Here is a 115343-nt window from a genome sequence, read left to right on the forward strand (position 1 = left end):
AAGCGAGCCGCGAATCTCGCGGCTCGCAATAGGCGTATAAAAATAGCTCAGGCTCTTGTGATCCTGAGCTTGTCGAAGGGTTAGGCTGCTGCCTTCTTCCGACGGCTGGCTTTACGTCCGCCCTTACGGCGGCGGGTCGTCGCTTTGCGTGTCGCTTTTTTGCGTCCGCCCTTGCGAGCCTTCTTGCGTCCGCCCTTGCGAGCGGCTTTCTTCTTACGTCCGCCCTTGCGTGCGGCTTTCTTCTTACGTCCGCCCTTGCGTGCGGCTTTCTTACGTCCGCCCTTGCGTGCGGCTTTCTTACGTCCGCCGGCGGCTTTCTTTCTGGCTTTGCGCTTCTTGGGCGCTGCTGCTGCCGGTGCGGCAGCGGCTTTCTTTCTACGTCGTTTGACTGCCATGTTCTGGAAGTCATCCTTTCTCTGGTCGACAACCGACCAGGGTTGTTGCCTTCCTTATACAGTATTACGAGCTTTGATGCAAGTTTTTGGGGATGACGGCGCGCGCATCGACGTGCGCGTCGACGGTTCTGACGGCGATGCGGTGGTGATGATCCACGGATTTCCGCTGACGCGCGACATCTGGGACGCGCAAGCGAAAGCGCTCGCGCGAACGCATCGCGTCGTGCTTCCGGACTTGCGCGGCATGGGTGCGTCGTCGGTTCCCGACGGTCCGTATCTGATGGAGACGCTCGCGTCCGACGTCGCCGCGGCGCTCGACGCGCTTGCCATCGAACGCGCCGCGTTGGTCGGTCATTCGCTTGGCGGTTACGTCGCGCTCGCGTTCGCGCGAATGTACACCGAACGCGTGACGAAGCTCGCGCTCGTGTGCAGCCGAATCGCCGCCGACACGCAAGAAATTGCGGAAAATCGGCGCAAAAATGCAGATGTCATCGAACGCGATGGTGTGGTGCAGCCGGATATCGTGTCGCGTTTACTCGCACCCGAGTCGCTCTCGCAGCGTCCGGAAATTGCAGAGCGCGCGCTGGATCTCGCGCGTCGTATCGACCCGCGCGGTGCCGCCGCGATGCTGCGCGGCATGGCCATGCGGGTCCCCTCCGACGATATCGCCCCCGACCTCGACGTGTCGGTGCTCGTGGTGGCCGGCGGCCGGGACGCCGTCATTCCAATGGAAGAGGCCCGCGCCGTGGCGCGGGCCTTCCCTAAAGGAGAGCTGGTGGTCTGCGAGCGCAGCGCCCATCTGCCGATGCTCGAGGAACCCGGCCGGTTGACCGAGGCGCTGACGGAGTTCCTTACCTAACCGTCGGGAGCTGGCGCCGGCGGCGGAACAGTGAATAAAGGAAGAGCGCGCCGATGACAAAGGCGCCCAGGACGGCCGCCACGATGACGATCTTCGTCAGGATGGCCATCAGCGACAGAGCGACGATCGCCAGGGCTATGACCGCGGTCACTTTGAGCCAGAGGGCGAGAACGGGATGGATGGTGGACATTTCATCCTTAGCTACCGATATAGAGCGTGGAGGTTTCATCACCCGTGGACGTAGCAGGGCTTTCTTCGAGTCTCGCCAGCGGCGCCGTTGCCGGTCAAGTCGACATGAGCGTGCTCAAGTTGCTGATGAACCTCGACCAGACGGTCGCCGCCCAGCTTGCCGCCTCGATCGGACTGGGTACCGCCGTCGATGCATATGCCTAAGGAAGTTTGACGACCGTCGCGAACTCCGACCCATGAAGTTTGCGTGTGCGGCGCTCGTTGCGGCGCTTCTTCCAATTGCGGTTTCGGCAGCGACGAACACGACGACGACACCGCAGCGGCACCTCGTCTACACGTTCACCTACGGCGTGACGACCGACCGCGAGACGCACGTTTCCGGTATGGGCGCGACCATGAGCCAGTCGGCGGGCCCCGCGTCGGGAATGGTCGATAACAAAGCCGGGTCGAGCGACAAAGGCACTATCACGGTCGACATCATGCAAGAGCAGCCGGATTCGGGTCTCGTCGTGGTCGTGAGCGAGCAGGGACAGGATACGCGCAATGCCGAGCCGGCAACGTGTGTGGTGTTCAGCGACACGACGCTGATCTGCGATCCCAATAAGCGGTTCAACTCGGAGGAGCTCACGCTGCTGCGCTTCCTCGGCTCGCATTTTGTCGATCCGAACAACCTCGACGCCAAGAGCCACTGGCACGTCCAGCGTGACGGGCCTACGTCGACGTCCGCGGACTACACGATTTCGAAGAATACCAACGGCGCGATGACGATCGACGAACAGCGGATCGTCAAGGAAAACGGCGCGCACCCGCAGACCACGAACATCAACGCGACGGTCGGCTACGACTTCAACAAGAGCATTCCGACGACCGTGACGGAATACCTGATTCAGCGCAGCGAGCAAGCCGAGCAGTACAACACGATCAAGTCGGAAACGGTGCTCACGCTCGAATCCGATTCGATGACGGCGGCGAAGATCTAAGCGTCTACAAACGCCCGAGGTATTCGAGAACGCGATACGCCGCGGCCAGCGTGTGGGCCGTGTCGATGCGTCCGTCGGTCATCATCGTTCGGAACTCGTCGAATCCGGCCAGCTCCGTCTCCAGCATTTCGGCGGGATCGAGCTTCGGTTCGCGGACCGGGCCTGCGCCGCGAGCTAGAAAGACGTACGTTTTCGCTTGGGAGCGCACGGGCTCGACGTAATAATCGGCAACGAGCTCCCAGTGCGCCGCTTCATATCCCGTTTCCTCAGCGAGCTCGCGCGCGGCGCAATCCTTGGGATCTTCGTCGCCGTCGAGCATGCCGGCCGGAAGCTCGACGTGGATCTCGTCGGTTCCGTAGCGGTATTGCCGGACCAAGACGATGCGATCCTCGGGCGTCATCGCGAACGCGACGACGAATCCGCGCGACTCGCGCACGAAGTATTGCTCGATCACGGTGCCGTCCGGCAGCTCGACTTCGTCGGCGCGCAATCGCATGAACGGCGAGTCGACGAGGTACGTCGACGACCGTCGCCGCCACTGAGGCTTCTTCACGCGTAAGGCTGTTCGCCCGGAGACGGCGAAGAGCCCGTGGCCTATGGAAGATCTCGTACTAGTTGCGGGCGGCGGCACGATGGGTGCCGGCATCGCCTTCGTTGCGGCGCGCGGCGGCTACCGCGTGGAGGTCGTAGAACCCAATGGGGAGGCGCGGCAGCGCGGTGCCGAGCGCATCGCGCGCGACGCCGAACGCGCGGGCGACCCGTCGATTGCCGATCGCATCACGTGGTTGGAGGCCATGCCCGCGCACAGCGACGCCTCGATCGCCATCGAGGCGGTGCCCGAGCGGTTCGATCTCAAGCGCGACACGTTCGTCGCAATGGCGCGCGCGTTGTCCGCCGACGCGCTGCTCGCGACCAACACCTCGTCGTTGTCGGTGGCGGATCTTGCCGATGCCGTCGCCAATCCGCGGCGCGTCGTCGGGCTGCATTTTTTCAATCCGCCGGCCGCAATGAAGCTCGTCGAAGTCGTGCACGCGCCCGAGACGGCGGACGAGGCGATCGAACGCGGTTACGCGTTCGTCGAGCGGATCGCAAAGACGGCGGTGCTTGCCGCCGACACGCCCGGATTCATCGTCAATCGGGTCGCGCGACCCTTTTACTTGCAATCGATGCGCGCGCTCCAGCGCGAGGTAGCGTCGGTGGAAGAACTCGACGCGCTGGCACGCGCGGCGGGATTTCGCATGGGACCGTTCGAGCTAATGGATCTCATCGGTCTCGACGTCAACCTGGCGACGACGGAATCGGTCTACGCGCGCACCGAAGCGGAGCGCCTCGAACCCGTCGAGATGCAGCAGGCGATGGTCGCGCAGGGACGACTCGGCCGCAAGACCGGCGTCGGCTTCTACGACTACTCCGGCGAGGTACCAAAGCTCGATCTTGCCGTCGACGTGCCGTCGGGCGACCGCAACGGCGACGAGGTTATCGCGCTGCTCGGACTGGGCGGTCTCGCGGAGGAACTTGCGGACCTGCTCGAAGAGCGTTACGCCAGCGTGCAGCGCATCGAGAACGAAGACACGCTGGACCAGCTTTCAGCAGACACGACGATCGTCATCGACGTTGGTGACGGAACGACCGATCGGCACGCCGTCCTCGTCGAGCTCGACGGCCGTCTCGGTCCCGAAACGATCTTTTTTGCCGACGCGTATGCGACCGGCATCGCGGGCTGCGCCGACCGCATGCGTCACCCCGAGCGCTTAGTCGGCTACGGCGTGCTGGGTGCACTCTCGGCGCAGCGCGCCGTTGAGATCGTCGATTCGGAGTCGGCTTCGGACGACGCACTGGAGTTGGCTCAAGAACTTTTTGCGTCGATCGGTAAGGGCGTCATGCTGGTCGAGGATTCGCCCGCGCTCTTTCTCGGGCGCGTCGTCGGCTCGATCGTCAACGAAGCCGTAACGCTCGTTCACGACGAGATCGCGACACCGGACGACGTCGACACGGCGATGCAGCTCGGAACGAACTATCCGATCGGTCCGATCGAATGGGGACGCGAAATCGGCGGAGCGCGGCTGACGCGCATTTTACAGAAACTCGCCGACGCCGAAGGAAGCCAGTTCGCGCCGCACCGTTCGCTGTGGGTCCTCGACGTCGAGGACGCGTCGCCGCCCGAAGCGGTGGAGACGACGTAATGGTGCGCGAGGTCTGGGTCATCGATGCGGTGCGCACGCCGATCGGGCGGTACGGCGGCACGCTGGCGACGGTGCGTCCCGACGATCTCGCCGCGGCGGTCGTACGTGCAATCGTCGACCGCAACGGTGTTTCGCCGGAACGGATCGACGACGTGCATTTCGGTGCGGCCAATCAAAGCGGCGAAGATAATCGCAACGTCGCGCGCATGGCCGCGCTCTTAGCGGGTTTACCGGTCGAAGTTCCGGGCGCGACCGTCAACCGTCTCTGCGGATCGAGCCTGCAGGCGCTCAACTCTGCGGCGCAGGCGATTGCTTTCGGTGAAGGCGACGTCATGATCGCCGGCGGCGTCGAGTCGATGACGCGCGCGCCTTACGTCTTGCCGAAAAGCGAGACGCCGTTCGGCCGAAAGCAAGAGCTCTTCGATACCGTGCTCGGCTGGCGCATGGTCAACCCGAAAATGCCGCGCGAGTGGACGATCTCGCTCGGCGAAACGGCCGAGAAGGTTGCCGAACAATACGGGATCTCGCGTGCCGAACAAGACCGCTTCGCTTACGACTCGCAGTTGAAGTGCAAGGCGGCGATGAATCGCGATGCGTTCGACGACGAGATCGTCCCCGTCGTGGTGAGCGCGGGGCAGCGAAATCGAACCACGGACGTAACCGTCGCCAAAGACGAGCATCCGCGACCCGACACCACGCTGGAATCGTTGGCCAAGCTCAAGCCGGCGTTCAAAGACGGCGGAACGGTAACGGCCGGCAACTCGTCGGGCATCAACGACGGGGCCGCGGCCGTGCTGTTATGTGAGGCGGAGACGGCGCGCCGCTTGAACTGGCGCCCGATGGCGCGCGTCGTCGCGTGCGCGTCGGCGGGCGTCGCACCCGACCTGATGGGGCTCGGCCCAATCCCCGCGACGAGAAAGGCCCTGCGTCACGCCGGACTCAGTGTTGCGTCGCTCGACGTGGTCGAAATCAACGAGGCGTTCGCGTCGCAGGCGCTCGCCTGCATGCGCGACCTGGAGTTGAACGCCGCGACGACGAATCCCAACGGCGGTGCCATCGCGCTGGGTCATCCTTTGGGAGCCTCCGGCGCGCGAATCGCGACGACGCTGCTGCACGAGCTGCGCCGCCGCGGCGGGCGCTACGGACTGGCGACGATGTGCATCGGCGTCGGTCAAGGAATCGCAACGATCTTCGAACGTGTGTAAGGAATGCTGACGACGACCAAAACCCAACTCCTCATCGGCGGACAGTGGCGCGACGCCGAAGGAAGCGCAACCTACGAGAACTGCAATCCGGCGACCGGTGCGCCCCTGGCCGGCGTCGCCGAAGCGACGCGGACTGATGTGGATGCGGCCGTTGCCGCGGCGCGCACGGCGTTCGATACCGGCAAGTGGGCGTCGATGCCCGCATCGCGCCGCGCGAAGATCCTGTACAAGATGGCGCAGCTCATCGGCGAACGCGCGAACGATCTAGCGCTGCTCGAGGTGCGCGACAACGGTAAGGCGCTGTCGACGGCAAGAGGCGAGATGGGGGCTATCGTAGACTGCTTCGAGTTCTACGCGGGCGCGGCCACCAAAAACTACGGCGAGACGATTCCGCCGCCGCTGCCGACGTATCTCGCCAGTACCGTTCGCGAACCCGTCGGCGTGGTGGGCGCGATCGTTCCGTGGAACTTTCCGCTGCTGCTCGCATCGTGGAAAGTCGCCCCGGCTTTGGCGACGGGTTGCACGATCGTGCTCAAGCCGGCCCCCGCAACTCCGCTGACCGCGCTCGAGCTCGGCAAGATCGCGTTGGAAGCGGGCGTTCCCGAAGGCGTGCTCAACATCGTTACCGGCTCGACCCGCGAGCTGGGGCAATGGATCGTCGAGCATCCGGCGATCGACAAGATTGCGTTCACGGGATCGACGGCTACCGGGAAGATCGTCGCCGCAACCGCCGCCCAGACGCTCAAGCGCGTGACGTTGGAACTGGGCGGCAAATCGCCGTCGATCGTTTTCGACGACGCCGACGTCGACGGTGCCGTCGCCGGCGCGCTCTACGGTATCTACTACAACGCGGGACAAACGTGCGAAGCACGCTCGCGCATTTTGGTGCAGGCGACCGTATACGATCGATTCGTTACCGCGTTCGCCGAGAAATCGGCGAAGCTGCGCGTCGGCGATCCCGAAGATCCGCAGACGCACGTCGGTGCAATCACGATGCGCGAGCAGCTCGACAAGATCAAGTCCTACTGCGAGATCGGCGCGTTCGAAGGCGCCAAGGCCATATTCGGCGGTGCTCCGCCGGCGATGGGGGGGCCGCTTGCCGGCGGAATGTTCTGGAGCCCGACGGCATTCGAAGCCGAGCGGCATCACCGCGTCGCACGCGAAGAGATTTTTGGTCCGGTTGCTACGCTCGTGCGCTTCGAGAACGAAGCCGAAGCGGTCGCGATCGCCAACGACAGCGATTACGGGCTATCGGCCAGCGTCTGGTCGCAAAACGTGGGGCGCGTAAACCGCGTCGCTCGCGCGCTGCGCACCGGCACCGTTGCGATCAACACGCCGTACGCGATTTTCCCCGGCATTCCGTTCGGTGGATACAAGCAATCGGGCTACGGTCGCGAGCTCGGCATGGAGACCATGCGGCTGTACAGCGAAACAAAGAGCTTGCTGACGTATATCGGCGAGAAACCGATGGACCCGTTTAAGGTATAACCCATCGTGGCGATGATCGAGGCGATCCGCATCGGTGTCGAATACGACACGACGTACGGCACCCTGTGGAAAGACGGTACCTATTTTCCGCGCGGTACGCGGGTCAGCGTCGTGGGAATGCACGTCGAGCAAGGGTTTTGCGTGCGCTTTCCTACGGATTGCGACGGCGAGCCGCTCGAAACGTGGGAAGACTGGAGTGAAGTCGATTTCCTAGCCGATGCCGGCTCGATCGATTCGCCGAAACGGCCGCTCTCTCGCGCCGTTCTCGCCGAAGCGCGCGACGTCCTCAACGACGCCGAAGAGGGCAGTCACTTACACTTGCACGACGACGAAGACTAGGTTCCGACGAAGGGCTAGGTTCCGACGAAGACTGTGCCGCCCTGCCAGAGGTAAAACGGCGCGCAGACCGATGAGGATTGGCTCGTCGAAAGCAGCGCCACCCAACAGTAGGTCTTTTTGGGGTTCAGATCTTTGAACGTGGCGTTGCCCTTGTGGTTGGTCGTCTGCGTCGCAAAGGGCTTGCCCGGACGCGGACTCGCGCTCGATTTCGGCGTCGAAATTTCTACCGCAACCTTGGGCGCGGGCGAGCCGAGAATCGTCACGTTGACGGTGGCGGTGTGATCCTTGGGATTCGGCGTGATACTCGGCACCGGTGTAGGCGTCGCCGGCGGGTTGCCCCCGTTGCCGCCGCACGCGGCGAAGGTCAAAGCCAGCGCGATGGCGGCCAAAAGAATGGAAGCGCGTTTGGGCATGGCGGGGTCGGTTCGACGCCCCTACTCCAAGTACCGCTGCGACAAGTAGCGCAGCGATTTCATTTTCAGCAACTCGTAATATTCGCGGAAAATCGCCGCGGCTGCCGTGCCGGGCCAGTGCGCCGGCACGAGCTCGGACGGTAGACCCGGATCGAGATAGGTGAACCTCCGGTAGTCGTGCACGAGCCACAGACGCTCGACGAAGGCAGCGTCGTCGCTCAAACCGCGCGCGTCACGTTCCCGCTCCAGCCGGGGGGCGTAGCGATCGACGAACTCGCGATACGCGCGAGCGATCGTCTCGAGGTCCCAGCAGCGCGCGACGAGCTCGCGGTCGCCGAGCGGCCCGCGGTATTCGCCAAGAAACAGATGAACGTCGGCGCCTGCGCCGGCCGATTCGGCTGCCGATCGGGCGGCAGCGAGCGAATCGCCCGGCGAAATCCAGATCGACGCGGACAGCGGTGCCCATCCTAGAACGGCAAGCTCTTTGCGCAGGCGGTCGCGGCGTTCGCGGCGCGCTTCCTCTACTGTATAGGTCAGTATTCGCCAGCGGCCGTCCCACTCGATGACGGGTCCGTAGATCCGCGGGTTGAGCTCTTCGATCCGCCGGCGGCCGCGTTCGGTCACTGCATAAAAGGCCCGATTTCCCCGGCGCTCGGCGACCAGCCAACCTTGGCGCGCCATTCGCGAGACGGCCTGACGCACGGCTGCTTCGGAAACGCCGAAGGAGCCCATGAGCCGGATCAGATCGCCGAGTGCTAGGGAATGGTCGCCCCCTCCGCGCTCGACGACGTCCCCGAAAAGCGTGAAGATAAAGGAATTCGGGCGAGTGACAGGCCGCTTGACTTCGAGAGCCATCCCCTCTAATATGACACTATTCCCACGAATCGTCAAAAATCTGTCATATCGCTAGGGAGACACCCATGGCCCGCATTTCCACTTTCGACGACTGGATCGACATGCTCAAGGAGTGGCAGCACGATATCGGGCTCGACCGCGACCTGATCGAGCGCTTCATGCCCGGCTACGAGTTCGAAGCCAAATACGGCGACCTGCCGATCTCTGAGATCTACTTCGGCGACTTCAAGGGCGATCGTCGCTGGGAGAAAGTACGCGAGATACCGGATCAGCGCATGCGCGACGCGGTGCTCAACATGGTCGTTTTTCAGGGCGACACCGAGTTCGCCTCGAACGAGCAGCAGCGCTTTTTGGTCAACAACGCGCCGAGCGAATACGATCTCGCGTCGCTCGTTCGCATCATGGTGGAAGAGACGCGTCACGGCTATCAGATGTGCCATCTGCTGGTGAATCATTTCGGAAGCGAAGGCAAGATCGAAGCGCAGAAGATGCTCGAGCGCCGCGCGTTCGGCAAGAAGAACCGGCTGCTCAACGCATTCAACGACGACGTCACGCACTGGCTCGATTTTTTTGCCTACACGAACTTCATGGATCGCGACGGAAAGTTCCAGCTGACGATGCTCCAGCATTCGAGCTTCGCGCCGCTGGCACAGTCGATGGGCCCGATGCTCAAGGAAGAGTCGTTTCACATGGGTACCGGCATCACGGGTTTGCGCCGTATCGCCAAGGCCGCAGTCATTCCGGTCGACCTGCAGCAGAAGTACTACAACAAATGGATCTCCGGATCGCTCGACCTGTTCGGCACCGATCACTCCGGATCGGCGCAGTGGGCGTATACGTGGGGCATCAAGGGACGCGTCGACGAGGACAAGACCGGCGACACCGTCGACAAGGAGCACCTCAACGAGCGGGCTCGCAGACAGTTCTACGAGGAGGTCAGCGGCACGGTCGCGCGTGTGAACGAGGTCAATCCGAGCGAGACGAAGCTCTACGTTCCCGACATGAAGTTCAACCGTAAGATCGGCGACTACGCCGGCGAGCGGTACGCGGTCGATGGCCGCAAGCTCACCGAGGACGAGTGGAACGCGTACGCGCCCAGCGTGCTGCCGACGCCGGCCGACGACGACGTCCTCAAAGCGTTTTTCAAGAACCCCAACTGGATCGCATCGAAAGGGAATCTCAACTAACATGAGCTCAGCAGTGAACGGCGCAACGCAGACCCCGTTCGGACGCGAGGCGCGTTCGTTCGACGGCAAGCGCGTCATCAACTATTCGAAGGACGGTCACGTCGCCATCATCGAGATGGACGATCCGCCGGCCAACACGTACACGCACGAGATGATGCGTCAGCTCGACGACGCGATTCTCGACGCTCGCTTCGACGGCGACGTCGAGGTGATTTTACTCGCGGGCAAAGGCGAGAAATTCTTCTCGGCCGGAGCGAACATCGGCATGCTCAACTCCGTCACGCCCGAGTTCAAGTATATGTTCTGCCTTCACGCCAACGAGACGCTGTTGCGCTTGGAGCAGACGCCGAAGCTCGTCATCGCCGCGCTCAACGGACATACCGTCGGCGGCGGTCTCGAGATCGCAATGGCGGCCGACATCCGCATCGCGCGTCAGGATGCGGGCAAAATCGGTCTGCCGGAGGTCGCGCTCGGCGTACTTCCCGGAACCGGCGGCACACAGCGCCTCGCGCGGTTGGTCGGCAAGTCGCGCTCGATCGAGCTCATGGTGACCGGCAAGACCGTAAGCTTCGAGCAGGCCTTGGATTGGGGCATCATCAACGACATCTACGAAGGCAGCGCGCAAGAGTTCCGCGAGCAAATGCTGGACTACGCCAGGCAGTTCTGCACGCCCAATAAGGCGCCGATGGCGGTCGGACACATCAAGCGCAGCGTGCAAACCGGTGCCGAGCTTCCGTTGCAGGATGCGCTCGCGCTCGAGCGCGAGCTGCAATCATTGCTCTTCAAGAGCGAAGACGCTAAAGAAGGCATCGCGGCGTACAACGAAAAGCGCGTCGCCAAGTTCAAAAACAAATAATTGACCTGGTTCGACCGGGCGCCGACGTGGCTCGCTTTCATCGTCATGATTGCCGTCGCAAACGCCGTGGCGTTGTCGGCGATGTACGTCGCGCGCCGCTGGTCGCACCGGATGGGCGTGACCAGCGGTCCTCCGGTCGTCAGTGCCTGGGCGACGTGCGCCGGCGGACTCACCGCGCTGCTCTTTGCTTTTACGATCGTGACGGTCTGGAATAGCGCGGCGCGCGCGAAATCCGACGTTGACGACGAAGCCGCGGCGATTCGGCTCGTCGCGCGCGACATCGCTCCCGCGCAACGGGTGCTGCTGCGCGAGTACGTCAACGAAACGATCGCCGAGTGGCCGGCGTTGTGCGGCGGCGAGCAAGATCCGAAGGTCGACGCGACCTTGGTCGCGTTGCAGCAAGCCGCCAAGCCGCGCTCACCGTCGTACGCCGACGACCTGTATCGCCAGCTCGGCACGATGGAAGACCTGCGCAACCGCCGTTGGCAGACGTCCACCTCGTCGATCCCCGACGAAATCTGGGTCGCGCTCCTGGTGCTGTCGTGCTCCGTGCTGATCGTACTGAGTTTGGCGTTAACCGAGCGGCCCGAACCCCAGACCGTGCTGACGGCCGCCGTTGCGACCGCACTCGGCACGCTCTTCTGGGTTGCCGGCGTCCTCGAGTATCCATTCTGCGGGCGTACCGGCATAGGCCCAGGAGAACTTCTCGACATCGTCCGGGCCCATTTGTTGTCATGAGCCGAATCCAAACGCTGCTCGCTCTGGCAGCCGTCATTTCCGCCAGCATCGCGGCCTTGCAAGTGCCCGGCCGATTGATTTTTGCGGCAATCGCCGTTGCGCTGCTGATCGCGGTCGCCGGTGCGCGTCTGCGAGCGGCGCTGGTCGAGAAACGCGAGCCGCCAAGCGGCTTCGACGCCGCCGAACGCGCGCGGCAAATTCGCGAGGACCGGCGACGGCGCTTGGGCGGATAACGAAGCGTCTTACCCCGAGACGTACTGCATCACGACGACTTCGCCGGCGCGCGGTTGGTATGCCCTCGTCACGTTGAAGATTCTCGCCAGTCCGCATAGATCGACGACGCGCTTGATCGTACTTTCGCCCGGCGGTACGACGATCGTTTCGCGGGAGAACCCTTGACGCCGGCGCTCTTTGCGCAAGGCCAGCAGCTCGCCGATACACGACGAATCGAAATACTCGGCTGCCGAAAGATCGAAAACGACGTTTGGTTCTGACTCAATACGCCGGAACTCGCGCCTCAATGCGTCCTTACAGGCGACGTCATATTCGCCCGTAAAGACCACTACCAAAGTGGACATAGAAAACTCCGCGTGGGTGAAAAGTACCTAAGCGCCCGTTCATAATAGCCGGTAGGGAAGCGGGGCGTCCATTATCGTGCGCTCGCTCACCCGCAGGGCGGCCTACAGTGTGATCGGCGAGTCCGATGGCGGGTGTCGTACGGGAGGATCCCCAATCCTTCACGGCAGTGGAAGGCTTTAAGCAGGGCCGGCTGCTGCGAATCTTCATCGACGAGAACGACCGGCACGGGGTCCAGCCGGCGTACACGGCAATCGTCGAGTTCCTGCGCGCCAAAAACGTGGCAGGCGCAACGGTATTTCGCGCAATCGAGGGGTACGGCAGCCATCAGCAGATCCATATCGCGAAAGTCTTTTCGTGGATTCCGAACCTCCCGATCCTCATCGAGGTCGTCGATGACGCGGAGAAGATCGATGCCATTCTGCCCGAGCTCGAAGCGCTGATCGGCGAAGGCCTCGTGACGCTCGAAGCCGCCGAATACTTACGGCTCGGGAAGCACCGGCCTCAGGACGACCCCTCGCGTTCGAGCATTTCGCGGTAGACTTCCCGTACCGTTTCCAGCGTATCGATCTCTTGGGGCGGTTTGTCGTCGCGGATGCGTACGATGCGAGGAAAGCGCAGCGCAAAACCGCTTTCGTGTAAATCGCTCTTCTGAACGACGTCGAAGGCGACTTCGAGCACGATCTGCGGTTCGACGGGAATTTCGTAGGCACGCGCTTTTTCGCGTTGCCGGCCGTCGGGGAGCCGATGCGCCAGGAACCACTCGGTCAGTTCGGCGATCTCTGCGTCCGTGAGTCCCGAATAGGCCTTGCCGATGGCGACCAGCGTGCCGTCGTCGCCGCGCACGGCAAACGTGTAATCGGAAAGCACGTTCGATCGCTTGCCATGGCCCCACTCCACTGCAACGATGACCACGTCGAGCGTCGTCAGCTCGCGCTTGAGCTTGAGCCACCACTTGCCGCGCCGTCCCGGCGCGTAGGGCGAGTCGGCGCGCTTGAGCATGAGCCCTTCGTTGCCGCGCTTGCGTGCCGCTTCGAAACGCTCGTTGACGTCGATCGCGGCGATTTCTGCGGCCGGATCGAACGGGGCGATCGACAGCGTCTCGTTCGGCACGACCGCGCCCGCGAGCAGCTCGCGCCGCCGCACCAGGGGCTCGTCGACGAGAAGCACCTCGTCGAGTGCCAGCAGGTCGAAGATAACGTATACCACCGGCACGTCGGTCTGCATTCGCATTTGCAGCTCGCGAAACGGCAGCACGCGGCCGTCGCGCATTCCGACGATCTCGCCGTCCAGAATGACGTCGTTCTCGATGGCACGCAGCGCCGACGCAACCTTCGGATACGACGCCGTCACGTCGTTGAGCCGCCGCGAAAAGAGGCGCACCGTACCGTCGCGCACGTGCGCTTGCGCGCGGATGCCGTCGTACTTGTCTTCCAACAGCCACGTTGCGCCGGCGAGCTCCCGGTAGGCGTCGCCGTACGCGATCGGCGACGCGAGCATGAAGCCGATGGGCGTTCCGTAAAGCACGCGCAGCTGCTCGAGCGTTTGCTGCTTTGCCGAAAGGGCGACCTCGCCGACGTCGCCGCACGCCATCAATCCGCGCCGAACCGCGGCCGTGTCGGCATCGAATGCGCGCGCGATCGCGTCGAGTACCAATCCTTCACGTAATCCGATGCGCAGATCGCCGGTGACGATCTTCACGACGTACGTGGCAACGAGCGGAGCGTCGCAGGCGCGGAGAATTCGCTCCAACACCACCTCGCGACGTTTGCCCGCGTTCTTGCCGCTCGCACCGGCGATCTCGCCGAAGAGCGAGTCCAACGAGGCGGGCGTCAAACGATCCGTAAAGAGCGTAGCATCGCGCGGCGGGCGGACGAGACGGCCGAGCGCGACGCCTAAATCGCCCGTATCCCTGTACGCCGCACCAAGCTGCGCGTCGTCGAACTCCCAGACACGCCGCGCCGCGGCGACGATCGAGCGGCCGCCGACCGAGAGCGTACGGTGGTCGCGCGCGGCGAAAGGACTGCCCGTAAAAAAGCGCGCCGCCGCGACCAGATCGGCCGCGTCGAGCTCGCGCAGATATTCGGCAATAAGCGCGATCTTGTCCAGCTTACGCGGACGGGCGGCGACGGCTTCGGCTACGCGCGCAAAGGCTTCCACCCAGCTATGATTAAGAGAGACGCATGGTGACTGCCTTCATTCTCATGAACGTCGAGCGCCTGCGTTTGCGGTCAATTGCCGACGATCTGCTGGCAATCGACGGAATCGCCGAGGTTTACTCGGTCGCGGGCCCGTTCGACCTCGTCGCCATCGCGCGCGTGAAGGAGCACGAACAGCTCAACGACTTGGTGACCGAACACGTCGGCGCTCTCGACGGCATCATCGGCACCGAAACGCTCATCGCGTTTCGCTCGTTCGCCAAAAAAGATCTCGGCTTGCTCTGGGACATCGGCGTCGACTGACACGCGGCCGCGGCGTTTCCGGTAGCGCTCGAATACGGGGCGAGGGCGGGTGAGTTGGCGTTGGGCCATACGGTAATCAGTTGAAGCTGACGATTTCGCATCAAGCGCATTTCGCGCGTACCCGATACCGAAAAGCGCAAAATCGAATCGAACGGTGATGTCGGCGAAGCGAGCTCGGTATAGAGGTTGCCGTTTGCGTCGAATACGGGAGCCGTAAAGATGTGCAGGTGCGGTGCGGTGATGGTAACGACCGGTTTCTTGCGCCCTCGCCTAAAGCCGTAGATGTATCCGGCGCAACGCCACGGACCGCCGTTGAGCTGCGTGCAGATGCCAAATGTCGCGTAGAGCCGGCCGGTGACCTCATCGACGACCGGACCGCTGCCGCCGCTGCCTTGCTTGGGCGTTGGACCGAAGTCGAACGACATCGACGGTGCCGTCGCCCCAGGTGCGTACTCCGAGAGGCCTAGCCGAAAGCCGTTTTGCGAATCGAAATACGTGACGTAAAGCGTGCGGGTCTTATCGACGGTCAAGCCGATCGGCAGTTGCGATGCCGGCATCGCGATCGTGCGCGCGATGCGCGGCAGCCCACCGTCATATTCTCGTATGAACGTGCCATTGCGGCAGGACGAAAGAACGTAGAGCGTATCGTCTGGGTCGACCGTGACGCCGGCCACCGGCGCGGCGCTTCCGGGACGGCAGGTGCCGCGATACGTCGCGTATGCGGGCGTTGAAGCACCCGCATCGTACTTCACCAACGGGCCGCCCAAATTGAGCACGTAGAGCTCGCCTTTCGGGCCCGTGGCGATGGCGGTGGGATACCCGATACCGGTCGTCACGGTGCGCGCGGGGGAGGCGGTGCCCGATGGATACTCGAGTATCTGATATTGCGCGCCGGTAAAGTTGATGACGTAGAGCGTGCCGCTCTTATCGATGATCGCCGTGCCGGCGGCGGTTAGCCCGTTACGGATCCGTGCGACCGGCGGACCGCCCGCGATCGGTACTTCGTCAATCGCAACCGGCGGAACGTGCGCGTCGAACACGTAGAGCAGCGGCGTTGCCGCATTCGCCCGCAGTACGCCGGGCGCGCGTGGCGTTACCGCTTGTGTCGTCGCGCCGCACGCGGCCAGCAAGCCGCACAGCAGCCCGCCGGCGACGGCGCGCAACGGGTTCATTGCAAGTCGAGACGATAGAGCCGGCTGTCGTCGATGACCATGCGCTGCGCTCGGCCGCCGGCGTACGTATCGAACCGCACCGTCGACGAGCCCATCGCAAAGGTTCCGTCGTGCAGCGGCCGCAGCGGCGCGACGCCGTCGAGCGTCAGTTGATTCTTGACGATAATCGCGCGCGTGATATACGGCTGGCCGAGGAAGACGTTTTCATACCGGCCCACGTAAGCGTCCCACGCTTTGGGATGCGGAAAATTGCGCGGCCCCCCGTACGCGGCATTGGGAAACCACTGGGACCCGTACGTCAACTCGACGACACGCTTGTGCGCGTCCCGCCCGAACGCGAGCAGGAACGTTGCGTAGCGCGGGTCGTCGCTCCAAAACTGATCCGTGTCGCGCGGATAGAGTGTGGACGTCGTCGCGCCGTCGACGAGCGACAAGCGGTCGCCTTGCGCGGTGATGCGAAGAACCGACTCCCCCGAGCGATAGCTTCCGGCGTAATCGGAGGCGTGCTCGACGTGCGCGGGATCCGGCGTCGGCTTGGGCGTCGGAAGCGGTTGACCGGCAGCCTGCGCGCGCAGCACGTGCATCGCGTAAAGCACGATCGCACACGGGTGCAGCGGCGCCTCGACGTGGTTGGCAAACGCAATAACGCCGAATCCGCGCGTCAGATTCATTTGCATGCAGGCTGTGTACCCCGATACGCCGCCCGTATGGCCGATCAAGTGATCGCCGTTTACGTCGAAAACCGATAAGCCGAAACCGTACTTCCGGTAGAAGAGGGGCGCTTCGGCGAGCACCGGCGTCGACGAGCCCGCCGGCTTACCGTCGTTGAGCCGGTCCGGGGTCGTCATTCGATCGAACGACTGCGCGGAAATCAGGCGGCTGCCGTTCGGAAGCTTTCCGCCGTCGAGATACAAGCGCATGTATCGCGCCATGTCCTCCGGCGTCGAAAGCACCGAGCCCGCGGGATCCACGAAGTCGAGCGGGGGCGACGCAACCAGCACCGGATCGAGCGTCGGCGGGCGGTCGTTGTCGCGCCATTGATAACCCAACGCGGCCGTCGCCAAGGTCTGCGGCGTGAACACCGCGGCGCTATCGCTCATTCCCAGCGGACCGAATACGCGGCGTTCCACGACGTCGCTCCACGGCCGTCGATCGACGCCGGCGGCAACCGCACCGAGCGTCGCGAATCCGTCGTTCGAGTACGACCAATCCGTCCCGGGCTTGAACAGCACTTTGGAATCGCGCAGCATCGCGACGTCGTAAAGCGACGAGTTTTCCTGCGAGTAGTCGTCGGGAATGCCGGCCGTATGCGAAAGAAGTTGATGAATCAAAATCGGGCTGCCGCCGGCGTCGATGGAAAACCACGGTAAATAGCGCTTGACGCGCGCATCGAGATCGATGCGCCCCTCGTCGTGCAGCTGCATGATCGAGAGTGTCGTCATCGATTTGGTGATCGAGCCGATCGCAAAGCGCGTCTGGGGCGAAACCGGCGTGCGCGCGTCGACGTTAGCGTAGCCGAGCGTAATGATCCGCAACGTCTTGGTTCGGTCGGTGATCGCGACCGATAGGCCCGGAGTTTGCTGGTTCGCCATCGCGACGGGCGCGTAGCGTTCGATCGCCGCGAGCGCGTCGTCGATCGACGACGCCGGCGGATGCGAGGGCGTTCCGGTGGCGGCGACGGCCGTTAATCCGGCCGCGGCAACGAGCGCCCGAAGAAGACGTGAGGCGTGCATAGATGCGAACGAGCGTTCGCGGTGAAACACTTGGCACCTTGCCGCGGTTAAGCTCACTACTATGGCACGCATTTACGAGAATCTTGCCGATACGTTCGGCAACACGCCGTTGGTCAAAATCCCGCGGCTCAACAGCGGTCTGGGCGCCACCGTTCTGGTGAAGATGGAGTCCTTCAATCCGGCCGGATCGGTCAAGGATCGCATCGGCGTCGCCATGATCGAAGACGCCGAGCGCAACGGGCGGCTTCGCCCCGGCATGACGATCCTGGAACCGACCAGCGGAAACACCGGCATCGCGCTCGCGTTCGTCGCGGCCGCCAAAGGCTATCCGGTGATTCTCGTGATGCCCGATACGATGACGATCGAGCGGCGCAATCTCCTCAAAGCGTACGGCGCTCAGGTCGTGCTGACGCCGGGAACGCAAGGCATGCCCGGCGCGATCGATCGCGCCAACGACATTGCGGCCGGCGAGCCATCGAAGTATTTCATGCCGCAGCAGTTCGAGAATCCGGCCAACCCCGACGTTCACCGGCGCACGACCGCCGAAGAGATTTGGCGCGACACCGACGGCACCGTCGACGCCTTCGTTTCGGCGATCGGCACGGGTGGAACGATCACCGGCGTCGGTGAAGTGCTCAAAGCCCGCAAGCCCGTGGTGAGAATCGTTGCCGTCGAGCCCGACGGCTCGCCGGTGCTTTCGGGAGGCAAGCCCGGCCCGCACAAAATTCAAGGGACGGGCGGCGGTTTCGTACCGAAGATCCTCAATACGAAGATCTACGACGAAGTGATTCGCATTACGGATGCCGGCGCCATTGCGATGACGCAGCGTCTGGCGCGCGAAGAGGGTATGCTCGTCGGCATTTCCAGCGGCGCCAACGTGGCGGCGGCACTGGACGTCGCAGCGCGTCCGGACATGAAAGGAAAGACGATCGTTACGATTGGGTGCGATACCGGCGAGCGCTACCTGAGCAACCCAGTCTTTGCCGAGCAGGAAGCCGTAGTCGTCGAGCGCGCGCTCGTTGGCTGAACTTCGCGTCGAAGTCACGAGGGGCGACCTCGTCGAGTCGATTCATCGCGTCGCGGCGTGTGCGGTTGACCCCAGCGGCGACGTGCTGTTCGCCTGCGGCGACGTCGAGTCGCCGGTGTACTTGCGTTCGTCGGCCAAGCCGTTCATCGCAGCAGCCGGCGTGAAGGCAGGCGTCGTCGAGCGCTTCGGACTCGACTCGCGCGAAATCGCGGTGATGGCCGCGTCGCATTTCGGCGAGCCGTTTCACGTTGCGGCCGTGGCGTCGATTCTCGAGAAGATCGGTCTCGACGAATCCGCGCTGCAGTGCGGCGTGCACGCGCCCTACGACGAATCGTCCGCGCGGGCGCTGGAACGCGACGGGATCGCGCCGACGGCGATCTACAACAACTGCTCGGGAAAGCACGCCGGCATCTTGGCGCTGTGTCTGACGATCGGTGCCGATCCGGCGACGTACTTGGAAGCCTCGAATCCGGCGCAGCGCGCGATTCTCGAGTTCTGCGCGCGCGTCTGCGACGACGACGCCGCAACCTGGCCTTTAGGGATCGACGGCTGCGGCATTCCCGTGTACGGCACGCCGTTGCGCAACGCCGCGCTCTCATTCGCGCGTTTGGCGACGCTCGAAGGCGTCGATGCGGCCGACGCGCGCGCATTGCGCGTGGTGCGCGATGCGATGGCGGCGCATCCCGAATACATTGCCGGTACCGGGCGGCTGGACACCGTCCTGATGCAGTGCCTCGGCGGAAAGCTCGTCTGCAAGGGCGGGGCCGAGGGCGTACACGGGGTGGGCGCAATCGGGCGTAGGCTTGGGTTTGTCTCCAAGGTGTGCGACGGCGCCGGCCGCGCGCGAGGCCCGTCGACGCTCGCAGCGCTCCGCGCGCTCGACGTCATCGACCAGGCCGAAACGACCGAACTCGCCCGGTTCGGGCACCCCATCGTGTATAATCGGGCCGGACGCCCCGTCGGGGGAATCCGTGGCGTCATCCTAGCGGAGTGAATCATTAGCGAGTATCTTCGCCTGCTTCAAGAGCGGGTTTTACTGTTCGATGGCGCCATGGGCACGCAGCTCATGGCGCTCGAACTAACCGATGCCGACTTCGGCGGCGCGCGGTACCATGGCTGTAACGAAGCTTTGGTGCTGTCGCGTCCCGACGCCATTGGTTCGATTCACGAGGCGTATCTGGAGGCGGGCGCCGACGTCGTCGAGACGGATTCGTTCATGGGCTCGCGGCTCAAGCTCGAAGAGTACGGGCTCGGCGAGCGCACGCACGAGGTCAACTTCCGTGCCGCGCAACTCGCGCGGGAAGCCTGCGACAAGTTCTCTACGCCGGGACGACCGCGGTTCGTAGCCGGTTCGATGGGCCCCACCGGCATGCTGATCTCGTCGTCGGATCCGGTCCTTTCCAACATCACGTACGAGCGGCTGCGCGGCGTGTACGGCGAGCAAGCGCGCGCGCTAGTCGAAGGCGGCGCGGATCTTTTGCTGCTCGAAACGATGCAAGATCTGCTCGAGCTCAAAGCCGCAATTGCGGGCATCGAGCGCGAGTTCCGCGCGGGCCTGCGGCGCGTTCCCATTCAGGCGCAGCCGACCTTGATCACCGAGGGCCGCATGCTGCTCGGTACCGACGTGCGCGCGATCTGCGCGACGCTCGATGCGCTGCCCATCGACGTCATCGGATTGAACTGCTCGACCGGGCCGGCGCAAATGCGCGACACGATTCGCTACCTGTGCGAAAACTCGCGCTGTTTCGTGAGCGTCATTCCCAATGCGGGACTTCCGCTGATGGGGCCCAACGGCGAGACGATCTATCCCGAGACGCCCGACGAGCTCGCGAACGAGCTCGCGGCGTTCGTGCGCGATTTCGGCGTCAATGCGATCGGCGGCTGCTGCGGCTCGACACCCGCGCACATTACCGCACTGCGCGATGCGCTCGCGAAGACCCAGAGCGCGACGCGCCCCGTGCCGGGTGCGGTGCAGTTCGTCGCTTCGGCGATGACCGCGACCTCGCTCGAGCAGCAGCCGCGCCCGTTGATCGTGGGCGAGCGCATCAACACGCAGGGGTCGCGGAAGATCAAACGCTTGCTGCTCGAGGACAAGTACGACGACGTCGTGTTGGTCGCGCGCGAACAGGTGGAAGGCGGCGCGCACGTGCTCGACATCTGCTGCGCGTTGACCGAGCGGCCCGACGAAGACGTGCAGATGCGCGAAATCGTTCGCCGCCTGGCGCAATCGATCGAAGCGCCGTTGATGATCGATTCGACCGAGCCCAAAGTGCTCGAAGTCGCCCTTCAAAACTATCCCGGGCGCGCAATTCTCAACTCGGTGCATCTCGAGTCGGGGCGCGCGAAGGTCGATGCCGTGCTGCCGATGGCCGTCGAGCACGGCGCCGCCGTGGTAGCGCTGACCATCGACGAAACCGGTATGGCCAAGACGGCGCAGCGCAAGCTCGAGGTCGCGCAGCGCATTTACGATATGGTCGTCGGCGAGTACGGATTGCCGGCGGGTGCGCTCATCTTCGACGACTTGACGTTTACGCTGGCGACGGGCGAAGCGGAGTTTCTCGACTCGGCGGTCGAGACGATCGAAGGCATTCGTCTCATCAAGCGCGAGCTGCCGGGCGTGCTCACGTCGCTCGGCGTTTCCAACGTCTCGTTCGGTCTCAAGCCCGCGGCCCGCGCGGCGCTCAACTCCGTCTTCCTGCATCACTGCGTCGAAGCGGGACTCGACTGCGCGCTCGTGCATCCCAAAGACATCACGCCGTATTTCGAGCTCGACGCCGAGGTGCGGGCGCTCTGCGACGATCTCGTTTTCAACAAACGCCCCGACGCGCTGCAGCGGCTGATCGAACGATTTGAAAACGTCACCTTGAGCTCGTCAAGTGGCGAATCGCAGGACGATCTCGATTCCGGTCCGATCGAGCAGCGTATCCATCAGTCGATTCTGCGCCGGCGCAAGGACGGTATCGAAGCGAAAATCGATGAGGCGCTGCTGGAGCGTTCGCCGGTTGAGGTGCTCAACGAAGTGCTGTTGCCCGCCATGAAGGACGTCGGCGATCGGTTCGGCCGCGGCGAGCTCATTCTGCCGTTCGTGCTGCAGTCCGCGGAAGTCATGAAGAAAGCCGTCGCGCACTTGGAGCAGTTCTTGGAGAAGAAGGAAGGCTCGACCAAAGGGAAGGTCGTGCTGGCCACGGTGTTCGGCGACGTGCACGACATCGGTAAGAACCTCGTCAACACGATCCTGAGCAACAACGGCTACACCGTCTTCGATCTCGGCAAACAAGTGCCGATGAATACGATTCTCGAGAAGGCCGTCGAGGTCGGCGCCGACGCGATCGGGCTCTCCGCGCTGCTCGTGTCGACCAGCAAACAGATGCCCGTGTGCGTGCAAGAACAAGACGCGCGCGGACTGAGCTATCCGGTGATCGTCGGCGGCGCCGCGATCAACCGCGACTTCGGCCGGCGCATCGCGCTGCTCGACGAGGGCGAGCGATTCTTCGATCCCGGACTCTTCTATGCAAAAGACGCGTTCGAGGGGTTGGAGCTCATGGACGCGCTTACCGGCGATCCGGGACGGCGCAGCGATCTGGTCGAACGAGCGCGGAGCGAAGCGTTCGCGCAGCGAGATCGCTCGCGCAACGCCGCTGCGGTACCGTCCGCCGGCGCGACGCGTTCGGCCGTCAAAGACGATGTCGCCGACGTGCCTGCGCCCCCGTTCTGGGGCGTGCGCACGCTCGAAGACATCGATCTGCGCGACGTGTGGCCGTGTTTCGATCTGCGCAGCCTTTTCCGGCTGTCGTGGGGCGCCGCCAACACTAAGGGCGAGGCGTTCGAACGGCTGTTGCGCGAGGACTTCGAGCCGCGGTTGGAACGGTATCGCGAAGAAGCGTTGCGCGACGGTTTTCTCGTACCACGCGTGGTTTACGGTTACTTCCCCGCCGCGGGTTTGGGCAACGATGCGATCCTGTACGATCCGCTCGATCCGGCACGCGAGATCGCGCGCATGACGTTTCCGCGTCAACTCGGCGGCGAGCATCTCTGCCTTGCCGATTATCTGCGCGAGCCCGATAACGGCGCCGCGTCGGACGTCGTTGCGCTGCAGGTCGTCACGGTGGGAACGCGCGCTTCCGAACGTACCGAAGCGCTGCAGGCCGCCGGCGATTATAGCGAGTCGTACTTTTTGCACGGGTTCTCGGTGCAATCGGCCGAGGCGCTCGCCGAATACGCGCACCGGCGCATTCGTCGCGACCTCGGACTGCCGGAGGACCGCGGTAAGCGATACTCGTGGGGCTACGGCGCGTGTCCCGACCTCGAGCAGCACGAGATCGCGTTTCATCTTCTGGAAGCGACGACGCGCATCGGGGTTACGCTTACGCCGGCGTATCAAATCGTCCCCGAGCAATCGACCGCGGCCATCGTGATGCACCATCCGCGCGCGACCTATTTCAACGCGGCCGCCGTACGGGAGCTCAGCTCTTCGGCCTAGTCTAGAGCCTCTTCGCATGAGCCTAGGCGGCGAAGTCGAAGGGACCCGCGATATGGTCGTCCGGAACTTTCTCTGGGCTGGGCTTGTCGTTATGGCAGTCGTGATCGCGATGGCTTATCGGCGGTCGAAACAGCCGCTCGCGTGGCCCAAGCCGATCGAAACCGCCATCGGGTTCGTCACGAACTTCTTCGATACGCTCGGTATCGGCTCGTTTGCGCCGACCACATCGCTTTTTAAGTTCTTCAAGCTCGTGCCCGACGAAAAAATACCGGGTACGCTCAACATCGGCCATACGTTCCCGACCATTGTGGAAGCGTTCGTCTTCATCGCGATCGTCGGCGTCGATCCGCTGACGCTCATCACGCTGATCGTTTCGGCGATCGCCGGAGCGTGGCTCGGCGCGGGCGTCGTCTCGCGTTGGCCGCGGCGTTACGTTCAAATCGGCATGGGAACGGCGCTGTTGGTTGCAGCGGCCATTTTTCTCATGCAGGACCTCAACAAGATGCCGGGCGGCGGTGAAGCTGCGGGGCTGACGGGCACGCTGCTGATCGCGGGTATCGTCATCAACTTCTGCCTCGGTGCGCTGATGACCATCGGTATCGGCCTGTACGCTCCGGCAATGATCATGGTCTCGCTGTTGGGCATGACGCCCAAGGCCGCGTTCCCAATCATGATGGGATCCTGCGCGTTCCTCATGCCGATCGCGAGCCTTCGGTTTGCCAAGTTCGAGGCGTTCTCGATGCGCGCGGCCATCGGACTGGCCATCGGCGGCGTACCGGCGGTACTTTTAGCGGCGTTTATCGTGAAATCGTTACCACTCTATTGGGTGCGCTGGCTGGTCGTCATCGTGGTCGTCTACGCTTCGGTCGCGATGCTGCGCTCCGCGATCGTGGAGCACAAGGCTCGCGAGGATTACTCAGTAACCCCTAACGACGAACCTCCTGACGACGAACCTCCTGACGACGAACCTCCGCAAAGCAACGCCTAAGCCGCTACTTCGGCGCGATGATACACGAAGCGGCCGCCGACCATCGTGCCGATGATCGAGTAATCCTTATCCCACAGCGAGAGGTCGGCGCGCATGCCGCGCGCGATGCGTCCCATCTCGCCGTCGTGCTTGATCAGCTTGGCCGGCGCTCCGGTAGCGGCGACGATCGCCTGCGCGAACGGAATCTGGGCGTAGGACATATAGTTGCGCAGCGCCTCGTCGATCTTGAGCGCGCTGCCGGCGATGGTGCCGTCGGACGCGCGCATCAAGCCGCCTTCGATGTGATAGCCGGGGTCGGCCGGCGGCATATTGTCGGTCGCGAGCACGATCCGGTCGCCGAGCGTGCGGTGCAAAATGTCGATCATGACCGGCGAGACGTGCAGACCGTCACAAATCACTTGCACTAACGTGCGGCGGTCCTGAATGAAAGCCGCCAAAATCGAGGGATCGCGGTGATCGAGCGGCGGCATACCGTTGAACGCGTGCGTCAGCGAGCGGAATCCCAGGCCGACTGCCAGCATGCCTTCGCGATAGCGCGCGCTCGTGTGTCCGGCCGAGCAGACGACGCCGTTTTCCAAGAAAACGCGCATTGCTTCGCCGGCGCCTTCGATCTCCGGCGCCATCGTCACGAGCAGGCACGCGCCCTTGCAGGCGTCGACCATCTCTTGCGCGCGCTGCGCGCTCGCGTCGATCAGCCACTCGTTACGGTGGACGCGGCGAAACTTCGGATTGAGAAACGGTCCTTCGAAGTGGATGCCCAAACAGCGCGCGCCGACGGGCGTGTCTTCTTCGAGCTGATTGGCCGCCTCGACGATCTCGGACGCGGCGTGGAGCATCGATTCCCAGGGCGCCGTCATGACGCTCGCCACGAATCCCGTCGCGCCGACGCGCGCGTATTCCGATGCCGCCGCCGTCACGGCATTGCCTTGATCGCGGTTGAACAGAAAATCCGCCGCGCCGTTGGTATGGACGTCGATCATTCCGGGTGCGATGCTGCTGCCGCCGGGTAGTGGATGGTCGGTCGGGCCGTCGGCCGGAAGGACCGCTGCGATGCGTCCTTCCTCAACGGCGATGCGCCCATAGGTCGACGTTCCGTCGCCGACCGCAATGAACGCGGGGCCGAGGATCATATCGCCCTCTTCGTCACCCCCCACTCCGTCGCCCCTTGCCGAAGAGGCGCGCGAGCAGGCTCGGCTCCTGCGAGCGCGCAGCCGGCTCGGGTGTATCGTGCGTGGGAGCGGGCGCCGCGCCCGCGCGCGCCCTCGCCAGGCGCTCGAGTCGCGCCATGTGTGCTTCGGCGTGCGATTCCAACGTCGAACGAAGCGCTTCGGTTTCATTCCACGGCGATGCGGCGCGCCGCGCTTCGCGCGCTGCAACGTAGTCGTTAGCGGAGATCGTAAAGACGCGTTCGGCCGGTATCGCTCGCGCTTTAAGGTACTCGGCCGCAAGCTCGACGACGTGGCGACGTTCCTTCGGCGATTCGTTGTCGGCGATCGTGTGTGCGAATAGCATCGGTTTTCCGAACGCAGCGACGCGATCGTACAGATCGAGCTCGCGGTCGGAGAGCTGGCGTGAGAAGAGACAAAGCACTTCGCTCGCGTGACCGGCTACCGCAACGTTCACGTCGTCGGCGTCGGGGTCGCCCGAGTCGAAGGCCGGCGCGTGTACGAGCACGAGCTGGCGCGGCAGATTCCACGGAACGAGAACCAGGACGGCGGTTTCCGCGGCGGCGGCAGATGCGTCTTCAAACGCAATTTCGCGCCACGTGCCGTCAGGATCGAGGCAATACGCCTGCTCGCGCTCTCCATAGCGAACGTGGATTGGAAAGCGAACGCTGCCGGCTTGGTCGTCGGTGAGCACGCGACGATTCGCAAACGCGTTGATGAGACTGCTCTTGCCGCGCCGCAGGCCGCCGAGCACGGCCACGCGCCAGCGTTCGGGCCGAAGGCCGCGATCGTACGAGGTGAGATCAAACGAGGGCTCGACGTGAGCGGCGCGCACCGTCTGCGAGCCCGGATCGGCGGGGGCGATCTCCGCTTCGCGCGCCATGAACGACCCCACGACGCGCTCGGACTGTTCGAGCGCGGAGGCGATGGCGGTGCGACGGGCGCGCAGCTCGGCGTTTACGCGGTCGTGCTGCTGCGCTTCGCGGGCGCGCAGTGCGCGCTCGATACTGCCCAGGTCGGCGTCGCGTTTTTGGAGCGCGGCCCTGCCGATTGCGGCGGCCAGGTCCTCGTAGACGTGTCCCAGCCGCGCGCCGACCGCGCCGGCGAACGCCTCGACTTCCGCCGCTAGCCGCGGAAAAATTTCGCTGCGTAAGTCGGCGGCGAGCTCGCGCTTCATGTAGCCGCCCGGCGGCCGCGAAGCAAATCGCGCCGCGACGCTTTGCACCAGCGCGATCGCAGGGCCGCCGATTGCTTCGAGCACGATCGTCGCGGCGACGGCATTGGCGACGTCGCCGCTCCACAAACTCGTGCCGCCCTGCGCGCCGAACGCGTGTGCCGCCGAATCCGGCAGCGACCACCGCAGCGGAAGAAGCTCCCGGGCGCGTGCGAGCGCTTCGGAAGCGTCGTCGGTTACCGCTGCCGCGGTTCGCTCGGCGAACTCGCCGGCGACGTCCGCGACGACCCGGTCGACGATGAGATGCAGCCGTTCGCGATCCCGCAGCTTAGCGACGTCCGTAACGTCGAAAACTTGCGCGAGCGCGCGCTCGAGCTCTTCGGCCAGCGCGCGCCCGCGCTCGACGAGCGCTTGGCGTTCGCGTGCGCCGCAGGACAACAGTTCTTCGCGAAACGAGCGCGCTTGCGCGTCGGCTCGCTGCAGCTGCGGTACGATCGCTTCGCGCCGCCCGGCCAAAGCCGCTGCGTCGAGGTCCAGCATCGTCAAATCGCGATCGATCGCGTCGGTTTCGTCGCTTGCCGCCGCCGTCGCGGCGTCGCCGGCCCGGCGCAGGCGCGCGCGTCCCGTACGCTTGATCAGCGAAGCGTCGAGCGCGTGGAGAAACCTGGGAAAGCGGCTGCGTTCGACGACGGCCTCGTCGGATGCCAGCGTTCCGTCGACGTAATCGCGTGCGGACAGCGCGTAGACGTAGGTGCCGGGAGCGTGCAGCGCCGCCAGGCGCGCGATGCGCTCGGACGCGTGCTCCCAAGCCGCGCCTCCGTCGGATTGCGCCTGCCTCCACAAATCGATCTTCGTCTGCACGATGAAGATCGTGTCGATATGCTGGCGGATGATGCCCAGAAACGAGGCGTCCCCTTCGCTAAACGGCTGCTGCGTGTCGATGAGATAGAGCACGGCGTCGGCCCCGGGCAAGAACTGCAAGGTCGCGCGGCGGTGCGCGGGGTTGATCGATGCCAGCCCCGGCGTATCGGCGACCACGAATCCGCGCTGGAGAAACGGCGATGCCGCTCTGACGAGCACGCGAACCGGCGCGTCGGTTTCGTTGGTCGTCACGAACTTGCCGAGCGAATCGATCGGAACGCGCTCGCTGCGGCCGTCTTCGTAAAACGCCGTCGCTTCGTCGGCGCCGCCGTACTCGAGCTCGGTAATCGTTGCGGTCGACGGGTTGATGTCGGTCGCGAGGAGGCCGAACTTTCCAAGCAGCGCGTTGAGGAGAAACGATTTGCCGCTCGAGAACTCGCCGACGACGGCGAGAACGAATTTTCCGCGCGCGAGTCGCGTACGGGCCGCCTGCAGCGAGGCCTTACGATCCTCGGAGAGGAGACCCTCTAATTCGAGCAAACGCGCGACGAGTTCGTCGCGCGTTTGCTCGTAACGCTGCATCGCATCTTCGTCAACTCTAGTCACGGATTAGGGCGAGTACTTCGTCGCGGTGTTTCTCCATGAGCGGTTTCGTATCGCCTTCGACGTTGAGGCGCAACAGCGGCTCGGTGTTCGACGGACGAATGTTCATCCACCAGTCGGGGTACCCGACGGTGATGCCGTCGAGGTGATCGATCTGCGCGTCCTTGTAGCGCTCCTCGATCTCGTGCAGCTTCGACGGGATGTCGCGAACCTTGCTATTGATCTCCCCCGACCGGAACCGGGTGTCGATCGGCGCGATCACTTCGCTGACCGGCTTGTTCGCTTCGCTGAACAGCTCGAGGCACTGAAGCATCGCGATCATTCCCGAGTCGGCGTACCAATTGTCGCGGAAATAGAAATGGCCGCTGTGCTCGCCGCCAAAAATGATATCTTGCTCGCGCATGATCGCTTTGATGATCGAATGACCGACTTTCGAGCGGATAGGCTTTCCGCCGGCTCCTGCGATGAGCTCGGGAACGCTGCGGCTGCAGATGAGATTGTAGAGAATCTTTGCGCCGGGATGCTTCTTGAGGGTGTTGAGCGCCACGAGCGCGGTGACGGTGCTGCCGTCGACCAGTTCCCCTTTCTCGTCGACGAGGAACATACGATCGGCGTCGCCGTCGAACGCCACGCCCAGATCGCAGCCGTGCCGCTTGACGGCGGCTTGCAGGTCGACCATGTTCTCGGGTTCGATCGGACTGGCCGGATGGTTCGGAAAGCTTCCGTCGAGTTCGAAATAGAGTGGAATTACTTCGCACGGCAGGCGCTTGAACACGTACGGAACCGTTTCGCCCGCCATGCCGTTGCCCGCGTCGATAGCGATCTTGAGCGGCTTGATTTTCGCGCGATCCACGAACGACAGGCAGTGCTCCGCGAAATCTTCCAAAATGTTGCGGTGCGAGATCGTTCCGGGAGTCGCGGCTTTGGGCGGAAGGTTTCCGTCCACGAGCCGATCGCGAATTTCGGAAAGCCCGCTTTCGAGCGAAATCGCTTGCGCTTGCGAACGCGTGAACTTCATGCCGTTGTATTGCGCGGGATTGTGGGATGCCGTGATCATGACGCCGCCGGCGAACGCGTGCTTTCCGACGGCGAAGTAGAGCGCGTCGGTCGATACCATGCCGATGTCGACGACGTCGGCCCCGGCTTCGGTCGCTCCGCGCGCAAACGCTTCGAACAAATTCTCACCGCTGGGACGCATGTCGCGTCCCACCGCGATCGTGGGCTTCGACGCGTTGGATGCGTTTACGAGCGGGACGAAACAGCGGCCGATACCGTACGCGACGTCGTCGTCGAATTCGGCCGGATAAATCCCGCGAACGTCGTAGGACTTGAAGATACCCGGGTCTACGTGCGCCTGCATAGCACGAGCCTGTTCGGAGGACCGTATCGTAAGACCTAGCGTGCCGCTAGCTCGCGTCACGGGTACGCTGCTGCTGACGGCGTTTCTGCTGCTCGCGCTGGCCTTCGCGGTCTTGGGCGCTTTTCAAACGCGCGAGTCTATGGTGCGAACCTTCGCGCGCCAGTCACAAATGCAGGCCGGCCAAACCGAGCTGGAAGAGATGCTGCGGCTGCAAGTCGACGAGGAGAATTCGCTGCGCGGCTACTCGCTCACGCACGATCCGTTCTACGTCGATCAATACACAGCCGCAGCCGGTGAGTTCGATAGCCGCGAAAGCCACCTACGGCAGACGTTTTCGTCGCAGGGTTTGATCACCGCGCAGCGTCTGGTCGATCAATACGCTCGGCTTCAGAAGCGGTGGCGCGACGCCGTCGCCAAACCCGTGCTCGCAAATCCCACCCGGCAACTCGCGGAGATCGACAAGCGCAATAAGTTTTTCAGCGATCAGGAAGCCGGCGTAGTACGCACGATTCGCGCCGAGCTGGCCGCCCAGAACGACGTTCTGGGACGCAGCACGCAAACCGAGCTGGACCGCAGCTCGTACGTTCGCGCCTTCTGGCTGCTGCTTTTTGGCCTGCTCGCCATTCTTTTTAACGCGTTTCGCTCGCGGCTCTATCGCGAACTGGAAGAAGAGCGCACGACGACCGAGATTCTCCAGCGCGCGTTTCGCAGCGAGACGCTTCCGATTCCGCATTGCGAGGTCGGCGGGGCGTACGTTTCGGCCAGCAGCCATTTGGCGGTCGGCGGCGACGTGTACGACGTCTATCGCTTATCGAGCAATCTCGCGCTTCTCCTGATTGCCGACGTCAGCGGTAAGGGCATCGACGCCGCGGTGCTGACCGCGTTCATCAAGTTTACGATTCGCGCGATCGCCCTTCGCCGCCGCGATCCGGCCGCGATCCTGAGCGAGTTCAACACGTCGTTTTCGCAGGCGGTCGAGAACCCGTATCTGTTCGTCTCGATGTGGCTCGGGATACTCGATACCGAAACGTTCGTGCTGCGTTACGCCAGCGCCGGGCACGATTCGGCGTTTATTCGTCGTTCCGGTAACGTGCAGCAGCTTGCGGTCACCGGTCCGATCCTCGGCGTCATGGAGGAGCCGTTCGAGTCGCGCCAGACCAACTTGGAACACGGCGATCTGCTCGTGCTGGCGACCGACGGCTTGACCGAAGCGCGCACGCGCTCGGGCCAGCAGCTGCTCGACGCCGGCGCGATGGAGCTCATCGCAAAAGGAAGCGAGCACGCGCAAGAGCTGGCCGACGGGCTGATCGCAAGCGTCCGAGCGCTTAGTCGCAACCGGCTGCGCGACGATCTCGCGATCTTGGTCGTGCGTGCGCTGCGGGGAGAGCCCGATGCGTAAGCTCGCCCCGGCGCTGCTGACGTCGCTGCTCGCGTTTGCGTTCACCGGCGCGACGCACCAAACGCCCGTTCCGAACCCGCCTCCACCATGTACGCTGCACCAGGGGGACCGGGTCGTTCTCTACGGATCGGGCGACGATCCCGACGTGCTCGCGTGGGATTCGCGCTTCCGCTTGCGCGCGTATCACGCGGCATCGTTCGACGAAGCCGAGCAGTTGCTACCGCACGCAGTCCTCGTCGCCGCGGGTACTCGCGCGCAGGTCGTAGCGTGCGTTGCGGGATTCGTTCCGTCTCACGCGTCGGAGACGCCCGAGGACGCCATCGGCATCATGATCTTGAACGGACCGCAAAAGGGAATCGGCAAGTGGGTGACCGATTCGGATACGCGCCTGCAGCGCCGTTAGCGCGCGAAGACGCGAAGGCTTCCGCCGGCGAGTCGCACCCGCTCCATCGTCACGCGATACGTCGCTTCGAGAACGTCGCTGCCCAGGACGCGATCCGGCGTGTCGAGCGCGGCGAGGCGTCCGTCGCCCAGCAGGGCGATGCGATCGGCGTACGCCGCCGCGTCGTTGACGTCGTGAATCGCGCAGACGATGGTCTTTCCCCCGCGCGCGAGCTCGCCGAGCAACGCGAGGATCTGATGCGAAACGCGCAGGTCGAGATGGCTCGTCGGTTCGTCGAGCAGCAGTACCGGCGTCGCTTGCGCTAAGCCCATTGCGATCCACACGCGTTGTCGCTCGCCGCTGCTCAACGTCGAGAAGAGCCGTTGCGCAAACGCGTCCATCGCAACCGCCGCGAGCGCTTCCCCTACGGCCGCGTCGTCGTCGGGCCGCTCGCGCCACTCCCACCAGCGGTGATGCGCGAAACGCCCGATGGCGATGACGTCGCGCACGCGCAGCGCGTCGAGCATTACGTCGTCGCTGGTGACGAATCCAACTCGCAGCGCGCGCTGTGCCGGCGTCAGCGTCCCGATCTCGCGGCCGTCGATAGCAATGCTTCCGGCCGACGCGAGGTGGAGTCCGGCGATCGCGCGCAGCAGCGTGGTTTTGCCGACGCCGTTGGGGCCGACCACCGCGAGCAGCTCGCCGGACGCGACATGAGCGTCGATGCCGTCGAGCAGTCTTCGTCCGCCGATGTCCAACGCGACGCCGTCGAGTGCGATCATTGCGCGCGTCCGCCGCGCAGATAGAGATAGAGAAATGCGGGCACGCCGATGAATGCCAGCAGCACGCCGATGGGAAGCTCCGCCGGTGCGACGATCGAGCGGCAGACGGCATCGGCTATCATACACAGCGCCGCGCCGGCCAACGCGCACGCCGGTATCAAGACGCGCGCGTCGGAACCGACGAGGCGGCGCGCGACGTGCGGCACGAGCAGTCCAAGGAAACCCACCATGCCCGCGAGCACGACGCTGCTTGCCGCCAGCAGCGACGATCCAGCGAGGATCCCCCATTGCGCGCGATCGACGTCGACGCCGACGGTGCGCGCGCGCACGTCGCCGATGCGCAGCGCGTTGAGCGCCGGAATCGACCATATTGCGATCGCCGCACCGGCGGCAACGTACGGTCCCGTCGTCGCTAAATCGTGCCAGCCGCGTCCGGCCATCGTTCCCGCTAGCCACGCGACGATCGAAGCGGCGTAGTCGGTGGCTTGCGCGCGGACGATCGCCAAGGTAACGATCGCCGCGAAGAACATCGAGAGTGAAACGCCGCCTAGAATCAACCGGTTCGGATCGATGCCGCCGCCGCGACGTGCGAGCGCGGCGACCAGCAGCGCCGCGCCCAAGCCGGCGATGAAGCCAATCGCCGGTGTAAACGCGGGCGAAACGCCGGCAAGGATGGCGATTGCGACGGCCGCCGCCGCGCCCGCGCTGACGCCGGTAAGGTAAGGATCGACGAGGGGATTGCGCAGCATGCCTTGCAGCATCGCGCCGCACAGCGCCAGTGCCGCACCCACCACCGCCGCGATGCAGACGCGCGGCAGCCGGAGCTGCCAGACGATCGTCGTCAAGGCGTCGTTCTCGTGCGGGTGCAGCAGCGCGCTGCCGATGTCATGCGGTGAGAGCGCCGTCCCGCCCACGAGCAAACTCGCCGCCGCCGCAACCACGGCGAGTACCGCAAGCAGTACGACGCGCATTGGCAGCGCTACTTCGAACGCAGCTCGACCGCGAAGCTTGGGCCGGGCATCGGAAAACCGTTCCAGACCGCGTACCGGTCGTCGAGCAGATTATAACCGCGCAAGGTCAATACCATCGACGGTGCGACGCGAAAGCCGGCGTACGCGTCGACGGTCGCATACGCTTGCGATTGCGCGTAGTACGGTTCGTACGATGCGGCAGCCTGAAAGCGGCCGTTCGCGGTGATCGTCACGCCCGCTCCGTCGAAGCGGCTCGAGGGTGACGTAACGTAGCGAAATCCCAAAACGGACGCAAACACGGGAGCGCGATTGGGAAGACGCGATTGCGTGTCGAGGTCTTGCGCGCGATACACGTTGGTCACGTCGAGTGTCGTAGCAAAGTGCCGGTCCGGCCGCGTGTGGAGACCGACGGTGAAGCCTTGAATCGACGCGCGCCCCACGTTGACGGGTTTGTAGTCGAACAGCGCCGGATTCTCGTCGACGATGAGGTTCGAGCCCGACGTCGTGAACCAACCCAACGAGACGTCGCCGAACGCGGCGCGATCGACGAGCGTGGCGTCGCCGACGCGCGTTCGTTCGGGCACGAGGCTGGAGTTCGAATACACTCCCTGCGGAGGATAGAAGAGCTCCTCGGCGGTCGGCGCGCGAAATGCCGTCGCCGCGTTGAGCTTGAGTTGTAAGCCGTTAGCGAGCGGCAGTATCGCGCCGATGGACGGCGAGAGCGCGCCGCCTTGCGCGGTCGACACCGAGTTGAGATCGCGCTCGCCGCGCAGCCCCGCCGAGTAAACGGCGCCGTTCCGGCCGAACCATTGCGCTTGCACGAACGCCGCCGATTGCGCGTAGCTGCTGGGCGTGACGCCCGCTTCGTACGCGAGAATGCCGCAGCTGCCATAGCCGTAGTAGCTTACCGAAGGAGGGCACGCGCTGCCCGTACCTCCGTCGACGCGGCTATTCCCGCCGGACACGTCGATTCCGTAGACGAGGCGCCGGCGCTCGTCGCCCACGGCGTTGGTCACTTCCACCATTGCGCGCTCGTCGTTCAAGAGCTCGGCGTATGGCGGCGGCGTTTGCTTGGGCGTGGGTAGATCGACCCAGTTCGGGCAGCCGAAGTCGTTGGGCGAGTCGCACGTGATGCTGAAATCTTGTGACGACCCGCCCATGGCGAGCGTAAAGTCCGCATGCGGCGAGTGGTGCGTTAGGCGCAAACGGACGTCGCGTACGATCGTGTCTTGACGCTCCGTGGTCGAAGTGAAGCCCACGGGGCCGGGATCGCCCAGACGCGCGTTGCTGAAATCGGCCAAGAACTGCAAATCCATTCCGCCGATCGGGTGTGAGTACGTCAATGCGCCGCTCGTCAGACCGGCGTCGGCGTTGACGCGCGAACCGCCGCCGGGCAAACCGTAGTTGTTGGCGGCGTACGTCCGCTGGAACGAAAAATACGGCGTCTGCAGCTGATACGTTTGCTGCCCGAACGATCCGGTCGAAACCGTCGCCGTCGTCGGTGCGGCGCCGGTCGTGATGACGTTGATCACGCCGCCGATCGACCCCGATCCGTACAAGGTCGAACCGCCGCCCTCGACGACCTCGATCCGATCGATGCCGGTCGCTGGCATTTGCTCCAGATTGACGTTTTCGATCTGCGAACCCGCAACGGGAAGTCCGTCGAGCAGCACGAGCGTCTGCAGCGCGTTGCTGCCGCGCATGCTGATCTCGGCGAACTGCCCGAACGGTCCGTAGCGCGCGACGTATAGGCCCGGCACTTGCGACAACGCATCGGCGACGGTGCGATAGCCGTTGCGAGCGATGTCGGCGGCGGTCACCACGTACGTCGTGCGCGTCGCACGCGACGCGGCTTCTTGTCCGCGATCGCTCGTGACGACGTGGACGATTTCAGGTGGAGACGACGGTGACGGTGATGGCTTTGGTGAGACGACGGCAACTGCCGTCGCAAAGACGAAAGCAAGCATCGCAATCCTTTCCCTGACGCGAGGCGGATTATGAACGGCTTGCAGCGGTATCCTGACTCGCGGGTACGAACGCCGTCGTTGCCCTCGCCTTCCAATCTCTCGATCGTGGCTTCGGGCGGCTCCCCGCTTACAGTGGCGCGACCGTGCCGGCATCGAACCGGCTTCCCGCGCGCAAACCTAGGCCGGTAGCCTTGGCAGCGGGAGACGGAGCTTCCTGTGCGCGAAGGGCTCGCGTCCATGAATCGGGCGTCCGCTGCTGCCCTCGCCTCGCTGCTGCTCGTCGCTGCGGCTTGTTCCCAACGGCCGCACGAGGGTACGCCGCAAACGCACTGGCTGCGCGTCGCCGACGGCAACGGTGACGTCCCGACGCTCAATCCGCATCTGTTCAACGGAACGACCGTGCACACGATCGGCATCTTGACGATGGCGTATTTGTTTCGGTACGACGCGCAAGGGCGTCCGCAGCCCGAGCTCGCGACCGAGCTGCCGACGGAACGCAACGGCGGTATCAGCGCCGATGGGCGCACGATCGTCTTTCATCTGCGTCACGGCGTGCGCTGGTCGGACGGTGCACCGTTTACCGCCGACGACGTCGTGTTCTCGACGCGCGTCGTCCTCAACCCCGCCAACGACGAGCTGACGCGCGAAGGCTGGGATCTGATCGACCGGATCTCCGAGCCCGATCCCTACACGGTGGCCTACCATCTCAAGCGCCCGTACGCGCTCTTCGAGCCGACGTTCTTCGGCACGGGCGTGGCATCGCCGTGCGTTCTGCCTCAGCATCTGCTCGCGCGCGAGCCGAACATCAATCACGTCGCGTACAACGAAAAACCCGTCGGCATCGGACCCTTTCGCGTGGTCGCGTTCAAACACGATGAAGCCGTCGAGCTCGAGGCCAATCCGTTCTATTTTCGCGGACCCCCGAAACTGCAGCGCCTGACGTTTCGAATCTATCCCAATCGCGACAAGTTGCTCGAAGCCATGCAAACCGAGGAGGTCGATCTGTGGCCCGCGATGCCGCCGCAATACATCGCGAGCGTGCAGGCGATTCGCCCGCTTCGAACGATCGTGGGACCGTCGAGCTTTTGGAGCGCGCTGTTTTTCAACGTCGAGAAACCTCCCGCGAACGACCGGCGCGTGCGTCAGGCGGTCCGTTACGCCATCGACCGGTCGCACATCGTGGAGCAGGCCGTCGACGGCAACGGCGTGCTGCAAGAAGCGCCGGTCGCACCGTCCGTACCGGTTGCTCCGGCGGCCCTGCCGATGACGCCGTTCGATCCGGCGCGCGCGCGACAACTGCTCGACGACGCCGGCTGGCGCACGTCCCCCGACGGCGTGCGCCGAAAGGACGGCCGGTCATTGGTGCTGGCGCTCGCGGTGGGCCCGGGAAGTCAATCCGACTCCCTCGGCACGATCTTGCGCGGCGAGCTGCGAAGCGTCGGAATCGCGCTGCAGATACGCCGCTATCCCCCGTCGCTGTTATTCGCATCGTACGGTCTGCACGGCGTCATCATGCGCGGCGACTGGAACGCGACCAGCTTCGCCGAGCAAAGCGACACGAATGGATCCCTCGCGAACATCTTTTCGTGCTCGCGAATTCCGCCGCACGGTCAGAACATCGATCGCTACTGCAATCCCGATCTCGACGTGAAGCTGTGGCGTTACACCATGACATACGAGGAATCCGAGCGTCGCCGCGAACTGGAGGACATCGTCAGGGAGATCGTCGCCGACGCACCGGTCGTGACGCTGTGGGCGTGGAAGAACGGGTACGCTTTTACTCCGCGCTTGGAAGGATATCAACCGGGCCCCATGGCACCGTTGGGCGATCCGATGAAGCTGGACATTTGAAAAACACCCTTCCGGCGCTGCTGTTGCTTGCGCTGACCGCGGTGGCTCCTGCGCCGCATCCGCGCATCGTCGCGTTGATGCCGTCGCTGGTGGAAGATTTCTTTTCCGTCGGTGCTGGAGCGCAAGTCGTCGGGGTTTCGGTCTACAGCGACGTTCCCAATGCGAAGGGTTTGCCGGTCGTGGCCGATTTTTCGAGCGTCGATGCCGAAAGGATCGTCGCGCTCCATCCCAACGTCGTCGTCGGCATTCCGGCGCAGGCGCGACTCGTCGATCCGCTCAAACGCGCGGGGATGCACGTCGTGCTTCTACCGGACGACAGCTACGACAGTATCTTCACGAACATCAAGGCGGCGGGCGATCTCAGCGGTCACGCGCGCGAAGCTGCGACGCTGGCATCGCGTCTGATGCGCGTAACAAACGAACTGCGCGCGCATACCGCGGCGTTTAAGCGCAAACCGTCGGTGTTCGTCGTGCTGGGCACCGGTCCGATCTGGACCGCGGGCAAGAAGTCGTACATCGCGACGCTTATTGCGATGGCGGGTGGGCGCAACGCGGGCGACGATCTCGACGCTGCGTACGGTCAATACAGCTCCGAGGCGCTGCTGCGCGATCAGCCCGACGCGATCGTCACCGATCCGTCGGTGCACCTCGGCGCGGTGCTGCAAAACGAGCCGTGGCGCAGCTTGAACGCCGTGCGCGCAAGGCGTATTTTTGTGGTCGATCCCGCCGCGATGCTCGAACGGCCGGGACCAAACTATAACGAGGGACTCCGCTGGCTCGTCGAACGCTTGACGCCGCTCGGGACGTAAACTCGTCGCGCGCGATCGTCGTCGCCGTCGACACCGGCGACGCGCGCCGTCCGCTCGAACCGGAGCTGCTCGAGTTCGAGGCGCTCGCCGAAGCGGCCGGTGCGCGTATTGCCGATCGCATCGTGCAGCGGCGCGACGCCGTTGACCCGGCGACCCTGGTAGGCAGCGGCAAAGCGCGCGAGATCGCCGAGCGCTCTCGCGAGCTCGACGCGGGTCTGCTGCTCGTGCTCAACGACTTGCGCCCGCGTCAGCGCAAGAATCTCGAGCGCATCGTGCCGTTGCCGATCGTCGATCGAACGATGCTCATTCTCGACGTGTTCGCGCGTCACGCGCGCAGCCGTGAAGGCCAGCTGCAAGTCGAGCTGGCGCAGCTGCGATACCGGCAATCGAATCTCATCGGCGTCGGCGCGGATCTGTCGCGGCTGGGCGGCGGCATCGGCACGCGCGGTCCCGGTGAAACCAAACTCGAGGTCGATCGCCGCCGGATCGGCGCGCGTATCTCCGTGCTGCGGCGTCAGCTCGAGGACGTACGCCGGCAACGCGCCGTGCGCCGCGCGGCGCCGCATCGCGAGCCGCTCGTCGCGCTCGTAGGATATACGAACGTCGGAAAGTCGTCGCTGCTCAACGCGCTCGCGCACAGCGATGCGTTCGTTGCCGACCAGCCGTTCGCGACGCTCGATCCGACGATTCGCCGCGTCTACCTTGCGCCCAACCGCTACGTCCGTCTAGCCGATACGGTCGGCTTTATCACCGATCTGCCGAAGGATCTCGTCAATGCGTTTCGCGCGACGCTCGAGGAGCTGCGCGAAGCCGACTTGCTGCTCGAGGTTCTCGACGCGGCGAATCCAGACTGGCCGCGCCAGCGCGTTGCGGTCGAAGGTCTGCTGCACGAGCTCGAGCTCGATCAAACGCCGCGCTTGGTCGTGTTCAACAAGTGCGATCTGTCGGTCGAATCTAGCCTCCCCGAAGAGCCGGGCGCGCTCTGTCTGAGTGCTCGTACCGGCGCGGGCCTTCCGGAGCTTCGCGCGGCCATCGCGAATCGCGTGCGGTGATGCGGCCGGTATACGTGCTTGCGGTTTTTGCCGTTCTCGTTGCGTGTACGCGCAACGCCGACGACGCGTTCGTCGCTTCGGCGCGCCGCGTGCGTCCGGCCGTCGTGCTGCTGAAGATGAAGGTCCCGCCGGAACATCGCAAAGACGCCTACGACGAGGCGTACGCCACCGGATTCGTCATCGCATCGGGAGCGTGGGGCAGCGACGTGCTGACCGTGCAGCACGCGATCGACGATGCGTGGGACCTTTCGATCACCATCGGCGACAAGCAGCGAGTGCCGGCGCGCGTCGTGGCCGCAGATAGCCGTCTCGACGTCGCCCTCATTCGCACGCCGCGCAAAAACTTACCGGTGGTCGCGCTCGGTTCGTCGGCGCATCTCAGCGACGAGCTCGGCCGGCAAGTCGGCTTAGTCGGATATCCGATCCCCGACGAGTTCGACGACGAAGGGCTCGGGTTAACGTCGTCGACGTTCGACGGACGTTTGTCGTCGGTGCGTCCCGACGCGCTCGAAGTAACGTTGGCGATCGTTCCCGGGGAAAGCGGGGGCCCGGTCTTTATCGCCGACACCGGCGAAGTCGTCGGCATTGCCGAGTCGCGCTTCGACGAAGAGCGCAGCATCGGTTTCGCTTTGCCGATCGACGAAGCGAAAAAGTTTCTGCACCGCGTCGACGCCGCGCACGGTTTTTAGGGCTTTATCGCGCCGGTTTGAACCAGAGGCCGGCGACTTTGCCGCCGGTGTCGAGCGTGAGTTCTTCGTACATGCCCGCACCGGCGAATGCAACGCGGTAGTAGTAGGTCGTTCCCGTCGTATCTTTGCTGCGGCTTTGGAGCGTGAACGACGTCGGGCTTCCTAGCGGCGCGAGCTGCTCTTTCATCCGGGCCGTGGCGTCGGACGTAAACGACGCGGCGGCCTGCGACGTAAGCCGACCGCGGTCGAGGCTCCCGGCCTGGGCTTGGCGCAGCAGCGATTTCGCGAGCGCGAGTGCGGACGCGTCTCCGGGCGCCTCCGCAACGGGCGCGGGCGTGAACCAGAGACCGGCAACTTTGCCCGACGCGTCGAGTACGATCTGTTCGTCGACGGTTGCGTCGGCAAACGAAACTCGGTACGTGTATTTCGTGTACGAGCCTTTCGCGGTTTTGCTTTCGAGAACGAACGTCGACGGCTTTCCTAGTCGTCCCACGGTGCTCACGAAATGCGCGGCCTGTTCTTGCGTGAGTTGGCTGCTCATCGACGACGTCAATTCGGTGCGGTCGAACCGGCCGCTCTGTGCTTGCGTCAGCATGGATTGAGCGAGCGCCAAAATCGTCGAGAGTACGACCGTTGCAAATGTCATCAATGCGGTGCTTTCTTAATCGTTCCGCGATCGCCGACCCACTGCAGCGGCGGAATTTCGAAGAATGCCGCCATGGCGTTGAGATGTCCTGCATACGTCGAGCGCAGCTCGGCGAAGCGTTTCCACGCCTCGTCGCGATCGCGCAACGCGTACCCGGCGGATTCGAGCCGGTCGCACGCGCGGTCGAACTCCGGACGCTCGATACCCGCGCCGTGCGAATCGCCGTCGAGTTGAAAGTAGCGCGCCAAATCGCCGGTTGCGTGACGTCCGAGGTTGAAGAAGAGACGCGATTGCCCGTGCGACCCGTCGACCGTCGTCATGAGCAGGGTAGCCGCATCGAGCATCGTTCCCAACGTTCCGACCCACGATTCGTAATCGTGGCTCGAGCGAAAGAAAGCCAGCACCGGATAGGCGAGATGGCTTTCCATCAGTTGCGCGACCCAATGTTGACCGTCGATCATCAATCGCCCGAAGTCGTCACGCGTCTCGGAGTATCCGGCGATGCACAGTAAGTTGACGCCGCTGGGCGGCGTTCCGGCACGCGCGCCGAGCGTTACGACGAACTGTTCGCGCGATTGGAACGAAGCGAACAGCAAGAACAAGTACGCGGTGACGATCGAGAACGTCGAGAAGCCCGACACCGCGGCGAGGACCGAGAAGAAACGCGCCCCCGCGCTTCTGCCGACCACGTCGCCGAATCCGATCGTCAGCGTCGACGTTCCGGAAAAATAAAGCGCTTCGCCGAACGAATGAATCGGCGGCGCGATCCCCGCGCGCAATCCCCAGAAGATCAAACCGTATCCGAAGACGACGCCGGCTGCCCAGACGAACAGCAAGAAGACGAGCATGAAGGGCGCAAAAACGGCGAGGAGATTCTCGCGCCGGTCGTCGTCGGCGGCGTAGAGCTTCCAAGCCGCTCCCGGCCACAGGCGCCAGGAGACGCGCCAAACGAAGAAGCTGATCCGCCAACGGCGGCCGACCGCGCGCGGGACGACGACGGACTGAAAGACGTCGTTGAGCACGAGCAGGATAACGGCCAATCCGGCCAAGACGCTGAGGATGTCGCCGACCACGGTCCGAAGGTTCGCCGATCATGGGAGTGATCTTCGTGACCGGGCCGGCGCGGTCGGGAAAGAGCGCCTTCGGGGTGCGGCTGGCGGGCGAGTGCGGGCTCGAGGTAATCTACGTCGCAACCGCCGCGCACGAACCCGAAGACGCCGAGTGGAACGCGCGGCTTTCGCGGCACCTGCGGCACCGGCCGTCACAGTGGGCGACCGTGGAGACGGCGCCGATGAACCACGACGCGCAGCTCGCGCTTTTTTCGGCAGCGCAGGCCTCGCAATGTCTGCTCGTCGACGCGCTCGGTACGTACATGTGGGCGCGGATTCGCGCACGCATCGAGCTGCTCGAAGTCAACTACGCCGTGCTCGAAGCCCGGATCGATCGCGAGGCCGCCGAGCTGGTCGACGCGATGCTTGCTTCTCCGGCGCGCGTTATCGCGGTGTGCGAGCAGATCGGATGGGACGTCGCGCCGTCGAACGCCGCCGCCCGGCTCTTTCGCGACGGTCTGGGCCGCATGTCGCAGCGATTAGCGCGATCGGCCGAAAGCGCGTATCTCGTCGTTGCCGGCTACGCAATCGATTTGCGCGCCGCGGGCATTTGGATCGGCGGAGAAGACGACCCCGCGTGACGCAGGCCCTCGTCCTCATTACGTTCCTCGTCGCCGTCGTGATCTTGACCTTGATCGCGCGGCGCCTGCGTATTCCGTATCCGATCGCGTTCGTCGTCGGCGGCATCGCTCTAGCGTTCAGCCGCAATCTGCCGCGGCCGCACATCGAGCCCGACCTGATCCTCTTGCTGATCCTGCCGCCGCTGCTTTACAGTGCCGCGTGGAGCACCGATGCGTGGGACCTGCGACGGAACATCCGTCCGATTGCGTTGTTGGCGATAGGATTAGTGCTCTTTACGACTGTCGCGGTCGCTGCGTTCGCGCACTTTTTCGTCGGCTTCGGGTGGCCACTCGCGTTCACGCTCGGAGCAATCGTTTCGCCCCCGGACGCGGTCGCCGCGGAGGCGATCTTTTCCGAACTCGCGATCCCGCGGCGGATCGCTGCGATCATTACCGGCGAATGCCTGTTCAACGACGCAACCGCGCTGGTTCTCTATCGCTTTGCGCTGGCCGCCGCGGTAACCGGAGCGTTTTCGCTGACGCAAGCGACGCTGACGTTCGTTCTCGTTGCGGCCGGCGGCGTGGCGATCGGGATCGTGACGGCGTTCGGGGTCGAAGGCATCATGCGTTATCTCGCGCGCCGCGGAGCCAACGATCCGACCGTTGCCAGCGTCCTCTTTCTGCTCGCTCCGTTCATCTCGTACGTTCCGGCTGAGGCCCTCCACGTTTCCGGCGTGTTGGCGGCGGTATGCGCGGGATTGATCAGCGGCCGCCGCTCGAGTGAGTTCATCGATTCGGAGACGCGGCTGCTGGGTTCGGGGGTCTGGCAGCTCCTCACGTTTATCCTCAACGCTTTCGCGTTTCTGCTCATCGGATTGGAGCTGCCGGAGATTCTCGCCAAGCTCGTGCCGCACGTCCGCGACTACATTCTTTACGGCTTGGCGCTGGCGGCGCTCGTGATCGTCGTACGGCTGATATGGGTCTTCCCGGCAACCTATCTTCCGCGCCTGATTCCGCGCCTACGCAAACTCGATCCAAGTCCGCCGGCGAACGCGGTCTTCGTCATCGGTTGGTCCGGGATGCGCGGCATCGTGTCGTTGGCCGCGGCGCTCGCGCTGCCGTACTCGCTGGGCCATACCGGCTTCCCCGAGCGCGCCGTGACGATTTTCTTCACCTTCTGCGTCGTTTTCGTGACGTTGGCTTTCCAGGGGCTAACGCTCGGGCCGATCATCGAGCGGCTCGGCATCACCGAGACGAGCAAAGGCGCGCAGCGCGAAGCGCATTTGCGCGTCCGCGCGCTCGAAGCGGGCTTGGAGCGTCTGCGCGACTACGAACGGCGACACCACGGTGCCCTCGAGACCGAAGTCGTAGGGCGAGTGATGGAGGAGTATCAGCAGCGCATCGACCTGCTGCGTGGACGCGGCGCGCCGGCCGACACCGACGAGAGCCGAGCGAGCGTGCTCGATCGCGAACTAGAAAAGGAAGCGCTCGCGGCCGAGCGCCGCACGATCACGACGATGCGCACCGCCGGTGAGATCCCCGACGACATCTTCCGGTCGATCGAGTACGACCTCGACCTGGCCGCACTTCGGCTGGCTTAGGGCGACGCGGTCGCGGCCGGGCTCGGGTTGGGTGACGGGCTGCCCGAGGAGGCAGGCGATGTGCTCGCGGCCGCGCTTGGCGTCGCGGTCGGAGCCGGCGACGGGGTCGCCGGTGGGGGAAGCGTCGGCTGGCCGGCCGGATGCACCGACGGAACGAGCCGCACGTAACCGATGGAAACCGCTTGCTCCTTCAGCACGGTCGTGTCGGCGGTCGAGTAGTCGTAGCCCGGCGCTCGAGCCGTGACCGTCTGGTCGCCGACGGGCACTTTGGTCAACGTAAACGCGCCGTTGGGGTCGGCCGTCGTCGTGTACAGCGACCCGACCGAAACCAATGCGCTCGGAATCGGCCGGTTGGTCATCGCATCGAGGACGCGTCCGGTGACTTGCCCGTAATCTTGCACGCCAACGACATTTGGCGTAGGCGAGCACCCGTCACCCAAGGCGAATAAGAATATCATTCCGAGTACCACGTACCGCATACCGCCAGGTATAGCGGAGCGGAGGCCAAAACCCTGTCTCCTGCATGAGCCCGTATATTCCGGTCGCGATTTACCTCTGCGTCGCGCTAGCGGCGGCACTGTTGTTTTCGGTACTGCCCGGGCTCGTCGCGCGCCGTAAACCGAATCCGCAAAAACTCGAAGCGTACGAGTGCGGCGTCGAGCCGACGTCGGCCGTGGCGGGTCGCTTCCCGGTGCGTTTTTATCTCATCGCGATGCTGTTCGTGATCTTCGACGTCGAAGCGGCGTCGTTTTATCCGTGGGCCGTGCAGATGCACGCGCTGCGCGTCTTCGGTTTGCTCGAAATGATCGTCTTCATCATCGTGCTCGCCATCGGTTACGCCTACGTCTGGAAAAAGGGTGGTTTCGTTTGGAGGTAGGACCCGGACAATTTCTTCTCGCGCGTCTCGACGACGTCGCGCGTTGGGCGCAAAGCTCGTCGGTGTGGCCTCTGACTATGGGTCTTGCGTGCTGTGCGATCGAGATGATGACCGTTACTTCGTCGGAGTACGACATCGCGCGGCTGGGCTCCGAAGTCTTTCGCAGCTCGCCGCGGCAAGCCGACCTCATGATCGTCTCGGGGCGAGTCGCGTGGAAGATGGCGCCGGTCGTGAAGCGCCTCTTCGATCAGATGGCCGATCCGAAATGGGTTATCTCGATGGGCGCGTGCGCGAGTTCGGGCGGTATTTTCGATAACTATGCCGTGGTTCAAGGCATCGATACCATCGTGCCGGTCGACGTCTACGTTCCCGGTTGTCCGCCCACGCCCGACGGTCTGCTCTATGCCGTGAACTTGATTCAGCAGCAGATCCGCGAAGGCGGTCGCGGCGGAATCCTCGCCAGGTCTTAAGGTCGAATCCAGTCATGCCAAGCACGCAAACGCCACCGCTCGCCGGCGCCGCAATCGATCCTCCAAGCCTACGGCCGCCGATCGATGACGCCGTCATCGAGCGTATCGAGCCGTCGGCACTGCGCGATCGCCTGACCGCGCTCAAGGCCGAAGGCTATACGATGCTGCTCGATCTCGGCGCCGTCGATTATCCCGAGCGTACGCCGCGCTTCGACGTCGTCTATCACTTGCTCAAGATGCCGGCGCGTGCCGCGAGCGTGTCGGACGTCGGTACGCCGGCGCGCGTGCGCTTGCTGTGCGGGGTAGACGGCGCGAACCCGCGGCTCCCCAGCGTCATGGATCTGTGGAAGTCGGCCGATTGGGCCGAACGCGAAGTCTTCGATCTGTTCGGCATCGTTTTCGAAGGACACCCCGACTTGCGCCGCATTCAGTTGCCGTACGACTGGGAAGGTCATCCGCTGCGCAAAGATTATCCGACGCGCGGTCCCGCCAAGGAGCGTTCGCCGCGTCCGGCGTTTGCCAATAAGTTGAACGTACAGGCGGGGACGCCGCCGTCGGGCCGCACGCTGGAGGCGCTGCAAGAACAAATCAAACGCGCGCGCGAGGCCGATTCAAAGTGAGTATGTCGACGCAGCCGCTGACGCCCGAAATCGTCAGCCAAGAAGGCAACGCGATGGTGCTTTCGATGGGGCCGCAACACCCGTCGACGCACGGCGTGCTTCAGATCATGCTCGAGATCGAGGGTGAGAGCGTCGTCAAAGCGGAGCCCGAGATCGGCTATCTGCACACGGGCATCGAGAAGACCGCCGAAAGCCTTTTCTGGTCGCAAGCGCAGACGGTGATCGAGCGCATGGACTATCTCGCTCCGTCGTCCAACGCGCTCTGCTATGCGCTTGCCGTCGAGAAGCTGCTCGGCGTCACCGATCGCATACCCGAACGCGCGCAAGTCGTTCGCGTGCTGCTGATGGAACTCACGCGTATCGCGTCGCACTGCGTGTGGCTGGGCACGCACGGAATCGATCTCGGCGCCATCTCGGTCTTTTTCTACTGCTTCGATCTGCGCGAGAACGTGCTGGACATGCAAGAGTCCGCCGGCGGCGCGCGGATGCATCCGAACTACGTGCGCGTCGGCGGCCTCAACGGCGACCTTCCCGACGGCTACGCGGACCGGCTCGACGCGTTCATCGAGAAGTTTCCGGGCCGCATGCGCGAGCTGCGCGGCTTGCTTCAGGCCAACCCGATCTTCCAAGACCGCACCATCGACGTCGGCATGCTTGCGATCGAAGAAGCGCTGGCGTGGAACGTTACGGGGCCGAGCCTGCGCGGGAGCGGCATCGCATACGACGTACGCAAGGCGTTTCCGTACTGCGGTTACGAGACCTACGAGTTCGACGTCCCGACCCGCACCGAAGGCGACGCGTACGCGCGCTTCCTGGTGCGGCTCGACGAGATGGAACAATCGCACCGCATCATCTGTCAGGCGCGCAAACGGTTGGAAAAACCGGGCGCGGTACTGCTCGACGATCCCAAGATCGTCGCTCCGCCCAAAGAGACGATCGCGCTCTCGATGGAAGCGCTGATCCATCATTTCAAGATCATCAGCGAGGGCTTCCGCGTCCCGCCGGGCGACGTCTATCAGCCGGTGGAGAGCCCGCGCGGGGAGCTGGGATACTACATCGTGAGCAACGGCGAGAACCGTCCGTATCGCGTACGCACGCGGCCGCCGAGCATGTACAATCTGCAGGCGCTCAAGGGCATCGCTCCGGGAAATCTGATCGCCGACCTCGTCGTCATGATCGGCAGTTTGGATCCGGTCTTCGGGGAGGTCGACCGATGATCGACGCTGTGGCGAACGAACGCGAAGCCGCATTTCCGGCGTTGCTGCAGCGGTTGCGGCCGGAGTGCGAGCGGATCGTCGCGCAGTACGAGCAGAAGCGTTCGGCGTTGCTTCCGTTGATGCACTTGTTTCAGCAGCACGAAGGGTTCGTTAGTCCGCAGGCGATGCGCGCGGGTGCCGCGATGCTCGATCTCACGCTTGCCGAAGTCGAGGGGACGATCTCGTTTTACACGCTGTTCTACCGCAAACCGGTCGGTAAGTACGTGCTGCAGGTTTGTCGCGGGTTAGCGTGTTCGATCAACGGCGCGCAAGAGATCATGGCGTACTTTCGCGAGAAGCTCGGCGTCGGCCATCTGCAGACGACCAACGACGGAACGTTTTCGTACGAAGAGGTCGAGTGCCTAGCGGCGTGCGACAAGCCGACGTGCATGCAGGTGAACCTAGAGTTCGTCTATAGCCTGACGCCGCAGAAGATCGACGACATGCTCGCCGCGATTCGCGCGGGCACCTACGACGTCGCCCCGATGCCGCAGACGCAAACGCCGGCGGCGACGTGGACCTTTACGCAGGACGCGGAGGTCGCGACCGGTCGCAAATCGGCGGGCGCCGTCGGCGTGCCCAATCCGAATAATGCCGGGGGGGTGGGCGACGCGGCCGGTATCATCATGCTCGATCGCATCGTCAACAACGACATCTCGTTTTACGAGCGTACCCGCGAACGGGCCGTGCGCGATTCACGCGCCGTCACCGAAGTCGTCGAATCGAACGGGAGCAACGGTCATGCCGGTCACTAAGGTATTGACCGCGGGAATCGGCGAAGCGAACCTGCGCGATTTCGGTGTCTATCGCGATCGCGGCGGCTATAAACAGTGGGAACGCGCCGTTCGAACCATGTCGCCGGCCGAGGTCATGGATCTCGCGGATAAATCGGGACTTCGCGGGCGTGGCGGCGCCGGATTTCCGACCGGTCGCAAGTGGCAGTTTCTTCCGAAGGATAAGCCGCTGCGTTATCTCGTCTGCAACTGCGACGAAGCCGAGCCCGGCACGTTCAAAGATCACATGCTGCTCGAAGAAGCGCCGCACTTGGTGCTCGAGGGCATTTTGCTCGGCGCGTACGGTATCGGATGCCACCACGCGTTTATCTACATTCGCGGCGAGTTCAAGCGCGGGTATCAGATTTTCTGCGCCGCGCTGGAAGAGGCGCGCAAGGCCGGGTACGTCGGAAGGAATCTCTTCGGCGGCGGATACGACCTGGAAGTGACGGTGCATCGCGGCGCCGGCGCGTACATCTGCGGCGAAGAGACGGGATTGCTCAACTCGCTCGAGGGCAAACGCGGCGAGCCGCGCCTCAAGCCGCCGTTCCCGGCGGTCGAAGGACTTTACGGCGCGCCGACCGTCGTCAACAACGTCGAGACGCTCGCGTATCTCGTGCCGATCTTGGAAAAGGGTGCGCAGTGGTTTGCCGCGGTCGGCACCGAGCGCAGCAAGGGCTACAAGATCGTTTCGATCTCGGGGCACGTGCAAAATCCCGGCAACTACGAAGTTCCGCTCGGAACGACGGTGCGCGAGCTCATCGACATCGCCGGCGGCTTACGTCCCGGCCGCAAGCTCATGGCGGTGCAGCCCGGCGGCGGTTCGTCGGCGTGCATCTTCGAAGAGCATCTCGATCTGCCGTACGACTACGAGAGTATGGCTAAAGCCGGCTCCATGCTCGGCTCGGGTGCGTTCGTGGTTTTCGACGACACGACCGATTTCGTGAAAGCGGCGCACAATCTCGTGCGCTTCTTCGCGCACGAGTCGTGCGGCCAGTGCACGCCTTGCCGCGAGGGCGGTCATTGGATGGAGCGCGTTCTCGAGCGATTGGTTCACAACAAAGGCGTGCCCGGCGACCTCGACATGCTCGATCGCGTCTCCGCAACGATTACGGGACTGAATCTGTGCGCGCTCGGCGATTCGATCGAACCGTTCCTGAAGTCGGTGCTGCGCCGCTTCCGCGACAAGTTTGAAGAACGCGTTCTGCGTGAGGAGACGATGAACGTTTAAATGCCAGATTTAGTCAATCTGACCGTAGATGGCGTTCCCGTCAGCGTTCCGAAAGGGACGCTGCTGGTCGAGGCCGCCAAAACGGTCAAGCAAGAGATCCCGGTCTACTGCTATCACACCAAGCTCGGACCGGCCGGACTCTGCCGCGTCTGCCTGGTGGAAATCGAAGGCATGCCCAAGCTGCAGATCGCGTGTAATACGGTGGTCAGCGAGGGCATGGTCGTGCGCACGCAGACGGAGAAGGCCGACGCCGGCCGCGCGATGGTGATCGAGCTGCTGCTGGTCAACCATCCATTGGATTGTCCGATCTGCGATAAGGGCGGCGAGTGCGATCTGCAAGATTTTGCAATGGCGTACGCGCGTTCGAGCTCCGACGTCGCCGATCCGAAGGTCCCCAAGCCCAAGGCCGTCGATCTGGGGCCGACGATCGTGCTCGACGAAGAGCGCTGCATCGTCTGTCAGCGCTGCGTGCGATTTGACGAAATCATCGCCGGTGAGAAACAGCTCGTCGTTAAGGATCGCGGCGCGCGCGACATCATCGCGACGGCGACGGGAGAACCCTACCACCACAACTTTACCGGGAACGTGACCGAGCTCTGTCCGGTCGGAGCGCTGACGTCGAAGACGTACCGCTTCAAGTCGCGTCCGTGGGATCTCAACCGCACCCAGACGACCTGCACGCAATGCGCGGTCGGATGCCAGCAGTTTGCCGACGTGCGTTACGGCACGCTCTTGCGCACGATGTCGGTCGAGACCGACGACGACATCTCCGATACGTGGCTGTGCGATCGCGGCCGCTACAACATCGGCTTCTACTCGTCGCCGGAGCGCATCACGCAGCCGCTCTTCAAAAAAGACGGAACGTTCGTGCAAGTCGACTGGACCGACGCGATCGAGTTATGGGCCAAAGCGATTCGCGACGCGCTGCGCGATGGCGGTCCGTCGAAGGTCGGGGCGATCGGCGGCGGCCGTCTGACCAACGAAGAAGCGTACATGCTGCAGCACGTCTTCCGCGGCGCCGGCGTTGCCAATCTCGACTGGCGTGGCGGATATCAGCGCCAAGCGACGCCGGGAGCGAAGTCCGGCCGGCTGGCGGATATCGAAAAAGCGCAGGCTGTCGTCTTCGCCGGCCAATCGCCCGAGGAACTCGCTCCGGTGATGTGGCTGCGCGTGCGCAAGGCGCTGCGCAAAGCAAAACTCGTTCGCGAACGCGACGCGGCGGCGGCGCGGCGCGCGTGCGGTGACGCGTCGAGCGTCGCGCTCATTTGGGACGGCGTCGATCTCGCCACCGGCAAGGCGTTTGCCGATGCGTTCGCCGGCGTCGCGGAACTGTCGACGTATATTGCCGGCGAACAAGGCAACGCGCGCGGCGCCGAAGCGATGGGCATGCTCCCGGGCAGCGGCCCGGGTTTTGCGAGCGTCGGTAATCCGGGACGCGACGGCTGGGGCATGCTCGAGGACGCGCGTAACGGTACGCTCGCCGTGCTGTCGTTATTCGGGGCGAATCCGATGCGCAACTCGTCGGTCGCCGACGGTTTGAACGCCGCCCTGGGCAGCGTTCCGTTCCTGGTCGTGAGCGATCTGTTCATGACCGAGACGGCGAGTCACGCAACGTTGATTCTTCCCGCCAAGGGCGCGCTCGAGAAGAGCGGCACGACGACCAACCTCGCCGGCGATCTGCTCCCCGTCAATCAGGCGCTGCAGGCGCCCGACGGCGTACGCTCGGATTTGGAAATGCTGTTCGATTTGTGCGACGCGCTCGGCGTAGATCTGCCGGCACCCGACGCGCTCGACGCCGCGGTCATCGCCGCGGCGGCGAAGATTCCCGGCTTCGGTTTCGGCGACGATCTCTTTCGCACGACGGCGTGCGAGGAGCGCGATGCCCAGGCGCGGTCGATCCTTTCGGGCGGCGGAACGTGGCAGCACGATCCGACCATGGCGCCGCTGCGCGCGGGGAACGGAGTGCTCGTCTGATGCCGGTCGTGCCGTTTTGGATCGTCGTCTTGATCAAATCGGCAGTGTTGCTGCTCGTCGTGGTCACGACGTTTGCGTACGCGATGCTCGCCGAGCGCAAAGTGCTGGGCTGGATGCAGTTGCGCCCCGGACCGAACCGCGTCGGGCCGTGGGGCCTGATGCAGCCGGCGGCCGATGCCGCAAAACTGATCTTGAAAGAAGATCTTACGCCGAAGACCGCCGATCCGTTGATCTATCGCCTCGCGCCGTTCATCTCGCTGCTCACCGCGTTCTCGGTCTACGCGGTCATTCCGTTCGGCGCTTCGTCGGCGGGAACGTGGGCGATCGGCAGCCCCAACGCCGGGATCCTGTTCGTCTTGGCGATTACGTCGATCGGCGTGTACGGCATCTCGCTCGGCGGTTGGGCTTCGGGCTCGAAATACCCGCTGCTCGGCAGCGTCCGCGGCACGGCGCAGATGATCAGTTACGAACTTTCGATGACGCTCTCGTTCGTCGGCGTGCTGATCTTAGCGGGGACCACGTCACTCGACGGCATCGTGAACGCGCAGGCCAGATGGTGGTTCGTCATCCCGCAGGCGCTTGGGTTCGTCATCTATATTATTACCGCCGTGGCTGAGACGAATCGCACGCCTTTCGACTTGGTTGAAGCCGAAACCGAGCTCGTCGCCGGATTCCACACGGAGTACTCGGGACTGCGTTTCGGATTGTTCTTCATCGCCGAGTACGTCAACATGCTGACCGTCTCGTGCATCGCCACCTTGCTGTTCTTCGGCGGGTGGAATGCTCCGTTCGGCATACAGGGCGTGCCTGGTGTCGTGTGGTTCGTGCTCAAGGTCGGCTGCTTCTTGTTCTTCTACATGTGGCTGCGCGCGACGCTGCCGCGCCTGCGATACGATCGCCTGATGGCGTTCGGCTGGAAGGTGCTGCTGCCGCTCGCGACGCTCAATCTCGTGGTCACCGCGATCATCGTCGCGGTCAGGGGCTAGACTCGATGCGCAAACGGCTCTACAACGTCGGAGCGATCCTCAAAGGGTTGTCGATCACTTTCGGGTTCATGTTTCGCAAGCGGCCGACGATCGAATACCCGTCGGTCAAGAAGCAGCACGCGCCCCGCTTTCACGGTTTGCACGAGTTGCGCCGATACGAAGACGGAAAGGAACGCTGCATCGGCTGCGAGCTGTGCTCCAGTGCCTGTCCGGCGAATGCGATTACGGTCATCGGCGCCGAGAACGAGCCCGACGATCGGCGCTCACCCGGCGAACGCTACGCCGCGCGCTACGAAATCGACGAGCTGCGGTGCATTTTCTGCGGCATGTGCGAAGAGGCGTGTCCCACCGACGCGATCGTGCTCACGCCGCGTTTCGAGATGTCGGATTTCCGTCGCGGCTCGCTGATCTACGCGAAGGATCGCCTACTGGTGCCGCCCGAGGCCGGCGTCGGGCGTCCGCCCGACGAGCGGCCCGGCGGAATTCCCGGCGACCTTGGCGCCGTTGCGGAGATGAAGTCGACGACCGATATCGATCGCGGCTACAGCGCGACCTGGCGCGGCACGATTCTCAAAACGCAGCGCCGCGGTCTGACGATGCTTCCGAAAGACAAGCAGGGGCCGCCCGCGTGATCGGATTCTGGATCTTGTCGGTGGTCTTGATTGCAAGCGCGATCTGGTGCGTGACCGCGCGCAAGGCGGTCTACAGCGTGGTCGCGCTGCTGCTCAACTTTGCGGCTTTGGCGATCACGTACGTCGGACTCAATGCCGAGTTCTTAGCGGTGATTCAGATCATCGTCTACTCGGGCGCGATCTTGGTTCTTTTCGTCTTCGTCATCGCGCTGCTCTCGAGCGGCGTCGCGCCGTTTTCGGTCGGTCCGAACCGGTTGCCCAAGGCGGTTGCGCCTGCGATCTTCATCGTCCTGGTCGCGTTCGGCTTCCTCTACTATGCGATCAAGGATTCGAGCGTTATGGCCGGCGCAGCGAAGAGCGCTTCGCAGTTGGGACCGGTCGGCGCGCCCAACGTCTTCGGCAGCGTAGCCGATTTCGGCAAGGCGCTCTTTACCGTATGGCTGCTGCCGTTTGAAATCACGGCGCTGATTCTCATGGTCGCGGTGATCGGTGTGGTACTCCTCGCCGGCGATCAGGCACCCTACGTCGCGACGGTCAAGCAGGCCCGCGAAGTGCAGCGCGAGATGCGCGAAGCGATTTTGAAGGGCGGCGGCGAGTGATGACCGTTCCCGTCGTCGACTACGTCGCGCTCGCCTCCGTGATTTTCTTCATCGGCGTCGCCGGCGTCTTGCTGCGCCGCAACCCGCTCGTGATGCTGATGAGCATCGAGCTGATGTTCAACGCCGCGAACTTGCTCTTTCTCGCGTTTGCCCGGGCGTGGCTCAACAACGCGGGACACATCTTCGCGTTTTTGGTGATCACCGTCGCCGCCGCGGAGGCCGCCATCGGCCTCGCCATCGTGGTTACGGTTTTTAGAGCCGAAAAGAACGTCGACGTCGACGAAGTGAGGGCGCTGCGCGGATGATTCATCACGTCATGGGAGTCGATGGATCCTATCCGCTGCTGCTAGCGCTGTGGCTGTTGCCGCTTGCCGGTGCGATCGTGTGCTGGGCGTTCGGTCCGCAACTCAAGCAGCTGGCGGGGTGGCTTGGATCGGCCGTCGTCGGCGCGTCGTTCGTCTTGACGCTGCTGTCGTGGGGCAGCGGGACTCAGACCAGCGGCGGGGCGGACGGAGCGCATCAAACGCTGCTATCGTGGATGCCGGGCTTCGATTTCGGACTGCTGCTCGACCCGCTGTCGCTGCTGTGGACCTTTATCATCACCGGCGTCGGATTTCTGATCGTCTTCTATTCGATCGGATACATGGACGGCGATCGCGCGTTCGCGCGATTCTTCGCCTACATGAACTTCTTCGTGTTCGCGATGCTCACGCTGGTGCTCTCCGACAACTTCATCGGGTTGCTGGTGGGTTGGGGGCTCGTCGGCCTAGCGTCGTATTTCCTGATCGGTTTCTGGTTCGATCGCGCTTCGGCGGTTGCCGCGGCACGCAAAGCGTTCGTGATGAACGTGGTCGGCGACGTCGGCATGATGTTCGCGATCTTCCTGATCGTCGCCAACGTGCACTCGATCTCGTTCGGCGACGGTTTCGCCGCGGCGGGTTCCTTCGGATCGCAGACGCTGATTTGGATTTGCGTCGGTCTCTTCATCGGCGCGGCGGCAAAATCTGCGCAAGTTCCGCTGCACACCTGGTTGCCCGACGCGATGGAAGGTCCGACGCCGGTCTCGGCGCTCATCCACGCGGCAACCATGGTGACCGCGGGTGTGTATTTGATCGCGCGCTGCGCGCCGTTGTGGAGCGCGAACGCCGACGCCCAGATGATGGTCGGCGTCGTGGGCGGCTTGACGGCCCTGATGGGCGCGATTCTGGGTTGCGCGCAGTGGGACATCAAACGAATCCTCGCTTATTCGACGATGTCGCAGATCGGCTACATGATCATGGGCGTCGGCGTGGGAGCCTACGAAGGCGGCGTCGCGCACTTCTTCACGCACGCGTTCTTCAAGGCGCAGCTCTTCCTGGGCTCCGGTCTCATCATTCACGCGCTGAGCGACGAGCAGGACGTGCGCCGGATGGGCGGCTTATGGAAGAAAATGCCGTTTGCGTTCATCGCCATTCTCACCGGCGTACTTTCGATCAGCGGCTTCCCGTATACGAGCGGATACTTCTCGAAGGACATGGACATCTACGGCGCGTTGGCGGAGCACCACGTGTGGCTGTTCGGCGTCGGCATCGTTACCGCCGGAATAACCGCGTACTATATGTTCCGGTTACTGTTCATCACGTTCTTCGGCGAGTATCGCGGTGCGGTCGATCCGTCGGATCTCGGTATCCGTCATCCGGAACTCGCCGGCACCACGCTTCCCAGTCAGGCCGAAGAGGGACACGTCGGGCACGAACCGGAGCATCATCACGCACCCTCATGGATCATGAACGTTCCGGTCGGCATTTTGATCGTTCCTACGCTGTTTGCCGGTTGGGTGATGTTCGGCGGTGAAAACTCGCTCTGGGCCAGGTTCTTTACGATGGAGTTTCCCGCCGGTCCGCAAGCCGTTCGCGCGGTTTCCGGCATCACCGAAGGATCGACCAGCCTCATCGTGCTGGTCGCGGTCGTGATAGGCTTCGCGATCGCGTTCTGGCGCTACGGAACGAAAACGGCACAAGCCGATGCCGTCGCACGGCTGCGTAACGAATCGGTGCACATGTCGCCCGTGCTGACCAACTTGTTCTACTTCGACGCGTTCTACGATTTGATCGTCGTGCGGACGTCGCAGCTCTTCGGCACGATCTTCGGGCGAGCCATCGATCCGCACGTGATCGACGGCGCCGTTCGCGAGAGTGCCTTTTCGGCCCAGTGGCTGGGCGTCTTCATGCAGTCGCTGCAGACGGGCTTACTGCGCGCCTACGCGCTGATTCTCGTCTTCGGAGCGGCCTGCTTCATCATCTATTACGCGCTGGCGATCGGAGGCGTGCACTGATGCTCGTGCTGATCACCATCCTGCTGCCGATCGTCGTGGGTGCGCTGCTGTGGCTGCTGCCGCGCGAGGATCGCGTGCTTTCGCGCGCGATCGGAACGCTGGTGGCCGGCGTGACGTTCGTTACGACAGTGCTTGCGAACAACCAGGGCCAAGAGTGGAGTTATCGCTGGCTCTCGCGCCCGTTCGAGTCGGCGTTCCATTTCGGCACGACGCCGGTTTCGTATTGGATCTGCCTGCTGCTCGCGTTATGCACGATGAGCGCGATCGCCGTCACGCACGTGCCGCGCACGCGAAACTTCACGGTGCAGATGCTGTTCCTCGAGGGCGCGATGATGGGGTTGTTCCTGTCGCGCGATCTGCTGACGTTCGCGCTCTTCTGGGACTTGATGCTCCTGCCGGTGTTCTTCGGGCTGATCGGCTGGGCGTCGCATCCGGCCACGGCGTGGCGGTACTTCATCTACAACTTCGCGGGTGGTTTGACGCTGTTGCTGGCGACGGCCGCGTTCGGCGTGATCTTCGGATCCACCGACGTGATAGGACGCGCCGACGTCCACCTCGCGGGCGCGTGGGCGCCGTGGATCTTCGCCGGTTTCTGCTTTGCGTTCTTAGTGAAGACGCCGGTGTGGCCGCTGCACACCTGGATGCCGCTGACCTATAGCGACACGCCGCCGCCGATGATCGCGGTGGTCGCGGCGGTGCAGTCGAAGGCCGGTTTGTACGGTCTCATTGCCATCGCAGTGGCGTTCATGCCGCAATACGTGCACCAGTACGCGCCGGTGCTGATGATCCTCGGCGCGATCTCGCTGATCTACGGCGCGCTGATCGCGCTGGTCCAGCAAGACGCCAAACGGATCGTCGCGTACTCGTCGCTCTCGCACCTCGGCTTGATCGTGATCGCGATCGCGTCGCAAAACCAACTGGCGCTCGAAGGCGCGCTGGTCTACATCATCGCGCACGGCCTGTTCTCGGCCGCGCTCTTCCTGCTGTTGGGCTACGTCGAACAGCGCGAAGAGACGCGCTCGCTGCTGCGCCTGGGCGGTCTGGGCCGCGCGAACCCCAAACTCGCCGGCGCGCTGTGCATCGCCGCGCTGGCGGCTCTGGGTTTGCCCGGGCTCGCGGGATTCGTCGGCGAGATCGTCATTCTCATCGGCGTCTATCAGACCGGCGCGGTCTGGGCGACCATCGTCGCGCTGGTCGCGATCGTGCTCGCCGCGGCGTATGTGCTGCGGCTCTACCAGGACATCATGAACGGACCCGAAGTCGAAGACGTTCCGGTGCGCCGCGACCTCACGTGGCTCGAAGGACTGGCGGTCGCGCCGCTGCTCGCCGCGCTCGTCGTCTTGGGCATTCAACCTCACGCGCTCATGGAGGCCGTTCGTGTCGCCGTTCACTAACGCGGATTGGAACGCGCTCGTCCCCGTCGCGGTCGTAGCGGTGGCCGCGCTGGTCGTGCTGATCGCCGATTTGATCTCGCGCACCAACGCGGATCGTTACCTCTCGATCGCAATCGGCGTCATCGGATGCGCCGTCGGCGCATTTTTGGCCGCACAACAGTACGGCCACGACTATAATGCGTTCTTCGGCGGCTTCATGACCGGCGGCTTCACCACCGTGTTCGAAGAAATCGTGCTGCTCGCGGCGGCCGGGTCGCTGATTCTCTACGGATCGATCGGTCCAGCGCCTCGCGTCGCCGGCACCACGGCGCTGCTGCTGTGGAGCGCGTGCGGTGCAATGCTGATGGCGGGCGCCGCCAATCTGATGACGATTTTCCTTGGCCTCGAGCTGCTGTCGCTAGCGCTGTACTGCCTGTGCGGCATGGTCGACCGCAAAACCGCGCGCGAATCGGCGCTCAAGTATTTGATTCTCAGCTCGACGGCTTCGGGGTTCATGCTCTTCGGCATGGCGCTGATCTTCGGCGCGAGCGGCTCGGTGATGCTCGCCGATTTCGTCAGTCCCGCCCTGGCAAGCAATCCATTGTTTGCCATGGGTGCGGGCATGTTCTTCGTCGGAATCGCGTTTAAGCTAAGCTTGGTGCCGTTTCACACGTGGACGCCCGACGTATACGAAGGCGCTCCCCTCCCGGTAACGGCCTTTATGAGCGTTGCCACCAAAGCGGCGACGATCGCGGTGCTCGCGCGCTTCATCTATGCCGCCCTGCCGTCGTCGATCGGCGGCGCGCTGCTGCTGCCGATTTGGATACTGGCCGGCATCTCGATGATCGCCGGCAACGTCGGCATGCTGGCGCAGCACGACCTCAAGCGTCTGATCGCGTATTCGGGTATCGCGCAGGTCGGGTACATCCTGACGGCGCTCGCCGGGGGGACGCCGCTGGGGCTTCGGTACGCGATTTACTACCTGACGGCGTACGCCTTTATGAACTTGGGGGCGTTCGCCGTCGCAGCGGCGCTCTCGACCGAAGACGAGCAAGGATCGCGGCTGGTCAACTATCGCGGCCTCGGACGGCGACGGCCGTTCCTCGCCGCGGCGATGACGTTCTTCCTGTTGGCGATGGCGGGGCTGCCGCCGACGGCAGGCTTCCTCGGAAAGATTCTGATTCTGTCGACGGGGGTGAGCTCCGGGTTCGTCTGGCTGGCCGCCCTCTTGATCGCCGGTACGGCTATCTCGCTCTACGCCTACGCCAAAGTGGTGCGGGCGATGTACGAGCGCGGCGAGCACCGCACGCACGACGCCCATCCCTTCGTGCCGCTGGCTTGGGCGAGCGCGGCGATCTGCGTCGCAGTCGTGCTGGTCATGACGTTCTACCCCCTCACGCCAAGCAACATTTTGCCCTTAGTGAAGTAGGGCCCCGGGGTCACGCCCGAGCGACTTTCGGCGTTATACTAAAGGTGAGCATGCGACGCGCGCTGGGTCTCGCGCTGTTGGCCTTCGCCCTACTGGCGACGGGACGTCCCGCCGTGGCCGATCCGGTGAAGGTAGAGACCAATCCCGACGTCATTTTCGCCCCGAAGTTTGCCTCGGATCCGCAGGGCGCCATAAGGCGCGCGCGCGAGAAAATTGCGGCGGGCGATCTCAACGGCGCCGTCTCCCAACTCGAAACGTACGTCAACGCGCACCCCGAAGAAAGCCAACCGCTGCGCTTTTTGGGCGATCTCTACTACCGGCAAGGGAAGCTCGACAAGGCCGAGTTCGTCTATCAGCGTCTGCTGCATTCCAATCCGCGCGATAAAGAGACGCACAACCGGCTGGGCGTCGTGTACGCGACCGAAAACCGCATCGACGATGCGATCGTGCAGTTCAATTCGGCGCTTCCGGGGACGGATTCGGTGAAGGATCTCGTCGCGATGCACGCGCGCAAGGGCGATCTGCCGATGTATCGCTCCGAGATGGAGGCGCTGGCGCGGTCGCAACCGACGGACGCGGCGATTCAGGCCGAAGTCGGCCAGATTTACTCGACGATTCATCAGCCGGGCGAGGCGATGATGTACTACATGCGCGCGCTCGACTCCGATCCGACGTCGCTGACCGCAATCAACGGACTGGGTTTGTCATATCTCGACACGCACGCCTATCGCGACGCCGAAAACCAGTTCAAGCACTGCCTCCAAATCGATCCCACGAACTACACGTGCGAGAACAACCTCGGTGCGGCGTACCTGCAGATGTCGCAGTTCGACTCGGCGACGCCCGTGTTGACGCGCGCGCATCAGATGCAACCGGAGCGACCCGAGGCGCTCGTAAATTTCGGATATCTCGCCGACGCGCGCGACGATTGGAAGCGCGCCGTGAACTTTTACGTGCAGGCGACGGTCGTGGGACCGTACTTGCCCGAGGCTTACGTCGACCTCGGGATCGACTACGAACATAACGGTCTCTATCCGCTCGCGCAGTCGGCGCTGCTCAAAGGCGCCGCGGCCGCGCCGCAAGACGGGCGCATTCGGTACCTGCTGGCGGTAGCGTACGCGGCGCAGGGCCAGAAGCCGCTGGCGATCGCGCAGCTCAAGATCGCCGAACAGTCGCTCGATCCGGACGTTGCGCGTATCGCGCAAGAGGAGCGCACGAGGCTCTCGACGAGCTCGGTACCGCAGCTTTAGGCGCGAGCGATACAGTCGATCTCGATGAGCGCGCCGCGCGGTAACGCCGCGACCGCAACCGTCGAGCGTGCCGGCTTGCCCATATCGAAGTACTTTTCGTACACCTTGTTCACCGCCGCGAAGTCGTTCATGTCGACGAGAAAGAGCGTCGTCTTGACGACGTCGGCAAAGCTGTAGCCGGCGGCGCACAGCACCGCTCCGAGATTCTCGATCGCGCGCTCGGCTTGGGCGGTCACGTCGCCGTCGATGAGTTCGCCGCTGTGCGGATCGAGCGCGATCTGACCGCTGCAATAGAGCTCGTGACCGGTCATCACGGCTTGGCTGTACGGACCAATCGGCTTGGGCGCGTGATGGGTTAAGACGTGCTCGTGCTTGCTCACGCGTGCGCCTCGTCGCGAACCATCGTGCCTTTGAACGCCATCGGCGGTTCGTCGATGCCGAAGTTCGAAGCGTAGAGTGCCGCGACGCGATCGAGCTCGTCTTTGGTGAGCGCCGGCGCGCCGGGCGCTTTTGCGAATTCGACGAGCTGCTCGCGATCGTAGATGTTCGGCAGCACCGTCATGACGCGCGGTTCGGCGAGCAGCCATTGGATGGCCGCTTGACCCAGCGTGCGATCCGGCCGCTCGAGAAAGCGCAGCTGCTCGACTTTCTTGACGCCGTTGACCAGCCACGCACGCGGACGATGACGGCGGTGGTCGTTGGCCGGGAAGACGGTGTCCTCGGTGTAGTGGCCTTCGAGCATGCCGCTGGAGTGCGGCACGCGGATCATGTAGCCGGTGTCGGCCCCCGAATCGTACGCGGCGCGAATCTGTTCGTCGCCCGGATGCTGCTCGAGGATGTTCCAGATGATTTGCAAGCTCGCGGCGTTGCGCTTTTCGACCGCGTCGACGCCTTCGTAAAGCCAGCCGATTGCCGGTCCGAGCGCTACCCCGTACATGCGGATCTTGCCTTCGCTCTTGAGCGACTCGAGCAGTTCCCACAGGGCGTCGTCTTCGACTTGCGCCATGCGCGCGTTGTGCATCTGATAGATGTCGACGTAATCGGTTTGCAGGCGCCGCAACGATTCTTCGAGCGCTTTGCGAACGAACGCCGGCGAGAAATCATGGGGCAGCTCGAACTGGCCGCGCCGCTGTTCGACGTTTTGCGGCGTGTAGAAATCGTACCCGAACTTCGTCGCGTACACGACCTCGTCGCGTCGTGAGGCGAACGCTTTGGCCAACTGCTCTTCGCTTCGGCCGTTTCCGTACGTGTCCGCGGCATCGAAGAACGTGATGCCGAGATCCAACGCTTCGCGCAGCATCGTCACGGCGTCGTCGTCGGTCTTTTCGCCCCACCAGCCCGTGGCGGTGGTCCACAGACCGAAGCCCACCTCGCTCACGGTCACGTCACTGTTGGGATACGTTCGGTAATTCATGCATAGCCTTTCGCCGGGCGGGCTTCGGTGCCCACCCCGCCTAACGTCTCTCGCACCATGGAGCGGACCGCCACTACCTTTTTAGGCGACCTGGAGCTGGTCGGGCGTTGGATCGACGAGTACTTCTCGCATCCCGAGCGCTTCCGCGTGCTTCCCGACGTTCGGCCGGGCGAGGTAGTGGCCGCCCTCCCCGCGGGCCCGCCCGAACAGCCCGAGCCGTTCGACCGCATCATGGACGACTTCGAGCGTATCATCGTCCCGGCGATAACGCACTGGAACCATCCGCGTTTCTTCGCATACTTTGCGACGAGCGCGGCACCCGTCGCGGTGATGGCCGAAGCCTTGTCGGCCGCCTTAGACGTGAAGGCGATGCTCTGGCGCACCTCGCCCGCCGCAACCGAACTCGAAGAAGTGACGATGCGCTGGCTCGGGCAGCTCCTCGGCCTGCCGAGTCACTGGACCGGAATTATTTACGACACGGCGTCAATCGGGGGATTTACCGCCCTGGCGGCGGCCCGCGAATCGTTGGACCTGGAAATCCGGCGGTACGGAATGACGGGGCGAAGCCTGCCGCAGCTGCGCGTTTACATTACGGAACACACGCACTCCCACATCGAAAAGGCCGCGATTGCGCTGGGCTTGGGACAAGATAACGTCGTTCGCATCGAATGCGACGGTGAGTTTCGCATGCGATCCGAGGCGCTCGACGCGGCGATCGAACGTGACGTTGCAGCGGGGATGCGTCCGATGGCCGTGGTCGCGACGGTCGGCACCACTTCGACGACCTCGATCGATCCGGTCCCGGCGATAGCGAAGGTTACGCGCAAGCACGGCGTCTGGCTGCACGTCGATGCCGCATACGCCGGTATGGCGGCGCTGGTGCCCGAGTTTGCGGGGTTGCTCGAGGGAGTCGATGAGGCCGACTCGCTCGTCGTCAACCCTCACAAGTGGATGTTCGTTCCAATGGATCTTTCAGCGCTGTTCGTCAAGGACGAATCGATCTTGCGCCGCGCCTTTAGCCTCGTGCCCGAATATCTCACCACGCCTGAAGGCGATGCCGTCAACTATATGGATTACGGACTGCAGCTGGGGCGCCGTTTCCGCGCGCTAAAACTGTGGTTCGTGCTGCGTTATATGGGTGCCGAAGGCATTCGCAATCGTCTGCGCGATCATATCGCGCTCGCGCAGGAGTTCGCGTCGTGGGTGCGAGCCGACGAGAGCTGGGAGATCCTTGCGCCGCACCCGCTTTCCGTCGTCTGTTTCCGCCACCGCGGCGTCGATAACGAGCGCTTGATGCATGCCGTCAACGAGACCGGCGAAATCTTCATTTCGCATACGAAGGTCGATGGAACGTACGCGCTGAGGCTGGCAATCGGCAATCTCCGCACGCAGCGCGAGGACATCGAGTTCGCGTGGAACCTGCTGCGCCGCGAGGCTGCAAAACTGTGACGAAGAAGCTGCAGGTTCTCGTCGAGGGGTCGCAAGAGGAAGCCGCGCGCGTTCGCGAGCGGCTCGATCCCAAGCAGTACGACGTCATTGCGGGACGCGAGCTTGCCCACCGGCTCGCGGCGAGCATCGACGAGCTCGAGCGGCAGCGCGCGAGCGTGCTCGAGCTCAATCAGCTCAAGAACGACCTCATCGCGGTGCTGGCGCACGATATCAAAGGACCGCTGACGTCGATTGCGGGCTTCGCTGAGCTGCTCGAAGAGGGTTATCTCGAAGGTCCGGGCGCCGTCGATGCGGCGCACACGATTCGCAGCAACGCGCAGCGCTTGGCAACGCTTGCCAGCGACGTGCTCGAGCTGTCCCGCATCGAGCACGGCGAGCTGGAAATCGCTGACGAGCGCGTCGATCTGATCGAACTGATGCGCAACGTCGTCGAGACGCACGTTGCCGAACGCAACGTGCACGTCGAGACGAAGTTGAAGGAAGCGCTCGTTCGCGGCGACGGCGACCGGCTGCGCCAAGTCTTCGACAATCTCATTCGCAACGCGATCAAATACTCGCCCGAAGGCAATCCCGTCGAGGTGACGGTCGAGCGCGCCGGCGAGAACTTCCGCGTGGAGGTGAGCGACCACGGTATCGGGATTCCGGCTGAGGACATCCCGCGGCTATTCGGAAGGTTCGCGCGCGCGTCGAACGCGCGGCGCGCCAAGATTGCGGGCACGGGCATCGGATTGTTCATCGTCAAGATGATCGTCGAGCGGCACGGCGGCTCCGTCGACGTGGTCAGCACGCTGGGCGAAGGCAGCAGGTTCGGCGCCGTGCTTCCGTCGTTCGAGGCGCGCGTCTCGCAAAAGCCGATGCGCGTCGCAATCGTTACCAAGGACACCGATCTTTCGCGCTTCGCCGCGTACGAGCTGCGCTCGCGGGGCTACCGCGTGCGGCAGTGTTCGGCGCTCGAAGACCTCGCGCACGTGGGCGACTTGCGCCCGGGCGACGTCGTGCTCGCCGATCCGGCGCTTGCAACCGCCGAAGAAATCGCGAAGTTTGCAGCGCCCGGTTCGGTTCGCGTCGTCGGGATCGGCGCGAGCAGCGGCACATGGGACGCGATTCTCCCGCGCCCGTTTCTAGCAGAAGATTTGATTCAAACCGTTTCGACGTAAGGGCAGTTTCGACCAATCGGCCTACAAACGGATCAGCGCGTACTCAATCTCGTCGCGCAGGACGCCCCGGATCGTGTCCGCGTCGCGATGCACCGCGATACGCCGGAACCCCAGTCTCTCCAGCAACGCGATCGAGCGGCAGTTGTCGGGATCGACCGATGCGCGGATTTCGCGCACCTGCAACGCCGTGCTGAGAAAATCGAGTAGACCGACCACAGCTTCATGCCCGTAACCGAGGCCCCAAAACGGCGCAAACAGCACGTACGCGATCTTCGCAGGCGCATTGACAGGCACGGTGGCCTGCACGTATCCGATGCAGCGGCCGACATCGAGGCATCGGATTGCCCAGTTCAGCCAACGTTCCGAGCCATCCGGCGATGTGCGCGATTCCAGGCTGCGCAATCTACTCCTCAAGCCTTTGAGGTCGCTCGGGGCGATCGATGGAACGAACTCGTAGAGCCGCTCGTCCCGCAGCCCGTCGAAGAGTTCGTCGGCATGCTCTTCAGTCAGCGCTTCGAGCCGCAAGCGCGGCGTGCGGAGTTCGCTCATCCCGTCGTCTTAGTACAGTCGCAAGTACGCGTCGCGCTCCCACGGATGCACCGCGCGGCGGTAGCGCTCGTATTCCGCGAGCTTTGCGTCGCGAAAGGCGTGGTAAAGATGATCGCCGAGCGACGCGCGCACGATCGGATCGCCGTCGAGCTCGGTAATCGCTTGGCGTAACGATTTCGGCAACGTGCCGATGCCGCGTTCGTGCCGGTCACGTTCGCTCAAGTCGTACGTCGAACCGACCAGCGCCGGACCAGGCAGCGTCGCTTTTGCTATTCCGTCGGCGGCCGCGCCGAACAACACGGCGAGCGCCAGATAGGGATTGCACGCTGGATCGGGGCTGCGCATCTCGACGCGCGGCGGATTCTGGCCGGGCGGCACGCGCACGAGGGCGTTTGCGCTGCGCTCCGACCAGACCGTGTAAATCGGCGCGTCCCACGCGGCCACCAACCGTTTGTACGAGTTCACCGTTGGATTGCAGATCGCGGTGGTTGCCGGCGCGTGGGCGAGCAGTCCGCCGACGACGTAGAGCGTCGTATCGGAATCGGTTTCGTCCGACAGCCGGAAATCGACGTGCAGGCCGTTGCCGGCACGGTCCTCGAGCGGTTTGGGCATGAACGTCGCGTCGAGTCCGTAACCGGCCGCGACGTGCTTGGCGATCGTACGCAAGGTCAGCGCGTTGTCGGCGGCGGCCAGCGGATCGTCGTGCAAGATGTCGATCTCGTGCTGTCCGGCGCCGTGTTCGTGGTGAGCCGAATAGATTCGCACCCCCATCGACTGCAGCGCGGCCACGATCGCGTTGCGCGCTTCCTCGCCGCGATCGTTTGCCGAGAAATCGAAGTACGAGCCGACGTCCGACGTTGCGGTCGACGCCGCTTCGCCCGGCCGCTTATCGAAGAGAAAGAACTCCATCTCCAGCCCGACGCTCACGCCGGCCAGCGGGGGAGCGCTTTCGATCGCGCGGCGCAGCGTCGTGCGGGGGCAGCCTTCGAACGGCGTGCCGTCGGGCATGGCGATATCGCAGATGAGCCGCGCTTCGAATCCGTCGGCGACGGGCCAGGGATAGACCGCGAAGGTGGACGGATCGGGGCGCAGCAGCATGTCGAGCTCTTCACCGCGCACGAAACCGTCGATCGAACCGCCGTCGAACGTAATGCGGCCGTCGAGCGCGAGCTCGAGCTGATCGACCGGAATCGAGACGTTCTTGCTCACGCCGAAGATGTCGGCGAAGACGAGCCGCACGAAACGGACGTTGCGCTCGCGCGCCAGCTTGAGAACGTTACGCGGAGTGGAGGACGACAATCGCTACCGCCAATCGAAGTGTGAGTTGATCGTGGGGACTTTCCAGCGAGCGTCCGCAGATCTCGCCGATTTGCCGCAAACGATAGAAGACCGTGTGACGATGAACGCTCAAGCGCTCTGCGGCCGTCTTGACGTTCTGTCCGACGGCAAAGTAGAGCGCGAGCGTGCGTTCCAGCTCGGTTTGGTGTTTTTCGTCGTACGCGCGCAGCGGTGCGAGCGTCGCACGTGCGAACTCCTGCAGACGGTTCGTATCGGCGCCTTGGTAGAGCATCGGATACGCGCCCAGCTCGTCGTACGCAACGACGCGTCCCGCACCGAAGACGCGGCGTCCGATCGCAAGCGCCGCTTCTGCACTCTCCACCCCGGCGTGCAGCGACAGCAGCGCTTCGGCACGACCGATGCCGCCCGAGATGCGCACGTGCGCTTTCTTCTTGGCGACGCTCTTGGGCAGCAAGGTCGCAGCCGTACGCGCGTTGCTCGCGTCGATTTCGCGCGTTGCCGGAACGAAGATCAGCAGTGCGGGACCGCGCTCGAGATAGCCGACGTCGCAATCGCCGCCGCCAAACGATTCCAGCGCGAGCGCGCGCACGTCGGCGGGAGCCAGTGCCTCGGCGGCGTCGGGTTCGGCTTCGGCTTCGATCGCGACGGTAACGTAGGCGGGTGCAATGGCGATGCCGCGCGCGGCGGCGTCATCGCGTGCGGCCGTTGTGTCGTGATAGACCCGGCCGATCAAACGTTCCCAGAACGTTCGCCGGCGTCCACGGCCGGTTTCGCCGTTGCGCGCCAACTCGACGGCAATTGCCGAAGCGGTCAGGCGCGCGAGGTGCCCGCTTTCGGAGCTGCACGAGAGCCACCCGACTTGAGCGTTTCCGGCCACGATCGGCACGGCTCGCTCGGGAGCGCTGCGAGCGCTCGACGGCAGCGGCCCCGTGCCGGCCGATGCGAGGTGACGCCACTGCGCGTCCTCGATCAGCACGCTGCCGCCGGTCGCCTCGGCGAGGTGCGCTGCGAGCGCTTTGGGTCCGCCGCCCGACGCCGCGACGCGCGCGAGCCCTTCGGCGAACTCCACGAGCTCTTCGGGAGTCATGCCGCGTCTTTCGGCGAAGAAACCAAAGGCTCTTCGCCATGAACATGTCCGACGTACACGCGGTCCTTGCGGCGCTCTATGCAGAGACGCCCGATGCCGTCGTGCTCTACGACCTGCGCGGCTACGTGCTGGCCGCCAACGACTCGGCGCTGGCGATGAGCGGCTATCGATTCGAAGAGCTGGCCGGAAAGAGCTATCGCGAGATGGTTGGCGCCGACGACGAGCGCGTCGAGGTGGCCGTCCGCACGGCGCTGGCAGGCGGCCGCGATCACTTCGAATGTGAGGCTCGGCGTAAGGACGGCCACGGCGTTCCCGTGGAGTGTTACGTCTTTCCGGCCCGCGATCGCAACGGGGCCATGGCCGGCATCTTCGTCCAAGCGCACGACATCGCCGACCTCAAGACCGCCGAAGAGTCGCTGGCCGTCAACCAACAGCGTTTTCGATCGCTCTTCGAGTTTCATCCGGACGGCATTTTGGAGCTCAAGAGCGACGGAAAGATTTCGCGCGTCAACGTTGCGTTCGAAAGCGAGACCGGATTCTACACCGAGCAGATCGTCGGCAAGCCGTGGGTCGAGCTGCTCGCGCCCGAGAAGCGCGATCTGGCCGACCGCGCGCTCGTGGCCGCGATGCGCGGCGAAGCCGTCGAACACGATTGCCTGCTGCTCGACCGGCTCGGCAATCGCATCGACGTCCAGCTCAAGCTCGTACCCGTGCACGTCCGCGATGAGATTGCCGGCGCGCACGCCGTCTTCAAGAACATTACCGCGCAGAAGACGGCCGAGCGGACCATCGCCGAGCAGGCCGAACGGGTCGCGCGTCTCTACATGGTTGCCGCGGCGCGAAGCGAATCGATCGACGATCAAATCGACGCGACCCTGCAGCTTGGCTTGGAACTGTTTCACTTCGACGCGGCGTACATCACGATTGTTCAAGGCGAACGCGTCGCGATTCGCAACTCCGTGGGGCAAGGCTCGCCGATTCCCAAAGGTGCCGTCTATCCGAACAGCGCCACGTTCTCACGGCATCTCACCGACGACCGCGAAATGCTCGTCATTCCCGATATCGGCGAGAGCCAATACCGCGAAGATCCGGCACGCGTTACGGCCGACTGGCGCTCGTACGTGGCCCTCCGGTTGACCGCGGGAACGCGCGTCTTCGGCGGGCTGGTCTTTGCCGGACTCAAACCGCTCGCGGAGATCGGTGCGAGCGACCGCGACTTGATCGCCCTGATGGGTCTCTTCGTGTCGGCGGCACTCGAACGCGCCGAGCACAGCGAGCATATCGAACAGCTCGCGTTCAACGACGTGCTCACGGGCTTGCCCAATCGCGTCCTGTTTGCCGACCGTATCACCAATACGATCGCCACCGCCAAACGCTACAACCGCGGCTTTGCGGTGATGTACCTCGATCTCGACCATTTCAAGACGATCAACGACACCCACGGGCACATCGTCGGCGACGAAGTGCTCAAAGCCGTCGCGGAGCGATTGCGCACGACGTTACGCGAAAGCGATACGGTGGCACGTTTCGGCGGCGACGAGTTCGTGATCCTGGAACCGGTGATCGATGGTCCAACCGACTCGGCCGACCTCGCGCGCAAGCTGCACAACGCCATGCAGCAGCCGGTCGTGGCCGGGGGTCATACGCACAACGTGCAAGTCAGCATCGGCATCGCGCTTTTCCCCAACGACGCGGCGACGATCGAGGGATTGATGGAAGCCGCCGACGGCGCGCTCTATCGTGCCAAACGCGAAGGCCGCAACCGCTGGTTCTTCGCGAACCAAGATCTCGCCCGCGAAGGCTTCAAACAAAAGAAGGCTTAGCTCTATCCCCCGAGGAGTTTGGGATAGAGCTGGCCGGTAACGTAGAGCACCGAGAGGCAGCCGATGACGACGACGGTCGTCCATCCGATGGCGTTGGCGAGCGGCGAGTTCGTGTGCGTACCCATGATCTGCTTGCGATTGACGATGATCAGCATGAGCACCAGCTCGGCAGGTAACAAAATACCCTGCAAATCCTGCGCGAAAAGAATCAGCTTGAGCAGATGTATGCCTGGGATCAAGACGACCGCGGCACCGAGGACGAGGCCGACCGCGAAGAGCGAGAAGAAGACCGGCGCTTCGGAAAATTTGCGGTTGATTGCCGCTTCGAACCCAAAGGCTTCGCAGACCACGTAGGCGGTCGAGAGCGGAAGGACGGTCGCGGTGAAGATGCCCGCGTTGAGAATGCCGAACGCAAAGATCGTCTCCGCCCATTTTCCGGCGAGCGGCCGCAGGGCTTCGGCGAAGTCCGACGCTTGCTGCGGCTGAAGGTTGGCGCCATGCTGATTGGCGATGAAGATCGTCGCCGCGTTCGCGATGATCATGAAGGCGGCGAGCGCGATTGCCAGCACCGAGCCGTTGACGACGTCGACTCGCGCAAGCGGCAGATCTTCGGGACGCAAATCTTTCTCGACCACAGCCGACTGTAAGTAGAACTGCATGTACGGCGAGATCGTCGTACCGATCAAGCCGACGACGGCGACCAGCCAGCCCGCGGTCTGTAAGTGAAACGTCGGAATCAAACCGTGTGCAACGTCGCCCCAATGCGGGTGGGCCAGCACGGCCGACGCGATGTACGTGAGATAGACGAGCGAGAATCCCACGAAGATGCGTTCGACGGTTTTGCTCTCCAAGCGCAACACGAGCAGAAAGACGAAGACCAACGCGCCCGGTATCGCAATATATCTCGAAACGCCGAAGATTTCCGAAGCGGCCGCAACGCCGGCGAACTCGGTGGCGGCAAGCAGCGTGTTGATGAGGAAGAGCGCAGCCATCGCGAGGAACGAGATGCGAACGCCGAATGTCTCGCGCATGAGCGAGGCGAGGCCTTTGCCCGTGATGCAGCCCATGCGCATCGCCATCTCTTGTACCACGATGAGCGCGATCGCCAGCGGCACCATGATCCAGATCAGGCTGTAGCCGAACTGCGCGCCCGCCGACGAGTACTGCGCGATGCCGCCGACGTCGTTGCCGGCCGACGCCGTGATAAAGCCCGGACCGAGAACGGCCGCAATCAGTAGCAGCGTTCGCGTGAACGAGCGCCGGCGCGGAGCCTCGACCACCGGTGTCAGGCTCCGACGGCGTGATGATGGTGACGCGCCATGAAGTGCGGCAGCTTCTTGGCTACGTCAGGCGGCATGATGGCGTCGATCGCGTCGTCGACGGTCACGATGCCGAGCATCTTTCCTTTATCGTCGACGACGGGCACCGCCAGAATGTCGTACTTGGCGATCGTCGCGGCGACGTCGACGGCGGGAGCGTCAGGGTGTACCGAAACGACGTCGGTATCCATGATGCGGTCGATAAATGCGGTCGGCAGCGCCAACAGCAACGTGCGCAGCGACAGCGTGCCGAGCAGCATGTCGTCCTTGTCGACCACATAGAGGTAGTAAATGAACTCCGACGTCGGCGCGATCTCGCGAATCTTGCGGATCGTCGCTTCGGTCGTGCGATGCGGATAGATCCACGTGTAGTCGGTGGTCATCAAGCCGCCCGCAGAGTCTTCAGCGTACTTGACGAGCTCGCGCAGCTCGTCGGCGGTGTACGCGTTCATCTCGGCCAGCAGCTCGGTCTGCTGATCCTCGGGAAGCTCGGCGAGCAGGTCGGCCGCGTCGTCGGCGTCCATCTCCTCGATGATGTCGGCGGCGCGTTCGGTACCGATGTCCTCGATGAGCGTCTTTTGCGTTTCGGCGTCGAGATGCTCGAACGCGTCGGCGGCGGTCTCGTCGTCGAGCTGCTGCACGACCGCGACGGCTTCGCGCGCGGACAGATCGCCGATGATTTCGGCGAGCTCCGACGGATGCAGGCGCGAGAGTTTACTCTCTTTGACGGCCAGCCGGACTTGGCTGGGATTTGGCTCGCGAATCGGCGAGACCGAATCCCACGCGATCATCGCGCGCGGTACGCGTTTGTAGATTGCCGGCGTAAAGCGCTTGCCGAACGAACGAAGGCCAAGCCGCCGCAATAGTCCCGCGACGCCGACGTCGGCCGCAACGACGCGCAGCCGGCCACCGGCATTGGCCACCTCGATATCGTTGATGCGCACGACCTTCCGGCCGTCGACGTCGACGATTTGCTTGTCGAGCAAGTCGGCGACCAGGTAGAGCTCCTCGCCCTCGGGCGGTGCCGGATCTTTGGGCGCCATGGTGAGCGCAACCGTACCGTCGCGATCGACGTCGACAACGGTCTCGATCGGGGCAAAGCGAGGCCCCTGCGCCGTCTTTACGACCAGGCCGTCGATATGTGGGAACGTGTCGTCGGGTTTTTTGACGAGAAAGTCGGTGACTTTACCGATGGGAAGGTCGTTGATCGTCGCGCGGCGCCCGACCAACTCCGAAATGAAACCCTCAGTAAACGCCATCTCACGCCTCCGTCGCAGCGAGCTTTGGCACCACGCACCGTAGACCCGAAGGTCAGCCGCGTTAGGCATCGCCTTGTCTCGGCGGAGCCTGGTGTACCCACTTGGCGTCTCTCGACGTTTCGGGGCAGCGGCCTATGTATCGCGTGGACGCCTCACCTAGCGAGGTTGTCAGCTTTTAGTATACACCAAAGATCCAGCAGGGCCATCGCCGCCATCCTTGGCGGGCGGGCCCTAGCCGCACCCATTGTCATCCTGAGCGTAGCGTCCAAAAGGACGCGAAGTCGAAGGGCATGGTGGCGCGGCGTAAATCTTTCGGCGAAAGTATTAATCGCGGGTCATCTATCCACTAAAAACCTATCCTCCACCCGATATCGTCGCCGCCGGTGCACCTTGCGCGGCTCCTAATCCAGAGAACGAGTTCAAAAGAAGTGCGGTGAGCTGGGTCGCGCTCACTTCCGTTTGAGCTAGTACGCTGTTTCCGACGCCGACGAGGATTTGTTGTTTCGTGAAATCGGTGACCGTCGCTCCGATATTGGCATCGCGGATGTTTGACGATGACGCGGTAAGATTGACGATCGTGACGTTGGCGTTGTCTGCATCCTGCTCCAACGCTACCGTCTGCGCACCGATCTGCGCACTGGCCGTAGTGATTTGCTCCAGAGCGTCATCGACTTTGAGTTCCCAGTAGCTCGCGTTGAGGTTGTTGCTGGAAACCACTCCGGATGTCTGCGTGTTCAGGGTACCCTCTTGTAGGGTCGTCAGCTGTTGCTGCGTGACGTCGATGCCTGAAATGTTGAGTGCGGTCGTGTTGATTTCCGGCAGACTGATGGAAACGGTCTGCCCTTCATCACCTCCATCGTTAACGGTGAGTGCGTTGCCTCCGGCCGCAGCCGTTTGCACTTCTTCGGTGAGAAATGCGACTTGAGCGCCGACGTCGGCGGCGGTGACGTTGCCGACTTTAATGTTCGGGAACAGCACGTTACCGCTGAATCCCGGTCCATATCCGGAGGGTGCGGGAACGCTTACGACTTGCGTTCCGGCATTCGTGTTGTATGCGAACGTATCCGAGAATATCGGCGTCGGCCCGAACGAGTTTCCTTGGACGCTGTACACGTCTTCTTTGATGAGCACTCCCGGACCGATATCCGCTTGCGTGTCCGGATCGATCATATTGGTGCTGGCCGAAATGATCGAGAACACCGCGTACGCTGGTACGAATGCGGCACCGATGAGATTGAGCGGCGTCAAGAACGCTGACGGATGTCCCGTTCCGGTGCCGTCGACTAGCGTATTGGTTCCAACGGCGCCGGTAGCCGGGTTCGGCGCGGGCGGCGTTTCGGAGATCGCTATGCCTTGAAGCGGTGCGGCGTGCAGAGGCCCTTGCGTGAACTGGCCTGTGAACAACTTCAACCCATTGAAGTTGGTGTCCGACGAGATCTTGTTGATCTCGAGGAGCAGCTGATTGATTTCCGATTGGATGTTCTGGAGGTCGTTTTGCGAGTTGATGTCCGAGTTCGACTCAACGATTAACGAGCGGACGCGCTGGAGGATGCTCGTGACGTTGCTGAGCGCACCTTCGGCGACGTTGAGGAGATTGTTCGCCGTTTGGACGTTGGTGACGGATTGCTGGAGGCCGGCTACCTTGTTTTCGAGCGATGCACCGATCGCGTAGCCGCTGGGATCGTCGGAAGCAGAACGGACGCGAAGGCCGCTGGCCAACGCGTTCACATCCGTGGCTAACCTATTTTGAGCGAGCGCCTCATTCTGCAGAATGAAGGACGCACTCCCCAGCACATCCATGAAGAAGGTCGTTTCCTCCGTGAAACTTCCCTAGTCCGGGTATCGGCCGAACCGCTGGAAAAGTTTGGGGAAATCCTCACCTACTCCCGTTAAGCAGGCGGCCCCGAGCGTCGAATTCCCTTAAGGAAAGGGTTGGTGCTTGGTCGGCCAAACGCTCCGCGGAATTGGTCTCGGCTTACTTCTCCTCGGCGGCTTGGGGCTGATCGCCCCGAGCTTGCCGGCGCATGCCCAAATTCTGGCACCCTTGGCCGCCATCGGTCAGGCGGTCCAGCGGATCGCTCAGGTCGATCAGAGCGCGCCGGAGGAGTCGCCCACCCCCATCCCGAGTCCGACGCCTACCCCGACCCTGGAATCGGTCCGCGGCGGACCGGTTCGCTTCAGCTTGGTCGGTGGCCTGACGGCGGGCACCCGGTACCAAAGCTCGACCACGGGGGGCGGCGGCGTGCTCTTCCCAGGCCCGAGCCCCTCTCCGTCGGCGACGCCGTTCGGTCTCCAAGGCGCGACGACCGACGCCGCGACCCAGTCGCTTTCGAATGCTTCGATGCTGGCCGAGGTCTCGCGCCGCACGGCTCTGAGCTCGACCGACGTCAAGGTTCCGCTCGGTTTGGGAAACAATGGGTCGCAGCTCGGCACCGTCCAAGCGCTCTACTCGACCCCCAAGTACTCGCTCGGCTACGGGGCGCAGCCGGTCAATCTCTTCGGCCAATTGCCGGCGGGCGGCACGCTGCGGGGCCCTTCCTTAATACTCCCGCTGGCATACGGCGACCAGACGTTCTACGAGGGCGCATCCACCGGCGCGGAGGGCGAGGTGCTCCGGCTCTTCGGCTATCGGCTGAGAGAAGAACGCGGAAACAGCTACTGGGAGGCCGGGGTTGCCAGCGGCGGCGGCCCGCTGACCGGAGAGGCGACGACGCTCCTTGGGGGCGCGGCGACGTCGTTCGGTCCGTTATCGGTCATTGGCGAAGCAGCCTGGCAGTCGCGAATCGATCCCGGACCCGACCAAGGTTCGCCCAAAGGCTACGCTGCGGCGTTCCGCGCCGATGACCAGCTGCCCGACAGCAGCATTTCCCTGTCGATCCGCCATATGCCCGACAGCTTCATTTCCTACGGCGTCGGCAGCGTCGAGCAAGACAACTACTTCGGCGCAAACTACCAGCTGACTGGACGAAGTTCGCAAGACCTTTTGGTCAACGCGAGCTGGGAGCAGTACGGCGATGCGGCTACGGGGGCTTCATTGCAGCGTCTCGGGCTGCTCAATTACAACGGACCGTGGATCTTGGGCAGCTACGGCGTCGGATTGCAGGCGCAAGAGCTTACATCGACGACGGCGGCGCCGCAATCCGTCGTCGGTGCGCTCCTGCAGAACTCGACGTCCAATCGCTTCATTACGCTCTTCACCTCGATGCAGTTTTTGCGGAATACCGCGGCCGATATCGGCGTCACCGCTTCGAGCGGCGTAAGCTTCGAACTCGAGCGTCAGCTCGGGTCCTTCAATGCCGGTTTCGGCGGCCAGTTCTTGCGCCAGACGAGCACGGCCGCTCCGCCGTCGCTGCAGGCGCTGGAATCGCTGAACATCTCGCGTCAATTCGGCAAAATGTCGCTAGGCATCGGCGATGCGTTCGCGCACACGATTAGCGGCGGTACCCCCGGAAGCGACGCACTTTCGCAGACGCCCAACATCACGGTAGGACGGCAGATATCGCCGGCGTTGTCCGTTTCCGTCAACTTCGGTATTCAGACGCTCAAAGACAGGCTCAATCCGTCGGCCGACGGACGTTCGCGCGTTTTCGGAGTGCAGATCAACTCGCCGTTCGCGTTCGGCAACGGTATCGTAAGCGGTCGCACCGATCCGCGTTTGCCGGCAACGATTATCGGGCGCGTGCAAACCGACTTGACGACGCTCAATCCCTCGCTAGCGGGCTTCGCGACGTCGGGCAGCACGAGCGGCGGTGTCGGCAATATTATCGTAACGCTCGACGATCGCTACGTGCAGCGCACCGATCTCACCGGCGGCTTTGAGTTCTCGTTCATTGCGCCCGGACAGCATCAGCTGCGCGTCGAGACCTCATCGGTTCCGCGTGGATTCACCGTCGACTCGCCGGTGCAGACCCTGAACTTGCAGGGCGGTCAGACCGCGCAAGTGCTCTTCCAACTCGGAAACTACGGCGGCATTCTGGGTCACGTTTACGGCCTCGATCCGGGGGGCAGCGAAGTGCCGCTCTCCAACGTCATGCTGCGCGTCGATCAAGGGGCGTACTCCCAGACCGACACGACCGGCGCGTACGGCTTCGGCCATCTCGGCGCGGGAACGCACGAGGTCACGATCGTCGCAAGCACGGTTCCCGCGTTCGTCACGTTCGATACCGCCGCAGAGAAACGCACGGTGGGCGTGCAGAACGGTCAATACACGACCGCGGACTTCCACGCCGAACCGCTCGGCTCGATCTCCGGTAAGATCGTCTATTCCTCCGACATGCAGCCGCTGGAAGGCGGCGTTCTCAACGCCTACGTCGTTGCCGAGCCCGGCGAGCACGCGGCCATCGACGAGGACGACGGAACCTTCGTCATCGACAACCTGCCGCCGGGGCAGTACACCGTTTCGGTCGACCCCGAGACGCTGGACACCGGGCTGGGTTCGCAGCCGGAGTCGATCGCCGTCGAGCTCAGCCCGCGCGAACACTACCAGGGCGTGGTCTTTTCGGTCGGGCGATTCGAAAAGAAGGTCGTCTTCTCGTTCCTTGGCAGCGGCGCGAAGGCGCCGAGCCTGGCCGGGCAGACGCTGCGGCTGAGCGAGAGCCGCTTGCCGCCCTACGGTACGGCCGACGTCATCGTTCCGGCCGGGGAGGCCGCCAAGGGCGTTTCGGTGACGGTGTTCGGTCGAACGAGGTCGCTGAAGTACGACAAGCGGGTCAATGGGTGGACGGGCCAAGTCGACGTGCCGCAAGGCCAAGCGGCGGGGCAGTATTCCGTGACGGCCGCGGTGGAGGAGGGGAGCGCTCCGGCACCCGCCACGCTCACCGTGGATCCGAAGATGCCGATCGCCATCGTCCAGCTCAGCCCCCCTACCGCGGCGCAGGGCGACTACGTCCGGGTCCGGGCCCGCTTCCTCGTGGACGCAAAGCAAGGCGACAAGATCCAGTGGGAGGACGGTCAGACGACTATCTTAGGCAAGCCGCTGAGCGGGCGCGTCTTTACATTTACCAAGGTCCTTTCTTTACGCCCCCTACACGGTGTCTTATTAACCGCGGCAGGCAGGCTACCGATAGAACTCTTGTAAACTCGCTTTCCCACTTAGCCAAGGATGGCGTCTTCGCGCATGGTGAAAAGGAAAATGAACGGAAAACGACTTCTTATTCTGGCGGCTTTTGGAGCACTGGCAACTGTTGCTATGCCCTCCGCCTTCGCCTCGACGGTAACCAACACGATCACCGTCAAGTGGAACACCCAAGCGATCTCTACGTTGCTGGTGACCACGAACTACAGTGCTACCGGAGCTCAACAGCTCACCGCGCCGGCAATCATCACGAATGCCAACGGTGGAACCGGAGCGTGCACCGCGGCCGGTGCCGGCTCCGAAGTCCTACAGGTTGCGAACTTCGGCGCCGTTACGCCGGACGGAACCACGAACTACACCGACTGTCTCTATAAGAACGGTGCCAACGCCTTCGTCGCGTCGTCGGACTCCAGCGGCTATGCGTTAGCCGTTGCCGGTACGACCCCGGCTTCGGGCGTTGCCAACCCGTACAAGCTGTGTCTGCTTCCCAATCCGGCGGCCGGCTGGACCGCGCCGGCGGCCGGCGGCGCCGTTGCAGTCGCACAGACGGTTCGCGTCGCTGCTCCGGCAGTCACGAACGCAACGGCTTGCAACGCCGTCGAATCCAACAAAGGCATCGACCTGGCGAACCTCGGCGGAACCGGCGGTACGATCCAACCTGCTACTTCGGGCGCAAATGCGACCACGTCCGGTGCCAACTACGGTGGCGACATCCTGTTGGGAATCCCGGCGCTCGCGTCGTCCGGTGCGCAGGCTGTAACGGTTACGTACACGCTGACGCTCAACTGAGGTTGGCGATCATCCCCGCACCGCTTCGCCGCGGGGCGGTTTGAAAGGCTCCGCGGCGAAGAGGCACGGCATGATGCAAACGAGACGAGGCATTCTTGCCGTCATCGGATTGGCGTTGCTTCTAGGGGCGCCGCGTCCGGCAAATACTGCCGGACTCGGATTGGAAGTGACGCCGGGTAAGCTCGAGATCTCGGTCCCCAGTGGGGCCACCTACAACATCCCAATCACGGTTCACAACTCGAGTTTTAGTCCGGTGCACGTGCAGGCGTCGATGGTCGACTTCAACGTCGGAATCGACGGAGCGTATCAGTTCCAGAAGGTGGGAACGCGCTCGAACTCGCTGATGAAGTACGCTGCGATCCGTCCGCGCGAATTCGACGTCGGACCGGGTGAATCGCAGCAAGTACAGCTCACGGTGCAGTTGCCTCAAGCTCCTAACCTTGCCGGCGAATATGCGGGAATCGTCTTCTTTCAGACTCGTCCGCCGCGTGCTAAAGGCTTGGCTCTCGCGTTCTCGGTTCGCGTCGCTTCGAAAATCTACGAAACGATTCCGGGAACGGTCAAGCTCGACGGCGCGATCGCCAAGATGACGGCGGCAGCGAGTCCGAGAGGCGAGACGTATCGCGTCGTCTTTAAGAATAACGGCAACACGCATCTGTACCTGCGGGGACAGTTGACGGTGCAAAAGGGAGGCGCGGTCGTCGATCAGCTGCCGATCGCAACCGGCGAGTTAGTCGAGCGCGGCGGCGAGCGGCTGCTGGAGGCCGTCGGGAAACGTTTGGATCCGGGATCGTATCAAGCGATTGCGACGATCGATTACGGCGGCAAAACGGAAACCGGCGGAGAGATTGCGTTCGACGTCCGTTAGGGCGGACGACTAACGCAAAACGGAAGTGCATGATAGGGAGGTAACCGTACCGGAACGCCCTCCGGACGGTCTTGGGAGTGTTGAACGGACGCAAAACTTACGACGGGAAAAGCTGGATGCTGGTGGGAGCGCTCTTTGCGCTGGCACTAGCGTTAACGGCAAACCCGAACGCGCTCGCCGCCAATCCCACCGCCCCAATTACGGTCAAGTGGAGCACGCAGGCGCTGGTCAGCATCAAGCTCTTCGTGAACTACGCAACGGGCTACGGTCAGATTCCGGCCACGATCGGCGCGCAGCCGGCGCCCACACACGGACCCGATGCTAACTGTCCCAATGGAACGCCGAGTGCCACCTGCTCGGTCGACTTCGGTAACGTCGTGACCGGCAAAAACTATGTCTATAGGTACGCAGTGCACCTCAACGTGGTCAGCACGTCGGCAACCGGTGTAAACGTTTACGGCGAGGGTGCCGCGGATTTCACGAACACCAGCGGCGGAACGATTCCGATTTCGTCTGCAGTGTACTGGCTGAACTCGACGAGTGGGTCGCCGGCCGACGCGAACACCGGCTTTTCGGCAGCGACGCCGTTCCTGCTTTCGAGCGGCATGGTAACCGGCGGCGGGAGCCCGAACACCGTGCCGTCCATTGCGTACACCACGTATCCCGCGCCGATTTCGTCGAGCAACGTGCTAGACTCCGATTTCTACTACGACTATCAACTGAAGGTGCCGTTTACGGCCACCTCGGGTCTATACTACGTTTGGATAGTCTACACGGTGTTAGCGAAATGATACGGCTGCGAGCGGCGTTTATAACGTTTGGTTTTTTAGCGCTGATTCCCATCATCGTAAGCGCCGCGTTTCAAACGCAGCGGGCGCAAATCGAAATAACCATCACGATCAACGTAACGCCGAATCCGCTCGGCTACGCGACGCCGGGTGCGGCGAGCGATACGTCGGGTCGCGTCATCGCGGCGAAGTTAAGGCTGAATCGCAGCGAGGCGGCGTCCGAATTTCACGCCGAAAGCCTGAGCTTTGCGAGTAACGTCGTCGCTCAGAATCAAGGCGCCGTCAAGGTGGAGGCGTCGGTTTCTCCAAATCCGTTGGGAACGCTGCTCTACAGTAATCAAACCGGCGTCATCATCAGTCAAGAGGCCGGCACGACCGTGGTGTATCCATGTGAATACACGGTCACGGCTTCGACCACGCAAGCCGCATGGACGCTCGACCACGGCTTATTCACGAATTTCATTCTCGGCGGCGGCAGCGCGTCGTTTGCAGGCGGCAACGTTGCCAATAACACCCATCTCGCGACCCCGAGGCCGACCGCTACGCCGTTCGTCGTGTACTCTGACGACGGCGGTACGTGGACCGCTGCCGCGACGGGAGCGCACGCCGAAACGTTCTGCGTCGATCTCACCGTTACGATTCCCATTGCGACGTCCGGAGGAACGTATAGCTCGAATGCAGTCTATACGTTGTTCTACTAATGTTGAATTCGTTCGGCCGTAGCGCTTGGATCGGCACCGCCTTCGCGTTTTTAGCGGCGGCGGCAACGGCACTCGGGCAAATGCACCCGGGCGGCAACGGTCATGCTCCGCCCGCCGCGCATCCAACGATGAGCGCGCCGCAACCGGTCGTGCATCCGATCGCGAGCATGCCGGGCGTGCCGGGTCCGGTTTCGCCAAACGACAATCGCTACGTGCACGGTGTGGCCCCCGGTTCGAAAGTGCCGTTGTCGCGGCTTCCGAAGCTGCCGCCTCGGACGATGATGAACACGCTCCTCCCGCGCCAAACGCTGCACGGCCGCCATTACCGCGTCCTCGGCGCTGCAGTCTTCAACCCCCAGCGGTTGGGTTCGGGAGCCAGCGCAGCGCGCAAGTTGCATCCTAACGCCGCCAACGGTTCGACGATTGAGTTTTGGGCGACGGCCGCTTCCTGCACGACCGCCGGAACCGTTGGTGCGCTCTACAACGTCGGCTGTGCGTTAGAGTGGCAGCCGGTGAATCTCGACAACTTCAGCAACACCGACAGCTATCAAGAGTATTACATTCCGTCCAACTCGACGACGGCGACCGCGATCGGTCCCAATAGCGCGCCGGCCGGCGCGGATAACGGCAGCATGCCGCCGCAGACGACGACGTTGAGCAGCACGGGCACGTGGACCTTCGGCGTCTACGACTCGACGGCGCAAGAATGGGTCGCCGTCAGCTACGCCAACGCCGGCAATACCTTCAGCATCGCCGTCTACCAAGATTCGTTCCATTTGAACCAGTCGTATCAGTTCGACGTGAGCTCGAGTTCGGCGGCGTACATTTATCTGACCGGACTGGCGCCGGCCGACTACTACGTCGTCTACGTAACGCGTACGGGCGATACGCCGAATTGCGTGATGATCGCGCCCAACACGTCGCCGACACCGATTCCCGGACCGACGCCCACCGGCGGAGCTTCGAACCTGATCTGCAACCCGGCAAACTCCACCGGCCAGCAAGCGCCGAACAACCAGTTGTCGGTAACGTGGGCGCTCAACAGCACGTTGGAAGCCGGCACGTATTCCATTGCCGTCTATGACTGCAGCACGCAGTGTAACAGCGGTGGGAGCGGTTCGCTGCTCGGACAAGTGCAAGTTTCGCTAACCGGCTCCGGCGGCGTGACGATCATTACCAAACCCGACGGTACCAACGCGAACCCGTCCCCAAATCCGCAGCCCGCAGCAACGGCCAATACGACCGTGGACTGGGACGGCACGACGGATCAATCCGACTCCGGTATCACGGGAAGCGCGGGTGCCAGCAAGCCGTTGACGAGCGGGCACTCCTACACGTGGACCTTGACCGACCCGCAAGGCCAGGTCATCGCCCTCGCTACGCCGGCGGCATTAGGCTCCGGAGTGACGACGGCGAGCCAAACGTTCCAGTTTGCCTCGGCCAACCTTGGCTTCCAACAGGCCACGACGCCGGCGCTGCCGGGCCAGTATCCCAGCAACATCTGGGCGATGCAGCTCTACGATCGGACGTCGAAGTCGGTCGTTGCTTCCCAAGCGTTCAAGATGCTGGGATATTCGACGTCGACACAGTTCATATTCCCCTCCGGTTCGGGAACCACGAGCACCTCGCTCACCATTCCAAACGCGCTCGGTACCGTTGCCGACTTGCGCTTTACCAATACCAGCAGCACCAGTTATCCGAACGCCGGCGATAGCCTCAGCGAAATCGAGTTCTCTACCGGTCCAAACTTCAACGACGACCATAGCGGCCACGGCGTCATCGCGCAGCTCAACGGCTGCGGCACGGCGAACTGCAGCGGCACGGCCACCGATTCCAACGGCAACACCTGGGACGTCACTTCGGCGTGCAGCTCGTTGACCAGTAATAACGCCGAATGCAATATTCTGCTGACGCCGGCGGTAGCGGGCACGACGCTGACGCCGGGCGCTTACGTAACCGTGGTCGGAATAAGCTGGACCAACACGAACGGCGGCAGCGGCTGCGGCAGCGCCTGCGAAGGCATCACGTCGGAGCTTCCCGTCAACGGCCTCACCTGGTCCAGTACCACGGGTACGGTGGCGTGGTCACCCGTCTACTTCGCGATCAGCCTGACGGACGCCGGAACGGTCAGCTTTGCGGTGGTCGGTTCGATCGATTGCCCGGCCAACTCGCGCAACCTCGCGACACCGCCGCCGTTTGTGGGAACGCACTGTTATCGGGATCGCTTCAATCACGCGGACTATAATAACAACTCACCGTTCACGGTAACCAATAGCAACGAGTCGATTTGGGCGTTCACCGTAACCAATGACGCGCTATCCAGCAACAACATCAGCGAGCTGTTGATCCAGCAACCGCCGCTGCTCGTGTCGCAAGGCGGTATCGCGGCGGTCGACTCCTTGAGCAGCGCGAACTGGCAGCTGCTGACGACTTGTCCGACCGGCTTCGGCTCGCAATATGCCTGTCTCCAGGCGAAGGGTTCCCACAAAATCGCGGCCGGCGGCAACGAAACGGTTTACGTCGACGCGAACTGGCCAAACCAAAGCTTCACGTATACCGACTTAGCGGTACTGGCATCGCAGACGCCGACGCCGAGCGACACGTTCGCCTTGACGGCGGCCGCGGGATCGAACACGACCGTCGACGGTGCGTACACGACGCTCGACAACCTTTCCATCGGCGCGTATTCCCTCAATAGCGCGTTGATGTCGGCGTACTTCTCGCCGACCTCCGTGAGCGTCAGTCAGGCGTCCACACCGCTAGGCATCGTCGTCTCGAATACGTCGACGGCGCAGGATCCCAATCCCGATTCGATCGACGCGTTGATTATCGAACAGTCGACCAATAAGAACTGGACGATCACGGGAACGCCGACCGTCAGCACTTCGGGCTGGAGTAATATCGGGACGAACAATCCTAGCGGCAATACCTTGGATTATTGGTTCGGACTGTGCGGTGGACAGTACGTTACAGCCGACGGTCCGCCGGCCTCGACGCCGCTGACGACGGTACAAACCGCGCTGCCGGAATGCACGCTGCCCGAATCCAACTCGCTCGCGCCGGGTCAGTCGATGACGATCAATATGAACGTCCTCAACTTCGGCAGCCCCAGCAGTCCGATCACGTTCACGCTGTACGCGCACGGCGCCAACGGTAACGGTTGGTCGGCTGCCAAGACGTTTAGCCTGCTGACGGCTTCCGAGACCGCAAGTATCGCGTTCTCCAAGGTCAACAGCACGACGATTTCCAGCCCCACCGTTCCGTCGGTCGGTGCCGGTCCAAACACGTACACGTACGCGATCAAGAACACGAGCAATAGTCAGAACATCAGCACGATCGTGATTACGCTGCCCGGTACGGATACGAGCGGCAACAACGCGACCGACTCGAGCGGGACCACCTGGACGCTGGTCGGGCCGATCAGTTCGACGATTACGGCCAGCCCCGCCGGCGTCAACTGTACGCCGAACACGAGTCCGGCGGCGACGTTCAGCGCGACGACCGCCGGCGCGAACGGACAAATTACGATCAACTGTACGAGCTTTACGCCGGGCACCACTCTGAGCGTGCAGTTCCAAGCCAACAACCCGCAGTCCCAGAGCGACAGCTATCTCTTCCCGGCGACTATCGACGGCAGCACGACCGGCGCCGGCGCGCTCTATCTCGGATCGAACCAAGTCTCGGTAGCGTTCTCGCTCGGCCTATCGCTCTCGGTCGACCCGTCGAACCCCACGAACGGCAAGGCGCATCCGGTTCCGGCGTGTTCGCCGGCGCAGTGTGCCTTCTCGGGCACGACTCTGGATTTCGGTAACATTGCCAACAGCAGTGCGGTGACTGGTACCGACGTCGTTGCGGCGAGCGTCATCTACACCGGCGCCACGTCGTCAGGTCATACGTGGTCGCTCTCCGTTTCGTCGAGCGTCAATCCGACGTGCACCGGCGGTACGTGTACGACGGCCAAGGAAATGTCCGTGGACGTCGACTCCACGGCATCGGGCAGCAACGCTAACGGCTGCGGGGCGATGACCTACGATCAAACGACGTTAGCTGCCGTACCCACTGTCGGAACGCTCTCACTGGCCACCGGTCCGGAGACGCAGTGCGGCTTCTCGTACGACGTGATCGATAACTACAAGATCAACGTCGGCACGGAGTCGATCACCGGCACGGTATCCACGGTAACCTACACGCTGATTGCCAACTAGCTCTTTTTCACAAACAACGTGCAGCAGGGATCGTCCTGCGGCAGTTGGCTCCAGCCGGCCAGCGTTTCCATCGCTTGTTCCAAGCGTCCGCCGTGCCATACGATCACGGCGTTGACGTCGTACGCGTCGAGCGTTTGCTGCCACTCCGGCCGCAACGCGGCAACCGTCGTGTAAGCGGCCCACACGTGCGGCGGGTACGGGTCGGCGCGGCCGTCGATGAATACGCGAACGTTCGGCTTCCCGAGCGCGAGCGCGCACCACGAATATTCCGCGCACAGCAGCCGGTGTTCGCCGGGACGCGCGGTCAGTGCGGCGACCGTGCGCGGCGGCGACGGCCAAGGAGTAAACATCGGCGGAGCGTGGTAGGCAATCCAGCCAAGAATCGGCGCGAGCACGATCGTCGAAACGAGGGCGAGCGCGCCGAGCGGACGGCGTTCGAGCGGATCGTCCCATCCCTCACCTACGCCGGTGGCGAGCGCGACCGGCACGGCCGCGACGATTGCAAAGAGGGCGATATTGCGGGCGGCGGCGACACCCCACGCAGCCATCAGCAGCGAGAGGACGAGGTCCCGCGGCCGCTCGCGCCACAAGCGGGGCATGCCGTAGAGCGTCAACAGGAGAAGCGGCAGAACGCCTGCGACGGTTTGCGTGCTCATCGAGATGGGCTGCCACTCGTTGATATAGTGTTTGATCGGACTGTCGAGCAGGCTGAAGGCGTAAAGGGGAAGGTGCCAGCCGAGCGGAGTGCATAGCGTCGCAAGCACGACCAGAGCGCATAGCAGCAGGCGTGAACGCACGCCGGGCTTACCCGGATGCTTCCATGCGTACGCGGCCGCGTCGATCCAGACGATGGGGATCGCGAGCATCACGCTGGCGTGGAGGTTGGCCCAGGCGACCGTAATCGGTAAGGCCCAGAAGACGGCGTTCCCCTCCTCGTCGAGTACGAGCAGCAAGAGCGCGAGCAGCGGCCACGCCAGCACTTGAGCCCGCAAGGCGAACGAGCTCTCGAGCACGATCCCGGCGAAAAGCAGTGCGGCGAGGGTCGAGTATAGCGAGGCGCCCCCGCGACGGCTGCGCACCGCGATCGCGGCGAGGGTGACAAAAAGCGCAATACCGGCAACGACCGATAGCGCCCAGAGCGCATTCGCGCGGAATACGAGGGCAACGAACGTTCCGAGCAGCCATTCTTGCGGTACCCATGGCGCTCCGACGGCGGTAAACGTGTCGGTGCCGAGCGCGTGCGGCAGCGCGCGATCGTTCAGAACGTACTCGCCGAGTTGGCGCTGCCAATAGAGATCGCCGTCGATGAACGGGTGGGCGATGTGGCTGCCGGTCAGGTACGCGCAAAAGAGCGCGATGACGATCAAAACCAGTCTCACGGGGACGGCTTCGTAAAAGCGCGTATTGCGGCCTCTATGGACCCCGTTACGTTTGCGCTCGACGTGGCGCACGAAGCCGGGCGCGAGCTGCTCGATCGGTTGAACCGACCCCGCGAGATCGCGGAGAAATCGCGCCGCGCCGATTTGGTGACCGACGCCGACGGTGCGAGCGAGCGTATCATCGTCGCGCGGCTGCGAGCTGCATATCCGGCGGCGACGATTCTTGCCGAGGAAAGCGGACGCCACGAGGGCGCGCCGGACGAACGCTGGATCGTCGATCCGCTCGACGGCACGACCAACTTCGCGCACGCGTATCCGCTCTTTTGCATTTCGATCGCGTACGAGCGCGGCGGCGAGCTGATTGCCGGCGTCGTGCACGCGCCGGCGATGGGGGAAACGTTTGCCGCCCAGCGCGGCGCCGGCGCGACCTTCAACGGGAGGGCAGTGACCGTCTCCGGCATCGAGCGCGTCGGCGACGCGATGACGTGCACCGGCTTTCATCCGGCCGACTACGACCGCAACGCGGCGTGCTTCGCGGCGGCGTCACGCCGAACGCAGGCGGTGCGCCGCGATGGCGCGGCAGCGCTCGATTTGGCGTACGTCGCGTGCGGGCGGTACGACGGATTCTGGGAGTTCGACTTGAGTCCGTGGGACGTCGCGGCTGGAACGCTGCTGGTGCGCGAAGCCGGCGGAACGGTGACTCGGATCGACGGATCGCCGGCGGCACTCGACGCGCGATCCATTCTTGCGACCAACGGCCGCATCCACGAAGAACTCCACGGCGTGCTCGCGAATGAACCCTAAGTGAAGGCACCGATGATTGCGCGCGTTCTCGGCATCGCGTTCTTGCTCGCGGGCATTCTGGGTTTTGTTCCGTACGTAACGGTGCCGGCGGATTTAACCGCGCAGTGGGTGACGCTCGGCGCCAACTACGGATTTCTCGGCGGCCTTTTCCCGGTCAACGTCGTTCACGACCTGATTCACGTGCTGTTCGGCGTTTGGGGACTCGCGGCATCGGGCAAGTTCGCGGCTTCCGTGCGTTACTGCCGCGCAATCGCGTGGATTTACGCCATACTAGTCGTGCTGGGAGCGATTCCGATCACCAACACGGTCTTCGGCATCGTGCCGATTTACGGTTTCGACGTGCTGTTGCACCTCGTCGTCGCGCTGCTGGCGTTCTACGGCGGATACGGCGCGGGGCGTTACGAGCCTACGCCGCTAGAGGCGCCCGCCGCGTCCACTCCCCCGCCCGTAGCTTGATCTGCGTCAGGATCGCGCGGAAACTCCACGCCGCGATCCAACCCAGCGGCACGCTGTAGAGACCGATGTGGAAGTGCTCGATGCCGGCCCATGCAAACGGGATCACGAGCGCGCTGCACATGATGCCCACGAACATCGAGAATTGGGTGTCGCCCGACGCGCGGATCGGGGCCATCGATACCATTGCCCAGCCTTTGATCGGCAAAGTGATCATGTGGAGCGCGAGCGGGAGCGCGGCCATGGTTGCTACCGTCGCATTGAGTGTGAAGACGAACGCGAGCGGCCACGCCAGGGCGGCTGCGACGACTCCCGCGCCGGCCGTTACCCTCAAGCCGAGCCGCTGCGCGCGAATTAAGAAGACTTGCGCGCCGGCCGGATCGCCCGCACCCAGCCGTTGACCGATAATGATCTGCGTGGCGCTTTGCAGCGGCTGCGGAATGACGAACGTGAGGTCCGAGACGACGTTGAGCGCACGGAACGCCGAAATAACGGTTGGCCCCAACGGCGCGAGCATCGCCACGACGAAAATGTCGGGCGCCATCACGCCCAGCAGAAAAACCGATTCGGGCAATCCCACTCGGGCGCACTGATACGCCAGGCGCAGCGGCGCGTCGAAAGAAGCGAAGATGCGATACGCCGGTTTGTAGGCAACGTAGACCAAAGCAAAGATCGCTGCAACCGTTTCGGAAAGCAGCGACGACACGCCGGCGCCTTCGATCCCGTAGGGGTGGTGCGTTCCCCACCCCAACGCCAGCACGAGCAGCAGGGGAATGTGTACCGCGTTGACCACGACGAGCACCAAGATGCCCAAGACGCGATTTCCCGCCGCGCTCAGGCCGACGATAATCGCACCCGAGACGATCATCGGAATCAGTGACGCGCAGCGCAGCGAGAGGTAGACTCCGCTCGCGTGCGCGCTCGCAAGGTTGCCCACCAGCGCGTGAATGGTCTGGGTACCGAGCGGGACGCTTATCCCAAAACAAACGACGCCCAGGAGCAGCGGCGTCAGTGCGCCGGCGCGCACGGTACGCGCGAAACCGTCGAGATCGTTGGCGCCGATGCGCTGCGCGGCGATGATGGACAGTCCGGTGAGGAATCCGTAGAGGCCGAATGCGACCGCAACGAAGACCGTCGTGGCGGCCGTCGCGCCGGCGAGCGCTACCGTACCGAGCGTGCCGATCGCAATCGTATCGACGATGCCCAGCAGCTGATCGCCCAGCATCTGCACGCCGACGGGAATGGAAAGGCGCCGAAACGCGGCGCCTACTCTGGTATGATCGACGATCATGGCGAGGGATTCAGCGTAGCGCGTCGAGTTCCGTGAAGAAGTTGTCGATCTCGGCGTCGGTCGTGTAGAAGTGCGGACTCACGCGAATGCCGCATCCGGGGCGGTAGTCGACGAAGACGCGGCGAGCGATCAGCTCGCGGCACACGGCGTCCGATCGGTCGAAGTCGATTCCGATCCAGCCGGTGCGGCGTTCGGGCTCCAGCGGCGTGTTCACTCGCAGACCGCGCTCGAGCGCCATCGAAGCGAGCTTGCTCGTAAGGCGCACGTTGTGCTCGCGAACGCGGGCGACGCCGACCTCGCGGATGAGATCGTGACCCGGCTTCGCGACGGCGTAGCCTGGTATCGTCGGCGTACCGGTAGCGAAGCGATACATCGACGGCGCGTGATCGATTGGTGCGGCTTCGAACGCGAACGGCCGTGCGTGAGCGAACCATCCCGTCACCGCCGGCCGAAAGTACTCGAGCAGCGACGGTTTGATGTAGATCCAGCCGCAGCCCGGTCCCCCGCACAGCCACTTGTGCGAGCCGCCCGTTACCATATCGAGGTCCCACTCGGTAACGTCGTACGGATAGATCCCCGTCGTCTGGTACGCGTCCACGCACAGCAAGGTGCCGTACTCGTGACAGTGGGCCTGAATCGCGCGAATGTCGGCGACCGCACCCGAGACGTAATACGCGTGCGAGAGCACGGCGATCGCGGTTTTCTCGGTAATGGCCGAAAGAATGCGATCGAGCGGAATCGAGCGGCCGTCGTCGCTCGGGATCACGCGCGTGACGGCGCCGAAGCGCTCCCATTCCTTCCAGACATACGTGAGCGACGGAAACTGCAGCGCTTCGTAGACGACTTCGTTGCGTTCGCGCCCGAAGCCGATGCAGCTCGCTATGGCGGCTTGCAGCACCGAGACGTTGGGCCCTAAGAAAATGCTGCCGGCAGGTGCGCCGATAATCGAGCCGATGCCGTCGGCGATCTCGGCGATGCGCGGAATCCACGCCTCCCACGCTTCGGGACCGTCGGCCGCCCATTCGTCCCAATACGTTTCGAGCGCGGCTTTCGCGCGCCACGGCGCGGCGCCCATCGAGTGACTGACGAGATACGTCGAGGTTCCCAGAATCGGAAACTGATCGCGATAGAGGGCTTGCGTTAACGCGCTATGCATATGTGCTGCTCGTCCCTAAAAGCGTGCGGACTTCCCATAACTCCGGGAAAAGTTTGTAGGCGAGCGTCGCCTGCAGATAGTCGACGCCCGGCGAACCTCCGGTCCCGCGCTTGTGGCCGATCATGCGTTCGACCATGCGCACGTGGCGTCCGCGCCACAGCAAGAGCCGCTCGTCGAACTCGATGAGCTCCTCGAGCAGCAAGTAGAGATCGTAATACTCGCCCTCTTCACCGCTGTAGATGCGGCGAAACGACTCGACGAGCGCTTCGGGCGTGTCGACGGCGAATCCGCGCCGCTGCAGTACCCCTTTGAGCTTGTCGTACAGCGACGGCTCGGCAGCGCGGCGCTCGAGCCGCGCGCGCTGCGCGTCGTCGAGCTCGACGTACTTGAGCACGTCGGTGCGGCGCAGACCGGAGAGAAACTCGACCTCGCGAAACTGGATCGACTGAAACCCGCTGGCCGGATTGAGGTTATCGCGAAACGCGTTGAACTCTTGCGGCGTCATCGTCTCGAGAATATCGACCTGCTGCTCGAGCAGCCGTTGAATCGTATGGATTCGCCGAAAATGCTTGGCGACGCGCAAGAGGTCGTCGCGGTCCATCGCCCGCATCGCGGCTTCGAGCTCGTGCAGCAGTTGCTTGAACCACAGTTCGTAGACCTGATGGATGATGATGAACAGCATTTCGTCGTGATGCGCCGGCTGCGACAGCGGCTGCTGAAGGTCCAAGAGCTGATTGACCTTGAGATAGGAACCGTACGAAAGGCGTTCGCTCATCGAAGCTATTGCACCGTTACGTTAAACGTCAGCGTTCTGACGGGCGGAGCGTTCGGCTCGAACGGCCGCCCGTAGGAGAAGTGGATTACCGTAGCGCCGCTGCGATTGGCGTGATAGATAAAAATCTGCTGCCCGCCGCCGCCAATCAATCCGTTACTCGGATTTTGATAGACGTTGCCTTCGTAGGCGAGAATCTTGCCGTCGTCGATCGCTTGCTTCCACGTATAGCCCGTCGCCTCGTTAGACGGCAGCGCGATGAAGAACTCCTCGCCGGCATCGACGGTCACCGGCTGGGAAGCGTCGGTAAACACCGGTGTATGCGGCGCCAACCCTAACAGTGCGAGAGCCGCTGTCATCCCGAGCGCAGCGAGCGTCAGCGAGCGAAGTCGAAGGGCAGGCGCACGTACCATTACGCTTCTCCAATGTGGGCGTACTGTTGGTCGATCGTACCGCGCAGCACGTGCCAAGCCATGAGATAATCCGCCGCGAGCGACGAAAGCGGGGCCCTAAACGTCTCGGGCTTGTTGCGCTCGATGACCGCGTGCGAAATCCAGGCGGGGCCGTAACCGGCTACGAGCGCCGCGGCTGCGAGCCAGGGTTTGCGCGTCGCCACGGACGCGGCAACCAGCGTCGTGGCGGCGAGCGTTCCCGCGACGTGCAAGGCGCGCGTCGTTGGGTGGCTGTGCGCCCGCAGATAGCGCGGCCAAAACTCTTGGAAGGACATGAGCTACGGGATACCCCGTGGGAGCGTCGAAATCCGGCCCCGGTCATGAACGTTTTGCGTTTGAGCTGGGCCGCTTGCGCCGCCGCGGTCGCGTTGGCTGCGTGCTCGGGCGGCCATCCGGGCGGTGCCCAGCCGTCGCCGAAAGCGACCAATCCGGTGAACTTCCCACTCTTCGACGGCGCCGAGGTGCTGTCGTCGCGAGCGTGGCACGAGACGATCTCGTCGCGTCCCGGCGTGGCCGACAGCGCGCTGCTCACGCAAGGTGCCGGTACCTACGACGGTCACGACGTCGTCGCCGGAACGCAGGCGCTAATGCCGTCGCTCGAAGCGTGGCTGCGCGATCTCGACGCGCATCCGCCCAGCGGATACACGTCGGCGGTGCGCGGCAACGGTATCGACGCGGTGCGCGACCACACGCGCGATCTCGGCATCGACTTTGCCGTCTTCGAGCGCCCCGAAAACGGCAAACAGCACGGCGTCGTCGTGCTCGCGGTCGATCCGCAGACGCTCGATCAGAAGGCGGGGCCGATGCTCGGCATGATCGGAAAGTTCAAACTGCTCCCCCAAACCCTGCGCGACTCGATCGACGGTCAGGCGAAGAAACAAACCGGTTTTTCCGTTACCGAGCTGACCAATCCGAACTCGCCGATCGGCGCAGCGATTCTAGCGCTCGATCAGCTGCGCGACTTCGGCGGGCGCGGCATCGTCATCATTGACGCCATTAAGCAGTAGCGAACCAGTTGAGTAACGGAACGGCTCGTTGGCGCGAGTACGGGCAATGGACGGTGCTCAACGCACTTTGGATTCCGCTGTCGTTCCAAGACGCGGCGCTCATGACGATCGCGGTGCCGGCCGCACTGCTCAAGCTCGCGCCCGCCCAGCACGTCGCCGCGCTCTCGGCGCTGGCAAGTATCGCGGCGTTTGCCGCGATGATCGTTCAGCCGTTTGCGGGCTGGTTGTCGGATCGGCTGCGGCGCGGCGGCGGCCAGCGCAAGATGTTCGTCGCGGCGGGACTAGCCGTCGACGTCGCGGCGCTGATCGCGGTTCCGTTTACCCATTCATTGTTTGCATTCAGCGCTTGCCTCGTTATCGCGGTTGCCGCCGCGAACGTCGCGTTGGCGGCGTATCAAGCGCTGCTGCCCGAGCTCGTCGAGCGAATCCATTGGGGGGCGGTCTCGGGCGTGCGGGGCGCGCTGACGCTCGTCGGTACGGTGCTGGGGCTGGCAATCGCCGGCAACGCTCCCGATCCGCACATCACGTTTATCGCTGCGGCCATCGCTCTTGCGATCTGTTCGCTGTCGCTGCTGGGCGTGCGCGAGGTCGAGTACGAAGAGCCCGGGCACGCGCACGTGCGCGACTGGCACGACTTCATGGTCGTCTTCGCCGCGCGCACTCTCGTCTTTTTCGGATTGGTGCTGCTGCAGACGTTCGTGCTCTTTTATTTCCACGACGTGCAGGGGCTGCCCAACGCTTCGGCGGGCACCGCGGTCGCTGCGTTCTGCACGATGCTGGGCGCTACCGGGTCGTCGATCTATCTCGGCATTCTCTCCGACCGCGCGCCGCGCAAGATCATCACGGCGATAGCCGGAGTTCCAATGGCGCTCGCGGCAATCGGCTTTGCAATCGCGCCGGCGCCGCAGTGGATTTTCTTGTACGCGTTTCTGTTCGGGATCGGTTTCGGCGGCGTTTTTTCCAGCGGCTGGGCGCTGGCGATGGACAGCATTCCGGCCATGCGCGACGTGGCGCGCGATCTCGGGCTGTGGGGCATCGCGACGAACCTGCCCAACGTGATCGCACCACAGATCGGCGGTTGGCTAATCGGCCTCTTTCACGGTACGCGCGACGGGTATCAAGCCGTCTTCGGGCTGGCGGGGTTTAGCTTCGCGCTGGCGTCGCTCTCGGTGCTGCGCGTCGGTCGTTATCCGATGTCGTCGATGTGGGGGATTCCCCTTCGCTTCGCCGCTATCGCTCCGACCTATTGGTGGAATCACACGGCCTGCCGCGTACGGCGCTTTGGAAGCCTTCCGCGCAAACGCGCGGCGAGCGTTCTTCTCGCTAACCATCAGCACGATCTCGAAGGGCAAGCGATCGTGGCCGACGCCTTTATGCGTGGTCCGTGGCGCCATCCCATCTACATGGTGAACTCGCGCCGGATGTTCGAGCCCGGATTCCTTGCCGTGCGGCTGCCCTTCGTGCGTTCGCTTCTGCGCAACTACAATGCCGCTCCGCTGTTCGGCGCACTCGGTATGATGCCGCTCGAGAACGAACTGAGCTCGCGCGAGATTTCGGCGCTGGCGTGGTCGATTCAGCGACGGCACGGTGCGCTGCCGCTGAGCGAGATCTTCGACGAAAAGACCGCGGCGCCGTTTGCGCCGGGGACGAAGACCGACGATCTGCTGCGCGCGGAAAACTTTGAACGATCGCACACGATCGTCAAGCTGAGCGCGCTGCGCGAGCCGTACCGCAAAGAGATTCTCGACGAGACCCGCGCCCTGGTTACCGAAGATTTACAGCGCATGGAGAACGTGGTGCGGCGTGGGGCGACGTTCTACATGACGCCCGAAGGGTTCTATTCGACCGACGGACGGCTAGGTCGAATAAAGGGCGTCTACGATCGATTGGCGCCGCATGCGACGGTCTATCTCGCGGGCGTCAGCTACGATCCGTTCGTCTCGAAGCGATTGTCGCTGCTGTACCGGATCGTTCGTCTCGACGATCGCGAACACTTAAAAGAGACGCTCGCGGCGATTCGTCCGGTGACGGCGAGCCATCTGCTGGGCGCGTGGCTCGAAGACCGCGCGCAGCCGTTTAGCGCGCAAGAGGCGATCGACGGCGTAACGGCGCGCCTGGGCGCCCTGCCGCCGCAACTTTTCGTCGATCCCGAGCTTCGGCGCAATCCCGCGCGTTTGGTGCGCGCCGCCCTTCCGTTGATGGTCGACTGGGGAATTCTGCGGCGCGACGGTGCCGCTTACGTCTTAAACGAGACGCGGGGTCACCCGCAGTTCCCGAAGGTGCAGGACATTATCGCCTATCAGGCGCGCTTCTTGGAAGAAACGATCGCCAACGCCGCTTACTCGACGACGATCACCGTCGAGTAAGTCAGATCGGCGCGCGCCGGCAGCCTGGGGCGCTGCTGCGTGTTGCCGGGCGGTCCGATGCCGAAATCGTCGTAATCGAAGCCGATGACCTGAACGTTGAGCAGATCGCCCTTGCAGAACGTCTTCGCACCGCCCTTACCGTAGTTTCCGAGATCGTCCGGAACGCGCAGCGTACCGCTCTTATCGAAGCGCAGGGTCGCAAAACCCAATCCGGTGTTGCACGGATTCGACGACGGCGCCGGCGGGACGTTCGCATCGATAATGTTCACGAGCGCTTGGTTCACGCCGCGCGGAAATCGAAGCGTCACGACCGCACCACCGCGATGGTCGGAATGCGCGGTGACGTTCGTAAAGCTCGGGAGCAGCGCCGGTCGAAACTCCGCGCTCGCCGTCTGCGTCGTCGCGCGGCCGTTTTGCGAGTACGTGACGGTTAGCGTGTACTTTCCGGCTGGGGGCAGCTTCTTGAAAGCGATCATATAGAAGCCTTCCGGCGAGCTCGACGGAATTTGCACGAGCGAGGAAAGCGCGCTTGCGGCCAGCGTCGTTGCCGGATAGGCCGGCGGTCCGCCGTAGAACGGCTCGGTGCCGCCGCCGAAGGTCAGTTTCGCCGCGACGTCGGCGAACTGCGGTTGAAACGGATAGAAGTTGATGCCGGCGCAGCTGCATCCCGGCGGTCCGATGCCGAAACCGTCGGCACCCGCTAAGACGCGCGTTTGCGTCGGCCCGACTTGAAATTGATTCGACGCCGCACCGATCGGAATCGCGGCTTTGCCGCTACCCGGATCCTTGGAGTGCTTGGGACCTTGCAATCCGAGCGGCCCGGTTAACGTCGCAGTCGTAATCGGAATCGCCGTGTATCCCTGCGCGCCGCGAAATGTTTCCAGCAGGTTTACGCCTTGATTGAGTCCGCTGAGGTTGGCCGTGCCGAGCGATAGCTGCAGCGCGACGCTGCCGCTGCCGGGGGGCGGTCCGCTCGTAATCGGCGGCGTCGTGTTCGCCTGTCCCGTGGTGCAGGCGGTCAGCGCAAGCGCGAGCAGCGCGCCGCGTTTCATCACAACGTAAACCTCGTGAAGAGCGTGTACTGACGCCCAAAGCCCGACGGAATCGTGAAGTACGGTCCGGCCGGATACGCCTTGACCGCTCCTTGTAAACCGAGCACGGGATTTGCGCCGGAGCCCGGGCCGAACGCACCGTAGCCGTTATTGACGTAGCCGGGATTGTAGTACGGATAGTTGGCGTAGTTGCCCAGAACGTTCTGCAGTTCGAATCCGACGGTGACGCGCCCGTGCTCGAAGCTGCGCGCGACGAGCAGGTTGGCAAACAGCGCGCGATGCGTGAGCGCACCGTTGAGCGTCGCGCTGCAGCCGCCGCCGGTCGCGCCGATAATGTGCGGATGCTGCGGCGTTCCGGGCGACTGCGGATCGACGTAGTAACAGAACTGGCTGCCGAATCCGCCGTAGAGATTGGTATTCGGGACGAACATCGGCACGCCGTTGACGTAGACCGGATCCATCGCCCAAATACCGATCGGATAGCCGTTCTCGAAACGGAAGATCGGGTCGACCTCCCAGTCCTGGTGATGGTAGTCGAGCGTCAGCGCGCCGGTCAGCGGCGACAAGTACGGCGGATGAAACAGCGCGCCCGTGGCGAGCAGCGCCGGCTGCACCGACGGGCGAAACGCGTTGCTCGTCACGTAGTTGACGAACTGGTTGATGTACGTGGCGTTGAGCTGCACCGAGAGCCCTTGCGACACTTGGCGCGAAAGCTGAAACTCCAGGCCGGCGGTTTGCGCGGCGCCTTGGTTGGTCACCGAGATCGTTCCCGGAATGACCGCGCCTTGCCCGGTAACGGTAACCTGCTGGCTGTTGACGATCACGCCGTAGTCGCGCCGGTCGAAAAACGTGAGCTTCAATCCCACGTCGTGCGCGAATGCGTGCTCGAACGAGAAGTCGTAGCTGTCGGATTGCTGCGGCCGGGAGAAGCTGACCGGATTGACGCCGAAACCCTGCCACCACGCGTTGACGAGCTCGTCGTAGTAGTTCGGACACGCTGCGTGAAAGCCGGCGCTGGGGCCGCCGCAAATCGAAAGCGTGGCGGGATACTGCTTGTATCCCAGCGGCGGCGTGTACTCGGAAACGAGTTGAAAGAGCGGCGCGAACGTCGCCGCGTGTCCGTAACCGGCCCGCAGCACCGTGTCGCGTTTGCGCCCGATGGTCCACGTCGCGTAGGCGCGCGGATCGAGCGCGTTGGCCTCGTACGTGCCGGCCGCGGTGGGCACCGTTTGGCGATCGTAGCGCACGCCGGCCTGCAGCATCAAACGATCGGTGGCGTTCCAGTTGTCGGTTGCGTAGAACGACGTCCGGTACATGTCGTTGTCGATCGTCTCGTTAAACGCCGGATAGCGCTTGCCGTAGAAGACGCCGGGCGTTCCGGCGGAGCCTGAGGTCGCGGCCAAGTACGGATCGGCGGGAAGAAAGTCGGCGATCGTCGGCCCGGCGAAGACGAACGTGGGCGAGACGACGTATCCAAGCAAGTTGGCGCGCGAGAAGCGCGAGTCGACGCCGGCCGAGAGCAAATGGTTGTTGCCGATGACTTGCTGGAGGTCGACGGCGTACCCCGTGTTCTGCGTCGCACGCGTGACGTCGTTGTCGGAAAACCCGATCGACGGTAATCCGTAGCCGAAAAGCACGTTGTTGGGATCGTTGAAATCGTCGACGACGTCGTTCTGCGTGCGGTAGACGCGGGCGTTGAGATAGGTGCGGGAGCTCAAGTTGCGCGAGTACGCGATCTTCATCAGATCGTACGTCGTCACTTCGTTGGGAACCGCGCCGATCGGCTGATTGGGCGCGCTCTGTCCGGGAAAGAACGGCATCAGCCCGAGCGTGTCTTTTTGCGACAGCGAGGAGTTGGTGGCGTTCAGGTTGAGAATTGGAATGCCGAACTTTTGCGCTTCGACGCCCAGCAGCTGCGGCGTCGCAGCGTAGATTTGCTGGTACGCGGCCTGACCGGTGTAAAACGGGTAGGTCTGCGGATCGATGCCGTAACCGCCGGTTTCTTTGTTTGCGCCCCACACGCCCCAGAGTTGTATCGTATTGGCATCGTCGCGGCCGAAGTGAATGAGCCCGTTGACGACCGTGTCGTTGGTGGTCTCGAACTGTACTTGTCCGACGGTGTCGGGGAAGGACGTCGACGATCCGCCGTAGGTGTTGCCGTACGGCGGCGCCGTGACGCCGCCGAAGTCGCGTCCGTAGCGGCCGCTCACAAACAGCGAGTAACGTTTGTTCGGAGTCGCCGTACCGAACTCGAAGTCGAGATTGTGCTCGAACGCCGGTCCGCCGCCTTCGAACTGCACGAAACCGCTCGACGGATAGCTCCCCGCCTTGGTGACGATGTTGACGAATCCCGAACCCGAGCCGCCCTTGCTTGCGTCGCCGGGGCCGGCCGTTAGGTCGACCGCCTGCGAGCCGTTGAGAATGGTGTTGTTGATGAAGTAGCCGGTAATCGGATCGGTGGCGTCGATGCCGTCGAGCTGATAGCCGATTTGGTTCGCGAGACCGCCGCGTATCGCGGCGAAACCTCCGACCAATCCGCTGCCCGACGAGCCGCCGACGAGCGTTGAACCCGGGAGCGTGTTGAGCAGCTGCGCTTCGTTATCGAACGCCGGTAAGCCGCCGAGTTGCGATTGTTCGTGCGGCGTGACCACGTATACGTCGACGGGCTGATGCGCTTGCACCGGAAACGATGCGGAATGCGTCGTCACGCGCGCGATCTCGCGCAGCGTCTCGCGCTCAAGCGCGACGTCGATGGTCAGGTTCGAATCTTGCGTGATCGTGACTCCGGCTTCGTGGAACGCGCGATAGCCTTTGACGTTCGCGTCGAGCGCGTACGTGTCGGGAATGATGCCGACGATCGAGTAGAACCCGTGCGCGTCGGTAACGGCCTTGTAGCTTCCCGAGGGTGCGGTGATCGTCACCGCGACACCCGCCAACGGCCTGCGGTCGACCGAGTCGAAGGTAAGCCCGTGCATTGACCCGACCGTCGCAGCGGGGACTCGCGCCATCATTGCGGCGGCAATTAGCAATGTCACCCTGAGCGTAGCGCCGTAGGCGCGAAGTCGAAGGGTCATACCGGCAGTTTGCCGCCGGCGAGCGCTCGCCCCTTGCGCTCGAAGGCAACCAGCGCTAGGCGGGCGCCGCCCGGCGTCGCCCCCTTGACCCGGCCGTCGGCTCCCACCACCCGGTGTGCCGGCACGAAGAGCGCGATGGGCGTGCGCCCCATTGCCATTGCGACGCCGCGGTGTGCCAGCGGCCGGCCGATCGCGCGCGCCACGTCGGCGTACGAAACGAACTCGCCGAACGAAAGCCCCGCGACGCATTCCCACACGGCTTGCGAAAACGGCGTTCCGTCAAACTTCAACGGAAGATCGAAGCGGCGCAACCGCCGCGCGAAGTAGGCGCGCACTTGCGACGCCGCTTCGGCCAGCAGCGGATCTGCCGTGCGCCGCGCGGCCGGGGGGCGCTTACTTCGCACGAATCGCGCGGCAACGATGGCGCCTTGCTCGCTTTCTATCTCGAGAGCGAACCGTAAAGGTGTGAGTATCGTTAAACCCATAGGTATGGACGCCGCGGCATGCTAAAATGCTCCTCTGCGGGAGGCCCGTTTTTGATTGGTTTGATCGTACGCGCCGTTGCCATTTCGTGCATTGGTGCGTTGGCCGCCTGTTCCGGAGCGCTTCCGGGGCGGGGTATTCTCGCGCCTAACTCCGAGGGGCTCGGTCCCGACGACGGTTACTATCCGCTCGCGAGCGCCGCCGCGATGCGTCCGGTGTGCCCGCCCGCCGAGGCGCCCGGCGAGATGCGCTGTTTTGCGTGGATGCGCACCGATCTGCACCCGCAAGCGCAGTATGGGAAAGGCATTCCCAAAGGCGTCGGGTACACGCCCGCGCAGATCGCCGACGCGTATGGTCTCGATACGAGCAAAGGCGGCGGTCAGACCGTCGCGATCGTCGACGCGTTCGGCGACGACACGGCGGAATCGGATCTTGCGACGTATCGCCAAGCCGCGGGTCTACCGCCGTGCACGATCGACAACAGATGCTTGCGCATCCTCAACGAAGACGGACAGCCGTCGCCGCTTCCGCCGCAGCCGAAGACGTCGTCAAATACAATCGGATGGGCGTTTGAAGAAACGCTCGATCTCGACGCGGTATCCGCTGCGTGTCCGAAGTGCAAGATCGTGCTGCTGCAGGCGAGCAAACAGTACAGCAACTCGCTGTATAGAGCCGCCGCGACGGCGGCGCGTTTGGGAGCCAACGTCATCACCAACTCCTACGGCGGCGGGGAAGCGCTGCCGGCGGCGCCCAAGGCGTTCGAGCAGCCCGGGCACGTGTACGTCGCGAGCGCCGGCGACTACGGCGGCGGTGCCAGCTACTACAGCGGTGTGAACTACGGCGGTCCGCAAATGCCGTGCGCCTACGCCAACGTCGTGTGCGTCGGCGGCACGCGGCTAACGCACAAGAACGGAAAATGGCATCAAGTCGTGTGGAACGATCTTGCCGACGGCTCGTGCGGCAGCGGCTCGTCATCGTGCGGAGCAACGGGAAGCGGCTGCAGCCAGATTGTTCACAAGCCGTCGTGGCAAACCGACAAAGGCTGTACGTGGCGCAGCGAAACCGATATCGCCGCGACCGCGAGTCCGTTCGCGCCGTTTGCCATCTATAGCGCGCTCTTCAAGAAGCTCTACGGTTCGGGATGGCAGCCGTTCGGTGGAACGAGCCTCTCCGCGCCGTTGATCGCCGGTATGTTCGCGCTCGCCGGAAACGCTTCGACGCGCCATGGCGCCAAGGAGATTTGGCAGAAGCACGGCGCGCTCAACGACGTCGTCAAAGGAACGAACATCGATCCTCCCCTCACCGGTGCGTGCGCGTCGAGCGCTACGTACATCTGCGTCGCCGGCCCCGGTTACGACGGACCGAGCGGCTGGGGCACACCCAACGGAACAGGAGATCTCTAATGCAGCGCCGTTTGCTCGCGCTCGCCATTCTCGTTGCGATGACCGCGTGTTCGGGACACTCGTCCGGCGGCGGCATGCTGCCGTCGACGCCCGAGAGTACGACGCTCGCACAGCCGATCGACGATCTCGACGCCGGATTGACGCCCGCCAACGGCTACTATCCGATGACGACGCCCAGCGCCGCGCGGCCGATGTGTCCGCCGTCGCCGCGCCATACGTTTCGCTGCTTCGGCTGGATCCGCACCGATCTCGTCGCGGTTGCGCGAGGCGACGGAGTTCCAGCCAATGTCGGCTACACGCCGTCCGAAATTCAGTCGGCGTACGGTCTCGACGTCAGCCGGGGTCGCGGTCAAACGGTCGCGATCGTCGACGCATACGGTTACCGGGCAGCGGCGACGGATTTAGCGGCGTACCGAAAAGCCGCGAAGCTGCCGCCGTGTACCACCGCCAACGGCTGCTTAAAAATTCTCAATCAGTTCGGCGCAACGGCACCGTTGCCGGCGCAGCCGCCATCGACGGGTATCGGCTGGCTGTACGAACAGTCGACCGATCTCGACGCCGTTTCCGCCGCGTGTCCGCTGTGTCACATCACGCTGGTCGAGGCAACCAATGCGCAAACGCTTTCCACGGCGGTTGGGGCGGCGCTACGCCGGAGCCACATCGTGAGCATGTCGTGGGGCGGCCCCGAGTCGGGACAGTCGCCGAACTCCGGCCTGCCGTCGCACGGTTACGCTCTCGTCGCCAGCGCCGGCGATTTCGGGGGCGGGGGCTTGCAGCAGGCCGGCGGACCCGCCAATCGGGGCGGCCCGCAGATTCCGTGCTCGTGGGCGACGGTCGTGTGCGTCGGCGGAACGCGTCTAACGCACAGCGGAGCCGCGTGGACCGAGACCGTCTGGAACGACGAAGCCTTTCGCCAGTGCGGCAGCGGCACGGCGCCGTGCGGTGCGACCGGGAGCGGGTGCAGCCGGATCGTTCCCAAGCCGGCCTGGCAGCACGACGTAGGCTGCCGCATGCGGTCGTCGGTGGACGTCTCCGCCGACGCGTCGGTCCGCACACCGTTTGCGGTCTATAACTCGAACTTTAGAAGCCCTTCCACGCCGTCTCCGTGGGCGGGCATCGGCGGAACGAGCCTGGCAGCCCCGTTGATCGCGGCGGCATTTGCCTTGGCGGGCAACGTCGCCAGCCGGCATGGCGCGATGGAGCTGTGGCAGAAACACAACGCCCTGCGCGACGTCGTCACAGGCAGCAACGTGTACCTGCCCGTTACCGGGCCGTGCGCGTCGAGCGTCCCCTACATCTGCGTCGCCCGCAGCGGCTACGATGGTCCGACGGGCTGGGGAAGTCCCAAGGGCACGTCAAACTTCTAAGAGCTACTCCCGGAGGTACACACAGTGAGGCGTTTTCTCATTGTCGCCATGGCTGCCGTAGCAGCGGCGGCGCTGGCGGCGTGCAGTCACTCGTCGCTCCAGCAATCGCTCATACCGTCGGCGCCGAACGCGCAAGTTCCGAGCGCGGTTTCGGAATTTACTCCGATGAATCAAGAAGAACTTCGAGTGATGGAAGTGCCGAGGTATCGCGCGTGCCCCGCGGCGGCGCGCGGTCACTTTGAGTGTTATGCGATTCTGAGCGCGGCCTCTCTGGATGCGACGCTGCCGCGATCTTCGTCGTGCCAGCACGAGCCGGGCTGCTACGAGGCGTCCGATTTGCAGGCAGCCTACGGCGTGACGAGCGCGGCGCAAACGGGCGGCAAGGGCGTGACCGTTGCCGTCGTCGATGCATTCGGCTATAAGGGCGGCTATAAGGGCGCGGCTAGGGATCTTGGTTTGTACCGAAAGTTGTCCGGTTTGCCTGCGTGCGGTAAGGGCTGCTTCAAGATCGTGAATCAAAGCGGCGGAGCAAAGTTACCCCCGGCGGCCTCGGGGTCTAACGCCGGCTGGATGGCCGAACAAATGCTCGACATCGACATGGTGTCGGCAATGTGTCCAAACTGCAACATCCTGCTCGTGCAAGTCAATTCAACGCAAGACATGGATCTCGTGGCCGGCGTAACCGCCGCTCTGAAGACGGCCACGATCGTCAGCAACTCCTGGGGTGGGGCCGAGTTTCTGCCGACCTACCCGACGTTCGATTCGCACCCGGGCAAAGTTATTACGGCAAGTGCGGGTGACGACGGCGCGGGCGCGCCGGTGAGCCAGGGCGGCAACAGTCCCGAATCGCAGCCATGTGGATTCGCCGGCGTCGTTTGCGTCGGCGGAACGTCGCTGATGGTCAGCAACGGCGTGTATCAAGGCGAGAAAGTGTGGCAAGATTTTCGCGTTACGAACAGCAGCGGGACGCAAAACTACGGCGCGACCGGAAGCGGCTGCTCCGCCATGGTTGCCAAACCGTCGTGGCAAAAGGATAAGGGTTGCAAGAAGCGCTCGGCGGTCGATATTTCCGCCAACGGGGATCCCGGCACGGGCGTCGTGATAGCCTGTACTCCGTGTGCGGCACTCTATCACTTTCCGAACGCGTATATTATCGGCATCGGCGGCACCAGTGAAAGTTCGCCGATAATCGCGGGTATGTACGCGCTCGCCGGTAACGCGGGATCGCTATCGAGCGCTCCTCAAAGGATCTGGACGAGTTCCAAGAGCAGCTTCCACGACATCACCAGCGGATTCAACGATTCGGGTAAGCTCAATCCCCCGCTGCAAAGCGGCGACACCCGAACCGGACTCATCTGCAAGAAAGCGATCGCGTATATCTGCAAAGCAGGCCCGGGCTACGACGGTCCGAGCGGCTGGGGTTCGCCCAAGGGTCTCGGCGCGCTCTAAGCGATGATTCGAACGGCGACGTTCGCCGTCGCGATGACGATGGGGCTGCTCGCGGTGTGTGCCGCGGCAGCCCCATCGCGCGACGGAGCGTCGATCGTCGACTCCGGATCGACCAATACGGCCGGCTACACGATCGACGTCTGGTCCGACGGCAGCGCGTCGGTCACGTATCAAAATCGCACGAATGCGGCGGCTTCACCCAAGTCGTTTACCGTCTCGCCCTCGCTGGCCGCCCGGTTTTTTGCCGCCCTCAAAGCGGCGCGTGCCGGCAAACCGCGAGTCGAACCGTGCATGAAGAGCGCCTCATTTGGAACCTCCACGCACGTGCGATGGCACGGCTGGACCTCTCCGGATCTCGACTGTCCGCCGAGCGATAAGCTGACGTCGGCCATCGTCGACGACGTCAACGCGATTAGTGCGGCCGGCAAGGTCGCGGTACCGGTACGCGGCGGCATGTTTCCCGGCGGTCCGCCGCGGGTGATCGTCAGTCCTTTGCCGACATAATAGCTCGTGGACGACCGCATCGCGCTCAGCATCGTCATTCCGGCGTATAAAGAAGCGCATAAAATCGCCGCGGACGTCGAAGCCGCCGACGCGTTTTTAGCCACGAACCACATCGGCGGCGAAATCATTCTCGTCGACGACGGATCTCCCGACGGCACGGCACAAACGGCACGCGACCTGCAGCGCAGCTATTCGGTGCTGCGCGTCGTTTCCTACCAACGCAATCGCGGAAAGGGACACGCGATTGCCGTCGGCATGGCTCAGGCGCGCGGCGACTTCGTCATGTTTGCCGACGCGGGCTTGTGCGTGCCCTACGACGTAGCGGTGATCGGCCTCAAGATGCTCGAGCTGGATATGTGCGACATCGCTCACGGCTCGCGGCGCATGCGCGGCAGCATCGTTAAGGCGCAGCCGTTTTACCGCCGATTGGGCTCGCAGATCTTTCGGATGCTCGTGTATACGGTGGTCGGTATTCCGTCCTCCATTTCGGACACGCAATGCGGCTTCAAGATCTACCGGAGGCCGATCGCGCAGCACCTGTTCGGACAGATCGTCACCGACGGCTTCATGTTCGACATTGAAGTCATCTTGCGCGCGCTCAAGGAAGGGCATCGGATCTTGGAGTTTCCCGTCCTTTGGAGCAACGACGCCGACACGCGTTTTAATCCCGGCAGCGGCTCGCTGCGCAATCTCAAGGAACTCGCCCACATTCGTTGGGCGCTTACGATGGAGCGCGGCGCGCCGTCGCAGCGCGAAGCGGTCGTTGTCGACGAAGTGGCCTAAGGTGCTTGCGCCGTTGACGGCGGAGCAGGAGCGCATCAGCAACGAGTTCATGCGCGAGTGGCTCGAGGAGCTTCGGCAGCACTACTCGATCGCCGAGCGATTCAGTCACGGTTATCCCGTTACCGTTTCCGATTTTCCGTTCGTTTCGACGCTCGAAGTCGGTGCGGGCCTGGGCGAGCATCTGCACTACGAGACCTTGAGCGCCGAACAGTTGCGCAACTACACGGCGATCGACCTTCGTGCGAACATCGTCGAGGCGCTGCGGGCGGCGCTTCCCCAAATACGCGTGCTGCAGGCCGACTGTCAAGAACCGATGGCGATTGCCGCCGGGTCGATCGACCGCATTCTGGCCATCCACGTTCTCGAGCATCTTCCGAATCTGCCGGCGGCGGTCGAAGAGCTGCACCGCGTCTGCGTCAAGCCGGCCGGGCGGCTGATCGTCGTGATTCCCTGCGAGGGCGGCTTCGCGTACTCGCTCGCGCGCAAGATCTCCGCCGAACGATTCTACAAGCGGCGGTTCGGCGGTTCGTACAAGTGGCTCTATTCCCGCGAGCACATCAACCTTCCACACGAAGTTCTCACCGAGCTCGAGCGATACTTTACCGTCGAGCGCCGCTCGTATTTTCCGCTGCCGTTCTTACCGGCAACGACGATGAACCTCTGCATCGGCCTGCGCCTGAAACCGAGGTAACGTGGATCTCAAAAACAAGAAAGACGCGAAGAAAATCTTGGCGGCGGACGTCGAGCGTTTGGCCGAGCTGCACGATCTCTTCGCGACGCAAACCAATCGCGCGCTGCTCATCGTTCTGCAGGGCATGGATACGGCCGGCAAGGACGGCGTCATCAAGCACGTGATGTGCGGAATGAACCCGCAAGGCGTTAACGTCTACGGCTTCCGTAAGCCTTCGGAAGAGGAAGAGCGCCACGATTTCTTGTGGCGGGAAAGTAAGGTATTGCCGGAACGCGGGCGCGTCGCCATTTTCAACGGGTCGTATTACGAGGAAGTCCTGGTCGTTCGCGTCGAGCAGGACCTTTTGAAAGAGGAGAGCGCGACCAATGGCCATCGCGTGTGGGAGCATCGCTACGAGGATATCAATGCGTTCGAACGCCACCTGACGCGCTGCGGCACGATCGTGCTGAAGTTCTTCCTGAATCTGTCGAAGGAAGAGCAGCGCGAACGCCTGCTGGCGCGCTTGGAAACGCCGGACAAAATGTGGAAGGCGTCGGACGCCGATCTCGCGGGGCACGCGAAGTGGGACGCCTACGCGCACGCGTACCGGCAAATGCTCGAACACACCAACACCGAGTGGGCGCCGTGGCACGTTATCCCGGCCGATCGTAAGTGGCTTGCTCGCGCACTGATCGGACGCACGATCGTCGAGAGGCTCGAGTCCTTAAAACTTACATATCCCGCGATCCCGCCCGAGCGGCGCAAGCGCTACGGCGAGCTGGCCGCGCAGCTCAAAGCCGAGGAGTAAGTTCTTTTCGAACGTCTGGGGTAAGGTCGACGCCGCCGGATGAAGGGGCACGCTGATAGATGACGACGCTCATGTCGCGTCTTCGCGCGACCTGTGAAGCGTCGTTGCGGATTTGCGTGAGGATCGCATCGTAGAGCTGCCGGCGTGCCGCCTGCAGCGCGGCGATGCGGGCGTCGGTATCGGCGCGCGAGGTATGCTCGACGGTTTGCAGTTGGGCGAAGCGGCCGTGCAGGTCGTTCCCGGCGTTGGCGATCGCGTTGCCGATGCCGGCGGCCGCGCCGGGATCGTAACCGCGAAGGGCGGCGGCCTCGGGCGGGAGCGATTCGGCAAGCTGCGTGCGCTGTGCGACGTTCAATGTCGTCGAGCGGGCAACGGTCGCGGCCATGCGCGCGTCGTCGGCGCTCTCTTGCGCGCGCAGTTGCGCGGCGTAGGCACCGAGCTGTGCGTCGTCGGAGCGCTTGCGTTGGGCCACGGCACTGACGACGCTCGCATCGAGCGCGGCGATTTTCGCGCCTAGTACCTTTTGATTCGACCTATCGAGATGCAAATTGCGCAGTTTCGTCGCCAGGATGAGCCGTTGACCGGCGTGCGCCTTCTCGAGATCGAAGGCGAGCGTTGACTCCTTTTCCCGGAACTGTTGCGCGCGCGCCGCAAGCGCGTGCTGCGTTCGTTGCGCCATGGCGGCGCGATAGGCGGCGAGCGTGGCTTGTCCGGACCGCGCGGCGCCGCTGCGATACGACGCAGTGTCGTTCGCGGGAATCCGTTGCGACTGCATTCCGGAGAGATACGCCTGTTCGCGCGATCGATATGCGGCGCCGTTGGCCCCACTCATGGACTGTGCGCGGCGATTGGCATTCGTCGTCGAGGCCCTCATCGCATCGGCATCTTTACGCACCGATGCGGCGATCGTCCGCAGCCCCGCGACGTGTTCCGTCGAGCGCATCGCCGCGATTTCGCGGTCGTACTGCGATAGCACTGGATAGAGCGGATGCTGCGTGACGAGCTTGGCAACGTCGACGTATCCAACGCCGGCGGCGAGCAGCAGTATCAGTGCGATCATGGGAATTTGTGCACCCAGGAGAGGTCCATGCCGTTGGTGCCGGACCCCGCCGCAATCGCGGTCATCGGATTAAGGTTGAGCGCGTCCAGACCCACCACCGACGGCTGCTGCGCAGCGCCCGCGATGCCGGTCAGCGACGGACCGGACGTGCTGTACATACGCATGCGGATGCCGGTCGCAATGCTCGGGTGCGCTTCGAGCGCGACCGCCTGTTCCTTTGGATTGCCGAAGCTTTCGTTGAACGTCGCCGTGAGATTCTTCCCGAAGGCTTTGGCCGCGTTGAGTCCCAGTCCGGTTTGCAGATCGTTGGTGATTTGCAGATCGGTGAACCCGAGCGACGATCCGAGCGACGCCGAGAGCGGTTCGAGCAGCTGGCGCGTGAAGACCGTATTGACTTGCGAGCGGGCCAGACCGGCCGCGGCCCCGCCCATCGAGAACCCGCCGCTGGCGGTTTGACCCGACGAGACGCCGCGCACGGCACCGATGCGATTGACGCCGATGAGCAATCCGAGAATCTGCTCGCGGTCGTAGTTCGGATCGGACTCGAGTTGGAGGTTCATGTCGGAAACCGGCCCGGTCACCTGCATGCGGATCGCCGTCGCGGGATCGGGAATGTACGTCGTCGCAACCGCGTTCACGTAGGGATTGATGCCGCTGCCGCCCGGCTCTAAACGCACGCTCGCGCGCTGCACCGTGAACGTATGATAGAAGTCGACCGTGCCGCCGGTCGCGTTGAACGCACCCGCCAACACCGGACGCGCGAGCGTTCCCGACAGTGTTAAATCGCCGGCTCCGCCGACGTCGACGTTGCTGCTTTGAATGCGCACGTCGGGTCCGGCCTTCACCTTGAAGTCGTTGAAGGCGACCGCCGGAAGCTTAGGCGGAGGCTTCTTCGCCGAGTTGGGATTGAAGAACATCGTCGGCGAAATTCGCGCGCTCGATACGTCGACGTTGCCGGCGATTTCGATTGGTTTGCCGTCGCTGCGCGCGACCGAGATATCACTATCGATGTTGCCTTGGAACCCCAATGGCACCTCGAGGTGCGCGTTCTCGGCGCGCTGGTGCAGCGTAAAGGCGATGTCGCGCAGCGATCGCCAACTGCGCACGCTAGCCGTTCCGTCGGCCGCGACCGAGCCGCCGCCGACGTCGCCGTGCATGCCCTCGAGCGCGACGCGCGTGCCTTCGAAGCGCAGCGTCCCCTTGACGTTCTTGATCGGCGCGCGCTCGATCGGACCGATGAACGCGCCGTTGGCCAGTGTCAGCGCGCCGGCGAGCGACGGAGCCGCCGCCGTACCGCCCGCGCGCACCGTGCCGTCAATCCGGCCGCCGACGTGGGTGCCCTTCGGGAACGCGTCACTGATGTCGACGCCTTCGAGATCTTGCACCGTTAAGGTCGCGGCGATCGGGCCGCGTCCCGGCGCGATGCCGTGCGCCCAAACGTGCAGCGGTGCCGTGGCCGCCAGCAGCACGCGACCCTTTTTGAAATCGGCCTCCCCGCCGGTGACGGCAACGGTTCGTCGCGTTGCGGCGACGCGCGCCTTCGCGCGCTCGACCGTGAACTTTCCATACCGCAGCGAGCTCACCGCGACGTCGTCGACGAGCCGCGGGTCGGCAAGCGTGCCGCCGACCGCGAGCGTCGAGTCGAGGCTGCCGCTCAGATCGTATACTCTGCCGGTCACGTTTTTCGCGAGCGCGCCGAGATTGGGACTCCTGGTGTGCGCGACGATCGCAAACGCGTCGTTCTCGTGCAGTCCGAACGTGCCCGCGACGTTGGTCGTCAGATCGGGCAGCTGCAGCACCGCCGAATCGACGCGTCCGCGACCGTTGTCGATTGACGCGGCGACCACGAATCGTTCGATCTGCATGCGTCCGGCCGTGCCGCCGAAAACGGCTGCCCGTAAGCGTCCGGCGACGTCGGGATAGCGGCCGGAGACGTTTGCGTCGGCGTCGAGCTTGCCCGTCACCGGTACGTTCATGCCGAGCATCGGCAGCCACGTTGCGAGATCGGCGTGCCGCACCGTCGCGACGACCTTCATGCCCGGATCGACGTGCGCCGCGACGACGCCGGTGGGTCCGCCGAACGACGCGTCGGCGGCAATCGCACCGCGGGAATCGTGCCAGCGCGCGTTGACGGTGCCCAGCGCGATGCGGCGGTAACGCGCGTCGGTGAAATGTGCCGTTCCGGTCGATGCGACGACCGTTTTACCGGCGGTGGTTGCATCGAGCGCCACGCTGCCGTTGCCGGCGAACATGTCGCCGGCGTCGAAGTAATCGTTGAAGTCGGCGAGATTCGCGCGCGGTGCGCTGACCGCGACGCGCATCGCGCCGGGGCTCGTCGCGCCGGAGAAACCGATCGCCGTGTCGCCGACGACCACGCGCCCGTCTCCCAGCGACATCGCGCTGGTCGAACCTGCGATCGTCGCGCTCAAGTTCCGAAACGCCAAACCGTTGACGGAGCCTTCGGGAGCGTCGACGGTTCCCTCGACGGACGGGTTCGACGCCGTACCGGTAACGCGCACATCGGCATTTACGCTGCCTTCAATAGGGACGGGAAGACGCGCGTTTGCCGCTGCAACGAGCGCGGCGGCGTCGGCCGATTCCACGTGCGCGTCGAGATCGTAGTGCGGCGTCGCACCGGAACCCATGATGCCGGCGATCGTTCCGTCCGCCGTCACGAACGCAGGACCGACTTGCGCCAGCGTGTCGCGAATCGCGAGCGTACCGTTGGCAAACGCGATCGAGGCCGCACCGTTGACGGCGTAGTTGTCGTATCGCTCGCCCGCGATGTAGGTCGATGCAGCCAGACGCGGAGCGCGCAGCGTTCCGCCCAGCGACGCGACGACCTGCGACCGCGCGCCCTGACGCACCGCGGTCCCGTTGAGATTTCCGTCAAGTGACTGGCCGCGCAATGCGATAATGCCGTGTGCGTCGATTGCGCCGACGCTGCCCGCGGCGAACCGATGCGCGTCGAGCACGGCAACGTCGCGATCGTTCGGACGATCGATGGCGGCGCGAACGTACAGGTCGCGGCCGTTGCCTTGCGACACGACGATCGGCCCGATCGAACCCGTGCCGTTGGCCGCGACGTCGAACGTGCCGGCCAGCGATTCGCCGGCGCCGGCGCCGGTGATAACGCCGCGCGTCGCGATACGTTTGGGATCGTCGGCGGTTGCCAGCGCGAGCGCGTCGAGCGACAGCCCCGGCACAATCTTCGCGCCGAAGGGAATCGCGCTCGACGGAACGGCGGCGCCGGCCAGCATCTCGATCGCGCCGGCGCGCCGCTGCATCGCCACGCGGCCGCGCGCGTCGAACGCGATGCCGTCGTAAGTCGAGGAGAAGTGCGCGATGTCGGCTTCCTGACCGTCGAAGGCGACGAGACCGTCGGTGCGTTCTACCGTTCTCCCCGCGTAGGTTGCGTGCGGCGAGCGAATGGAGATCCACTCGAGCGGTTTGGAAACGAAGCCTTCGGCCAGCACGCTAAACGCGACCGGTCCGCTCATCGGCAGGCGCGACGCTTGCGCGAACGCGCCGCGCAGCTGAGCCAGATCGGCGCTTCCCTCAATGGCGAGCCGCGCTTGTACGCCGTTCCGTAAGAACGCGCCGCCCCGCACGACGACCGGGATGCCGGCCAAGGTCGCGTCGAGCCGGGCGATCGAAAGGCCGCCTTCGTCAACGTCGAGGCGCCCGCGCACGTTGTCGACCGGTTTGGTGAGGCCGCCGATTGCGATGCGTGCGCCGGCCAACTGCGCCGTCGCCGCGATATGCGACTGCGTCGCGCCGCTTTCCGGAACGTCGAAGACGCGCGCGTCGACACCTTGTAAGTGTCCCGCCGCAACGTGCAGGCTCGGCGAACTCAACGCGAAGTCGACGGCGCCGGCAATCGGTACGTAGGCCGCGGTCCAACGCTGCAATCCGTAACCGCTGCGCGCGTCGACGCGGCCCGTTCCGCGAATCGGATAGAGCTCGCCCGCGCGTTCTCCGTAGTTCAACGAAACGCGGTAGCGCGAAAGGGCGGTCTGATCGAAGGTGCCGGCGGCCTGGAAGTCGCGTACGTACAGATGGCGCTGATGCGGATCGACGCGTCCTTCATCGATCACGTCGACCGAACCGTCGCGAATCGACGCGGCGGCGCGCAGCGGCGCTTGCCGGCGTTTGGGTCCCGAGGGAAGCTTTGGAATCGGCACGTTGTAGCTTCCGTCGGCGTGCCGAATTACGACGATCTGCGGTTTGACGATCTCGAGCGAGGTCAACCCGTAAAGGCGGCTCCCGGCGAGGAGCGCGTGCAAGTCGTAGCCGACCGACGCGCTCTCGGCGCGAGCGATCGGTTCGCCCCGCGGCGAGGTCACGACGAGGTTCGAAAACCGGGCTTCGTGCAGGGTGATCGACGACGCGCCGAAGGCGACATCCATGTGCACGAACGCGCGCGCCGCCGCCACAATTGCGATGCGAGCGAGGGCCTGCCGCTGAGCGAACGCAACTCCGGCCAGAAGGACCACCACGCTGAGCGCCACCGCCAGCCACCGGATGTGCGCGTGCTTCATCGAACAAGGTGTTCCCTTACTCGATGCGTGCGTAGCAGCCGGGCGTGCATACGCTCTGCTCGGGGTCAAAGCTTGGCAATCTTTAGGGGTAAGGAGCCTCGGGGGGAGGTGAGGTCGAATCTTCCTCACAGTAGAGAAAGAAAGAGGAAATGCTATGGCCCGTCAGTTCCGGACGACCGCGCAGCACGCCGAACTTTCGGCGAACCTTGGAGCCGCCGCCAACGCGATGCGCTTCACCGTCAATCTTTCGCAAGACGTCGGAGATCAACTTCGCGACATTGCATTCGAGCATCGCGTCAGCGAAAGCTCCGTGATCGAAGTCGCGCTGCGGCAGCTTTTCCGTCGCGTCACTCCCGCCGCGCTCGGCACGTTTCTGCGTCAGAACGGCGCCTGTTTGCGGCGCCGTTCTTAGGTCGCTTAACGAAGCATGAGCTCGGCTCTAGCCGGCCTCGCGGCGGTACTGCGTGCCGTCCGCCGCGCATCCCAGCAACGCTCGAAGGTACCGGCGCTCGTAGCGGCCCTGAGCGACGGCAATCCATTGTTCGTAGGAAGCGTCATTCTGACGGCTTCCGCGCCGCGGCAGCAGTTCGTTGCCGTGGCCTCGACGATCGGTTCTGCGCGCGTGTGGAGCCGCTGGCCGCTAAGCCGTCTGTTCGCCGAAATGCGGCCACGCTGGATCGAGCATCCGCGTGCGGCGCAAGAAGCCATCGCCATTCCGTTTGAGTACGGTGAGTACGGTGAGTACGGTGAGTACGGTAGATATGTCGTCGTCTTAGCCCTCATGGAAGCGGGCCCGAAAAGCGACGAAGAGCGCGCGTACCTCGACGCGCTGCAAGAGCTGTCGGTGCGCCGCGCCGCCGCCGATTCCGACGTCTCTGCCGACGTGCCGCTGGCACCGGTCGATCCGCGCTTCGTCGGCTTTGCGCTCTGTCCCGCACTGCAAACGGCGATCGATGCGATGCTCTCGCGCCGCGGCTGGTCGATGCACGCGGTCGCCAACGCGCACGAGTTTCGCAACGCGATCGATCGGATTCGGCCCGATATGATGCTGTTCGACGCGGAGCACGTAGTCGATCCGTTTCGTGCGCTCGTCGAGCTGCACGCCAAGGCGCACAGCGAGCTTAAGGTCGTCGCCTTCGGCGACGACCCGCGCCGTTTGCAAGCGCAGGGCCTTATCGACGGAGCGATCTCGCACGACGCTGCCGAGTCCGAGGTCTTCGCTGCAATTAAGCGTTTCGTGCGAGGGATCCCGCAGCACCGCAAAAGCCGCGTGAACTCGATGCTGACGGCGGCCGAAGCGGCGCTGGCGACGGTGCGGACGCCCGCGGAGCTATCGAATGCGTCGGCAATGCACGCCGCGGACGTCATGCACGGCTGGGCCTGTACGCATCTGCTTTCCGAGGCGGGAGCGTTGTACGCCGCCGAGTATCCGCCGTCGCGCCGGCCTATCCTAAGCCACGTTCCGAAGGCATTCTTAAACGACGCGCCGCTCTTCCAGTTGGTCGCCGACGAGCGTTTTTACAACGAGATGTCCGATGACCGGCTTGTCTGGCGATCCTTGGAGCAGCTGGGTCCCGTTTCGACCGCCACGGTGCCGCTTCGTCACGGCGAACGCCGGCTCGGCGCTCTCGTTTGCGTGTCGCGCGACGAGCCGGTCGACCCGTGCGTCTTCGACGGGCTCGAGCGCTTCTCGAAGGTGGTCACCGCGCGTTTCGAAGAGTTGCTGTACGCTCCGACCGGTCTCGCGCTGCCCAATCGTAACGGCGTGTGGGAATGCCTACGGCACGGCAACCTCGAGATCGCCGTCTATCGCTCGCGCCGCTGCGCGGTGCCGTGGGATTATCAGATCATCGACCCCGTGACCGGCATTCTCTCGATCGGTGCGGCGGCATCGGGTGGCGCCGCGGACATCGTCGAACGAGGGCCGCGGGAACTCGCCGGCGACGACCTTGCCGCGTACCTCGCGGAAACGCGCGGCAACGGGCCGTCGTTTCTCGCAACGTGCAACACGCTGCTCCGAACCGTCTGTTACGCCGGGCGGCGCTTTCCAGCGCCGGTACTCCTGGAGTCGATTGGGCCAAGCGGCTCGGTGGCGGTACGCGGTGACGTGTTGCGCGGCACGCTGACCATTGGCCCTCCGGCGGCGCTGCTGATTGCCGACCAACGGTTGCACGGGTGGATGGCACAAGAAGGTGATGGTTTTTCGAGCTTCACCGAGGCAGTCGAGGATTTGCGACCGCCCGGACTAGCCGTCGTCGTGACGCAGGCACCGAGCAGCTAAGACGCAATAGCCTCATGGTGAGCGACCAAGCCGAGAACAAGTGCATCGTCGTCGTCGGCGCTTCAGCCGGCGGCATTGACGCACTCGCGCGGCTCGTCGGGGCGCTGGCCGAGAACTTCCCGGCACCGATCGTCGTCGCTCAGCACGCCGATCCGAAAGGAGCCGGACGGCTCGGTGAGATTTTGCAGCGCCAGACGCGCTTGAAAATTCACATGGTTGCGGACGGTGACGGTGAGTTAGAAGCCGGATGGATCTACCTTGCTTCACCCGGCCAGAATCTTGCGATCGAAAACGGGCGAGTGCTCTCGGTTGCGCGCCAACCCGGGCATCCGGTCCCGTCGATCGACGGTCTGTTCGAATCGGCGGCGCACGCATACGGCGATCACGTGATCGGCGTCATTCTTACCGGCATGGGCACCGACGGCGTTGCGGGCGTGCGCAGGATCAAAGAGTTCGGAGGAACGGTGGTCGTGCAGGAGGCCGAATCGGCCGCGTATCCGGCCTTGCCGCGCGCGATTCCGACGAACTACGTCGACTTTACGTCCCGCATCGAAGAGATTGCGGGACTCTTGGGCGTGCTGGCGGCACCAGGCGACGGCAACATCTTCGATTCTCAATCGGTCGAAGTGCTGCTCGGTCAAGTCCGCACGCGATCGGGTATCGATTTTCGCCAGTATAAGCCCGCGACGATTCGCCGCAGATTGATGCGCTTGATTGCGGCCGCCAACGCCAAGTCGGTAGCGGACTATATGCGGCACCTCAACACGCACCCCGAGGCCTATCAGCAGCTGGTCAGCTCGTTCCTCATCAAGGTTACGGGTTTCTTTCGCGACCCGGCGCTCTTTGAGTACCTGCGGGAGACCGTACTTCCCGAGCTGATCGCCGAGGCGCGTGAAGGCCAGCGCGAGCTGCGCTTGTGGTCTGCCGGCTGCTCGACCGGAGAAGAGGCGTATTCGTTGGCCATTCTGCTCGCAGAACTGCTGGGCAACGATGTCGACAAGCTGCCGGTTCGCATCTTTGCGACCGACTTGGACCATCACGCGATCGATTTTGCCCGGCGCGGCGTGTATCCGGCCGCGGCATTCGAAGAGCTGCCGCCGGCGCTGATCGAAAAGTATTTCACTCGCGTCGACGGCGCTTTTCAAGTCCGTAAGGACATTCGGAATCTCACGGTATTCGGCGAGTACGATCTCGGACAGCGCGCTCCGTTCCCGCACATCGATCTGATTATGTGCCGCAACGTGCTGATTTACTTCACGAAAGAACTCCAGCAGCGCACCTTGCAGCTCTTCGCGTTTTCGCTCCGTCAATCGGGTTATCTGGTCCTCGGCAAGGCCGAGACGACGTCGCCGCTTCCACGATACTTCGCCGCCGCGCAACCAGCGCTCAAAGTGTATCGCCGCCAAGGCGAGCGGCTCATGATTCCGGCGCCCGTTGCTCTTGAAAGTCTGCGGCATCACGATCGGCCGCTGCGGCTGGGCGCTATTCGGCCGTCTCATCCCCGCGAGACCACGCACGAAGGGATGCCTCCGCGCTGGTCGATGATCGACCGCCTGGGGGCGTTTCTCTTCGAATCGTATATTGGAATCGTCGTCGTCGATCGCCATTACGACATCGTTACGATCAATCAGGCGGCTCGCACGCTGTTGGGCGTCGCGGGGCAAGGAATCGGCGACGATCTCATCCATATCGCGCAGCTTCCGGGATTGGAGCTCAAAGCGCAGCTGGACACCGCGTTTCGCGGTGCGATGCCGACCGCGCCCTTCGAAGTGAATTTGCGCGATCCGGGTGAGATCGAGCAACGCTGCCTGCAGATCGCCTGCTATCCCGATCGGGTCGCGAGCAAGGAAGGGCGAACCGAAGGGGTGGTCGTCGTTATCTTCGACGTGACGTATCAAGCGAAGCGGCGACGGGAGCTCGAAAAAGAAAACGCGGAGAGCCGCGCCGCGATCGAGCAACTGACGCGGCAGACGAGCGAGCTGGCCGGCCACCAGCACGCGCTCGTGCAAGCCAATGAAGAGCTCAGTTCGGCAAATATCGATCTGCGCAACACCAACGAGCACCTGATGATCGCGGCCGAGGAGGCCGAGGCGTCGGCCGAAGAGGTCGAGACGCTCAACGAAGAGATGCAGGCGACCAGCGAAGAGCTCGAAACGCTCAACGAGGAGCTGCACGCAACGGTCGAAGAGCTCAACACCACCAACGAAGAGCTCGCGTCGCGGAGCTCCGACCTGGAACAAGCGGTGCAGGAGCGCGAAAAACAACTCGATCACGCGGTGAGAACGCTCGGCACGTTGCGTGCCGTGGTCGAACACGCCCCGCTGATCATGTGTATCGTCGACAAAGACTCGAATGTATCGCTGGCGTCCAAACGATATGCGGAGATGGTGCGGCACAACGGCGGTGCCTTGCCGGCGGTCGGCGAGAAATGGCTGTCGCGGCCGGAGCACGTTGCGTTGCGCGAGCGCGACGGCGCGGTGGACTATGCCGTACGGCGGATTTCGCTCCCCTCCGACGGCGGCGATACGATGGTTGTCCTAGCCCCCTCTTCGTAATGGCGACCACCATTTCGTTCGCAGGCGAGTACGACTTGACGGATCAGCGCGAGTTCAAGAGTAAGCTCGCGGCGGCCCAGGCCGAGCACGAGGTTATCGTCGACTTCACGAACGTTTCATACGTCGACTCGGCGTGCATCATGGAGCTGCTGCTTTTCAGTCGCACGCGCCGCGAACGTGGTTTACCGCCCGAGACGATTTTCGTAACGGCCGGCCCGGTCGCCAAGGTGTTGGAAGTGTCCGGCGTCGCGAAAGTGTGCCGCGTCGTTACGCAGGCTCGCTAAGCAGCGCGCCTTTGCGCGACTCGACGAACGTCTGCAGGGCGCGTATCTCCAGCGCCGGCGCGAAGTAGAATCCCTGGGCGTAATCGACGCCCGCTTCGGTCAGACGCTCGGCTTGCGCCGCGTCTTCGACGCCTTCGGCCACGACGTAGATATCGAGCGTCTTCGCTAGCGCGACGATGGCCTGTACGATCGCCAGCGACTGGCGATCTTTCACGATCGGCGTGATGAACGAGCGGTCGATCTTCAGGCCGGCGACGGGCAGGCGCTGCACGTAACTCAGCGACGAATGTCCGGTGCCGAAGTCGTCGATCACGACGTGCGAACCGAACTCGCAGAGTTCGTTGAGCACGACGAGGCTATCCTTGGGGCTCTCCATGATGGCCGACTCGGTCACCTCGAACTTGAGTGCGGTGGGCTCGAGCTCGCTCTGCTCGAGGACTTTGCGAATGCGCTTGACCAAGTCGGTTTGATTCAACCGCGCCGCCGAGAGATTGACGCTGACGGTGAGGCCCGGAAGAAAACGCTGCATGCCGCGCACGTCGGAGCAGGCGCGCGAGAGCACCACCCAGTCGATGGCATCGATGGCGCCGCACTGCTCGGCCAGCGGAATGAAAAGATCCGGCGGGATGAGCGTTCCTCGCTCGTCCATCCAGCGCGCCAGCGCTTCGACGGCGACG

General features: G+C 63.8%; 101 protein-coding genes and 2 riboswitches (1 of these 103 running past the window's edge). Of the genes, 63 read left to right on the top strand and 38 right to left on the bottom strand.

Annotated features, from left to right (window positions below; genetic code table 11):
* Window positions 1-80 precede the first annotated feature (80 nt).
* On the bottom strand, window positions 81-395 hold the full coding sequence (locus VGG89_09480) for a hypothetical protein (protein ID HEY1976764.1): 315 nt from the start codon (window positions 393-395) through the stop codon (window positions 81-83).
* A gap of 76 nt (window positions 396-471) precedes the next feature.
* Between VGG89_09480 and VGG89_09485 the strand changes: the two genes are divergently transcribed.
* Window positions 472-1254: an alpha/beta hydrolase gene (locus VGG89_09485; protein ID HEY1976765.1), complete on the top strand. Its 783-nt coding sequence runs from the start codon at window positions 472-474 to the stop codon at window positions 1252-1254.
* Here the strand turns inward: VGG89_09485 and VGG89_09490 are convergent.
* Window positions 1247-1444 carry a hypothetical protein gene (locus tag VGG89_09490; GenBank protein HEY1976766.1) on the bottom strand — a complete coding sequence of 66 codons (198 nt, stop codon included), beginning with the start codon at window positions 1442-1444 and terminating at the stop codon, window positions 1247-1249. The genes VGG89_09485 and VGG89_09490 overlap by 8 nt on opposite strands.
* 44 nt (window positions 1445-1488) lie before the next feature.
* Between VGG89_09490 and VGG89_09495 the strand changes: the two genes are divergently transcribed.
* Window positions 1489-1647 carry a putative motility protein gene (locus VGG89_09495; protein HEY1976767.1) on the top strand — a complete coding sequence of 53 codons (159 nt, stop codon included), beginning with the start codon at window positions 1489-1491 and terminating at the stop codon, window positions 1645-1647.
* A gap of 32 nt (window positions 1648-1679) precedes the next feature.
* On the top strand, window positions 1680-2423 hold the full coding sequence (locus VGG89_09500; GenBank protein HEY1976768.1) for a hypothetical protein: 744 nt from the start codon (window positions 1680-1682) through the stop codon (window positions 2421-2423).
* Between the two features lie 4 nt (window positions 2424-2427).
* On the opposite strand, the gene VGG89_09505 is transcribed toward VGG89_09500, so the two are convergent.
* Entirely contained in the window at window positions 2428-2976 is a 549-nt protein-coding gene (locus VGG89_09505) for an NUDIX hydrolase (GenBank protein ID HEY1976769.1), read from the bottom strand.
* Between the two features lie 43 nt (window positions 2977-3019).
* On the opposite strand from VGG89_09505, the gene VGG89_09510 reads away from it, so the two are divergent.
* From VGG89_09510 to VGG89_09525, 4 genes are read left to right on the top strand one after another with little or no spacing between them, the layout of a single operon-like run.
* Entirely contained in the window at window positions 3020-4606 is a 1587-nt protein-coding gene (locus VGG89_09510; protein HEY1976770.1) for a 3-hydroxyacyl-CoA dehydrogenase NAD-binding domain-containing protein, read from the top strand.
* A complete protein-coding gene (locus VGG89_09515; protein ID HEY1976771.1) occupies window positions 4606-5811 on the top strand; it encodes an acetyl-CoA C-acyltransferase in 1206 nt (401 codons plus the stop codon). The genes VGG89_09510 and VGG89_09515 overlap by 1 nt, the downstream gene beginning before the upstream one ends.
* A 3-nt stretch (window positions 5812-5814) precedes the next feature.
* Window positions 5815-7299: an aldehyde dehydrogenase family protein gene (locus tag VGG89_09520; protein HEY1976772.1), complete on the top strand. Its 1485-nt coding sequence runs from the start codon at window positions 5815-5817 to the stop codon at window positions 7297-7299.
* 6 nt (window positions 7300-7305) lie between these two features.
* Window positions 7306-7638 (top strand): hypothetical protein, encoded by a 333-nt coding sequence (locus VGG89_09525; GenBank protein HEY1976773.1) that lies wholly within the window; start codon window positions 7306-7308, stop codon window positions 7636-7638.
* A 14-nt stretch (window positions 7639-7652) separates the two neighbouring features.
* Here the strand turns inward: VGG89_09525 and VGG89_09530 are convergent, their stop codons facing one another.
* Both VGG89_09530 and VGG89_09535 read right to left on the bottom strand, forming a co-directional pair.
* Complete coding sequence (locus tag VGG89_09530; protein ID HEY1976774.1) at window positions 7653-8051, bottom strand: hypothetical protein; 399 nt, start codon at window positions 8049-8051, stop codon at window positions 7653-7655.
* A gap of 21 nt (window positions 8052-8072) precedes the next feature.
* Window positions 8073-8906: a PaaX family transcriptional regulator C-terminal domain-containing protein gene (locus VGG89_09535; GenBank protein ID HEY1976775.1), complete on the bottom strand. Its 834-nt coding sequence runs from the start codon at window positions 8904-8906 to the stop codon at window positions 8073-8075.
* A 65-nt stretch (window positions 8907-8971) separates the two neighbouring features.
* Between VGG89_09535 and VGG89_09540 the strand changes: the two genes are divergently transcribed.
* Genes VGG89_09540 through VGG89_09555 form a run of 4 tightly spaced genes read left to right on the top strand, consistent with a single transcriptional unit; the run spans window position 8972 to window position 11920 of the window.
* Window positions 8972-10093, top strand: coding sequence for a Phenylacetic acid catabolic protein (locus VGG89_09540; GenBank protein HEY1976776.1), 1122 nt, complete (start codon window positions 8972-8974; stop codon window positions 10091-10093).
* 1 nt (window position 10094) lies between these two features.
* On the top strand, window positions 10095-10949 hold the full coding sequence (locus tag VGG89_09545) for an enoyl-CoA hydratase/isomerase family protein (protein HEY1976777.1): 855 nt from the start codon (window positions 10095-10097) through the stop codon (window positions 10947-10949).
* Window positions 10950-11687, top strand: a complete 738-nt coding sequence (locus VGG89_09550; protein HEY1976778.1) for a hypothetical protein — start codon at window positions 10950-10952, stop codon at window positions 11685-11687.
* Entirely contained in the window at window positions 11684-11920 is a 237-nt protein-coding gene (locus tag VGG89_09555) for a hypothetical protein (GenBank protein ID HEY1976779.1), read from the top strand. The genes VGG89_09550 and VGG89_09555 overlap by 4 nt, the downstream gene beginning before the upstream one ends.
* Window positions 11921-11929: 9 nt before the next feature.
* On the opposite strand, the gene VGG89_09560 is transcribed toward VGG89_09555, so the two are convergent.
* Window positions 11930-12265, bottom strand: coding sequence for an STAS domain-containing protein (locus VGG89_09560; GenBank protein ID HEY1976780.1), 336 nt, complete (start codon window positions 12263-12265; stop codon window positions 11930-11932).
* A 167-nt stretch (window positions 12266-12432) separates the two neighbouring features.
* Here VGG89_09560 and VGG89_09565 point away from each other — a divergent pair, with 167 nt between their 5' ends.
* On the top strand, window positions 12433-12804 hold the full coding sequence (locus tag VGG89_09565; protein HEY1976781.1) for a DUF190 domain-containing protein: 372 nt from the start codon (window positions 12433-12435) through the stop codon (window positions 12802-12804).
* Here the strand turns inward: VGG89_09565 and VGG89_09570 are convergent.
* The 3 genes from VGG89_09570 to VGG89_09580 all read right to left on the bottom strand — a co-directional run bounded on the left by VGG89_09570 (window position 12768) and on the right by VGG89_09580 (window position 17630).
* Complete coding sequence (locus tag VGG89_09570; GenBank protein ID HEY1976782.1) at window positions 12768-14423, bottom strand: ATP-dependent DNA ligase; 1656 nt, start codon at window positions 14421-14423, stop codon at window positions 12768-12770. The two genes, VGG89_09565 and VGG89_09570, sit on opposite strands and share 37 nt — an antisense overlap.
* Before the next feature lie 115 nt (window positions 14424-14538).
* On the bottom strand, window positions 14539-15897 hold the full coding sequence (locus VGG89_09575) for a hypothetical protein (GenBank protein HEY1976783.1): 1359 nt from the start codon (window positions 15895-15897) through the stop codon (window positions 14539-14541).
* Window positions 15894-17630 carry a serine hydrolase domain-containing protein gene (locus tag VGG89_09580; GenBank protein ID HEY1976784.1) on the bottom strand — a complete coding sequence of 579 codons (1737 nt, stop codon included), beginning with the start codon at window positions 17628-17630 and terminating at the stop codon, window positions 15894-15896. Before VGG89_09580 ends, VGG89_09575 begins: the two co-directional genes overlap by 4 nt.
* 61 nt (window positions 17631-17691) lie before the next feature.
* Here VGG89_09580 and cysK point away from each other — a divergent pair, with 61 nt between their 5' ends.
* The 4 genes from cysK to VGG89_09600 are packed head-to-tail and all read left to right on the top strand — an operon-like array spanning window position 17692 to window position 24125.
* Complete coding sequence (gene cysK / locus VGG89_09585; GenBank protein HEY1976785.1) at window positions 17692-18657, top strand: cysteine synthase A; 966 nt, start codon at window positions 17692-17694, stop codon at window positions 18655-18657.
* The gene (locus tag VGG89_09590; GenBank protein ID HEY1976786.1) at window positions 18650-19651 is read left to right on the top strand and encodes an asparaginase; all 1002 of its coding nucleotides are present in this window, start codon (window positions 18650-18652) and stop codon (window positions 19649-19651) included. The genes cysK and VGG89_09590 overlap by 8 nt, the downstream gene beginning before the upstream one ends.
* 21 nt (window positions 19652-19672) lie before the next feature.
* The gene (metH, locus tag VGG89_09595) at window positions 19673-23137 is read left to right on the top strand and encodes a methionine synthase (protein HEY1976787.1); all 3465 of its coding nucleotides are present in this window, start codon (window positions 19673-19675) and stop codon (window positions 23135-23137) included.
* 52 nt (window positions 23138-23189) lie between these two features.
* Window positions 23190-24125 (top strand): sulfite exporter TauE/SafE family protein, encoded by a 936-nt coding sequence (locus VGG89_09600; GenBank protein ID HEY1976788.1) that lies wholly within the window; start codon window positions 23190-23192, stop codon window positions 24123-24125.
* Here VGG89_09600 and VGG89_09605 read toward each other — a convergent pair.
* Genes VGG89_09605 through VGG89_09615 form a run of 3 tightly spaced genes read right to left on the bottom strand, consistent with a single transcriptional unit; the run spans window position 24122 to window position 29289 of the window.
* The gene (locus VGG89_09605) at window positions 24122-25255 is read right to left on the bottom strand and encodes an amidohydrolase family protein (protein ID HEY1976789.1); all 1134 of its coding nucleotides are present in this window, start codon (window positions 25253-25255) and stop codon (window positions 24122-24124) included. The two genes, VGG89_09600 and VGG89_09605, sit on opposite strands and share 4 nt — an antisense overlap.
* Before the next feature lie 13 nt (window positions 25256-25268).
* Window positions 25269-27932 carry a dynamin family protein gene (locus VGG89_09610; protein ID HEY1976790.1) on the bottom strand — a complete coding sequence of 888 codons (2664 nt, stop codon included), beginning with the start codon at window positions 27930-27932 and terminating at the stop codon, window positions 25269-25271.
* A complete protein-coding gene (locus tag VGG89_09615; GenBank protein HEY1976791.1) occupies window positions 27925-29289 on the bottom strand; it encodes a hypothetical protein in 1365 nt (454 codons plus the stop codon). Before VGG89_09615 ends, VGG89_09610 begins: the two co-directional genes overlap by 8 nt.
* Before the next feature lie 40 nt (window positions 29290-29329).
* On the opposite strand from VGG89_09615, the gene VGG89_09620 reads away from it, so the two are divergent.
* Window positions 29330-30688: a SpoIIE family protein phosphatase gene (locus tag VGG89_09620; protein HEY1976792.1), complete on the top strand. Its 1359-nt coding sequence runs from the start codon at window positions 29330-29332 to the stop codon at window positions 30686-30688.
* A complete protein-coding gene (locus VGG89_09625) occupies window positions 30681-31091 on the top strand; it encodes a hypothetical protein (GenBank protein ID HEY1976793.1) in 411 nt (136 codons plus the stop codon). The genes VGG89_09620 and VGG89_09625 overlap by 8 nt, the downstream gene beginning before the upstream one ends.
* On the opposite strand, the gene VGG89_09630 is transcribed toward VGG89_09625, so the two are convergent.
* From VGG89_09630 to VGG89_09640, 3 genes are read right to left on the bottom strand one after another with little or no spacing between them, the layout of a single operon-like run.
* Window positions 31088-31852: an ABC transporter ATP-binding protein gene (locus VGG89_09630; GenBank protein ID HEY1976794.1), complete on the bottom strand. Its 765-nt coding sequence runs from the start codon at window positions 31850-31852 to the stop codon at window positions 31088-31090. The two genes, VGG89_09625 and VGG89_09630, sit on opposite strands and share 4 nt — an antisense overlap.
* Window positions 31849-32823, bottom strand: coding sequence for an iron ABC transporter permease (locus VGG89_09635; protein ID HEY1976795.1), 975 nt, complete (start codon window positions 32821-32823; stop codon window positions 31849-31851). Before VGG89_09635 ends, VGG89_09630 begins: the two co-directional genes overlap by 4 nt.
* A gap of 8 nt (window positions 32824-32831) precedes the next feature.
* Window positions 32832-34790, bottom strand: coding sequence for a TonB-dependent receptor (locus VGG89_09640; GenBank protein HEY1976796.1), 1959 nt, complete (start codon window positions 34788-34790; stop codon window positions 32832-32834).
* A 45-nt stretch (window positions 34791-34835) separates the two neighbouring features.
* A riboswitch (cobalamin riboswitch) is annotated at window positions 34836-34958 on the bottom strand.
* Between the two features lie 69 nt (window positions 34959-35027).
* Between VGG89_09640 and VGG89_09645 the strand changes: the two genes are divergently transcribed.
* The 4 genes from VGG89_09645 to VGG89_09660 are packed head-to-tail and all read left to right on the top strand — an operon-like array spanning window position 35028 to window position 39191.
* Entirely contained in the window at window positions 35028-36641 is a 1614-nt protein-coding gene (locus VGG89_09645) for a peptide ABC transporter substrate-binding protein (GenBank protein ID HEY1976797.1), read from the top strand.
* The gene (locus VGG89_09650) at window positions 36638-37450 is read left to right on the top strand and encodes a helical backbone metal receptor (GenBank protein HEY1976798.1); all 813 of its coding nucleotides are present in this window, start codon (window positions 36638-36640) and stop codon (window positions 37448-37450) included. Before VGG89_09645 ends, VGG89_09650 begins: the two co-directional genes overlap by 4 nt.
* Before the next feature lie 14 nt (window positions 37451-37464).
* Window positions 37465-38502: a GTPase HflX gene (hflX, locus tag VGG89_09655; GenBank protein HEY1976799.1), complete on the top strand. Its 1038-nt coding sequence runs from the start codon at window positions 37465-37467 to the stop codon at window positions 38500-38502.
* Window positions 38502-39191 (top strand): serine protease, encoded by a 690-nt coding sequence (locus tag VGG89_09660; GenBank protein ID HEY1976800.1) that lies wholly within the window; start codon window positions 38502-38504, stop codon window positions 39189-39191. Before hflX ends, VGG89_09660 begins: the two co-directional genes overlap by 1 nt.
* A 4-nt stretch (window positions 39192-39195) precedes the next feature.
* On the opposite strand, the gene VGG89_09665 is transcribed toward VGG89_09660, so the two are convergent.
* Together VGG89_09665 and VGG89_09670 are read right to left on the bottom strand one after the other, a co-directional pair.
* Window positions 39196-39840: a hypothetical protein gene (locus VGG89_09665; GenBank protein HEY1976801.1), complete on the bottom strand. Its 645-nt coding sequence runs from the start codon at window positions 39838-39840 to the stop codon at window positions 39196-39198.
* Window positions 39837-40910 carry an ion channel gene (locus VGG89_09670; GenBank protein HEY1976802.1) on the bottom strand — a complete coding sequence of 358 codons (1074 nt, stop codon included), beginning with the start codon at window positions 40908-40910 and terminating at the stop codon, window positions 39837-39839. Before VGG89_09670 ends, VGG89_09665 begins: the two co-directional genes overlap by 4 nt.
* 20 nt (window positions 40911-40930) lie before the next feature.
* Between VGG89_09670 and VGG89_09675 the strand changes: the two genes are divergently transcribed.
* The gene (locus VGG89_09675) at window positions 40931-41527 is read left to right on the top strand and encodes a bifunctional adenosylcobinamide kinase/adenosylcobinamide-phosphate guanylyltransferase (protein HEY1976803.1); all 597 of its coding nucleotides are present in this window, start codon (window positions 40931-40933) and stop codon (window positions 41525-41527) included.
* Window positions 41524-43107 (top strand): Na+/H+ antiporter, encoded by a 1584-nt coding sequence (locus tag VGG89_09680; protein HEY1976804.1) that lies wholly within the window; start codon window positions 41524-41526, stop codon window positions 43105-43107. The genes VGG89_09675 and VGG89_09680 overlap by 4 nt, the downstream gene beginning before the upstream one ends.
* On the opposite strand, the gene VGG89_09685 is transcribed toward VGG89_09680, so the two are convergent.
* Window positions 43104-43508, bottom strand: a complete 405-nt coding sequence (locus tag VGG89_09685; GenBank protein ID HEY1976805.1) for a carboxypeptidase-like regulatory domain-containing protein — start codon at window positions 43506-43508, stop codon at window positions 43104-43106. The two genes, VGG89_09680 and VGG89_09685, sit on opposite strands and share 4 nt — an antisense overlap.
* A 122-nt stretch (window positions 43509-43630) precedes the next feature.
* Between VGG89_09685 and VGG89_09690 the strand changes: the two genes are divergently transcribed.
* The 15 genes from VGG89_09690 to VGG89_09760 are packed head-to-tail and all read left to right on the top strand — an operon-like array spanning window position 43631 to window position 58891.
* Window positions 43631-43984, top strand: a complete 354-nt coding sequence (locus tag VGG89_09690) for an NADH-quinone oxidoreductase subunit A (GenBank protein HEY1976806.1) — start codon at window positions 43631-43633, stop codon at window positions 43982-43984.
* Window positions 43975-44454 (top strand): NADH-quinone oxidoreductase subunit B family protein, encoded by a 480-nt coding sequence (locus VGG89_09695; GenBank protein ID HEY1976807.1) that lies wholly within the window; start codon window positions 43975-43977, stop codon window positions 44452-44454. The genes VGG89_09690 and VGG89_09695 overlap by 10 nt, the downstream gene beginning before the upstream one ends.
* Window positions 44455-44468: 14 nt before the next feature.
* A complete protein-coding gene (locus VGG89_09700) occupies window positions 44469-45074 on the top strand; it encodes an NADH-quinone oxidoreductase subunit C (GenBank protein ID HEY1976808.1) in 606 nt (201 codons plus the stop codon).
* A 2-nt stretch (window positions 45075-45076) separates the two neighbouring features.
* The gene (gene nuoD / locus VGG89_09705) at window positions 45077-46291 is read left to right on the top strand and encodes an NADH dehydrogenase (quinone) subunit D (protein ID HEY1976809.1); all 1215 of its coding nucleotides are present in this window, start codon (window positions 45077-45079) and stop codon (window positions 46289-46291) included.
* Window positions 46288-47085 (top strand): NAD(P)H-dependent oxidoreductase subunit E, encoded by a 798-nt coding sequence (locus tag VGG89_09710; protein HEY1976810.1) that lies wholly within the window; start codon window positions 46288-46290, stop codon window positions 47083-47085. The genes nuoD and VGG89_09710 overlap by 4 nt, the downstream gene beginning before the upstream one ends.
* Window positions 47072-48334, top strand: a complete 1263-nt coding sequence (gene nuoF / locus VGG89_09715) for an NADH-quinone oxidoreductase subunit NuoF (GenBank protein HEY1976811.1) — start codon at window positions 47072-47074, stop codon at window positions 48332-48334. Before VGG89_09710 ends, nuoF begins: the two co-directional genes overlap by 14 nt.
* Window positions 48335-50308: a molybdopterin-dependent oxidoreductase gene (locus tag VGG89_09720; protein ID HEY1976812.1), complete on the top strand. Its 1974-nt coding sequence runs from the start codon at window positions 48335-48337 to the stop codon at window positions 50306-50308.
* The gene (nuoH, locus tag VGG89_09725) at window positions 50308-51294 is read left to right on the top strand and encodes an NADH-quinone oxidoreductase subunit NuoH (protein HEY1976813.1); all 987 of its coding nucleotides are present in this window, start codon (window positions 50308-50310) and stop codon (window positions 51292-51294) included. The genes VGG89_09720 and nuoH overlap by 1 nt, the downstream gene beginning before the upstream one ends.
* 5 nt (window positions 51295-51299) lie before the next feature.
* Window positions 51300-51926, top strand: coding sequence for an NADH-quinone oxidoreductase subunit NuoI (gene nuoI, locus VGG89_09730; GenBank protein ID HEY1976814.1), 627 nt, complete (start codon window positions 51300-51302; stop codon window positions 51924-51926).
* Window positions 51923-52525 (top strand): NADH-quinone oxidoreductase subunit J, encoded by a 603-nt coding sequence (locus VGG89_09735; GenBank protein ID HEY1976815.1) that lies wholly within the window; start codon window positions 51923-51925, stop codon window positions 52523-52525. Before nuoI ends, VGG89_09735 begins: the two co-directional genes overlap by 4 nt.
* The gene (nuoK, locus tag VGG89_09740) at window positions 52525-52830 is read left to right on the top strand and encodes an NADH-quinone oxidoreductase subunit NuoK (GenBank protein HEY1976816.1); all 306 of its coding nucleotides are present in this window, start codon (window positions 52525-52527) and stop codon (window positions 52828-52830) included. The genes VGG89_09735 and nuoK overlap by 1 nt, the downstream gene beginning before the upstream one ends.
* A complete protein-coding gene (nuoL, locus tag VGG89_09745) occupies window positions 52827-54839 on the top strand; it encodes an NADH-quinone oxidoreductase subunit L (protein ID HEY1976817.1) in 2013 nt (670 codons plus the stop codon). The genes nuoK and nuoL overlap by 4 nt, the downstream gene beginning before the upstream one ends.
* Entirely contained in the window at window positions 54839-56233 is a 1395-nt protein-coding gene (locus VGG89_09750; GenBank protein HEY1976818.1) for an NADH-quinone oxidoreductase subunit M, read from the top strand. Before nuoL ends, VGG89_09750 begins: the two co-directional genes overlap by 1 nt.
* A complete protein-coding gene (locus VGG89_09755; GenBank protein ID HEY1976819.1) occupies window positions 56217-57641 on the top strand; it encodes an NADH-quinone oxidoreductase subunit N in 1425 nt (474 codons plus the stop codon). Before VGG89_09750 ends, VGG89_09755 begins: the two co-directional genes overlap by 17 nt.
* 50 nt (window positions 57642-57691) lie before the next feature.
* Complete coding sequence (locus tag VGG89_09760; GenBank protein ID HEY1976820.1) at window positions 57692-58891, top strand: tetratricopeptide repeat protein; 1200 nt, start codon at window positions 57692-57694, stop codon at window positions 58889-58891.
* Here the strand turns inward: VGG89_09760 and VGG89_09765 are convergent.
* Window positions 58888-59271 (bottom strand): RidA family protein, encoded by a 384-nt coding sequence (locus VGG89_09765; GenBank protein HEY1976821.1) that lies wholly within the window; start codon window positions 59269-59271, stop codon window positions 58888-58890. The genes VGG89_09760 and VGG89_09765 overlap by 4 nt on opposite strands.
* On the bottom strand, window positions 59268-60305 hold the full coding sequence (locus VGG89_09770; protein ID HEY1976822.1) for an aldo/keto reductase: 1038 nt from the start codon (window positions 60303-60305) through the stop codon (window positions 59268-59270). Before VGG89_09770 ends, VGG89_09765 begins: the two co-directional genes overlap by 4 nt.
* Window positions 60306-60362: 57 nt before the next feature.
* On the opposite strand from VGG89_09770, the gene VGG89_09775 reads away from it, so the two are divergent.
* Together VGG89_09775 and VGG89_09780 are read left to right on the top strand one after the other, a co-directional pair.
* Window positions 60363-61754, top strand: coding sequence for an aminotransferase class I/II-fold pyridoxal phosphate-dependent enzyme (locus VGG89_09775; protein HEY1976823.1), 1392 nt, complete (start codon window positions 60363-60365; stop codon window positions 61752-61754).
* Window positions 61751-62911 (top strand): HAMP domain-containing sensor histidine kinase, encoded by a 1161-nt coding sequence (locus VGG89_09780; GenBank protein ID HEY1976824.1) that lies wholly within the window; start codon window positions 61751-61753, stop codon window positions 62909-62911. The genes VGG89_09775 and VGG89_09780 overlap by 4 nt, the downstream gene beginning before the upstream one ends.
* A gap of 21 nt (window positions 62912-62932) precedes the next feature.
* Here the strand turns inward: VGG89_09780 and VGG89_09785 are convergent, their stop codons facing one another.
* The 3 genes from VGG89_09785 to VGG89_09795 are packed head-to-tail and all read right to left on the bottom strand — an operon-like array spanning window position 62933 to window position 65846.
* A complete protein-coding gene (locus tag VGG89_09785) occupies window positions 62933-63460 on the bottom strand; it encodes a GNAT family protein (protein HEY1976825.1) in 528 nt (175 codons plus the stop codon).
* 9 nt (window positions 63461-63469) lie between these two features.
* On the bottom strand, window positions 63470-64759 hold the full coding sequence (locus VGG89_09790; GenBank protein ID HEY1976826.1) for a glutamine synthetase family protein: 1290 nt from the start codon (window positions 64757-64759) through the stop codon (window positions 63470-63472).
* A complete protein-coding gene (locus VGG89_09795; GenBank protein HEY1976827.1) occupies window positions 64737-65846 on the bottom strand; it encodes a helix-turn-helix domain-containing protein in 1110 nt (369 codons plus the stop codon). Before VGG89_09795 ends, VGG89_09790 begins: the two co-directional genes overlap by 23 nt.
* 38 nt (window positions 65847-65884) lie before the next feature.
* Between VGG89_09795 and VGG89_09800 the strand changes: the two genes are divergently transcribed.
* Complete coding sequence (locus VGG89_09800; protein HEY1976828.1) at window positions 65885-67669, top strand: diguanylate cyclase; 1785 nt, start codon at window positions 65885-65887, stop codon at window positions 67667-67669.
* 2 nt (window positions 67670-67671) lie between these two features.
* Here VGG89_09800 and VGG89_09805 read toward each other — a convergent pair whose 3' ends face one another.
* From VGG89_09805 to VGG89_09815, 3 genes are all read right to left on the bottom strand, one after another.
* The gene (locus VGG89_09805; protein ID HEY1976829.1) at window positions 67672-68949 is read right to left on the bottom strand and encodes a divalent metal cation transporter; all 1278 of its coding nucleotides are present in this window, start codon (window positions 68947-68949) and stop codon (window positions 67672-67674) included.
* A gap of 5 nt (window positions 68950-68954) precedes the next feature.
* Window positions 68955-70247 (bottom strand): CBS domain-containing protein, encoded by a 1293-nt coding sequence (locus VGG89_09810; protein ID HEY1976830.1) that lies wholly within the window; start codon window positions 70245-70247, stop codon window positions 68955-68957.
* Window positions 70248-70418: riboswitch (M-box (ykoK) riboswitch) on the bottom strand. It abuts the gene before it with no gap.
* Window positions 70419-70601: 183 nt separating this feature from the next.
* Window positions 70602-72047 carry a flagellin gene (locus VGG89_09815; GenBank protein HEY1976831.1) on the bottom strand — a complete coding sequence of 482 codons (1446 nt, stop codon included), beginning with the start codon at window positions 72045-72047 and terminating at the stop codon, window positions 70602-70604.
* 139 nt (window positions 72048-72186) lie between these two features.
* On the opposite strand from VGG89_09815, the gene VGG89_09820 reads away from it, so the two are divergent.
* From VGG89_09820 to VGG89_09845, 6 genes are all read left to right on the top strand, one after another.
* Window positions 72187-75324, top strand: coding sequence for a carboxypeptidase-like regulatory domain-containing protein (locus tag VGG89_09820; GenBank protein HEY1976832.1), 3138 nt, complete (start codon window positions 72187-72189; stop codon window positions 75322-75324).
* A gap of 111 nt (window positions 75325-75435) precedes the next feature.
* A complete protein-coding gene (locus VGG89_09825; GenBank protein ID HEY1976833.1) occupies window positions 75436-76110 on the top strand; it encodes a hypothetical protein in 675 nt (224 codons plus the stop codon).
* Between the two features lie 70 nt (window positions 76111-76180).
* Window positions 76181-76978 carry a hypothetical protein gene (locus VGG89_09830; GenBank protein ID HEY1976834.1) on the top strand — a complete coding sequence of 266 codons (798 nt, stop codon included), beginning with the start codon at window positions 76181-76183 and terminating at the stop codon, window positions 76976-76978.
* Between the two features lie 80 nt (window positions 76979-77058).
* A complete protein-coding gene (locus VGG89_09835) occupies window positions 77059-77769 on the top strand; it encodes a hypothetical protein (protein ID HEY1976835.1) in 711 nt (236 codons plus the stop codon).
* Complete coding sequence (locus VGG89_09840; GenBank protein HEY1976836.1) at window positions 77766-78467, top strand: hypothetical protein; 702 nt, start codon at window positions 77766-77768, stop codon at window positions 78465-78467. Before VGG89_09835 ends, VGG89_09840 begins: the two co-directional genes overlap by 4 nt.
* Window positions 78467-82672 carry a hypothetical protein gene (locus tag VGG89_09845; protein ID HEY1976837.1) on the top strand — a complete coding sequence of 1402 codons (4206 nt, stop codon included), beginning with the start codon at window positions 78467-78469 and terminating at the stop codon, window positions 82670-82672. The genes VGG89_09840 and VGG89_09845 overlap by 1 nt, the downstream gene beginning before the upstream one ends.
* On the opposite strand, the gene VGG89_09850 is transcribed toward VGG89_09845, so the two are convergent.
* Window positions 82669-84051, bottom strand: coding sequence for a hypothetical protein (locus VGG89_09850; GenBank protein ID HEY1976838.1), 1383 nt, complete (start codon window positions 84049-84051; stop codon window positions 82669-82671). The genes VGG89_09845 and VGG89_09850 overlap by 4 nt on opposite strands.
* Window positions 84052-84087: 36 nt before the next feature.
* Between VGG89_09850 and VGG89_09855 the strand changes: the two genes are divergently transcribed.
* Both VGG89_09855 and VGG89_09860 read left to right on the top strand, forming a co-directional pair.
* Window positions 84088-84855 carry an inositol monophosphatase family protein gene (locus tag VGG89_09855; GenBank protein ID HEY1976839.1) on the top strand — a complete coding sequence of 256 codons (768 nt, stop codon included), beginning with the start codon at window positions 84088-84090 and terminating at the stop codon, window positions 84853-84855.
* Window positions 84856-85311: a DUF4383 domain-containing protein gene (locus VGG89_09860; GenBank protein HEY1976840.1), complete on the top strand. Its 456-nt coding sequence runs from the start codon at window positions 84856-84858 to the stop codon at window positions 85309-85311. It abuts the gene before it with no gap.
* Here the strand turns inward: VGG89_09860 and VGG89_09865 are convergent.
* The 5 genes from VGG89_09865 to VGG89_09885 are packed head-to-tail and all read right to left on the bottom strand — an operon-like array spanning window position 85262 to window position 89254.
* Window positions 85262-86599 carry an MATE family efflux transporter gene (locus VGG89_09865; GenBank protein ID HEY1976841.1) on the bottom strand — a complete coding sequence of 446 codons (1338 nt, stop codon included), beginning with the start codon at window positions 86597-86599 and terminating at the stop codon, window positions 85262-85264. The two genes, VGG89_09860 and VGG89_09865, sit on opposite strands and share 50 nt — an antisense overlap.
* Window positions 86600-86609: 10 nt before the next feature.
* Complete coding sequence (locus VGG89_09870) at window positions 86610-87755, bottom strand: aminotransferase class V-fold PLP-dependent enzyme (protein ID HEY1976842.1); 1146 nt, start codon at window positions 87753-87755, stop codon at window positions 86610-86612.
* On the bottom strand, window positions 87748-88530 hold the full coding sequence (locus VGG89_09875; protein HEY1976843.1) for a tryptophan 2,3-dioxygenase family protein: 783 nt from the start codon (window positions 88528-88530) through the stop codon (window positions 87748-87750). Before VGG89_09875 ends, VGG89_09870 begins: the two co-directional genes overlap by 8 nt.
* A gap of 5 nt (window positions 88531-88535) precedes the next feature.
* Entirely contained in the window at window positions 88536-88940 is a 405-nt protein-coding gene (locus tag VGG89_09880; protein HEY1976844.1) for a protease inhibitor I42 family protein, read from the bottom strand.
* Window positions 88940-89254 carry a DUF962 domain-containing protein gene (locus VGG89_09885; GenBank protein ID HEY1976845.1) on the bottom strand — a complete coding sequence of 105 codons (315 nt, stop codon included), beginning with the start codon at window positions 89252-89254 and terminating at the stop codon, window positions 88940-88942. Before VGG89_09885 ends, VGG89_09880 begins: the two co-directional genes overlap by 1 nt.
* Before the next feature lie 45 nt (window positions 89255-89299).
* On the opposite strand from VGG89_09885, the gene VGG89_09890 reads away from it, so the two are divergent.
* Together VGG89_09890 and VGG89_09895 are read left to right on the top strand one after the other, a co-directional pair.
* Window positions 89300-89986: a hypothetical protein gene (locus VGG89_09890; protein ID HEY1976846.1), complete on the top strand. Its 687-nt coding sequence runs from the start codon at window positions 89300-89302 to the stop codon at window positions 89984-89986.
* 8 nt (window positions 89987-89994) lie between these two features.
* Entirely contained in the window at window positions 89995-92352 is a 2358-nt protein-coding gene (locus tag VGG89_09895; GenBank protein ID HEY1976847.1) for an MFS transporter, read from the top strand.
* On the opposite strand, the gene VGG89_09900 is transcribed toward VGG89_09895, so the two are convergent.
* Genes VGG89_09900 through VGG89_09910 form a run of 3 tightly spaced genes read right to left on the bottom strand, consistent with a single transcriptional unit; the run spans window position 92325 to window position 96882 of the window.
* Complete coding sequence (locus tag VGG89_09900) at window positions 92325-93404, bottom strand: hypothetical protein (GenBank protein ID HEY1976848.1); 1080 nt, start codon at window positions 93402-93404, stop codon at window positions 92325-92327. The two genes, VGG89_09895 and VGG89_09900, sit on opposite strands and share 28 nt — an antisense overlap.
* Complete coding sequence (locus VGG89_09905) at window positions 93404-96478, bottom strand: TonB-dependent receptor (protein HEY1976849.1); 3075 nt, start codon at window positions 96476-96478, stop codon at window positions 93404-93406. The genes VGG89_09900 and VGG89_09905 overlap by 1 nt, the downstream gene beginning before the upstream one ends.
* Window positions 96475-96882: a methylated-DNA--[protein]-cysteine S-methyltransferase gene (locus VGG89_09910; GenBank protein HEY1976850.1), complete on the bottom strand. Its 408-nt coding sequence runs from the start codon at window positions 96880-96882 to the stop codon at window positions 96475-96477. The genes VGG89_09905 and VGG89_09910 overlap by 4 nt, the downstream gene beginning before the upstream one ends.
* A gap of 132 nt (window positions 96883-97014) precedes the next feature.
* On the opposite strand from VGG89_09910, the gene VGG89_09915 reads away from it, so the two are divergent.
* Genes VGG89_09915 through VGG89_09945 form a run of 7 tightly spaced genes read left to right on the top strand, consistent with a single transcriptional unit; the run spans window position 97015 to window position 103945 of the window.
* Window positions 97015-98364, top strand: coding sequence for a S8 family serine peptidase (locus tag VGG89_09915; GenBank protein HEY1976851.1), 1350 nt, complete (start codon window positions 97015-97017; stop codon window positions 98362-98364).
* Window positions 98364-99731 (top strand): S8 family serine peptidase, encoded by a 1368-nt coding sequence (locus tag VGG89_09920; GenBank protein ID HEY1976852.1) that lies wholly within the window; start codon window positions 98364-98366, stop codon window positions 99729-99731. The genes VGG89_09915 and VGG89_09920 overlap by 1 nt, the downstream gene beginning before the upstream one ends.
* Before the next feature lie 24 nt (window positions 99732-99755).
* Complete coding sequence (locus VGG89_09925) at window positions 99756-101180, top strand: S8 family serine peptidase (GenBank protein ID HEY1976853.1); 1425 nt, start codon at window positions 99756-99758, stop codon at window positions 101178-101180.
* A 3-nt stretch (window positions 101181-101183) separates the two neighbouring features.
* On the top strand, window positions 101184-101684 hold the full coding sequence (locus VGG89_09930; protein HEY1976854.1) for a hypothetical protein: 501 nt from the start codon (window positions 101184-101186) through the stop codon (window positions 101682-101684).
* Window positions 101685-101690: 6 nt separating this feature from the next.
* Window positions 101691-102467 carry a glycosyltransferase gene (locus VGG89_09935; GenBank protein HEY1976855.1) on the top strand — a complete coding sequence of 259 codons (777 nt, stop codon included), beginning with the start codon at window positions 101691-101693 and terminating at the stop codon, window positions 102465-102467.
* A 1-nt stretch (window position 102468) separates the two neighbouring features.
* Window positions 102469-103158, top strand: coding sequence for a class I SAM-dependent methyltransferase (locus VGG89_09940; protein ID HEY1976856.1), 690 nt, complete (start codon window positions 102469-102471; stop codon window positions 103156-103158).
* A gap of 1 nt (window position 103159) precedes the next feature.
* Window positions 103160-103945, top strand: coding sequence for a PPK2 family polyphosphate kinase (locus VGG89_09945; protein ID HEY1976857.1), 786 nt, complete (start codon window positions 103160-103162; stop codon window positions 103943-103945).
* On the opposite strand, the gene VGG89_09950 is transcribed toward VGG89_09945, so the two are convergent.
* Together VGG89_09950 and VGG89_09955 are read right to left on the bottom strand one after the other, a co-directional pair.
* Entirely contained in the window at window positions 103929-105005 is a 1077-nt protein-coding gene (locus tag VGG89_09950; GenBank protein ID HEY1976858.1) for a hypothetical protein, read from the bottom strand. The two genes, VGG89_09945 and VGG89_09950, sit on opposite strands and share 17 nt — an antisense overlap.
* Complete coding sequence (locus tag VGG89_09955) at window positions 105002-109546, bottom strand: translocation/assembly module TamB domain-containing protein (protein ID HEY1976859.1); 4545 nt, start codon at window positions 109544-109546, stop codon at window positions 105002-105004. The genes VGG89_09950 and VGG89_09955 overlap by 4 nt, the downstream gene beginning before the upstream one ends.
* A gap of 154 nt (window positions 109547-109700) precedes the next feature.
* Between VGG89_09955 and VGG89_09960 the strand changes: the two genes are divergently transcribed.
* The 4 genes from VGG89_09960 to VGG89_09975 are packed head-to-tail and all read left to right on the top strand — an operon-like array spanning window position 109701 to window position 114666.
* Window positions 109701-109958 (top strand): hypothetical protein, encoded by a 258-nt coding sequence (locus VGG89_09960; protein ID HEY1976860.1) that lies wholly within the window; start codon window positions 109701-109703, stop codon window positions 109956-109958.
* A gap of 15 nt (window positions 109959-109973) precedes the next feature.
* Window positions 109974-111827 (top strand): hypothetical protein, encoded by a 1854-nt coding sequence (locus tag VGG89_09965; GenBank protein HEY1976861.1) that lies wholly within the window; start codon window positions 109974-109976, stop codon window positions 111825-111827.
* Between the two features lie 14 nt (window positions 111828-111841).
* The gene (locus VGG89_09970; protein HEY1976862.1) at window positions 111842-114382 is read left to right on the top strand and encodes a CheR family methyltransferase; all 2541 of its coding nucleotides are present in this window, start codon (window positions 111842-111844) and stop codon (window positions 114380-114382) included.
* Window positions 114382-114666: an STAS domain-containing protein gene (locus tag VGG89_09975; GenBank protein ID HEY1976863.1), complete on the top strand. Its 285-nt coding sequence runs from the start codon at window positions 114382-114384 to the stop codon at window positions 114664-114666. Before VGG89_09970 ends, VGG89_09975 begins: the two co-directional genes overlap by 1 nt.
* Here VGG89_09975 and VGG89_09980 read toward each other — a convergent pair.
* Window positions 114650-115343, bottom strand: partial view of an EAL domain-containing protein gene (locus VGG89_09980; protein ID HEY1976864.1) — the end only. The gene runs 1472 nt beyond the window's last position; only the last 694 of its 2166 coding nucleotides appear in the window; its start codon lies beyond the right edge, outside the window; the stop codon is at window positions 114650-114652. The two genes, VGG89_09975 and VGG89_09980, sit on opposite strands and share 17 nt — an antisense overlap.

The organism is Candidatus Baltobacteraceae bacterium, assembly GCA_036488875.1.
In the GTDB taxonomy this organism is placed as follows: domain Bacteria; phylum Vulcanimicrobiota; class Vulcanimicrobiia; order Vulcanimicrobiales; family Vulcanimicrobiaceae; genus JAFAHZ01.

Excerpts from the sequence above, each read along its gene's own strand:
- VGG89_09900 (HEY1976848.1), bottom strand. The coding sequence starts at position 93,404 with ATGAAACGCGGCGCGCTGCTCGCGCTTGCGCTGACCGCCTGCACCACG.
- VGG89_09625 (HEY1976793.1), top strand. The coding sequence starts at position 30,681 with ATGCGTAAGCTCGCCCCGGCGCTGCTGACGTCGCTGCTCGCGTTTGCG.
- nuoF (HEY1976811.1), top strand. The coding sequence starts at position 47,072 with ATGCCGGTCACTAAGGTATTGACCGCGGGAATCGGCGAAGCGAACCTG.
- VGG89_09510 (HEY1976770.1), top strand. The coding sequence starts at position 3,020 with ATGGAAGATCTCGTACTAGTTGCGGGCGGCGGCACGATGGGTGCCGGC.
- VGG89_09875 (HEY1976843.1), bottom strand. The coding sequence starts at position 88,530 with ATGAGCGAACGCCTTTCGTACGGTTCCTATCTCAAGGTCAATCAGCTC.
- VGG89_09975 (HEY1976863.1), top strand. The coding sequence starts at position 114,382 with ATGGCGACCACCATTTCGTTCGCAGGCGAGTACGACTTGACGGATCAG.
- VGG89_09580 (HEY1976784.1), bottom strand. The coding sequence starts at position 17,630 with ATGCACGCCTCACGTCTTCTTCGGGCGCTCGTTGCCGCGGCCGGATTA.
- nuoK (HEY1976816.1), top strand. The coding sequence starts at position 52,525 with ATGACCGTTCCCGTCGTCGACTACGTCGCGCTCGCCTCCGTGATTTTC.
- VGG89_09960 (HEY1976860.1), top strand. The coding sequence starts at position 109,701 with ATGGCCCGTCAGTTCCGGACGACCGCGCAGCACGCCGAACTTTCGGCG.
- VGG89_09700 (HEY1976808.1), top strand. The coding sequence starts at position 44,469 with ATGCCAAGCACGCAAACGCCACCGCTCGCCGGCGCCGCAATCGATCCT.
- VGG89_09865 (HEY1976841.1), bottom strand. The coding sequence starts at position 86,599 with ATGATCGTCGATCATACCAGAGTAGGCGCCGCGTTTCGGCGCCTTTCC.
- VGG89_09890 (HEY1976846.1), top strand. The coding sequence starts at position 89,300 with ATGAACGTTTTGCGTTTGAGCTGGGCCGCTTGCGCCGCCGCGGTCGCG.
- VGG89_09830 (HEY1976834.1), top strand. The coding sequence starts at position 76,181 with ATGATGCAAACGAGACGAGGCATTCTTGCCGTCATCGGATTGGCGTTG.
- VGG89_09930 (HEY1976854.1), top strand. The coding sequence starts at position 101,184 with ATGATTCGAACGGCGACGTTCGCCGTCGCGATGACGATGGGGCTGCTC.
- VGG89_09855 (HEY1976839.1), top strand. The coding sequence starts at position 84,088 with ATGGACCCCGTTACGTTTGCGCTCGACGTGGCGCACGAAGCCGGGCGC.
- VGG89_09515 (HEY1976771.1), top strand. The coding sequence starts at position 4,606 with ATGGTGCGCGAGGTCTGGGTCATCGATGCGGTGCGCACGCCGATCGGG.
- VGG89_09545 (HEY1976777.1), top strand. The coding sequence starts at position 10,095 with ATGAGCTCAGCAGTGAACGGCGCAACGCAGACCCCGTTCGGACGCGAG.
- VGG89_09530 (HEY1976774.1), bottom strand. The coding sequence starts at position 8,051 with ATGCCCAAACGCGCTTCCATTCTTTTGGCCGCCATCGCGCTGGCTTTG.
- VGG89_09560 (HEY1976780.1), bottom strand. The coding sequence starts at position 12,265 with ATGTCCACTTTGGTAGTGGTCTTTACGGGCGAATATGACGTCGCCTGT.
- nuoD (HEY1976809.1), top strand. The coding sequence starts at position 45,077 with ATGTCGACGCAGCCGCTGACGCCCGAAATCGTCAGCCAAGAAGGCAAC.
- VGG89_09485 (HEY1976765.1), top strand. The coding sequence starts at position 472 with ATGCAAGTTTTTGGGGATGACGGCGCGCGCATCGACGTGCGCGTCGAC.
- VGG89_09575 (HEY1976783.1), bottom strand. The coding sequence starts at position 15,897 with ATGAACCCGTTGCGCGCCGTCGCCGGCGGGCTGCTGTGCGGCTTGCTG.
- cysK (HEY1976785.1), top strand. The coding sequence starts at position 17,692 with ATGGCACGCATTTACGAGAATCTTGCCGATACGTTCGGCAACACGCCG.
- VGG89_09645 (HEY1976797.1), top strand. The coding sequence starts at position 35,028 with ATGAATCGGGCGTCCGCTGCTGCCCTCGCCTCGCTGCTGCTCGTCGCT.
- VGG89_09970 (HEY1976862.1), top strand. The coding sequence starts at position 111,842 with ATGGTGAGCGACCAAGCCGAGAACAAGTGCATCGTCGTCGTCGGCGCT.
- VGG89_09845 (HEY1976837.1), top strand. The coding sequence starts at position 78,467 with ATGTTGAATTCGTTCGGCCGTAGCGCTTGGATCGGCACCGCCTTCGCG.
- VGG89_09490 (HEY1976766.1), bottom strand. The coding sequence starts at position 1,444 with ATGTCCACCATCCATCCCGTTCTCGCCCTCTGGCTCAAAGTGACCGCG.
- VGG89_09710 (HEY1976810.1), top strand. The coding sequence starts at position 46,288 with ATGATCGACGCTGTGGCGAACGAACGCGAAGCCGCATTTCCGGCGTTG.
- VGG89_09955 (HEY1976859.1), bottom strand. The coding sequence starts at position 109,546 with ATGAAGCACGCGCACATCCGGTGGCTGGCGGTGGCGCTCAGCGTGGTG.
- VGG89_09950 (HEY1976858.1), bottom strand. The coding sequence starts at position 105,005 with ATGATCGCACTGATACTGCTGCTCGCCGCCGGCGTTGGATACGTCGAC.
- VGG89_09775 (HEY1976823.1), top strand. The coding sequence starts at position 60,363 with ATGGAGCGGACCGCCACTACCTTTTTAGGCGACCTGGAGCTGGTCGGG.
- VGG89_09630 (HEY1976794.1), bottom strand. The coding sequence starts at position 31,852 with ATGATCGCACTCGACGGCGTCGCGTTGGACATCGGCGGACGAAGACTG.
- VGG89_09825 (HEY1976833.1), top strand. The coding sequence starts at position 75,436 with ATGCCCTCCGCCTTCGCCTCGACGGTAACCAACACGATCACCGTCAAG.
- VGG89_09555 (HEY1976779.1), top strand. The coding sequence starts at position 11,684 with ATGAGCCGAATCCAAACGCTGCTCGCTCTGGCAGCCGTCATTTCCGCC.
- VGG89_09600 (HEY1976788.1), top strand. The coding sequence starts at position 23,190 with ATGGTCGTCCGGAACTTTCTCTGGGCTGGGCTTGTCGTTATGGCAGTC.
- VGG89_09540 (HEY1976776.1), top strand. The coding sequence starts at position 8,972 with ATGGCCCGCATTTCCACTTTCGACGACTGGATCGACATGCTCAAGGAG.
- VGG89_09880 (HEY1976844.1), bottom strand. The coding sequence starts at position 88,940 with ATGGTACGTGCGCCTGCCCTTCGACTTCGCTCGCTGACGCTCGCTGCG.
- VGG89_09785 (HEY1976825.1), bottom strand. The coding sequence starts at position 63,460 with ATGAGCGAACTCCGCACGCCGCGCTTGCGGCTCGAAGCGCTGACTGAA.
- VGG89_09800 (HEY1976828.1), top strand. The coding sequence starts at position 65,885 with ATGAACATGTCCGACGTACACGCGGTCCTTGCGGCGCTCTATGCAGAG.
- VGG89_09660 (HEY1976800.1), top strand. The coding sequence starts at position 38,502 with ATGCGGCCGGTATACGTGCTTGCGGTTTTTGCCGTTCTCGTTGCGTGT.
- VGG89_09675 (HEY1976803.1), top strand. The coding sequence starts at position 40,931 with ATGGGAGTGATCTTCGTGACCGGGCCGGCGCGGTCGGGAAAGAGCGCC.
- VGG89_09720 (HEY1976812.1), top strand. The coding sequence starts at position 48,335 with ATGCCAGATTTAGTCAATCTGACCGTAGATGGCGTTCCCGTCAGCGTT.
- VGG89_09810 (HEY1976830.1), bottom strand. The coding sequence starts at position 70,247 with ATGGCGTTTACTGAGGGTTTCATTTCGGAGTTGGTCGGGCGCCGCGCG.
- VGG89_09905 (HEY1976849.1), bottom strand. The coding sequence starts at position 96,478 with ATGACCCTTCGACTTCGCGCCTACGGCGCTACGCTCAGGGTGACATTG.
- VGG89_09605 (HEY1976789.1), bottom strand. The coding sequence starts at position 25,255 with ATGATCCTCGGCCCCGCGTTCATTGCGGTCGGCGACGGAACGTCGACC.
- VGG89_09520 (HEY1976772.1), top strand. The coding sequence starts at position 5,815 with ATGCTGACGACGACCAAAACCCAACTCCTCATCGGCGGACAGTGGCGC.
- VGG89_09815 (HEY1976831.1), bottom strand. The coding sequence starts at position 72,047 with ATGGATGTGCTGGGGAGTGCGTCCTTCATTCTGCAGAATGAGGCGCTC.
- nuoL (HEY1976817.1), top strand. The coding sequence starts at position 52,827 with ATGATTCATCACGTCATGGGAGTCGATGGATCCTATCCGCTGCTGCTA.
- VGG89_09690 (HEY1976806.1), top strand. The coding sequence starts at position 43,631 with ATGAGCCCGTATATTCCGGTCGCGATTTACCTCTGCGTCGCGCTAGCG.
- VGG89_09965 (HEY1976861.1), top strand. The coding sequence starts at position 109,974 with ATGAGCTCGGCTCTAGCCGGCCTCGCGGCGGTACTGCGTGCCGTCCGC.
- VGG89_09615 (HEY1976791.1), bottom strand. The coding sequence starts at position 29,289 with ATGCAGGCGCACGTAGACCCGGGTATCTTCAAGTCCTACGACGTTCGC.
- VGG89_09500 (HEY1976768.1), top strand. The coding sequence starts at position 1,680 with ATGAAGTTTGCGTGTGCGGCGCTCGTTGCGGCGCTTCTTCCAATTGCG.
- VGG89_09840 (HEY1976836.1), top strand. The coding sequence starts at position 77,766 with ATGATACGGCTGCGAGCGGCGTTTATAACGTTTGGTTTTTTAGCGCTG.
- nuoI (HEY1976814.1), top strand. The coding sequence starts at position 51,300 with ATGCGCAAACGGCTCTACAACGTCGGAGCGATCCTCAAAGGGTTGTCG.
- VGG89_09535 (HEY1976775.1), bottom strand. The coding sequence starts at position 8,906 with ATGGCTCTCGAAGTCAAGCGGCCTGTCACTCGCCCGAATTCCTTTATC.
- VGG89_09640 (HEY1976796.1), bottom strand. The coding sequence starts at position 34,790 with ATGCTTGCTTTCGTCTTTGCGACGGCAGTTGCCGTCGTCTCACCAAAG.
- nuoH (HEY1976813.1), top strand. The coding sequence starts at position 50,308 with ATGCCGGTCGTGCCGTTTTGGATCGTCGTCTTGATCAAATCGGCAGTG.
- VGG89_09480 (HEY1976764.1), bottom strand. The coding sequence starts at position 395 with ATGGCAGTCAAACGACGTAGAAAGAAAGCCGCTGCCGCACCGGCAGCA.
- VGG89_09750 (HEY1976818.1), top strand. The coding sequence starts at position 54,839 with ATGCTCGTGCTGATCACCATCCTGCTGCCGATCGTCGTGGGTGCGCTG.
- VGG89_09885 (HEY1976845.1), bottom strand. The coding sequence starts at position 89,254 with ATGTCCTTCCAAGAGTTTTGGCCGCGCTATCTGCGGGCGCACAGCCAC.
- VGG89_09795 (HEY1976827.1), bottom strand. The coding sequence starts at position 65,846 with ATGACTCCCGAAGAGCTCGTGGAGTTCGCCGAAGGGCTCGCGCGCGTC.
- VGG89_09760 (HEY1976820.1), top strand. The coding sequence starts at position 57,692 with ATGCGACGCGCGCTGGGTCTCGCGCTGTTGGCCTTCGCCCTACTGGCG.
- VGG89_09635 (HEY1976795.1), bottom strand. The coding sequence starts at position 32,823 with ATGCGCGTCGTACTGCTTGCGGTACTCGCCGTGGTTGCGGCGGCGGCG.
- VGG89_09870 (HEY1976842.1), bottom strand. The coding sequence starts at position 87,755 with ATGCATAGCGCGTTAACGCAAGCCCTCTATCGCGATCAGTTTCCGATT.
- VGG89_09920 (HEY1976852.1), top strand. The coding sequence starts at position 98,364 with ATGCAGCGCCGTTTGCTCGCGCTCGCCATTCTCGTTGCGATGACCGCG.
- VGG89_09770 (HEY1976822.1), bottom strand. The coding sequence starts at position 60,305 with ATGAATTACCGAACGTATCCCAACAGTGACGTGACCGTGAGCGAGGTG.